Origin of the sequence: Rhizobium sp. CCGE531, assembly GCF_003627795.1 — a bacterium.
Taxonomy (GTDB): Bacteria; Pseudomonadota; Alphaproteobacteria; order Rhizobiales; family Rhizobiaceae; genus Rhizobium.
On record NZ_CP032686.1, the window covers coordinates 629,859 to 745,201 of the forward strand.

Annotated in this window: 90 protein-coding genes and 4 pseudogenes (1 of these 94 only partly in view); 47 read left to right on the forward strand and 47 right to left on the reverse strand. The window is 58.0% G+C overall.

The annotated features are described in order from the left end of the window. The first annotated feature begins 41 nt into the window (after window positions 1-41). Window positions 42-998 carry a zinc-binding alcohol dehydrogenase family protein gene (locus CCGE531_RS29270; protein WP_120670364.1) on the forward strand — a complete coding sequence of 319 codons (957 nt, stop codon included), beginning with the start codon at window positions 42-44 and terminating at the stop codon, window positions 996-998. Between the two features lie 228 nt (window positions 999-1,226). On the opposite strand, the gene CCGE531_RS29280 is transcribed toward CCGE531_RS29270, so the two are convergent. Beyond that, a complete protein-coding gene (locus CCGE531_RS29280; protein WP_120670366.1) occupies window positions 1,227-2,120 on the reverse strand; it encodes a LysR family transcriptional regulator in 894 nt (297 codons plus the stop codon). 152 nt (window positions 2,121-2,272) lie between these two features. Between CCGE531_RS29280 and CCGE531_RS29285 the strand changes: the two genes are divergently transcribed. From CCGE531_RS29285 to CCGE531_RS29310, 6 genes are all read left to right on the forward strand, one after another. Beyond that, window positions 2,273-2,935: a hydrolase gene (locus CCGE531_RS29285; protein WP_120670367.1), complete on the forward strand. Its 663-nt coding sequence runs from the start codon at window positions 2,273-2,275 to the stop codon at window positions 2,933-2,935. 213 nt (window positions 2,936-3,148) lie between these two features. Next, the gene (locus CCGE531_RS29290; protein ID WP_120670369.1) at window positions 3,149-4,180 is read left to right on the forward strand and encodes an Atu2307/SP_0267 family LLM class monooxygenase; all 1,032 of its coding nucleotides are present in this window, start codon (window positions 3,149-3,151) and stop codon (window positions 4,178-4,180) included. A 36-nt stretch (window positions 4,181-4,216) separates the two neighbouring features. Continuing rightward, complete coding sequence (locus CCGE531_RS29295) at window positions 4,217-5,107, forward strand: LysR family transcriptional regulator (protein WP_120670371.1); 891 nt, start codon at window positions 4,217-4,219, stop codon at window positions 5,105-5,107. A 167-nt stretch (window positions 5,108-5,274) separates the two neighbouring features. Further along, entirely contained in the window at window positions 5,275-6,210 is a 936-nt protein-coding gene (locus CCGE531_RS29300) for a pirin family protein (protein WP_120670373.1), read from the forward strand. Window positions 6,211-6,376: 166 nt separating this feature from the next. Further along, window positions 6,377-6,586, forward strand: coding sequence for a GNAT family N-acetyltransferase (locus CCGE531_RS29305; RefSeq protein WP_245459516.1), 210 nt, complete (start codon window positions 6,377-6,379; stop codon window positions 6,584-6,586). Window positions 6,587-6,701: 115 nt separating this feature from the next. Beyond that, window positions 6,702-7,043, forward strand: coding sequence for a hypothetical protein (locus tag CCGE531_RS29310; protein WP_120670376.1), 342 nt, complete (start codon window positions 6,702-6,704; stop codon window positions 7,041-7,043). 386 nt (window positions 7,044-7,429) lie between these two features. Here CCGE531_RS29310 and CCGE531_RS29315 read toward each other — a convergent pair whose 3' ends face one another. Next, the gene (locus CCGE531_RS29315; protein WP_120670378.1) at window positions 7,430-8,356 is read right to left on the reverse strand and encodes a LysR family transcriptional regulator; all 927 of its coding nucleotides are present in this window, start codon (window positions 8,354-8,356) and stop codon (window positions 7,430-7,432) included. A 250-nt stretch (window positions 8,357-8,606) separates the two neighbouring features. On the opposite strand from CCGE531_RS29315, the gene CCGE531_RS29320 reads away from it, so the two are divergent. The 3 genes from CCGE531_RS29320 to CCGE531_RS29330 all read left to right on the forward strand — a co-directional run bounded on the left by CCGE531_RS29320 (window position 8,607) and on the right by CCGE531_RS29330 (window position 12,747). Beyond that, the gene (locus CCGE531_RS29320) at window positions 8,607-10,412 is read left to right on the forward strand and encodes an amidohydrolase (protein WP_120670380.1); all 1,806 of its coding nucleotides are present in this window, start codon (window positions 8,607-8,609) and stop codon (window positions 10,410-10,412) included. A gap of 187 nt (window positions 10,413-10,599) precedes the next feature. Then, on the forward strand, window positions 10,600-11,058 hold the full coding sequence (locus tag CCGE531_RS29325; protein WP_120670382.1) for a VOC family protein: 459 nt from the start codon (window positions 10,600-10,602) through the stop codon (window positions 11,056-11,058). Window positions 11,059-11,268: 210 nt separating this feature from the next. Continuing rightward, window positions 11,269-12,747, forward strand: coding sequence for an alginate export family protein (locus CCGE531_RS29330; protein WP_120670638.1), 1,479 nt, complete (start codon window positions 11,269-11,271; stop codon window positions 12,745-12,747). 359 nt (window positions 12,748-13,106) lie between these two features. On the opposite strand, the gene CCGE531_RS29335 is transcribed toward CCGE531_RS29330, so the two are convergent. Continuing rightward, a complete protein-coding gene (locus tag CCGE531_RS29335) occupies window positions 13,107-13,763 on the reverse strand; it encodes a TetR/AcrR family transcriptional regulator (RefSeq protein WP_120670384.1) in 657 nt (218 codons plus the stop codon). Between the two features lie 87 nt (window positions 13,764-13,850). On the opposite strand from CCGE531_RS29335, the gene CCGE531_RS29340 reads away from it, so the two are divergent. The 4 genes from CCGE531_RS29340 to CCGE531_RS29355 all read left to right on the forward strand — a co-directional run bounded on the left by CCGE531_RS29340 (window position 13,851) and on the right by CCGE531_RS29355 (window position 23,189). Next, window positions 13,851-14,624: an SDR family oxidoreductase gene (locus CCGE531_RS29340; RefSeq protein WP_120670386.1), complete on the forward strand. Its 774-nt coding sequence runs from the start codon at window positions 13,851-13,853 to the stop codon at window positions 14,622-14,624. A gap of 553 nt (window positions 14,625-15,177) precedes the next feature. After that, window positions 15,178-15,918 (forward strand): IS6 family transposase, encoded by a 741-nt coding sequence (locus CCGE531_RS29345; protein WP_120670640.1) that lies wholly within the window; start codon window positions 15,178-15,180, stop codon window positions 15,916-15,918. Between the two features lie 387 nt (window positions 15,919-16,305). Continuing rightward, entirely contained in the window at window positions 16,306-21,435 is a 5,130-nt protein-coding gene (locus CCGE531_RS29350) for an Ig-like domain-containing protein (protein ID WP_120670388.1), read from the forward strand. A gap of 785 nt (window positions 21,436-22,220) precedes the next feature. Next, window positions 22,221-23,189, forward strand: a complete 969-nt coding sequence (locus CCGE531_RS29355; protein ID WP_162944076.1) for a hypothetical protein — start codon at window positions 22,221-22,223, stop codon at window positions 23,187-23,189. Between the two features lie 236 nt (window positions 23,190-23,425). On the opposite strand, the gene CCGE531_RS29360 is transcribed toward CCGE531_RS29355, so the two are convergent. Then, entirely contained in the window at window positions 23,426-24,142 is a 717-nt protein-coding gene (locus CCGE531_RS29360) for a glycoside hydrolase family 16 protein (RefSeq protein WP_162944078.1), read from the reverse strand. A gap of 10 nt (window positions 24,143-24,152) precedes the next feature. Between CCGE531_RS29360 and CCGE531_RS34525 the strand changes: the two genes are divergently transcribed. The 5 genes from CCGE531_RS34525 (at window position 24,153) to CCGE531_RS29380 (ending at window position 28,155) form a co-directional block, all read left to right on the forward strand. Then, window positions 24,153-24,497: a hypothetical protein gene (locus CCGE531_RS34525; RefSeq protein ID WP_162944080.1), complete on the forward strand. Its 345-nt coding sequence runs from the start codon at window positions 24,153-24,155 to the stop codon at window positions 24,495-24,497. A 215-nt stretch (window positions 24,498-24,712) separates the two neighbouring features. Next, window positions 24,713-24,841 carry a hypothetical protein gene (locus CCGE531_RS35260; protein ID WP_281024513.1) on the forward strand — a complete coding sequence of 43 codons (129 nt, stop codon included), beginning with the start codon at window positions 24,713-24,715 and terminating at the stop codon, window positions 24,839-24,841. A gap of 282 nt (window positions 24,842-25,123) precedes the next feature. Beyond that, on the forward strand, window positions 25,124-26,005 hold the full coding sequence (galU, locus tag CCGE531_RS29370; RefSeq protein ID WP_120670396.1) for a UTP--glucose-1-phosphate uridylyltransferase GalU: 882 nt from the start codon (window positions 25,124-25,126) through the stop codon (window positions 26,003-26,005). Window positions 26,006-26,557: 552 nt separating this feature from the next. Continuing rightward, window positions 26,558-27,262, forward strand: a complete 705-nt coding sequence (locus CCGE531_RS29375) for a WecB/TagA/CpsF family glycosyltransferase (RefSeq protein ID WP_245459441.1) — start codon at window positions 26,558-26,560, stop codon at window positions 27,260-27,262. Between the two features lie 164 nt (window positions 27,263-27,426). Further along, the gene (locus tag CCGE531_RS29380; RefSeq protein WP_348633041.1) at window positions 27,427-28,155 is read left to right on the forward strand and encodes a sugar transferase; all 729 of its coding nucleotides are present in this window, start codon (window positions 27,427-27,429) and stop codon (window positions 28,153-28,155) included. A 517-nt stretch (window positions 28,156-28,672) separates the two neighbouring features. Here CCGE531_RS29380 and CCGE531_RS29385 read toward each other — a convergent pair. After that, window positions 28,673-30,652 (reverse strand): acyltransferase family protein, encoded by a 1,980-nt coding sequence (locus tag CCGE531_RS29385; protein ID WP_120670400.1) that lies wholly within the window; start codon window positions 30,650-30,652, stop codon window positions 28,673-28,675. A gap of 325 nt (window positions 30,653-30,977) precedes the next feature. On the opposite strand from CCGE531_RS29385, the gene CCGE531_RS29390 reads away from it, so the two are divergent. The 8 genes from CCGE531_RS29390 to CCGE531_RS29425 all read left to right on the forward strand — a co-directional run bounded on the left by CCGE531_RS29390 (window position 30,978) and on the right by CCGE531_RS29425 (window position 41,448). Beyond that, window positions 30,978-32,147 (forward strand): polysaccharide biosynthesis/export family protein, encoded by a 1,170-nt coding sequence (locus CCGE531_RS29390; protein WP_162944082.1) that lies wholly within the window; start codon window positions 30,978-30,980, stop codon window positions 32,145-32,147. A 235-nt stretch (window positions 32,148-32,382) separates the two neighbouring features. Next, on the forward strand, window positions 32,383-34,638 hold the full coding sequence (locus CCGE531_RS29395; RefSeq protein WP_120670402.1) for an AAA family ATPase: 2,256 nt from the start codon (window positions 32,383-32,385) through the stop codon (window positions 34,636-34,638). 50 nt (window positions 34,639-34,688) lie between these two features. After that, complete coding sequence (locus tag CCGE531_RS29400) at window positions 34,689-35,627, forward strand: glycosyltransferase (protein WP_162944084.1); 939 nt, start codon at window positions 34,689-34,691, stop codon at window positions 35,625-35,627. A 178-nt stretch (window positions 35,628-35,805) separates the two neighbouring features. Beyond that, window positions 35,806-37,131, forward strand: coding sequence for a UDP-glucose/GDP-mannose dehydrogenase family protein (locus CCGE531_RS29405; RefSeq protein WP_120670406.1), 1,326 nt, complete (start codon window positions 35,806-35,808; stop codon window positions 37,129-37,131). A 1-nt stretch (window position 37,132) separates the two neighbouring features. Continuing rightward, window positions 37,133-38,380 (forward strand): hypothetical protein, encoded by a 1,248-nt coding sequence (locus CCGE531_RS29410; RefSeq protein WP_120670408.1) that lies wholly within the window; start codon window positions 37,133-37,135, stop codon window positions 38,378-38,380. 68 nt (window positions 38,381-38,448) lie between these two features. Beyond that, the gene (locus tag CCGE531_RS29415; protein WP_120670410.1) at window positions 38,449-39,396 is read left to right on the forward strand and encodes a glycosyltransferase family 2 protein; all 948 of its coding nucleotides are present in this window, start codon (window positions 38,449-38,451) and stop codon (window positions 39,394-39,396) included. A 92-nt stretch (window positions 39,397-39,488) separates the two neighbouring features. Beyond that, window positions 39,489-40,412, forward strand: coding sequence for a glycosyltransferase family 2 protein (locus CCGE531_RS29420; RefSeq protein WP_120670412.1), 924 nt, complete (start codon window positions 39,489-39,491; stop codon window positions 40,410-40,412). A 76-nt stretch (window positions 40,413-40,488) separates the two neighbouring features. After that, window positions 40,489-41,448, forward strand: a complete 960-nt coding sequence (locus CCGE531_RS29425) for a glycosyltransferase family 2 protein (RefSeq protein ID WP_205586521.1) — start codon at window positions 40,489-40,491, stop codon at window positions 41,446-41,448. A gap of 45 nt (window positions 41,449-41,493) precedes the next feature. On the opposite strand, the gene CCGE531_RS29430 is transcribed toward CCGE531_RS29425, so the two are convergent. Next, window positions 41,494-42,642 (reverse strand): endo-1,4-beta-xylanase, encoded by a 1,149-nt coding sequence (locus CCGE531_RS29430; protein ID WP_162944112.1) that lies wholly within the window; start codon window positions 42,640-42,642, stop codon window positions 41,494-41,496. A 135-nt stretch (window positions 42,643-42,777) separates the two neighbouring features. Here CCGE531_RS29430 and CCGE531_RS29435 point away from each other — a divergent pair, with 135 nt between their 5' ends. Then, on the forward strand, window positions 42,778-44,181 hold the full coding sequence (locus tag CCGE531_RS29435) for an O-antigen ligase family protein (RefSeq protein ID WP_120670416.1): 1,404 nt from the start codon (window positions 42,778-42,780) through the stop codon (window positions 44,179-44,181). Here CCGE531_RS29435 and CCGE531_RS35265 read toward each other — a convergent pair. Next, entirely contained in the window at window positions 44,178-44,723 is a 546-nt protein-coding gene (locus CCGE531_RS35265) for an acyltransferase (protein WP_281024514.1), read from the reverse strand. The two genes, CCGE531_RS29435 and CCGE531_RS35265, sit on opposite strands and share 4 nt — an antisense overlap. A 482-nt stretch (window positions 44,724-45,205) precedes the next feature. On the opposite strand from CCGE531_RS35265, the gene CCGE531_RS29445 reads away from it, so the two are divergent. Both CCGE531_RS29445 and CCGE531_RS29450 read left to right on the forward strand, forming a co-directional pair. Further along, window positions 45,206-45,904, forward strand: a complete 699-nt coding sequence (locus tag CCGE531_RS29445) for an IS6 family transposase (protein ID WP_120670420.1) — start codon at window positions 45,206-45,208, stop codon at window positions 45,902-45,904. A gap of 179 nt (window positions 45,905-46,083) precedes the next feature. Continuing rightward, on the forward strand, window positions 46,084-47,040 hold the full coding sequence (locus CCGE531_RS29450; RefSeq protein ID WP_120670422.1) for a phosphatase PAP2 family protein: 957 nt from the start codon (window positions 46,084-46,086) through the stop codon (window positions 47,038-47,040). A gap of 51 nt (window positions 47,041-47,091) precedes the next feature. Here CCGE531_RS29450 and CCGE531_RS29455 read toward each other — a convergent pair whose 3' ends face one another. Continuing rightward, window positions 47,092-47,520, reverse strand: a complete 429-nt coding sequence (locus CCGE531_RS29455; protein ID WP_162944086.1) for a hypothetical protein — start codon at window positions 47,518-47,520, stop codon at window positions 47,092-47,094. Window positions 47,521-47,615: 95 nt separating this feature from the next. Between CCGE531_RS29455 and CCGE531_RS29460 the strand changes: the two genes are divergently transcribed. The 7 genes and pseudogenes from CCGE531_RS29460 (at window position 47,616) to CCGE531_RS29495 (ending at window position 63,187) form a co-directional block, all read left to right on the forward strand. Beyond that, window positions 47,616-48,212 carry a hypothetical protein gene (locus CCGE531_RS29460; RefSeq protein ID WP_162944088.1) on the forward strand — a complete coding sequence of 199 codons (597 nt, stop codon included), beginning with the start codon at window positions 47,616-47,618 and terminating at the stop codon, window positions 48,210-48,212. Between the two features lie 385 nt (window positions 48,213-48,597). Next, window positions 48,598-54,867 carry an FG-GAP-like repeat-containing protein gene (locus tag CCGE531_RS29465; RefSeq protein ID WP_120670428.1) on the forward strand — a complete coding sequence of 2,090 codons (6,270 nt, stop codon included), beginning with the start codon at window positions 48,598-48,600 and terminating at the stop codon, window positions 54,865-54,867. Between the two features lie 12 nt (window positions 54,868-54,879). After that, window positions 54,880-60,186 carry a type I polyketide synthase gene (locus CCGE531_RS29470; RefSeq protein ID WP_120670430.1) on the forward strand — a complete coding sequence of 1,769 codons (5,307 nt, stop codon included), beginning with the start codon at window positions 54,880-54,882 and terminating at the stop codon, window positions 60,184-60,186. Window positions 60,187-60,305: 119 nt separating this feature from the next. After that, window positions 60,306-61,343 (forward strand): hypothetical protein, encoded by a 1,038-nt coding sequence (locus tag CCGE531_RS29475; protein ID WP_162944090.1) that lies wholly within the window; start codon window positions 60,306-60,308, stop codon window positions 61,341-61,343. Window positions 61,344-61,934: 591 nt separating this feature from the next. Next, window positions 61,935-62,060 (forward strand): annotated as a pseudogene (locus CCGE531_RS29485) (F0F1 ATP synthase subunit A); the annotation flags it as partial. Window positions 62,061-62,336: 276 nt separating this feature from the next. Further along, complete coding sequence (locus tag CCGE531_RS29490) at window positions 62,337-62,645, forward strand: DUF1778 domain-containing protein (protein WP_120670434.1); 309 nt, start codon at window positions 62,337-62,339, stop codon at window positions 62,643-62,645. After that, window positions 62,645-63,187: a GNAT family N-acetyltransferase gene (locus CCGE531_RS29495; RefSeq protein WP_120670436.1), complete on the forward strand. Its 543-nt coding sequence runs from the start codon at window positions 62,645-62,647 to the stop codon at window positions 63,185-63,187. The genes CCGE531_RS29490 and CCGE531_RS29495 overlap by 1 nt, the downstream gene beginning before the upstream one ends. Window positions 63,188-63,542: 355 nt before the next feature. On the opposite strand, the pseudogene istB reads toward CCGE531_RS29495, so the two are convergent. Both istB and istA read right to left on the reverse strand, forming a co-directional pair. Next, window positions 63,543-64,279 (reverse strand): annotated as a pseudogene (istB, locus tag CCGE531_RS29500) (IS21-like element helper ATPase IstB). After that, window positions 64,212-65,778, reverse strand: a pseudogene (gene istA, locus CCGE531_RS29505) (IS21 family transposase). The pseudogenes istB and istA overlap by 68 nt, the downstream one beginning before the upstream one ends. A 205-nt stretch (window positions 65,779-65,983) precedes the next feature. On the opposite strand from istA, the gene CCGE531_RS29510 reads away from it, so the two are divergent. Beyond that, window positions 65,984-66,541, forward strand: a complete 558-nt coding sequence (locus tag CCGE531_RS29510) for an isochorismatase family protein (RefSeq protein WP_120670438.1) — start codon at window positions 65,984-65,986, stop codon at window positions 66,539-66,541. 105 nt (window positions 66,542-66,646) lie between these two features. On the opposite strand, the gene CCGE531_RS29515 is transcribed toward CCGE531_RS29510, so the two are convergent. The 19 genes from CCGE531_RS29515 to CCGE531_RS34530 form a co-directional block, all read right to left on the reverse strand. After that, window positions 66,647-66,934, reverse strand: a complete 288-nt coding sequence (locus CCGE531_RS29515) for a hypothetical protein (protein WP_120670440.1) — start codon at window positions 66,932-66,934, stop codon at window positions 66,647-66,649. Window positions 66,935-67,480: 546 nt separating this feature from the next. Further along, window positions 67,481-68,380, reverse strand: a complete 900-nt coding sequence (locus CCGE531_RS29520; RefSeq protein WP_120670442.1) for a fructose bisphosphate aldolase — start codon at window positions 68,378-68,380, stop codon at window positions 67,481-67,483. 179 nt (window positions 68,381-68,559) lie between these two features. Further along, window positions 68,560-69,549, reverse strand: a complete 990-nt coding sequence (locus tag CCGE531_RS29525; RefSeq protein ID WP_120670444.1) for a sugar kinase — start codon at window positions 69,547-69,549, stop codon at window positions 68,560-68,562. Window positions 69,550-69,560: 11 nt separating this feature from the next. Next, the gene (locus CCGE531_RS29530; RefSeq protein ID WP_120670446.1) at window positions 69,561-71,642 is read right to left on the reverse strand and encodes an FAD-binding protein; all 2,082 of its coding nucleotides are present in this window, start codon (window positions 71,640-71,642) and stop codon (window positions 69,561-69,563) included. 28 nt (window positions 71,643-71,670) lie between these two features. After that, entirely contained in the window at window positions 71,671-72,840 is a 1,170-nt protein-coding gene (locus tag CCGE531_RS29535; protein ID WP_120670448.1) for a Gfo/Idh/MocA family oxidoreductase, read from the reverse strand. A gap of 96 nt (window positions 72,841-72,936) precedes the next feature. Then, complete coding sequence (locus tag CCGE531_RS29540; RefSeq protein ID WP_120670450.1) at window positions 72,937-74,592, reverse strand: GMC family oxidoreductase N-terminal domain-containing protein; 1,656 nt, start codon at window positions 74,590-74,592, stop codon at window positions 72,937-72,939. A gap of 51 nt (window positions 74,593-74,643) precedes the next feature. Next, window positions 74,644-76,149 carry a GMC family oxidoreductase gene (locus tag CCGE531_RS29545; protein WP_120670452.1) on the reverse strand — a complete coding sequence of 502 codons (1,506 nt, stop codon included), beginning with the start codon at window positions 76,147-76,149 and terminating at the stop codon, window positions 74,644-74,646. 13 nt (window positions 76,150-76,162) lie between these two features. After that, window positions 76,163-77,278, reverse strand: coding sequence for an ABC transporter ATP-binding protein (locus CCGE531_RS29550; RefSeq protein WP_120670454.1), 1,116 nt, complete (start codon window positions 77,276-77,278; stop codon window positions 76,163-76,165). Between the two features lie 5 nt (window positions 77,279-77,283). Further along, the gene (locus tag CCGE531_RS29555; RefSeq protein WP_120670456.1) at window positions 77,284-78,228 is read right to left on the reverse strand and encodes a carbohydrate ABC transporter permease; all 945 of its coding nucleotides are present in this window, start codon (window positions 78,226-78,228) and stop codon (window positions 77,284-77,286) included. After that, window positions 78,225-79,172, reverse strand: a complete 948-nt coding sequence (locus tag CCGE531_RS29560; RefSeq protein ID WP_120670458.1) for a sugar ABC transporter permease — start codon at window positions 79,170-79,172, stop codon at window positions 78,225-78,227. Before CCGE531_RS29560 ends, CCGE531_RS29555 begins: the two co-directional genes overlap by 4 nt. Before the next feature lie 73 nt (window positions 79,173-79,245). Then, a complete protein-coding gene (locus CCGE531_RS29565) occupies window positions 79,246-80,508 on the reverse strand; it encodes an ABC transporter substrate-binding protein (protein WP_120670460.1) in 1,263 nt (420 codons plus the stop codon). A gap of 85 nt (window positions 80,509-80,593) precedes the next feature. Then, the gene (locus CCGE531_RS29570; protein ID WP_205586522.1) at window positions 80,594-82,120 is read right to left on the reverse strand and encodes an aldehyde dehydrogenase family protein; all 1,527 of its coding nucleotides are present in this window, start codon (window positions 82,118-82,120) and stop codon (window positions 80,594-80,596) included. Next, the gene (locus CCGE531_RS29575) at window positions 82,114-82,893 is read right to left on the reverse strand and encodes an enoyl-CoA hydratase/isomerase family protein (protein WP_120670464.1); all 780 of its coding nucleotides are present in this window, start codon (window positions 82,891-82,893) and stop codon (window positions 82,114-82,116) included. Before CCGE531_RS29575 ends, CCGE531_RS29570 begins: the two co-directional genes overlap by 7 nt. Continuing rightward, window positions 82,886-84,499: an acyl CoA:acetate/3-ketoacid CoA transferase gene (locus CCGE531_RS29580; protein WP_120670466.1), complete on the reverse strand. Its 1,614-nt coding sequence runs from the start codon at window positions 84,497-84,499 to the stop codon at window positions 82,886-82,888. The genes CCGE531_RS29575 and CCGE531_RS29580 overlap by 8 nt, the downstream gene beginning before the upstream one ends. A 6-nt stretch (window positions 84,500-84,505) precedes the next feature. Beyond that, a complete protein-coding gene (locus CCGE531_RS29585) occupies window positions 84,506-85,507 on the reverse strand; it encodes a Gfo/Idh/MocA family oxidoreductase (protein ID WP_120670468.1) in 1,002 nt (333 codons plus the stop codon). After that, window positions 85,504-86,553, reverse strand: a complete 1,050-nt coding sequence (locus tag CCGE531_RS29590) for a LacI family DNA-binding transcriptional regulator (RefSeq protein ID WP_120670470.1) — start codon at window positions 86,551-86,553, stop codon at window positions 85,504-85,506. Before CCGE531_RS29590 ends, CCGE531_RS29585 begins: the two co-directional genes overlap by 4 nt. A 380-nt stretch (window positions 86,554-86,933) precedes the next feature. Next, a complete protein-coding gene (locus CCGE531_RS29595) occupies window positions 86,934-88,049 on the reverse strand; it encodes a hypothetical protein (protein ID WP_205586523.1) in 1,116 nt (371 codons plus the stop codon). Continuing rightward, window positions 88,046-88,930 carry a hypothetical protein gene (locus CCGE531_RS29600; RefSeq protein ID WP_120670472.1) on the reverse strand — a complete coding sequence of 295 codons (885 nt, stop codon included), beginning with the start codon at window positions 88,928-88,930 and terminating at the stop codon, window positions 88,046-88,048. The genes CCGE531_RS29595 and CCGE531_RS29600 overlap by 4 nt, the downstream gene beginning before the upstream one ends. A gap of 103 nt (window positions 88,931-89,033) precedes the next feature. Beyond that, window positions 89,034-89,261, reverse strand: coding sequence for a hypothetical protein (locus tag CCGE531_RS34530; RefSeq protein WP_162944094.1), 228 nt, complete (start codon window positions 89,259-89,261; stop codon window positions 89,034-89,036). Between the two features lie 87 nt (window positions 89,262-89,348). Here CCGE531_RS34530 and CCGE531_RS29605 point away from each other — a divergent pair, with 87 nt between their 5' ends. From CCGE531_RS29605 to CCGE531_RS29630, 6 genes are read left to right on the forward strand one after another with little or no spacing between them, the layout of a single operon-like run. Beyond that, window positions 89,349-90,188: a transporter substrate-binding domain-containing protein gene (locus CCGE531_RS29605; protein WP_120670474.1), complete on the forward strand. Its 840-nt coding sequence runs from the start codon at window positions 89,349-89,351 to the stop codon at window positions 90,186-90,188. Between the two features lie 53 nt (window positions 90,189-90,241). Continuing rightward, window positions 90,242-90,904: an amino acid ABC transporter permease gene (locus CCGE531_RS29610; protein ID WP_120670476.1), complete on the forward strand. Its 663-nt coding sequence runs from the start codon at window positions 90,242-90,244 to the stop codon at window positions 90,902-90,904. Window positions 90,905-90,908: 4 nt separating this feature from the next. Beyond that, a complete protein-coding gene (locus tag CCGE531_RS29615) occupies window positions 90,909-91,568 on the forward strand; it encodes an amino acid ABC transporter permease (protein ID WP_120670477.1) in 660 nt (219 codons plus the stop codon). 12 nt (window positions 91,569-91,580) lie between these two features. Continuing rightward, window positions 91,581-92,351 (forward strand): amino acid ABC transporter ATP-binding protein, encoded by a 771-nt coding sequence (locus CCGE531_RS29620; RefSeq protein ID WP_120670479.1) that lies wholly within the window; start codon window positions 91,581-91,583, stop codon window positions 92,349-92,351. A gap of 16 nt (window positions 92,352-92,367) precedes the next feature. Further along, window positions 92,368-92,757, forward strand: a complete 390-nt coding sequence (locus CCGE531_RS29625) for a RidA family protein (protein ID WP_120670481.1) — start codon at window positions 92,368-92,370, stop codon at window positions 92,755-92,757. 18 nt (window positions 92,758-92,775) lie between these two features. Continuing rightward, a complete protein-coding gene (locus tag CCGE531_RS29630; protein ID WP_120670482.1) occupies window positions 92,776-93,582 on the forward strand; it encodes an IclR family transcriptional regulator in 807 nt (268 codons plus the stop codon). On the opposite strand, the gene CCGE531_RS29635 is transcribed toward CCGE531_RS29630, so the two are convergent. From CCGE531_RS29635 to CCGE531_RS29645, 3 genes are all read right to left on the reverse strand, one after another. After that, window positions 93,546-93,995, reverse strand: coding sequence for a hypothetical protein (locus CCGE531_RS29635; protein ID WP_162944096.1), 450 nt, complete (start codon window positions 93,993-93,995; stop codon window positions 93,546-93,548). The genes CCGE531_RS29630 and CCGE531_RS29635 overlap by 37 nt on opposite strands. Before the next feature lie 44 nt (window positions 93,996-94,039). After that, window positions 94,040-95,344, reverse strand: a complete 1,305-nt coding sequence (locus tag CCGE531_RS29640) for a flagellar hook protein FlgE (protein WP_120670486.1) — start codon at window positions 95,342-95,344, stop codon at window positions 94,040-94,042. A gap of 266 nt (window positions 95,345-95,610) precedes the next feature. Next, window positions 95,611-95,949 carry a WGR domain-containing protein gene (locus CCGE531_RS29645; protein ID WP_162944098.1) on the reverse strand — a complete coding sequence of 113 codons (339 nt, stop codon included), beginning with the start codon at window positions 95,947-95,949 and terminating at the stop codon, window positions 95,611-95,613. A 363-nt stretch (window positions 95,950-96,312) separates the two neighbouring features. Between CCGE531_RS29645 and CCGE531_RS29655 the strand changes: the two genes are divergently transcribed. Continuing rightward, complete coding sequence (locus tag CCGE531_RS29655; RefSeq protein WP_120670490.1) at window positions 96,313-96,963, forward strand: glutathione S-transferase family protein; 651 nt, start codon at window positions 96,313-96,315, stop codon at window positions 96,961-96,963. 58 nt (window positions 96,964-97,021) lie between these two features. Here CCGE531_RS29655 and CCGE531_RS29660 read toward each other — a convergent pair whose 3' ends face one another. Beyond that, window positions 97,022-97,615, reverse strand: coding sequence for a TetR/AcrR family transcriptional regulator (locus CCGE531_RS29660; RefSeq protein WP_162944100.1), 594 nt, complete (start codon window positions 97,613-97,615; stop codon window positions 97,022-97,024). Between the two features lie 136 nt (window positions 97,616-97,751). Between CCGE531_RS29660 and CCGE531_RS29665 the strand changes: the two genes are divergently transcribed. Further along, entirely contained in the window at window positions 97,752-98,975 is a 1,224-nt protein-coding gene (locus tag CCGE531_RS29665) for an MFS transporter (RefSeq protein WP_120670494.1), read from the forward strand. Between the two features lie 43 nt (window positions 98,976-99,018). Here CCGE531_RS29665 and CCGE531_RS29670 read toward each other — a convergent pair whose 3' ends face one another. Both CCGE531_RS29670 and CCGE531_RS29675 read right to left on the reverse strand, forming a co-directional pair. Next, window positions 99,019-99,804: a class I SAM-dependent methyltransferase gene (locus CCGE531_RS29670; protein WP_120670650.1), complete on the reverse strand. Its 786-nt coding sequence runs from the start codon at window positions 99,802-99,804 to the stop codon at window positions 99,019-99,021. Window positions 99,805-100,010: 206 nt separating this feature from the next. Beyond that, window positions 100,011-101,795, reverse strand: coding sequence for an APC family permease (locus tag CCGE531_RS29675; protein ID WP_120670496.1), 1,785 nt, complete (start codon window positions 101,793-101,795; stop codon window positions 100,011-100,013). Window positions 101,796-102,038: 243 nt separating this feature from the next. On the opposite strand from CCGE531_RS29675, the gene CCGE531_RS29680 reads away from it, so the two are divergent. Next, complete coding sequence (locus CCGE531_RS29680) at window positions 102,039-104,408, forward strand: DUF1989 domain-containing protein (protein ID WP_120670498.1); 2,370 nt, start codon at window positions 102,039-102,041, stop codon at window positions 104,406-104,408. On the opposite strand, the gene CCGE531_RS35270 is transcribed toward CCGE531_RS29680, so the two are convergent. The 12 genes and pseudogenes from CCGE531_RS35270 to CCGE531_RS29735 all read right to left on the reverse strand — a co-directional run. Continuing rightward, window positions 104,405-105,004 (reverse strand): PAS domain-containing protein, encoded by a 600-nt coding sequence (locus tag CCGE531_RS35270; RefSeq protein ID WP_120670500.1) that lies wholly within the window; start codon window positions 105,002-105,004, stop codon window positions 104,405-104,407. The two genes, CCGE531_RS29680 and CCGE531_RS35270, sit on opposite strands and share 4 nt — an antisense overlap. A 116-nt stretch (window positions 105,005-105,120) precedes the next feature. After that, the gene (locus CCGE531_RS29690; RefSeq protein ID WP_120670502.1) at window positions 105,121-106,458 is read right to left on the reverse strand and encodes an NAD(P)/FAD-dependent oxidoreductase; all 1,338 of its coding nucleotides are present in this window, start codon (window positions 106,456-106,458) and stop codon (window positions 105,121-105,123) included. A gap of 67 nt (window positions 106,459-106,525) precedes the next feature. Continuing rightward, a complete protein-coding gene (locus tag CCGE531_RS29695) occupies window positions 106,526-107,566 on the reverse strand; it encodes a DUF3445 domain-containing protein (protein ID WP_120670504.1) in 1,041 nt (346 codons plus the stop codon). A 29-nt stretch (window positions 107,567-107,595) separates the two neighbouring features. Next, entirely contained in the window at window positions 107,596-108,561 is a 966-nt protein-coding gene (locus CCGE531_RS29700; protein WP_120670506.1) for a PDR/VanB family oxidoreductase, read from the reverse strand. Beyond that, the gene (locus CCGE531_RS29705) at window positions 108,558-109,163 is read right to left on the reverse strand and encodes a dimethylamine monooxygenase subunit DmmA family protein (protein ID WP_120670508.1); all 606 of its coding nucleotides are present in this window, start codon (window positions 109,161-109,163) and stop codon (window positions 108,558-108,560) included. The genes CCGE531_RS29700 and CCGE531_RS29705 overlap by 4 nt, the downstream gene beginning before the upstream one ends. 10 nt (window positions 109,164-109,173) lie before the next feature. Further along, window positions 109,174-110,307 (reverse strand): aminomethyltransferase family protein, encoded by a 1,134-nt coding sequence (locus tag CCGE531_RS29710; protein ID WP_120670510.1) that lies wholly within the window; start codon window positions 110,305-110,307, stop codon window positions 109,174-109,176. Window positions 110,308-110,418: 111 nt separating this feature from the next. Then, window positions 110,419-110,505, reverse strand: a pseudogene (locus tag CCGE531_RS34975) (bifunctional methylenetetrahydrofolate dehydrogenase/methenyltetrahydrofolate cyclohydrolase); the annotation flags it as partial. A 35-nt stretch (window positions 110,506-110,540) separates the two neighbouring features. Continuing rightward, window positions 110,541-111,425, reverse strand: a complete 885-nt coding sequence (purU, locus tag CCGE531_RS29715) for a formyltetrahydrofolate deformylase (protein ID WP_120662653.1) — start codon at window positions 111,423-111,425, stop codon at window positions 110,541-110,543. Between the two features lie 99 nt (window positions 111,426-111,524). Continuing rightward, on the reverse strand, window positions 111,525-112,832 hold the full coding sequence (glnT, locus tag CCGE531_RS29720; protein ID WP_120670512.1) for a type III glutamate--ammonia ligase: 1,308 nt from the start codon (window positions 112,830-112,832) through the stop codon (window positions 111,525-111,527). A gap of 87 nt (window positions 112,833-112,919) precedes the next feature. Next, the gene (locus CCGE531_RS29725) at window positions 112,920-114,248 is read right to left on the reverse strand and encodes an FMN-binding glutamate synthase family protein (RefSeq protein WP_120670514.1); all 1,329 of its coding nucleotides are present in this window, start codon (window positions 114,246-114,248) and stop codon (window positions 112,920-112,922) included. Window positions 114,249-114,263: 15 nt separating this feature from the next. Further along, a complete protein-coding gene (locus CCGE531_RS29730; protein ID WP_120670516.1) occupies window positions 114,264-114,950 on the reverse strand; it encodes a GXGXG domain-containing protein in 687 nt (228 codons plus the stop codon). A 31-nt stretch (window positions 114,951-114,981) separates the two neighbouring features. After that, window positions 114,982-115,343 carry the final stretch of a glutamine amidotransferase family protein gene (locus CCGE531_RS29735; protein WP_120670518.1) on the reverse strand. Its footprint extends 547 nt past the window's final position, so only the last 362 of its 909 coding nucleotides appear in the window; its start codon lies beyond the right edge, outside the window; the stop codon is at window positions 114,982-114,984.

Sequence of the window (115,343 nt, forward strand, 5' to 3'; positions counted from 1 at the left end):
CCATTAAAGGCAGAACGTCCCACGCGGGAAAGGAATAGCACATGAAGGCTGCAGTCTATGAGAACCCCGGCCCCCCGACAGTCTTAAGATATGCCGATGTGCCGGATTCCGTCTGTGGACCGGGGGACGTTCTAATCGCGGTCGAGGCGATTTCGATTGAAGGCGGCGACCTGGTCAATCGGCGCTCGACGCCGCAGCGCCCTTCGTGGATCGTCGGTTATGCTGCTGCCGGGACCATCGTCGCGATCGGTCAAAATGTAAGGGATAGGACGGTTGGCCAAAAAGTGACAGCCTTCGACATGCAGGGATCGCATGCCGAACTCTGGGCCGTGCCTGCCTCGCGCACATGGTTGATGCCGAACGACGTCGACATGGCGCAAGCCGCGGCGCTACCAATCTCTTTCGGAACGGCCCGCCACTGCGTCATCACCAAGGGCAGGCTAAATGAAGGCGAAACAGTTCTGATCCAGGCCGCCGCTGGGGGCGTCGGCCTGGCCGCCGTTCAGCTGGCGCGTCAAGCGGGGGCGACGGTCATTGCGGTTGCCGGTGGTCGCGAACGCCAGACGCGCCTGACCGAGCTTGGCGCTACCCATGTCATTGATCGATTTGAGCAGGACGTTGTTGGTGAAGTCCGTCGGTTGACCGATGGCAAGGGGGCTGATCTTGTAATCGACCCAGTGGGATCGACCTTGCAAGGTTCCCTTTCCGCGTTGGCAGCCGAAGGGCGTCTCGTCTTTGTGGGGAACGCCGGCGGTGGCATTCTCGATGTCGATCTCTGGTCCCCAATGCAGAACAATCAGACCCTTTACGGCGTTTTCATGGGATCGCTGTTCGAACGGCTTTCCGTGCATCGGACGGTTGACGAACTTCTCGAGGCCGTGGCGGAAAGACGGCTCGACGTTGTCATCGATAATGTCTTTCCGCTGCGAGAGGCATCAAAAGCACACGAGTATGCAGAAACGGCAAGGCCATTGGGCCGCGTCGTGATGACACCCTGACGCTGAGGTGTCGAGCAATGGTTTGGCGGGAGGAGCGCAGTCGATATGAAACGCATTTCGTTAAGGAACAGAAATATTGACGTTGCAGGGAATGTCCATCTGCCTCCCGGCTTCGATGAGGGTCGATCATATCCCGCACTTATTTTGTCGACCCCCGGGAGCAGCGTGAAGGAGCAGATCGGCGCAATCTACGCGTCGTGACCGTCGCGATCTGCCGCTCTATATCCGTTAGATGGGCTGTTCGTTTCCCTGCCCGCTATCATCGAAACACTCGATCAGCATTTCGGTCAGGACGCGGACCTTTCTAGAGGGGTGCTGTCCCGGCGGACGGACGACATAGATTCCGGCCGGGGGTGGCGGATGATTTTTCATGACCGTCACCAACGTGCCGGAATTGCGATAGTCCCGGGTGAGGCCATCGGGGAGGGCAGCGATACCCAAACCGGCCGCGGCAGCGACGACGAGAGCCGCCCCGTTGTCAGCCTTGAAACGGCCTTGCGGGCGAATGGTCAGGATCTTGTCGCCGTCCATCACCTGCCACGTTTCCATCCCCTGCATAAGCGCCTGATGCGTGACGAGTTCCGCCGGTGTTTCCGGGGAGCCATGGGCTTTGATATAGGCGGGGCTCGCGACGTATTTTCCATAGAGGGGACCAACGCGTCTTGCAATCAGGTTGGAATCTTGAAGCGTACCGACCCGGATCGCGCAATCAAACCCTTCCGCGATCAAGTCCACGAAACGGTCGCTATAGCTGGTCTGGATCTGCAGTTGCGGATGGCGAGATGCCATTTGCGCAATAACAGATGCAAAATGGGTGGGGCCGAAGGAAAGGGGTGCGGCAACTCTCAGGCGGCCACTCAGTTCGCCGGCGGGCAGGATCGTGTCTCTGGCGACATCGATCTCGGCGCTGACCCTGGCGGCATAATCCCGGAAAGTGGCGCCCGCTTCCGTCAAGGACGCCCCGCGTGTCGACCTTGCAAGCAGTTGGACGCCCAGCTCAGCCTCAAGCCTTACGAGCCGTCGGCTGACCATTGATTTGGAGACGCCCAGCCGGAGCGCAGCAGACGTCACTCCGCCCGCATCCGCAACCTCCACAAACGTCCGCAGATCTTCGATGTCCATGCTGCGTTCCTCGTTCCGCGACACTCTTCGGCACAAACGATGACTACCGCATCGAAATCGGGAATGACAAGGTCCTTTCGCAGACGGCGCTTCGGAGGGCATTCGCCCCTCCCGCAGTGTGTCTCAATCAACCGCCAACATAGGATGTAAGTATGACCTTTCGTAACGGCCTTGACTCGCTTCTTCGTCCCGAAGACTCCGTCCTCGTCATGATCGACCATCAGCCTTATCAGCTCGCGAACGTGAACAGCCACGATCCGCAGGCGGTCGTGAACAACACTACGGCGCTTGCGAAAGCGGCAAAGGTTTTCAACGTTCCTACGATCCTGACGAGTGTGATCGCCGGCCGTGGTGGCCTGCTCTTCAAACACCTCACCGATGTTTTCCCGGGACAAGAGGTGATCGACCGTACATTCATCAACACCTGGCAGGACCCGAAAGTGGTGGACGTGGTCAAGGCCACTGGCCGCAAGCAGCTCATCATTGCTGGTCTGTGGACCGAAGTCTGCGTTGCGATGCCGGCTATCCAGGCTGCCGGCGAGGGCTGGGACGTTACGGTGATCACCGACGCGTCGGGTGGCACCTCGGTCGAAGCGCATCAGGTCGCCATCCAGCGGATGATCGGGGCCGGCATCAACATGATGACCTGGCTCGCGATCGCTGCCGAATGGCAGCGCGATTGGGCCCGTGAGGAGACTGCGGCTGCGCTGACGGACGTCATCATCGAGCATGCCGGTGGCAGCGGCATCGCCTATCTGTGGGAACAGCAACTTCTCAATACGCCCGTACAGGCGGCCAGCCAGGCCGGTCTTTAAAAGCTGACTGGGATGGCGAAATCTCGAGCTGATGGCGCCGTAAAGGCTCCCCAGTCGGCCTCGCCATCCCGTCTCAAGAATGTTCAGGCTTGGCAGCCGTGCACCGACGCGAAAGATGCGCCTGCGACCACCGTGACGGCGACTATCTGAGGGTGGAAATGAAACTGACCTGTAGCGACGACAACGAACCGCGCAATCAACTAAGGATCAAGCATGGAAATCGGTATCGACAGTTTTGCAGCCATCCTTCCTGATCCGAAAACGGGTAAGCTCCCGTCACCGTCGGATCGCATGGCCGAGCTTATCGATGAGGTCGTTGTCGCTGATCGCGTCGGGCTCGATGTCTTCGGTATCGGCGAGCATCATCGGGGTGAGTTTCTCGACTCCGCCCCGGCCGTCATTCTGGCCGCGGCCGCGGCCCGCACTGCCCGTATCCGGTTGGCGAGTGCGGTCACGGTTCTCAGTGCCGCCGATCCGGTGCGTGTCTTCCAGGAATTCGCCACGCTCGACCTGATTTCCAGGGGGCGTACCGAACTCGTGGTCGGCCGGGGATCCTTTGTCGAGGCCTATCCGCTGTTCGGCCTCGATACGCGTCATTATGACGAGCTCTTTGCCGAAAAGCTCGACCTGTTTCTCAAGCTCGGCGAGGCGAGAGATATCACCTGGGAAGGCCGCTTTCGTCCGCAGCTCAAAGGGCAAGGCGTCTTTCCGCGTCCACATCAATCACGGCTTCCAGTCTGGATCGGCGCCGGCGGTTCGCCGGAATCCTTCGCTCGCGCCGGTGCACTCGGCCTTCCCTTGATGGTGGCGATCATTGGCGGCAGCTTCGAGCGCTTCCGGCCGCTCGTCGATCTCTATCGCGAAACCGGTCAACGCGTCGGGCATGATCCGGGGAAACTCAAGGTGGGAGTCCATGCAATGGGTTTCGTCGGCGAGACCGACATGGCTGCAAAGGATGCCTTCTTTCCCGGATGGGCGCATTTGACGACGAAGATCGGTCGGGAGCGCGGCTGGTCGCCACCGACGCGACAGCAGTTCGAGATCATGGCGGGTCCTGACGGTGCATTCCTGGTCGGCGATCCGAAAACCGTTGCCGCCAAGATGTGGCGGGCCAACGAAACGCTTGGTGGCCTTTCGCGCATCACCTTCCAGATGAGTACGGCTTCGCTTGAAACGACCGCGATGAAGCAGTCGATCGAGCTTCTGGGCACCGAGATCGCTCCGATCATCAGGGCCGCGCGATAGGACGGTATCCACGGTGTCGGAACGGAGGAATGCCAAATGGACATCGAAGATCTGCGGGTATTCGTCGAGGTGGCCGATTCGGGAGGTATCACTTCGGCTGCGCGTCGACTGGGTGTCTCCAAGTCCATGGTCAGCCGCGCTCTCACCAGGATCGAGGGTGCGCTCGGCGCCCAGCTTCTTGCACGAACGACACGGGGAGCCGGTCTGACGGAAGCCGGGGCGTTGTTTCGCGACCACGCAGCACGGGTCTGCGCCGAGATCGACACCGCGCGCGAGGCGATCCTGCCGCAAGGTGACCTTCGCGGACGCCTCCGGATCGCAGTTCCGCTGACATCGGGTCCGGTGCATTTTGCACCGGTTCTAGCCAAAATGGCGCGCCAGCACCCGCAGCTTCAGATCCATGCCGACTACAGCGACCGGTTCGTTGACCTGATCGTCGACGGGTTTGATTGCGCGATCCGTGTTGGCGTCTTGCGTGACTCGAACCTGATGGCAAAACGGGTCGGCGAGATCTACGGCAAGCTGGTAGCGAGCCCGGACTATATAAGATTGCACGGCTCGCCGGAGACGCCCGAAGAAATCGCGTCCCACCGGGCTCTGGTCGGTGCGGAGAGCTGGCGATTTATGGATGGCGACAAGATCATCACCGTGCAGCCGCAGGGCCGCTTCAGGACCGACAACGGCATGGCGCTTGCGAGCGCAGCCGCTGAAGGGCTCGGCGTCGCCTGGCTCCCCGATTGCGTCACCCTCGATTATCTTGCTTCAGGGGCTCTCGTTCCAATCATGACACGTTTTCCGCTACCGGTCGGCGGGGTCTATGTCGTACGATCTCCGAGCCCGCATCCGTCCCGAAAAGTGCGGGTCCTCTCGGAGCTCCTGATCGAATCTTTTGAAACTGACGCGCATCTTTGGGGCGCTGGGCGTTGATGCGGTGAGCAGGGTGTTCCGCTTGCCGCAACACAGCGTGGCGCTCCCCGCAGCTAGTCGCGGGCGCTGTCGCTTTCTAGTTTCGGTGCGGCTTTGGCCGACCGGGTAGCCGAACGGGAGGGCAGTCGAGCCACGCTTACACTTTGTAGTGAAGAGGAGAAAATACATTGAGTTGGAATCCCGCCATTGCACCAGCCTGTCCTGAAGAGATCGGCCTGGATGCGATCGACACGCTCATCATTCCACGCTCGCGCGACCTCGGTGGCTTCGAAGTTCGGCGCGCCTTGCCTGCTCCGAAGCGCCAGATGGTGGGTCCGTTCATCTTCTTCGACCAGGTCGGCCCTGCGGAACTCCTGACTGGTCAGGGCATCGATGTGCGACCGCACCCGCATATCGGACTGGGAACAGTCACCTATCTCTATCGCGGCGAATTCCATCATCGCGACAGCACTGGTGCCGACCAGATCATTCGCCCCGGAGCACTGAACTGGATGGTCGCGGGCCGAGGTGTCTCGCATTCCGAGCGCACCACGCCAGAGGGTCGCCGCGGGCCGCAAAGTCTGCTGGGGATCCAGACCTGGGTGGCGCTTCCCGACAGCCATGAAGACATGGCGCCGATGTTCGAACATCATGGAACACAATCACTGCCCATGATCGAGGATCGCGGCGCAACGGTTCGGCTTATCCTGGGAAATGCCTATGGGAAGGTCGCTCCTGCGAGGATGTTTTCTGAGACCTTCTATGCCGATGTCATGCTGGAAGCAGGTGCCCGACTGCCCATGCCGGACGATCACGAGGATCGTGCGATCTATATCGTCGAAGGCTCTATCTCGATCGCCGGCCAGGACTTCGAAGCGCCACAGATGATGGTGTTCCGTCCCGGGGACAGGATCACGGTGACCGCAGGCGGTCAAGGTGCGAGGCTGATGGCCCTTGGCGGCGCGACGCTTTCGGGACCACGCTACATCTGGTGGAACTTCGTCGCATCCTCGAAGGAGCGCATAGAAGAGGCCAAGGCCGAATGGCGTGCCGAGAATTGGGGGAAGGGGCGTTTCGATCTCCCGGTTGACGACAGGGATGAGCACATTCCCTTGCCCGAGTAATCTCTACAGATCGGTTTCAACTAGAAAGACCATCTAATAATGGGCGGGTCGGCACGTAAACACAGGGTTGATGACGGAGGAAAATGCATTGAGCAAAGAGGTTAAACGGGAAGATGGCGTGTCAAAGGGGCGGTACCGGATCGTCGTTGATGGGCACGAGGCCGAGATGACATACAGTCGAGCGGGTCAAAAGCTGATCATCATCGACCACACGGATGTTCCTGCCGCCTTGCGCGGTCGAAAAATCGGCGAGCAATTGGTCCGGCAGGCGGTAGAGGACGCCCGGCGCGAAGGCATCACGATCATACCGCTTTGCCCATTCGCGAAAGCGCAGATAGAGCGCCATGCGGGATGGCAGGATGTTTTGAGAAAGTGAAAAATTCTGCCGAACAAAGAACCAGAGCCGGCGATAAGGAATGTTATGCGGAAGAACACCTATCTGTTTCAAGGGGCGAAGCAGGCCCTTCAAGCTACTGCCGGAGAGATGAACAATGGCCGAAAACACTCCTGAACTAACTTTGGCAGAGCGCCAGATCGCCGAGGTCATCAGTCGCACCGACAGGATGCTGGCTGCCGCAGTCTCGCGCGCCTTGGAGGATGCGACCGAACGAGCTGCCGAGGATATGCGAGCGATCGGGCAGGAAGATGTGGCGCCGGCAATGCAATATTTCGCGGCCGTTGTTCACCAGCGAATGTATTGTCTCATGTGTGGCGCAGACCCGGATACATTTGAAGGGGGAAACCCTGAAACTGCTTACCACGTCATCCGCAACTCCCAGAATATCGCCAGGCACTATTGGTCAGCAGACATTGAGCCTTACCCAGCGAAATAGCGGTGGATCATCCATCGACATCCAGCACCGCGCAGTTATTGCGTCGGCGGCACCTTAAGTTGCTGATGAACTCAGCTATAAGAGAAAGCCTATTTCGCGACGTTGGGGAGGAGCTGGCCTCATTCGCGATCGCTGATCCTGGTCCAGTTTCTGTATAATCCGGAATCGCCGCAAATGTTATCCGCCGGGCAATCCTGCCAAAGCATCCTATCCGTAACATATACCCCGCCGGACGAGACCTTCCTGCAACCGCCTGCCCAATACGCACCGACCCGCCCGCCTGACCGCAAGGGTTCGATCGAGAACTTGATTTGACTTCAGGGCCAGCGATATCTTTTGCCAAGCCACAGAGTTGGAGAGAGCCGGTCGACCTTGCAAATTTGACGTTACAGACAAGCTGATCGTTCGTCTTGCTTGCCAAGCCCCCCCGCCCCGTCCTTGACGGCCGCGGTCCCGAAACGTTCGATAAGCATTTCAGTGAGTATCCTCACCTTTCGCGAGGGATGCTGGCCTGGCGGCCTCACGACAAAGATACCGGCTGGCGGAATTGGATGACGCGTCATGATTGGCACCAGCGCGCCCGAGGAAATATGATCCGCGACAAGCGGTTCTGGCAGGTACCCGATCCCGATACCGCCCATAGCGGCAGACACAAGCGATATTCCGCTATCAGCTATGAAGCGTCCCTGGGGACGCACCGTAACAATTTTATCGCCGTCCATGAATTGCCACCTCTCGTCGTCTCGCATGACGACTTGATGATCTACGATGTCGTCCGGTGTTACGGGAGCGCCGTGAGTTTCTATGTACTCGGGACTCGCAACCAGAATGCCGAAGATCGATCCGACACGTTTTGCGACTAGCACTGAATCTTGAAGGTGGCCAAGCCGAATGGCGCAGTCAAAACCCTCTCCGACGAGATCGACGAAACGATCGGTATAGGAAGAAAGGATTTGTAGTTGGGGATGTCTGCGGGCCATTTGAGAGAGGATGGGAGCAAAATGTGTCGGGCCAAAGGAAAGCGGCGCAGCGACACGTAACCGGCCGCGAAGATCTCCGGAGGGAAGAGCGGCCTCCCTCGCAACATCAAACTCGCTGCAGATCTTTGCTGCATGCTCGCGAAACGTCGCGCCGGCTTCGGTCAAGGAAGCGCCGCGCGTCGTTCGCGCGAGCAGTTGAACGCCCAGAAATTGCTCAAGCCGAGCAAGCCGTCGGCTGACGAGCGATTTGGAAACGCCAAGCCGGCGCGCTGCCTGTGTGAGACCGGAGGCGTCAGCAACCTCCACAAAGGTGCGCAATTCCTCAATATCCATTGATGTTTCCTTTTCGGCGACATGGTGTGTCATTTTGATGGCCTACCGTAGCCAAAATTGCAATGGCACTGTCCACCTCGACACTGCCACAAGGCCTTTGTCTACCGACAAGTCGCCGTTCAACGACGGCACACGAGGAAAGTGATGACCTTTCGCGACGGCTTCGACCCACTCTTCACCCCTCGCAGACATCCGCAGGGCACTGGCTTTCGCATGACCGCAATTCGCCAAAATCAGGAAACGAGGCAAAATGATAAGAAAAATAATCTTCGCGTTTGTGACCACTTTTTCTTTCTCTACAGTTCACGCACAAACGACGCGGGAGCAACCCGGTGCTGATCTTATCGTATTCAACGCAAAGATCTTCACCGGCAGCCGTACTCAGCCCGAAGCTTCGGCTTTGGCGGTCAGGAAAGGCCGCATTTATTCCGTCGGCTCTGATGTGGACACTCTCGGTCTAAAGAACTCCAACACCCAGATTATTGATGCTCGCAGCCGCACCCTCATTCCCGGCATCATTGATGCCCATATCCATGTTCTCAACGATCTGGCCTATAACTACAATGTTCGATGGGATGGCGTACCGACGCTGCGTCAGGCGTTGACGATGCTGAGCGAGCAGGCCGCACGCACGCCGAAGGGCCAATGGGTCAAAGTGATCGGAGGCTGGTCACCCTACCAATTCAAGGAGAACCGTTTTCCGACGTTGGACGAATTGCGCAGCGCCGTGCCCGATCGCCCCATGATCGTGCAATATGCTTATAACCAAGCCTTCTTGAACAAGCAGGCGATGGAGGCGCTTGGCGTGGGTACCGATCGGTTCCCAAAGGTGCCGGACACCGAATTCGAAAAGGACAGCCACGGCAATCCCACTGGCGTGGTGCACGGTTATACCTGGTTGTTTCTCGCCCTCGAGAGCATGGTGCCGCAGCCCACTTTCGAAGAACAAGTGAGTTCGTTGATCTATAGCATTCACGGTCTGAACCGGTTCGGCGTGACCTCGATCATCGATAACGGCGGTAGGTGGCCCTACCCGGAGGCCCAGGCGAGGGTAGACGTGCTTGCACGAGACAACCGCCTCAATGTGCGCATGCCCTTTGTCGACTTGCAACTTGGCGACGGCGGGCCAGTAAACATGGTGGATCTGGAAATCGAGGCGATCACGAAAACGGCCCCGATAAGTCCAGGACAAAACCTGCACCCCACCCTGGCACATGGCCATGAATATCGAGGTGCCGGGGAGGTTCTGAGCGGGGAAGTGCACGATCACGAGAACTTCGACCGTCCCGCAGTCATCATCGAGCCTGAGAAGATGCGACGCTTCGTCGAGCAGGATGTGATGAAACTGGTACAGCGGCGCATCCCGTTCCGAATGCACGTCAGCTACAACGAGAACATCTCCCCTTTTCTCGACGCGCTGGAGAAGGTGAACGAAACGATCCCGCTCGGTGGCCTGAAATGGAGTATCGAGCACGCTGAGACCATCAGTCCGGAGAACATCGCTCGGGTGAAAAAGCTGGGTGGCGGAATTGCCCTGGACGCCAAAATGGCGCTCCACGGCGATGGCTTCATCAGGACATATGGTCGCGAGAAGGCGTTGCAGACGCCGCGTCTGCGCATGCTCGTCGACAGCGGTATGCCGCTCGCCATGACCGCAGACGCCTTCCGGGCAGCCACGTTCAACCCCTGGGTGGCTGTAAGTTGGATGGTATCCGGCAAGTCTGTGTCCGGATCCGAGATTCTCGCCGAGAACAATCGCCTATCCCGCACCGAGGCGCTGAAACTATTTACCAGCGGGCCAGCCTGGTTCATGAACGCAGAAGCCGAGCTAGGCGTAATCGCCCCCGGAAATCTGGCAGACTTCGCCGTCCTCGACAGGGACTACTTCGCCGTGCCGGAAGATCAAATCAGCTCCATCTCTTCTGTACTGACGATCATGGACGGAAAGGTAGTCTACGGCGCACAGGACTACAGTGCTCTATCGCCAAAACTACCCGATATTCTTCCAGCTTGGTCACCGGTAAAATACTTCGGCAGCTATCATGGGGAAAAATGAGCCCAGCGGAATGGTTCCCCTGCTCACCGACAGTTCCATTGCAGGAACTCATTGGACCGCGGTTTCGCCGCCCGGCCGTACCCTACCGCGGCGAAGGAACCATCGCCTACATTGACAGCGATCGTTCAATACTCCGTCGAAAACAACGCGCGTCAAGGGGTCTGTCGCTACATCGAGGAGAATAAAATTGGCTGACTTCACCTTACCTGCGAAGAGCCCATCATCACTTTTCGCAGATGTGCGGGGACATCACGTTGCGATCCGTGTGCCCGACCGGGACACCGCCATACAATGGTATCAGGATAAGCTCGACTGGCGCGTCATTCACACATGGCCTCATGACGACCAACAACTCGCCTATCTCGCGCCGCCAAATGACGATCGTTTCATGGTCGAACTGCTCGCCGGCGGTGACCCAGGCCCGTACCCGGTACGGGTTTACGAGAATCTGGGCGACAGCTTGAGGCATGCCGGCTACCATCATTTCTGCCTGACCGTCGCCGATATCGAAGCCACTGTGGCAGAGCTGCGCCGCCGCGACGTGAGTATCCTTACCGAACCGTTTCAGGTCGACGAGATCAGCCGCAAGATCGCTTTCTTCGCCGATCCTTTCGGGAACGTGATTGAATTGGCCGAAGTCATCTAGCAGCACGGCCACGCATAGCCTCGCGGACTGATCCAAAACGATTTCACCATAAACGTGCCGGGTGACGGAATCCCATCTTCAGCCAGTCGATACGCAACTGGGGTGGCCGTGAGCGCCCACGCTTCGCCGTGCCATTGGCGGACGGCGTCGATCACCCATGAAAAGCTGACGCAAGATGTGGCCATGTGCCAAAGGCTGAAAGGCAAGCAGATGATTGACCAACCGAGATGTGTCACCTCGCTTTTTTCAATGGCGCTCAGCCTTTGGTCAGCACCCAAAGCACGGTCACTCTTGCTTTCGCTTGCCGCCATTGCATGTGCTCAATGGGACTACCCGTCAGCCCTGGCGGCGGATGATTTTCTCCAGGAGCAGGAGAGGCCCTCGATAAAAGCCGACCGGTCGCGAGAGGACTGGTCGCCTCTCGCAGATCCGAAACTGCGGACTCAGCCGCTGGACAGTCTGAAATACATTCCGTTGTTTTCCTCCAATCCCGACAGCTACATCTCGCTCGGGCTCAATCTACGCGAAATCTTCGAAGTCAGTGATGCGCCGGCTTTCGGAACCCTGCGTGCGAACCCCAGAGACTCCTATTGGTTACAGCGCGCGCAGTTCCATATCGACGTTCACCTGAATGAAAACTGGCAACTGTTCACGCAGTTCGAGGATGTGCGTGCGTTCGACAAGACGGTGGTCGGCCCCAACGACGCAAACCGATTTGACCTTCGGCTCGCATTCATCGGCTATATGCAGGAGACTCACCTAGGAACCTTCAGGGCAAGGGTCGGCCGCCAAGACTTCGCGTTTGACCTGGAACGGTTCGTATCGGTGCGCGATGGGCCGAATGTCCGCCAGTCTTTCGACGCGGTCTGGGTAGGGTGGGAGACGAATGCATGGCGCTTCTATGGTCTTGTCAGCCAGCCTGTTCAGTATCGGGATGATGATCCTTTTGATGATCGCTCAAGCAGTGATGTGCTGTTCAGTGGCGGGCGCGTTGAGTGGCAGCTTTCGCCGGATATCGAGGCCTCCGCCTATTACGCGCTCTACCAGCACAAGGACGCCACTTTTCTCACTGCGTCGGGTGAGGAGGACAGGCATGTGCTCGATATCCGGACGGCCGGCAAACATGCCGGTTTCGACTGGGATGCGGAAGCGATGGGACAGGTTGGTAAGGTCGGCTCAACTGACATTCTGGCCTGGGCCGTGGGTGCGAGGACCGGATACACCTTCGAGGATGTTGCCTGGTCACCCAGGATCGGTCTGCAGTTCGACGTAGCGTCGGGTGACGGGGATGCGGGCGACGGCACGGTTGGCACGTTCAATCCGCTGTTTCCAAACGGGTTCTATTTCTCGCTCGGCGGTCATACCGGATACGCCAACCTCATTCACCTCAAGCCGTCGATCACCGTTCAGCCGACAGAAGACCTGACCCTGATGGCCGGGATCGGACTGCTCTGGCGACAAACGACACAGGACGCCATCTACACCCTGCCAAGCGTTCCCGTCGCCGGCACGGCGGGTAACGGACCGGCGTGGACCGGAGCTTATGCGCAGGTCAAGGCGGACTACCGCTTCAATCCCAATCTCACGGGGTCGCTGGAGGCTGTCCACTACCAGGTCGGCGCGGCGCTCGAAGCTGTGGGCGGCCGCGACAGCAATTATCTCAGGGCAGAACTGAAGCTGGCCTGGTAACAATGCCGACGCTACAGTGTTCGCCGACGACGGAAATCACCGATCGAAGCGGCGGCCAGGCTCCCGAGTTTCTCGCTCAAGAACCGTCATGTTCTCAGCCACAGCCCTCGGCAGTGCCAAGAAATTTGAGGTTACTTTCGACACGACTGCAGTCGTTCCAACGGGATTGGGTCATAATAGCAGCTTACGCCGCAGCCAACGTTACGCTTGTATAAGGTGATTGCAATTTTCAACGCGCTAGCGAATGTCACGTGCCTCGGTGGTTCTAATCCTATCAAGGCCACTGACGGGAGACTTTGTCCCGTTACATCTCTCGGAATACCTCTGGCCGCCGACTGAGGAAGTTCTCCGATCTTCGGTCAGTTTGAGGGGCTGACGTGTTCACTCGGAACTTCAGTCGAAGTCCGACGCTCCCCCGGCCAGGCCGTTAGCGCGATGTCGATCAGCCGCTTCAGCAGAGCATTGCAGGCACCGTCGCAGGCCTGGGCGGACATACCCTGAATAACTGCACCGTAGAAGCGCGCGAGCGTATCGGTGTCGGTTGCTGTTGGTAATTCGCCGTCCTCAACGGCACGGTCGAAGCGGGCTTTGAGGGTTTGGGTCGACGCCTCGCGCAAGGCTGCCGTCATGCGCGCGACTGAGGCGTTCTCTTCCGCATGCTGCAGGATGGCCGTCGAGACCATGCAACCTGGCGGCTTATCCGGTTGGGTATCGCCGTCAGCGATATCATAAAGGTAGAGACCAAGCGCTTCATAAAGCGGAAGATTGGATTGCAGGATTTCTAACCGGCGGCTGTTTTCCCGGGCAATGCTGAAGTCGAGCGCCTGGCCGTATAATTCCTCCTTCGAGCCGAACATCGAATAGAGAGTCGGCGGATTGATTCCCATGGCCTTCGTGAGGTCGGCGGTGGAGGTCCCCTCGTAACCACGTTCCCAGAACTGGCGTGCCGCGATGTCGAGCCCGACGTCGCGATCGAGCACACGCGGTCTGCCTCGTTTGCGGGTCGGCTCTTTCATTAAAATAGTGATCCCTATTTAATTGTTGACAGCGTCGGTTTCACTCTTAATATAGAGATCACTATTTAATTAGCAACGGAGTTGTCCATGTCCCACAGACTCGCAGATAAGATAGCCCTGATCACTGGAAGTTCGCGCGGTATCGGTCGAGCTGCCGCCCGAGCATTCGCGAAAGAGGGCGCCGCCCTGATTGGCGTGCACTATACCGCCAACGCGGATGCGGCTCATGCCACGATACGCGATATCGAAGCGCTCGGCGTGAAAGCCGTCGCAGTGAGGGCAGATCTCAGACAAGGCAAGGACGCGGCCGACAGTCTCTGGGCACAGTTCAGCGAAGCCGCGCGTATCGAAACGGGTACCTCCGCTCTCGACATTCTGGTGAACAATGCCGGCATTGCGCCCGCACTGCCATTGAGAGAGACCAGCGAAGTCGCCTTCGATGAGGTAATGACGATCAACTACAAGGCGCCGTTCTTTCTGATCCAGGCAGTCGCAGACCAAATTCGCGACAATGGCCGCATCATCAATATTTCGACCGGGTTTACGCGGATCGCGGCGCCGACGCACCCGGCCTACGCAGCCTCCAAGGGGGCGCTGGAGACATTGACACTGGCGCTGGCACCTGAATTTGCAGCTCGGGGGATTACGGTCAATGCCGTACTGCCGGGCGTGACGGAGACGGATATGAATGCAGAGTGGCTAGCTTCGCCGGACGCGCGCGCCGGCGCCGAAGCACTCTCGGTCTTCTCTCGTGTCGGCCGGTCGGAGGACGTCGCCGACGTCATCGCTTTCCTTGCATCGAACGATGCGCGCTGGACGACCGGCCAGATGATCGATGCGACGGGCGGTGCCCGGATTTGATCGATCCTGGCACTTCGCTCTCTTTCCAGCCATTCAAACCGCTGCAGAGGATGCATGCTTGACGAGGTGCCTGTTGAGATCCAGTTCCTCGTGAATCCAAAAGATTGGCTCGCGCTCGCCGCGCGCGATCCAGTCTCCATTTGATCGGAGCGGCGCCGGCCACAAGCTGACGACTTATTCCTCTTATCTCGAACAGCTCGCCGAGCCGACATTAACTGATCGACCAGATGCTGCCTGGTCTCGTCTTCTAATGCTGGGTCGCTCTTCCCGAACGGCCGCCCGCAGGGAACTGTTTCCTTTGGACATTGAATGACATGCCTTCGGTTCAGATCCTTTAAAAGCCTATGCGCTCCCGTTCTGGCGTTTAAACTAACACGAGGCCCCGGTTGCGCGCCGGCGAGCTACTACATCAATCACCCGAAGATTTTGCAGCATGGCTGTCAATCACGATCCCGTTCAATTCCTTTCGAAGAACCGCGACGCTGGCAGATCCGTTCAAGTCGGCAAACTCTTGCTGGGGTAGCGTCGCCTTAACCGGTTGGTGCTGATCGGAATGGTATTGGTGTTCCATGACAAGCTTGCCACCGACATTGCCGCGCACCGCTACAAGCGCCATCGCTTTCCTGCCGAGATCATCGCTCAGGCAGTGTGGCTCTATCATCGGTTCCCGCTGAGCCTGCGGGAGGTCGAGGATCTGCTCGCCGAGCGCGGGATCGATGTCTCGTTTCAAACCGTGTCGGAGTGGGCGGTGAAGTTCGGTCGTAAATTTGCCCATGATCTTCGACGGCGATCAAGAGGCAACTTTGCCGACAAATGGCGTCCTGACGAGATGGTCGTGTCCATCAAAAGAAAGAAATACTGGCTGTGGCGCGCCGTCGATGCCAATGGCTATGTACTCGACGCCCTCCTGCAAAGCCGGCGGAACAAGAAAGCCGCTGTTCGACTGATGCGAAAGCTGCTGAAAGGCCAAGGCCTCACGCCGCGTGTCATGATGACCGACAAGCTGTGCTCATACTCCGCCGCAAAGGCCGAGTTGATCCCAGGCATCGAACATCGTTCACACAAGGGCCTCAACAATCGAGCGGAGAATTCTCATCTGGTTGTGCGACGACGAGAGCGGCGCATGATGCGGTTCAAATCGGCGCGACAATGCCAGTCTTTCGTTTCGGCCCACGGCCAGATCGCCAACCTCTTCCTTCTCCATCGAAAGCATCTGACTGCCGCCGATCACCGCGAACTGCGTGGCGATGCCATCACGACATGGCGCGAAATCTCCTTGTCGATCAGTGCATGAAAGCAGAACCGGCCCATCTTCTCAAACCGCAGTCAATTAAGGCGACACCACCGTTGGGACTACACACCTATAGCGAAAGACACCAGTGTCATCTTAGCAACAATCTGGTGATGTGGATGTGCCTTCAATCGCCACAGAATTTGCGAGCAGCCACATAATGTGATGCTTGTCCGTGATGAGAATATACGATCTGCTCGACCTGGCTTGTTGGTGAGTAATTCCTGTTTCAGCCTTACTTAACAAAGCATTGCCGCAGATGCGTCAACTATCAAAAATAATTTTGCGGTGCAGCATAACCGGTTATATCGATGGGGTTAACAAAGTATTGCAATCGTCCCGCTCCCGTAATTGATTGCGGCAGATTTCGAAACACCGGGAGCCAGACCTATGGACGACTTGCGCAATTCGACGGTAGACCACGAAGCTTTCTCGCGTAATTTCGCATCAAGCGGCCGGGACTCGGGCAATGCAGCCGATATCAGTGCCAATCAACCGCTGCCGTTGTCGCGAAATGCAGATGTTGTAGCCTTCGAGATGGCGCAGGCTGAGGAGCAACAGGCGAATGGCAAGGCGGGGCGACTTGCCGCGAACGAGCCGCAAAATGCTCCCGCCGCGGCGCCGACCCATATCGTGCCGGATCAGGGCAATATCGTCCATCTACCGCCGAACACCTCTATCGACGACATCCACGTCGAAGGGCGCAACCTTGTTCTGATCCAGGCCGACGGTACGCGCATTGTCATTATCAATGGAGCGCTGCACGTTCCAACCTTCCTGATTGGTGAAGTCACGCTGCCGCAACAGGCCATCGTCGCCGCGCTGCAGCAGCAGGGCATCAGCGTCGCTGAAGGTCCCGATGGCTCGGTTCACGCCGGCAATAGCACGGATTCCGGCCACCAGTTCACGGACAGCCAGGCCGGGAATGCCCGCACACCGTTGAATCTGCTAGGTCTCCTCGGTCCCGGCGATGTAATCGGCAGCGGTAGCGGCGGTCCAGGAACTCAAGATAACAATCGCGGCAGTGCCCAGGTCACTCAAACCGTGCAACCGGTCGCTCCCTTGACTGCTGCGGCGGACACGGGCTCGCTGCAGTCCGGTGCGACGACCTCGTCGGATGCGGCGCATGGGGTACTTGCGAATGATGTCACAACCGTCGGCGGCCTCCAGGTAGTCGGTGTGACAGCGGGCAACGCGACCGCGGCGCAGTCGGCAAATGTCGACAGCGCGATCGCGACGACGCTTGGAACATTGACACTGCATGCGGACGGCTCTTACAGCTATCATGCCAATCCGAACGAGAGCGGCACGGACACCTTCACCTACACGGTCAGGGACGCTAACGGTACGCTCTCGACGACGACGCTGACCTTCACGGTGACGGACGGCCGCACGAACCAGCCGGAGACGGCGGATCCGGCAAAGTTGTCGGAAGCCAATCTTCCGGGTGGCACCGCGCCGTCGGAAACGGCCGCGACGGCGCACGGCAGCATTACGCTTGCCGATCCTGACGCCCCGCATATCACCAGCGTTCTCGATGCCAAGGGGAGCTCGGTTACAGTCGATGCCAATGGCACGACGACCGTCCAGGGCTCCTACGGCACGCTGTCGATCGACGCGGACGGCAAGTACAGCTACACGCTGACGACAGCCGGCGTCCATGCCGGTGGCGAGCAAGAGACGTTCACCTATACGGTGACGGATCAATACGGCAACACGACCACCTCGACCCTCAGTTTCACCATTGCCGATGATACGCCGATCGTCATGGCAGATACCGGCGCGTTGCAGTCCGGCGCGACGGCCACTGCCGATGCAGCGTCGGGCGTGCTTGCCAATGATGTGGCGGGCGCCGACGGCGGCCTCCAGGTGGTCGGTGTGACAGCGGGCAACGCGACAGCGGCGCAATCGGCGAATGTCGACAGCGCGATCGCCACGACGCTTGGAACGCTGACGCTGCATGCGGACGGCTCCTACAGCTACCATGCCAATCCGAATGAGAGCGGCACGGACACCTTCACCTATACGATCAAGGATGCCGACGGCAGCCTGTCGACGACGACACTGACCTTCACGGTGACGGACGGCCGCACGAGCCAGCCTGAGACGGCCGATGGCACGGCACTCTCAGAGGCAAATCTTCCCGGCGGAACCGCGCCGTCGGAATCGGCTGTTACGGCGCATGGCAGCATCACGCTCGCCGATCCGGATACTCCGCATATCACCAGCGTTCTGGATGCCAAGGAGAGCTCGGTTACGGTCGGTGCCAGCGGCACGACAATGATCCAGGGTTCCTACGGCACGCTGACGATCGATGCGGACGGCAAGTACAGCTATACGCTGACGACGGCGGGCGTTCATGCCGGCGGCGAGCAGGAGACGTTCAGCTATACGGTAACGGATGCGCACGGCAACACCACGACGTCGACGCTGAGCTTCACCATTGCAGATGACGCACCGATTGCCGTGGCGGACACCGGTTCGCTGCAGTCCGGCGTGACGGCCTCGGCCGATGCGGCGCATGGCGTGCTTGTCAATGACCTGACGGGTGCCGACGGCAATCTTCAGGTGGTCGGCGTTGCCGCCGGCAGCACGACTGCGGCACAGTCGGACCATGTCGGCACCGCGATCGTCACGACGCTTGGAACGCTGACACTGAATGCCGATGGCTCCTACAGCTATCATGCCAATCCGAACGAGAGCGGCACGGACACCTTCACCTATACGGTCAAGGATGCCGACGGCAGCCTGTCGACGACGACGCTGACCTTCACGGTCACGGACGGCCGCACGAGCCAGCCTGAGACGGCGGATCCGACGCAGCTGTCGGAAGCCAACCTCCCGACCGGCACGGCGCCGTCGGAATCGGCTGTTACGGCACAGGGTAGCATTACGCTTGCCGATCCGGACAGTCCGCATATCACCGGCGTCACCAACAGCCATGGCGATGCGGCCACGGCCGATCCGAAGAGCGGCGACTGGCAGATCCAGGGTTCCTACGGCACGCTGACGATCGACGCGGACGGCAAATACAGCTACACGCTGACGACAGCCGGCGTCCATGCCGGTGGCGAGCAGGAGACGTTCACTTATACGGTCACGGATCAATACGGCAACACGACCACCTCGACCCTCAGCTTCACCATTGCCGATGATGCGCCGGCGGTCGGAGGCGTGGATGTCGTCTCCATCAGCGAGCATGACTTGGTGGTCGCCGACAGCACGACGGTATCCGGTTCGCTCGGGATCATCGCCTTCGGTGCCGATGGTCCTGCAACCAGCAACAGCGTTGCTTTCAACGGCGCGGCACCCGTGGATGCCGACGGTAATCCGCTCGTTCTGAGCTCTCATGGCGAGGCCGTTCACTTCGTCGTGGTTGGTGCGACCCTCTACGGCTACACGGGCGATGCCCCAGCCTCGGGCGCGGCACCGGCCTTAAGCCAGCTGGTCTTCGAGGTGGGCCTGGCGGGTCCCAACGGCACGCACACGACGGGCTCCTACGAATTCACGCTTTATAGGCCGCTGGACGATGGCGACAGCACGAACAACCTCTCCGACCTCAAGCTAACCTTTAGCTACACGGCGACGGATGCCGATGGCTCGCACAATACGGGAAACTTCACGGTCGATGTGATTGACGATGTGCCGGTCACCGGAGCGCCGGTCCCCGATCAGACGCTCACCGAGGACAATCTGGTGTCGGCTTCGGGATCACTTGTCAGCGGCGGCATCAGTACTGGCGACGTCGAGCTGAATTTCTCCTTCGGCGCGGATGGCTCGGCAAAAACCGCGGTTACATTCGTCAGCCAGACGGCGATGTCAAATATCATTCTGACCGATGGCGCCAGTCATGTGCTTGATTTGTCGCATCTCACGTCAGGCGGAAATGCATTGCAATATTCCCTGAGCAGCGACGGCACACTGCTCACAGCCTATTATTCCTCGCAGGGGAATGAAGTAACGGTCTTTACCGTTGCACTGTCTGAAAATGGAGCTCACGCCAGCGGCGCCTATAATTTCACACTCTACAGGCCGATCAGCGACCTTGATGCGACCGATTTCAAACTAAGTTTTGCGGTAGTCGGTCATGATGGTGACGGCGATACAACGGCAATATTCCAATCGTTTTCGGTTGATATCCATAACAACCTGCCCACTGCAAACAACTGGTCCCTTACCACGAATGCGGCGCCGGGTGAGACGATTATCATTCCAACGGCGGCGCTCTTGTGGGAGGCGTCCGGAGCCCATCACGCGGACCTTTCTATTGCCGCAATCATGGGATCGGTCGCCACCCTGAACGGGGATAGCGTCACGATCCCGGTCTCCGGCCATCCCGAGTCGTTCGACTATGCCGTTACGGATGGAATTCATCAGACGGTTGCCACTGTGAGCATCGATAGCCATTGGACGACAACGGGTACCGTCGCGAACGAGATTTTCGTGGCTGCGCACAGTGGCGATGGCTATACGATCATTGGCGGTCTTGGAAATGATGTCCTGATCGGCTCGGCAAACACTGCCGAGAATATTCTCTATGGTGACGGGACTTCGGAAACGGCCCAGGACGGCAATGACCTTTTGATCGGTGGCATCAACTCGACCAATATCATGTATGGTGGGGGTGGAGATGACACGCTCATCGGTGCCGAACATGCGCTCAATAGAATGTATGGCGGTAGCGGCAACAACACGCTTATCGGCGCGGCGAATGCAACGAACGAGATGCACGGCGGCAGTGGCAACGACTTCCTGTCCGGTGGAGACTACGCGACGAACACGATGGATGGTGGAGATGGTGACAATACCTTCGTCGCCGGTCTGTTCTCCGTGAATACAATGATCGGCGGCAGCGGAAACGATACCTTCAAGCTTATCGAAAACTCGTTCAACACGGTCGCCGGTGGCGGAGGCAACAACACGCTCGACTTTTCTCGTTTCAGCCATGGGATAGAGATCACTTTAGCGCACAGTAGCACCGTCACCCACTTCGATATCTCAGGTGGCGGCCTGGATTACTCGGACATCAGCGGAATTATCGGAACACCCTATGACGACGTCATCATTGGGAGCGATCACTCCGACTATCTCTTCGGCGGCGCCGGAAACGATGTCCTGATCGGAGGCACGGGCAATGATACGTTGGATGGTGGCTCGGGTTTCAATGTGATGACGGGTGGAGCGGGCGCCGACACATTCATGATTGATGCCGCGGCCCTGAGCAAACTCGACCCGGCTGACATCATAACGGATTTTCATCCCGCCACCGAAGGGGATGTGCTCGATGTGACGGGTTTGATTGATGCCCTCATCAAACAGGATGGCTTGTCTCAAGGAAACGCACTTAATCACTTGACTGCCGTCGTCGATGACAAAACCAACACCACAACGATCTCCGTGCAAACTACGACGGAAACCCACGCGGTTGTCACATTGCAGAATTTCACTCCCGATGCCGCTGGCGTGAAGATCCTGTACAATCACGACGAGCACGCGCTTGCCACCGCTCACACGGGGTAAGTCTTGCCCCAAGTTGAGGCGCGGCCAATTCGCGCGTGGCGTCCCGGGTAGGGAAGGAGCCGCGAATGTGAGTCCATGCCGACTATGGCAACCGCCTGATCGCCTGCGTTAAGGACCGGCGCTATATCCCGATTGGCAGCAGGGGGTGAGGTCTATGGCGGCCGGCTGGTCGCCGGACGAAGCCGCCATTGGGCGACGGACACCACAGTGGCGAAATCTACCCGTGTCATGACCGGATCGGCCGTGCGCTGATCTGGCCAGCTCACAGCGGATCGAGCCTTTGGCGGCAAGCGAGCCCACGATGCCATCGCGAAGCGAAAACCTCCTGGATATTTGGGATCAGGTCCCGGCTATCCAGTAGACAGCAAAAACCAGGAGCACCCACAAGAGTGTGGAAACCAGGATGGCTAGCAGGAGATATTTCAGGCGATTCGTCATGGCGCAACGATAGTGACCGTTTGTGCAGTCTTCACACTAGATGCCTCGATATGATTAATGATTGATAAAGGCCTGGCGGTCGCGGTCGCACCCGGCGCTCTGAATGTGCTGCAGACTGGTTCATCTGACCTTGTCGATTTCATGCTGGGAGGGCCGTGCGCCGTTTTAGAGAGAGTCCAAGGCCGGTAGGGGACGCCACACTCGCGACAAGCCGAAGGCTTCGATGCGCTTGGCCCAACATGAAGAGGGCCATATTTTGACGATCAAAGATCGTCGGTGCATCTTCCTTGTCGCCTCGAATCCTGAAACAGTAATCAACGGGGGCTGTGTTTGATAAGGATTGTACGGTGCGCAACACCATCCCCAGGAAAATCTATCGCCGAGTCCGCAATTTGCCATCCGAGTTGGCGTTGTGGGTGATCAACCGACCCACGATCGAGGCCAGGCTTCGCACCTCGTATGATCGAGCGCGCATTGACCATTTGTCGAGCCTGCCGAAGCTATACGACCAAGATGCCGCGATTGTGGAGAGACTGAACAGCGATGGCGTGTGCGTTACCGAGCTGTCGTCGCTCGGCCTGCCGCTCAACAATGAGATGTTCGCTTCCGCGCGGCTGATCGCCAAAACCTATGAGCAGCGTGTGCGACAAAATGTTTACGATGGCTGGGAGACGATCACGGCGACGCCGGACGAGATTATGAGCAATCCTGCCATTTTCCTCTGGGGGCTGAATCAACGCCTGTTGAACATTGTCGAGGCCTATCTCGGTCTTCCAGTCGCCTACGACGGAATGAACATGTTTTACACCATTGCGGATGGCCGCCAGATTGGCACGCGGAAGTGGCATCGAGACCGCGAGGATCGGAGAATGGTCAAGATCGCGGTCTATTGCAATGATGTCGATGAGGGCAGCGGCCCCTTGCAGGTCGTCCGCCCGAACGTCGTTACAGGCGATCTGGCGGATAAATTTACCTATCCCGCACTCAGTCAGCAATTGCTTGAGGCAAGGCTCGGTGGTCCTGTCATCGATCGCGACGTCGTCACCTGCACCGGCCCGGCGGGAACGGTCATCTTCAGTGACACGGCCAGCCAGTACCACCGCGGCAAACCTGCCACGTCGCGCGACCGTTGTGCGATCTTTTATAATTACTTCTCACGCAGCCCGCGGCATCCGTTCTTCTGCGAACGATCCGGTCTATCCCGCAGCCAGATCGCTGAATTTTCTCATGCACTGACGCCGGAACAGAAGAGTTGCATCAATTGGCGCGATAATTTGCCCAAAGCTGTCCGTCTCATCCCTCGGAATATAGCCTGAACGGCTATGGTCATGTGAGCCTCCACCGACGGACTTGATGTGCGAATGTGGGTCTTGTCCCACGCTACATTGGATAGCGTGATAAGCAGAATTGGAACGGTTGGACCGGCCACGTTGCATTCATTTTCTGATTGACGCAGGCGAAATATCAAGCCGGCACCAGCTGCCTATCGACGAGCACTCAGCCGTCCGAGCTCTACGGTCGCGAAGCGTAAGGCGGCGCCGGACGCCGCAGCCTAGGGCCGGTAGGCCATGACCGTTACCCAGTCGACGATCATCGACTGTGGCAAGACGTTGTCAACCGGTTGACCCGGCCAATCGCCCCCAATTGCGACGTTCAAGATCATGTAGAAGGGCTGATCGTCGAAGACCCATTTCTGCCCGCGTTGGAGTTTACTGGCTTCGGCAGTCTTGAAGAGCTTGCCGTCGAAAAACCATTGGATTCGCCCCGGCGTCCATTCGATCGCGTAATTGTGAAAATCATCGGCGAGAGCCCCATCAGCCACGTATTCGCCAGGGCTGGAATAGCCCGGTGCATGAAGGTTGGCGAACACGGTCCCGGGGTTTACGCCAATATTTTCGACGACATCGATCTCGCCGTTCGCGGGCCATTGCCCGGCATTGCCCATCAACCAGAAGGCCGGCAACAATCCCGGACCACGCACTATCCTGGCCCGGATTTCAAAACGACCATATTTCGCGCTGAACCGACCCTTCGTCTTGATCCTGCCGGACGTATAACGTCCATCGGGCTCCTTGCGTGCGGTGATCACGAGGTGTCCCAGGCCATCCAGCCGCACATTGTCCGCACTGTTTGTATAGGTCTGCTTCTCGTTGTTCCCCCAGAGAGCATTTCCGTAACCCAGATCATATTCCCACTTGGCGGGATCGGGTCGTCCCGCTGGTCCATTGAAGTCGTCCCGCCACACTGTCTCATAGGAACCGGCCGCCACGGATGACGCCATGGCCGTTGAAACGGCGAGGACGACTAAAAAGCGGCTAATCAAAGTCGGCATTCCGAACAGCCCTGCCCAAAGCAGTGCGGGCGTCTTCGAACGGCCTTCGCTCAGCTTGCCTGATCGAGACATCGTGATAGATGTTGAAGGAGAGGAGTTTCGGTACATGCTGTATATTGTCTTTGTCATCTGGCTGCTTGGCTTGATCGCCATCACTCTTGGCTTCCTGCTCTTGTCAAGCTCTGACGAGAAAAAGCGCGTATCACCCTGGAAGATGTTTCTTGCCTATGTGTTCTGGCCCGTCACCCTCATTGCCGCGATCCTGCAGTCCTTGCGTTCCCGGTCAATGTAGGTGCCTCATGATTTCCCGGGTCGATCAGGATGCTGGCCAGGGATGAGCAAGGTGGCCGAGCTCGTGTGTCGAGGTACCTCGTTCGCATATTCACGCCCGATTAACCCATTATCGATGTCAGGGCTGCGGTAGGCATATTGGTAAGATGTTGAAGCTAGCATCCATCGCCGTATAGTGATGCCCCTTGATTGAGGAAAACGGTATTGAGCTCGAGATTGAAAAACCTGCTGATGGCGGTTGGTGTTGCCGTTACGATGTGGGGTGGGATCATTGGCACCGGCAAGTGGATGTTCGATCAGATTCAGCCGGGAATTGATCAACAGCAAACTGCAAGCACACGATAGTCTTGCCCGGACAGCCGAGGAAATTGAAAATGCCGGCGATACACAGCAATAGCCAAACCTATTTTATTTATATATATAGAATATAACATATTCTTGTAATAATAGTGTGTGCTAAAACTAGCTTAGTACAGGCAAGCGAAGTTATACAATATTTTATTAATGGACCTGCCAAGTCTCTCTTGAATATCCGCGCGACTTGATCTTAGAAGAATTTATTCGGCATCTGGGCAGATGCATTGATCAAGCGCGTAATCCTCTCGGCAATTGCAAGGATCATTCAGGATGGCTCCCAAGAAGGTTCGTAAGGCAGTATTCCCGGTTGCCGGACTAGGGACGCGGTTCCTGCCGGCGACCAAGGCGGTGCCGAAGGAAATGCTGACTGTCGTGGACAAGCCGGTGATCCAATACGTCGTCGACGAGGCGATGGAAGCGGGCATCGAGCATTTCGTGTTCGTGACGGGCCGCAGCAAGCACGTCATCGAAGATTATTTCGATATCCAGTTCGAGCTCGAGCATACGCTGCGCCAGCGCAACAAGAATGCCGAACTGTCGCTATTGAACGGCCTGCTGCCGAAGGCGGGTACGGCGAGCTTCACGCGCCAGCAGGAACCGCTCGGCCTCGGCCACGCCGTCTGGTGTGCCCGCGAGATCGTCGGCGACGAGCCCTTCGCGCTTCTGCTGCCCGACATGGTCATGCGCGCCGAAAAGGGCTGCATGAGGGGCATGATCGAGCTTTACGAGCATAGCGGCGGCAATGTCATCGCCGTCGAGGAATGTGCGCCTGACCAGACCCATAAATACGGGATCGTCGGCGTCGGTGAGACGATCGGCAATGGCTTCCGCATCACCGAGATGGTCGAAAAGCCGGCCAAGGGTACGGCTCCGTCCAACTTCTTCATCAACGGCCGTTACATCCTGCAGCCGGAAATCTTCCGTATCCTTGAAAGCCAGGAGCGCGGCGCTGGCAACGAGATCCAGCTGACCGACGGCATGCTGAAGCTCGCGCAGACGCAGGATTTCGCCGGCTATCACTTTGAGGGCCAGACCTTCGACTGTGGCGCAAAGGATGGCTTCATCCTCGCCAACGTCGCTTTCTCACTGGCGCGCGCGGACATCCGCCCGACCATCGAAAACGAGCTGAAGGCGCTGATCGAGGGCGGCTGAGGCTGGGATTGAACTGATAGTCTTAGAAAAGCGCTTCTCTGATCGTATTGGGGCGCTTTGCAATCATTTTCTCGATAAAGCTGCGCCTGCAGTTCGGCGGCTTTATCTTGGTTTTCGCATACCTTTGGATGCGTAGCCCCGTCGCATAAGAACGATGATCTTCCGAATATAAGTAAATTCTGTAACTCTTTGCCTCATAGAGCCGGCGGTTCTCAGACCATTACTGCCACTGTTGTATTAGTTTTATACGATAATCGTAAGGCAAGTTTTATTGAGGTTCCCTAACCAGTAGAGGCAACAAATAAATTGTGACCAAAATTGGTATTTGCGCGGTGCATTTAAAAATGGACGGTCCTTAGCACTTGCAAAAAAATCTGTTCTTGAGTTATTAATCCCCTTAACAATTTGATAACCATGGTGGGCAGGTGTTCTCGGCCTGAGTTTGCATTATTTCCATATTTCCGGGGTATTTGTATGATAGCTAACATTCAGCGAGTCATTATCGGGGGTGTTCCAACCGATTGCGTCTCGCGTGCTGACTTGGTTGGATTGATGCTTGCGAGTAAGCCACATGGCAGCAACACCGCGAAGTTATTATTCGACATCAATGGCCAGGGGTTGGCGCTATGTCTTTTCGACAAGACTTACCGCGCTCATCTCAATTCTGCAGATATCGTACATGCTGATGGACAGCCTCTTGTCACTGCATCGAGATTGCTGACAAATACTCCGGTTCCAGAGCGTAGCGCGACGACGGATCTCTTCCATGACGTCGCATCAGCTGCGCAGAAGAGTGGGAAAGCATTCTTTCTTCTCGGAGGCACCGAGGAGGTCGTACATGCTTGTGCGGATGCGATGCGTAAGCTTTATCCCGGATTGCGGATCGCCGGAATGCGCAATGGCTACTTCTCCGAAGCGGACGAAGCGGACGTTTGTGCCGAAATCAATGCCTCAGGTGCTGACATAGTGTGGGTCGGTCTCGGCAAGCCGAAAGAGCAGGCTTTCTGTGTGCGAAACCAGGATCGACTTCAGGCGGACTGGCTGGTTACCTGCGGTGGTTGCTTCAACTATGTGACTGGTGCCTACGGTCGTGCTCCCATGTGGATGCAGCAAACGGGAACGGAATGGCTGCATAGGATGCTGACCCAACCAAGGAAATTGTTCTGGCGTTATCTCTCGACAACGCCAATCGCACTTGTGCTTTTGTTGCTGCGTACCACCGAACAGAATACCGTCCAGCTTCGATCGACTAGTTGACAAACAGGATCTGTCAGCGGCTCGGCTAGTTCAGTCTAATACCTAAGCCGATGTCACAGAAGTACCGCTCGCATTAACCACTTATTAATATTCGAAGTGACTTCAATCGTGGGATTGTATAATAAATTCAAATGTATAATGCACATTTCATGATGGAGTTTCCAGTGTTCACTGTAGTGCAAAATCAGGACGCGCCTGATCAATTTGCGCCGGGTTTGGCGACCTCTGGTAAAAGCCATTCGTCCGATATTGTGTCTTCTAGAATTCAAGCCGACCTTACTAGGCGCCGCTGGCATTTCGCCTGCAAGCGTGCCATGGATATCTCTATTTCTGCGGCTGCACTTCTTATACTTGCTCCACTGCTGGTGGTTATCGCTCTTGCCATTCGCCTGGAGAGCAAGGGTTCGCCACTCTTTGCGCAGATGCGCTGGGGAAAAAATGGAAAAAAGATTAGAGTTCTGAAATTCCGATCCATGCGCACGGAACTTGGGGATCCAACGGGCGTGGCACAGACGGTACGCGGGGATCCGAGAATTACGAAAGTCGGAGCGTTCCTGAGACGCACGAATCTCGACGAACTCCCCCAGATCTGGAATGTCTTGCGCGGCGACATGTCTTTGGTTGGACCACGCTGCCATGCCATTGGAATGTTGGCTGGAGGCATGCTTTATGAAGAGCTGGTTGTCGAATACCACAAGCGGCACGCCGTACGACCGGGGTTGACCGGTTTGGCACAGATGCGCGGCTTGCGTGGTCCGACAGATCGCCCGGCGAAAGCGCGGGCGCGTATCGCATCAGATCTCTTTTACATCGAAAACTTTTCGATTGGTCTCGACATCAAGATCTTGTTTGGCACTTTGTTGTCTGAGCTGAGGGGCGGACAGGGCTTTTAGGGGCTGCCCGCCTTGTCTGTGTTGAGGCATGTCACCACGTCAATCATGTGCAGATAGGGCACTTAAGCCAAAACTGCCATGACGCGAAGCATTGAATTCTGGAATAACTCCCCTGATTTAGTCCCGTCCGGATAGAATTCCCATATAAATGCGAAATAGTTAGTGCTTTGCCTGAGGCCGTGGTTGCCTTCGGTTGTTGCGTTCAGCGCCGGCCGACCCATAGATCAGTCAATTTGTGATGTTGCACGAAAGAGCGCTTGCTCGTAAGCGCCGGGTTTCGACCGGTTGCCGACAAGACAATTGCACGCTCGCCTGGTGGGGCAGGGGTGTCTACATATCCGCTCTTCTTCTGATTGTGAAAATGGTCTGCCGTGGCGCCTCCACCTACTTCGGTCGGAGTTGCCGTCGTCGTTCATCGGCAACGCTCTCGTGAGATATCGCCGAATGACCCCCAACCAGATTGCGAAAGTCTGTTTTGACCCTGTGATGACGCTCGCGGTCATCGCTTCGATAAAGGTTACTTGTTAACTGTCAGCAGACCCGTTTGGATCGCTCGCGTGGCAACGAGGGTCGATCCTTCAGCGGTCAAATGTCCATAGTCCCATTGTACCGGGACCCCTTCGGTCAATGTCGTACAGGCGTCGCCGTTTTCCGGACAAAGCAGCGAATAAGTCGAAACATAGGATGCGCCCGCAGCTGTAACTGCATGGGCGAGTTCTTCGTCTGTGCCTCTCTGTTCATTGTTGCGCGCCGTCACAAGGATGGAGGTATCGTTTCTCCAGTCAGACTGGCCAAGAAGCCGCGGAAGGGGATGGTAGTATTCGACGATCGGGCCAAAAACGACGATCTTGCCGACCTTGCCACGCAACATTTCCAGTGTGCGGCTGACATCGGGCGTATCCTGCCTTATCCACCTTGCGGAAAGAACCAGGATGTCGATCGGCTGACGCTGTAGGTATTCATCAAAGACCATGTTCATGAGCTGGACACAGCCGCGTTCCCCCCGTGCGCCAAGGACAGGTTTGCATCCGGTGGCCGTCGCCTGCATCACGTTCATGTCCCTCATCGCGCCATTGAGGCCCGACCAAAGATGGGCGGCATGGCTATCGCCGACAATGAGGACGTTCGGTTTCGTCGTCGACGCGTTGAGACATGCTTGGTTCTGAAAATCAGCAATGGAATCAATGTGGCCGAACATGAAGCACGTTCCGAGGCGATAGACGGGATTTTCGTCGTAGTCGAGATAGGCTGCCAGGCGTTCACCTTCGTTGAAGGGCTGGTGAACGGACAGTAACAAGGTTGCGGTTGCCGCAGCGCAGAGCATGATCGTCCCAACGAGCGCTCCAGTCCATATCGGCAAACGGTTTCTGACAATTCGACGAGTTCTGAAAGGCTGTTCGACATAGCGCCATGATAGTGCCCCGATCAGCGTGATCGCGACGCATAATACTGCGGCCTCTTTCACGTTCAGCAGTTGCCCGGTCGAGAGCTGATAGTAGATAAGAACGGGCCAGTGCCAGAGGTAGACGGAATATGAGATCTTGCCGAACCAGACAAAGGCGGAGCTGGCCAGAAGATTATTGACGACTGTCTTGTTGCGGCTGCCGAAGAATATGATGATCGCCACGGCCAGGCAGGGCGCGACTGCGTAAAAGCCCGGAAACGCGAGACCAGAATGAAACTTCACCGCACAGGCAAGCAGAAGCGCAAAAGCGATCGCCGTCGCGAGTTCGGCAATCCTCCGACTGAACATAACCGTTGGAACGAAGGCAAACAGCGCCCCGATCAGAAGCTCCCAGGCCCGGGTCATCGGAAAATAATAGGCATAGTCCCGATTGATATAGGCAAGAGCGACGCCCGCGCCGAGGCTCGTCAGAAGGATAGCACCGATCGTCCACTGCGCCGTTCGAACCGGACGACGGGTCAGCAGGACCATCAGCAGCGGGAAAATCAGGTAGAATTGTTCCTCGACGCCGAGTGACCAGGTATGCAGGAGCGGTTGTGAAAGCGTGTCGGCGCCGAAGTAGCCGTCTGATCCAAGCAGATAGAGATTGGATGCCGATAACAGCGCGGAAATCGCCGTTTCCGCCAGGGTCCGCAATTCAACCGGGAACAGGATGAAGGGAGCGATAGCCAGCGTCGCAGCGCTGACGCAAAAGAGTGCCGGTAAAATCCGCAGAATGCGTCGTTCATAAAAGGAACTGATGCGAAATGAACCGGCATCGAGATCAGTTCTAAGAAGTTGTGTGATCAGATAGCCGGAAATGACGAAAAAAACGTCTACTCCGATAAAGCCGCCTCGCAATGGCGTCACGCCGGTGTGGTAGAGAAGAACTAAACCAACGGCAACGGCCCTCAAACCGTCGATGTCGGGACGGTAGGCCCCCTTCATCGAGCTCCCAACGTCCTTGGTAATGTGAATAATTCTACCAGCTCCTTTATCCGTCTTTGGAGCAATTGTAGAATCGGGATCTGCTGTCAGCTGCTCATCATACATGATGTACGCCTTCTCTTCTCGGGCGACTGAGGTCTGTTACTGTCGCTAAAGGTCAAAAATTCTGATGAGCATATTGATGATTGTATTGTTGGCTTAGTATCAAAAATGAGCGTTGGCAGAAGTTCTGTTTTTGATTAGAGGAAACCACAACAATCGCAAGTGCTTTAGCGGTATTATAGATTATTCTAACGTTTATCTGTTGTTTCATTGCCACATCACGAGGTCGCCATTTACCAATTTTGTCAAACATGCTGCGGTGCACTAGCCTTTGTAGCACTCATTTGGTAAAGGCGTAAAAAAGGAACTTAATGGGTTTTGTAACGCAATGAATAATCTTGCGATGCAAGGGGTATCCCTTGCGTTTTTACTTGCTTTATGCAGCTGTACATCGCTTCCTCAATCGGGTCCCGATGGACGCTCTGTTGCGTCAACTGCTAGCCTTACTGTAGCGGCTGGAGATAATAAGGTTGGTATTCCGTATGCTTTGGTTGATCTGAATCGCAATACCATCGGGTATTTTCAGTCTGGTGGCCCTGTTTCGTTGCGCGGCAACTTCGGCGGTGGCTCGCGCGGCCCGGCAGATGTGCCTCTCGGCTACGGCGACATCGTGCAGGTTTCGATCTTTGAGGCGCAGTCAGGCGGGCTGTTCATTCCGAGCGACGCCGGAAGTCGGCCTGGCAACTATGTGACCCTTCCTAACCAGACCATCGATCGCAAGGGGACGATTAGTATACCCTTTGCTGGGCCGATCGCTGCGGCCGGTCGCAGGAAAGAAGATGTCGAGGCGGCAATCGCCAAGAAGCTTAACAACCGGGCCATCGAGCCACAGGTTGTGCTGACCATGGTGGCAAACCGCTCCAGTCAATTTTCCGTTGTCGGAGATGTGAAGGGCCCGGCGAAGTTCGAACTCACATCTGCGGGTGAGCGCGTGTTGGATGCCATATCGCAGGCCGGCGGCTTGTCGGAAGCCGGCATGGAGACGGATGTTTCCGTGCAGCGCCATGGCCGGATTGCGACCATCGCCTACCGCACGCTTCTCGACAATCCTGCCGAAAACATTTATCTGGCGGCCGGCGATACAGTTATCGTCGATCATAAGCGCCGGACCTACACGATCTTCGGCGCTTCGGGCGAGAATGGCCGGTTTGATTTTGCCGATGGCAATCTGACCCTAAGCGACGCTCTCGGTAAGGCAGGCGGACTGCTCGATAGTCGCGCCAATCCGTCGCAAGTCTATGTTTATCGCCCTGTGGCCCGCTATCAGTTGCAAAAGATGGGTGTCGATGCATCCCGCTTTGCCGGTGATATGGTCCCGGTCATATTCCGTGCGAACCTTCGTGATCCGGCTGGTCTGTTCACGGCGCAGAAGTTTGCCATGCAGGACAAGGATGTTGTCTATGTATCCAACTCGGACTCCGTGGATACGATGAAACTCCTCAATATTCTGAACGTAACGGCGTCGACTGCAAGTCAGGCCAAGGCTGTCGGTAACTAACGGAAATGCTCCGTCGACCAACGCGTCGGCGACAGGCGGCGGGGCACAAAACAGATCACGGTTATCGCTCTCGTAGCGAGAGCGCGGCGCCAATATTGTTCGGTCGATTTTTCGACCAACGTGCGCCGACATGAAAGGCTGCGGCTTCGATCCAGCCTCAATGCCATAGGAATCGGTAGGGGAGTATTGGTTCTCCTTTGCCCGGTCACGTCAACACGCAGATAAAGAGCGACAAATGCTGTCTCCCGATAAAGTGGCCTCCACAAGTGATGATGCTTGGGAATCCGGTCCTGCCATACAGCCCGTCGATTTCGACCGCCTGATTGCGATGGCCAGGCGGCAGTGGCGTATCGTGGCGATCTGCGCCGCAGTCTTCATGGTATTGGGTGTCACCTATTCGCTGACAGCAGAACCCAAGTATACAGCAGAAAGCCGTATGCTGATCGACAAGGGCAACAGCGGCATCCTCAGCCAATTGTCCGATTCATCGATCACGCTCGATGATGACGGAACTGTTCTCAGCCAGCTGGAAATCTTGAGATCCGACCTGATTGCCCGCGAAGTGGTCAAAAAGCTCGACCTGACCAACAATGAACAATTTATGTCCTCGGGTAACAACATACTCGGGACCTTGCGTTACTACATCAAGAATCTCTTCGCAGGCAGCGGATCGGGTGAAGAGGATCCGAAGATGCTGGCGATCGAGACGCTACTCGATAATCTGGACGTCGATCGCGTCGGCCGAACCTATGTCCTCAGCATCGACTATACATCCGCCGATCCGGTGCTCGCCTCCCAGATATCCAATACGTTTTCCGACATCTATCTGGTCGACAAGCTGAATTCGAAATACGAGGCGACGCGTCGAGCGAGCGAATGGCTGGAGCAGCGAATCAATGAATTGAAGCAGAAAGCGTCCAATGCGGACCTTGCTGTTCAGAAGTTTCGCGCCGATCATAATCTTATAGCCACCAAGGATGGAACGCTCGTCAGCGATCAGCAATTGGTCGAGCAAAGCAGTGCGCTCATAGCAGCCGAGCAGGAAACCGCGCGCGCACAGGCGAAGTTCGATCGTATCGAAGCGATCATAAGAAGCGGTAGCACGGATGCCGTCGTGTCCGATGTGCTCGATAGTTCCGTTGCAAATGACCTTAGGCAAAAGTATCTCGCTGCTTCCAAGACCGCGGCTGATCTGTCAAGCAGACTGGGTCCGGATCATGGCCAGGTGATGCGCCTGAAGAGTGAAATGGCGGAATACGAGCGGCTCATGTTCGACGAAATGAGCCGCATCGCCGAGAGCGACCAAAGCGAACTTCAGGTCGCCAAGACAAAGGAAAACACCCTTCGCGCCAGCTTAGACAAGGCGACGGGCGTGTCCGCTGCGGCAAATGAGACGCAAGTTCAGCTCCGCGAGCTTGAACGTACAAGCGACAGCTACCGTTCGTTGCTGGAGACGTCGATGCAGCGGTTCCAGGAGGCATCCCAGCAGGAGTCGTTTCCGATCGTCGAAGCGCGCGTGATCACCGAAGCCAAGCCGCCGATCAAGCCGAGTAAGCCGAAAAAGCCGCTTGTCGTCGCCATTGCGACGCTTTTGGGGCTTGCGCTGGGCGGCGGTATTGGAGTCTACCGGGAATTCCGCGACCGGTTTTTCCGCACCGGCGAGCAGATCCGGCAGAATCTCGATCTCGAGTATCTCGGCTCGACGCAATTGATCAAGGATGCAGCGGCTCTCAAGCCAGGCAAACTCAACGACAATCCGCAGGAGATGCGACCGCTTTCCGGCGTCTATCACTACGTCGTCGAGCATCCACATTCGGCCTTCGCTGAGACCATGCGCAGCGCCAAGATTGCAGTGGATCTCCAGGACAGCCGGAAATCCGGAAGAATCGTCGGAATTGTGTCGACCCTTCCGGGAGAGGGAAAATCAACAGTTGCCATCAATTTTGCCAAGCTCCTCGCGATGCAGGGGGCAAAAGTCCTCTTGATCGATGCAGATCTGCGCAATCGCGGTGCCTCGCGCTCGATTGGACTGCACGCCGACGCCGGCCTGCTCGAAGTGCTTCTCAACGAGCGGCCCCTGACCGAAACCCTGCTGACCGATTCACGAACCGGGTTGACGTTCTTGCCCTGTGCCTTGAAGCGGCGAATTCCGCACTCGTCAGATCTGCTCACATCATTGGCTATGGAGCGGCTCCTTGGCGATGCGCAGTCCCATTATGATTATATAATCCTCGATCTGCCGCCGCTTCGGCCGGCGGTGGATGCGCGTGCGGTTTTGCCATTGCTTGGGTCGCTAATCTATGTGGTGGAGTGGGGTGCAACTTCACGGAGCATTGTCCGCAGCTCCATTCGCAACGAGCCGCGCCTCTTTCACAAGTGCGCCGGTGTGATCCTGAGCAAAGTTGATCCCGACAAAGCTAAATTCTACCAGGAATTTGGCTCCGACGAATATTACTCGTCCCGCTACGCTGCCTACTATCATGAAGACTAGATCGATGACGTTTGTGTTGGTCGATGGAACCCTGGAAGCCAAGAGGCGCCATGTCTAAGCCCGCTGATACGGTCATTTGCATAGCGACGTTTCGTCGGCCACGCGGCTTGTCACGCTGCCTGGAGGCGTTGGCGCAGGTAAAGACCGATCGCGTTTCACGCATCATCGTTGCCGACAACGACGCTGCCGGGCGGACCGGTCTTGCGGCGTGCGAGACGTTTCAGGAGGCCGGGTCGCCATTTGTGCTTACCGTGCTCGTCGTCGCGGAGCGTGGCATTTCGCAGGCCCGCAACGCGCTTGTGGCGGAAGCGCTAAAGGATCCGCATACAAAATTCATCGCAATGATTGATGACGATGAGTGGCCGCAAGCAGGCTGGATTGAGTCACTCCTCACGGCACAAGACCGCACCGATGCCGATGTTGTCGGAGGTCCCGTTGAACGCGTCTTTGCAGCGCCGGTTCCGGCCTACCTGAAGAGCGCGAACCTGGCGGACTTTTCACGCATGAGAACTGGGCCTGTCGATTTTGTCGACGGCACAAGCAATGTGCTGATCCGCGCTGATCTCTTCCGCCGGCGTTCGGCGCCATGGTTTGATCTTGCCTTCGGTCTTCTCGGTGGAGAGGACACGGACTTCTTTCTCGGCATGAAGCTGCAAGGCGCACGGTTTGCCTGGTCGACGGCGGCGGTCGTCAACGAGGAAATGCCGGAGTCCCGTTCCTCGACACTCTGGATGCTGAAGCGGGCATATCGGATCGGCAATACCTATGGTCTTGTCAATCGCAAACATCGTCCGCCAGGCTTTGGCATGTTTCGCGAAGTGGTCAAGATTGCCGGAACAATGGCCGTCGTAACAATGAGCCTCGTCTTCCTTTTCTGGCATCCCGTCCGGCGTTTCGAGGCGGCCAGGCTCGCCGCCCGCGTTCTTGGAAAATTGGCTGGCCTCATCGGCTACAGGCATGTCGAATATCAAGACGTGCATGGTGGCTGAATATATACGGTATTTGAAAATATAAATATGGCAGTTCTATGTTAAAGTCTGACGAAAAGACGATAAAATGCTGAATATGCAAAGTACAATATTGAGTTACTAATGTATTTTTAGTCTTTGCAGCGCAGTGTGTCTGTAGATATTCTTATTTTTACTATCAGGAAAGCAAGAGAGAGATATGCGTATTGTGATGATTGGTTCTGGTTATGTTGGGCTCGTCTCTGGTGCTTGCTTGGCGGATTTCGGGCATCATGTGACTTGCGTGGACAAGTCTGAAGCCAAGATCGACGCGTTAGAGCGTGGTGAGGTCCCAATTTTCGAGCCTGGTCTCGATGCGATCATCCAGCATAACCGTTCCGCCGGCAGACTGGATTTTTCGAAGAACCTCGCGGCCTCCGTTGCCGTTGCCGACGTCGTCTTCATTGCGGTTGGGACACCCTCTCGTCGCGGCGATGGCCATGCCGACCTCAGCTATGTCTACGCCGCCGCGCGCGAGATCGCTGCCGCTATATCGGGCTTTACCGTCGTCGTCACCAAGTCTACCGTCCCGGTCGGAACCGGTGACGAGATAGAGCGCATCTTCCGTGACGAGTTTCCGGACAAAGACATTGCCATCGTCTCAAACCCGGAATTCCTGCGCGAGGGTGCTGCAATCATCGACTTCAAGCGGCCGGACCGCATCGTCGTCGGTACCGAGGATTCTCGCGCGACCGAAGTCATGCGCGAGGTCTACCGCCCGCTCTATCTTAACGAGGCGCCCCTTTACTTCTGCGAGCGTCGCACGTCCGAACTGATCAAATATGCGGCCAATGCCTTCCTTGCGATGAAGATCACCTTCATCAACGAGATCGCAGATCTCTGCGAGCAAATCGGAGCAGATGTTCAGAAGGTCGCCAAGGGCATCGGCATGGACAAGCGTATCGGCGACAAGTTTCTTCATGCCGGCCCCGGCTATGGCGGATCGTGCTTTCCGAAAGATACGCTCGCGCTCGTTAAGACAGCCCAGGACTTCAACAGTCCGATGCGATTGATCGAAACAACAATCGCCATCAATGACAACCGCAAGCGGGCGATGGCTCGCAAGGTCATCGCCGCCTGCGACGGCAGCGTTCGGGGCAAGAAGATCGCCGTGCTTGGATTGACCTTCAAACCGAACACTGACGACATGCGCGATGCACCTTCGATCAGTATCATTCAGGCACTCCTCGACAACGGCGCATCGGTGCATGCCTACGATCCGGAAGGGATGGACGCCGCTAAGGATCTGCTCGGTCCGATCACTTACGGCCAATACCCCTACGAGATCGCCAAGGGTGCAGATGCGATTGTGATCGTTACCGAATGGGACGAATTCCGTGCCCTCGATTTCAAGCGCCTGAAGGCGGCGATGAAAACACCGCTCGTCGTCGATCTGCGTAACATCTATCCAGTTGCGGAAGTCAGCAAGCACGGTTTCGAATATCATGCCGTGGGCAGGAAAAACACGATGGACGGAGCGAACTAACGTGCGAGAGAAAATCAGCGTCAGAAGCTTCTTCCAGTATGCACTTGCTGTCGTCGCGCCGTCGTCGGCGTCGGCAGCTCATTTCCTGGTCCAGCTTGTTATGCTCTCAAGGGTTAGTCCCGGCGAGTTTGGCGCTTTCGTCTTTCTGATGGTTCTCGTTCAGCTCGGCTATGGCCTGTCGAACGCGCTGGTTTCGACGCCCTATGACGTCAATGCGAGCCAGCAGCATCCGGTTCAGGAAACGCGCATCGTCCTGACGGCAGTGAATGCGGTCTATGCCTTATTGTTCACCGCCGGCTGCATTGGCGCAGGCCTTCTGATCGGCGCGGGTGAATGGGTATATCTGTTCGCCCTCTTCGGTGGACTTTCAATGCTTCGCTGGTTCGGCCGTGTCTTCAGCTACGCGAACCGCAGGCCCTTCGCCACGGCGGTATCCGATCTGACCTATGCCACTGTCCTGTGCCTTGCGGTCGTCTTCTTGCTCATCACCAATAGCTTCTCAATGAAAGCGATATCCGTGGCTTTCATAGTGGCGACGATCTTCGGCACGATTTGCATTGGGAGGGACTTCCTCCGCGAGCAGTTTATCGTACCTTTTTCCGCGCGGCCATTGTCTTATATCCACATATGGCGAGATCAGGCTCGCTGGACATTGATCGGGGTGGTATCGACCGAGACAACGGCCAATGCCCATTCCTATCTGGTAACAATTTTTGCCGGACCGGCTCAATTTGCGCCTATGGGGGCTGCAGCGCTGTTTCTCAGGCCGATTATGCTGTCGATGACGGCGCTGAGCCAGTTTGAGCGCCCCTTTATGGGCCGCGCAATATCTGCGGGTGACCTTGGCGGCGCTCGACGTGTTAAGAGAAGATTCCACCTCGCGCTCGCCCTGTTGTGGATTGGCACGATCGTCTTGGCCGCTGGCGTGTTCGCTCTGAAGCCGAGTCTGATTATCAAGCCGGAATACAGTGCCCAGGACATCCATATTGCATTTGCACTGTTTGCCCTCATAACATTGCTACAGATCTGGCAGGCACCCAATAACGTCTTTCTTCAGGCGGTTCGCGCCTTCCGTCCGCTTTCAACTGTCAGCGTAGTATCGTGCATCTTCTCGATCATCGGAGTGCTCCTTTCTCTTTGCTTTCTGCCACCGGTTTATTCTCTGATTGGTATCGCGATCGGGCAGTTGGTTATGAGTATTAAGCTTTCCGAACTTGCTAATAAATGGACAATCAAGGTGCCTGCCTAGATGGTGTCGGATAGACTTTGTAACTTTAGGGGCCTGCGCAGCGGTGTCCATGACGACGGAGATGAGATTTGATTACCATCGCCATTTTGATACCAACATTTCTACGTCCCAACGGCGTTCTTCGAACCCTTGACGGAATCGCGAAGCTGTCAATGAGTGATTTCCCGGGTGGTTTCTCGGATGTATCTCTGCATGTCGTTGTCGCCGACAATGACGCGGAAAATCAGGCCGGCTTGCGTGCAGTCGAATCCCTCGAGCCTACATTTCCCTTTGGACTCCATAAGCTCGTTGTGGCGGAGCGCGGCATTCCACATTCGAGAAACGCTCTTTTGAAATATGCAACGGGGGTACTGGGAGCGCAGTACAGCATCTTCATCGACGATGATGAAACGCCGGATCGGTTCTGGCTCAGGGAATTACTGTCTGTCCAGGCGAAGACAGGCGCAGATGTTGTCGGGGGAAGTGTTTCGGCGACCTATGAGGCGGAACCGCCGGCCTGGGCGCGCAAGCTTGGCCTCTATGAGACGCCGGTTGCAGCCGATGGCATTTGTGATCTCGTTGACAGCACGGCGAATGTCCTGGTCAGGAACGACATCCTGCCACGCGTCATCGAACCCTGGTTCCATCCCGGGTTTGCATTGACGGGCGGAAGCGACAAGGAATTCTTCCTCAGGCTCAAGAAGCATGGGGCGGTGTTTGCCTGGTCGCAGAGAGCCAACGTGAATGAGCTTGTCCCCGCAAGCCGGGCCACCGAGGAATGGGTGCTTCAGCGCGCCTACCGTGTCGGAAACCTCGACATGCGGCTCGTCCTGCTCAGCGGGTCGAAATTCGCTCTTGCCAAGGAAGTGGTCGTAAGCGTCGTCGCCTTGGGTGCCGCACTCGGTGCATATGTCATCTTTTGGCCCTTCACAGCCAAGCGGATCATGGCGCTTAGACGCCTTCGTAGGCAGGCTGGAAAACTGGCTGCATTCCGCGGATCCATGTACGAAGAGTACGCGACGATCCATGGCCACTAGCGGACGTAGAAAATAATCCCTCTGAGCGCCGTACGACCTTGAGCGTACCTTCAAACGTTTCATGGCATTGCCAAAAACCTGCGAGATATTTGATGCTTACATTTTCTATTGTTATTCCGGTCTATAATCGTGCTCATTTGATCGCATATGCGCTTGACTCGCTTAAGCGCCAAAGCTTTAGGGATTTCGAGTGCCTAATTATCGACGATGGTTCCACAGACGGCGAGCAATTGCGAACTCTGGTGGAGAACCGCTATGACGAGCGCTTTCGGTATTTCCGGTTCAATAACGCCGGCGCATCTATTGCCCGAAACCGGGGGATCGAGCTTGCGGTAGGTCGGTATATCGCCTTTCTTGATAGTGATGACCAGTTCTTCCCGTCAAAACTCGAGCTCGTAGCGGAACGCCTGGAGAGCCAGCCGGCTGACATCTACTTTGCCAAGGCGCAGGCCGTAAGAGGCGATGGCGCGGCCGCGATACGGCCTAGCCGAGCGCCGGCGGCGGGCGAAAGGTTGGATGAGTATCTCTTCTGCGCTCTTGAGCCGATTCAGACGAGTACGATCGTCCTGAGAGCTGACATCGCTAGGCAGCATCCATTTGTGCCGGGGCTGAAGAAATATGAAGAGGCGATTTTTCTGCTCCGCCTGATTAATCAGGGTTGTAGCATCGACTTCATTCCAGAAACGTTGACAATATGGAACGATGATGTCCCGGCAGGCCGCCTCGGTCATCGCCGCGAACTCGACAACATGAAGGAATGGTACAGCAATGAACGAAACCTTCTTTCCAACCGGGCGCAGCAGGGGTTCAGAGCAAATGTGCTTTCCTACGAATATGGATGGAGCAATCCCTTCCGTACGGTCGGTTACATTCTTGAAGCCTGCGTGCGTGGGGGAACCTCACCAAAGAGGGGCGTTCACTCGCTTGTGCGAGCCCTTCTTCCACAGCGCTTTTATCGTCCTCTCGTCAACACGATCCTGCGACTGTTTTTTCGGCGCGTACAATCCTCTACCTGAAACAACCTTATCGAAGTCGACGCTTGCGCGATGGCTAAGCCATTGTGCTACTGCGCGATAGACTGGAAGACACCAAGTGAATTTCGCCGGAACTTTTAATGGCTCTAAAGATTGCGATAAGAATACGGTTCTGTTTTCAGTGGTGGTACCCACCTATAATCGGGCAAGCGCGCTCGCCGCGACTCTGAATTCAGTTCTGTTGCAAACCTGTCAAGATTTCGAGGTCATCGTCGTGGACGATGGCTCGACCGACGATATCCATGCGGTTGTTCACACCTTGAATGACGCGAGGGTCTGCGTGTTGAGGCAGGAAAATAAGGGGGCGAGCGCCGCCCGAAATTACGGCATCGACCATGCGCGCGGGAAATACATTGCCTTCCTGGACAGCGATGACTTCTTTTTGGAGGATCACCTGGAGCGCATGACCCGCATCCTGGAGAGCAGCGACGAAATCATCGCTTATTCCCAGGTCATTTGCGATCGGGGAAATGGTCGCCGCTTCGTACGACCACCGCGGGGGATACGTCCGGAAGAGAATATGGCGACCTATCTGATTTGCGATCGCGGATTTGTTCAAACGAGCGGTTTGGCAATGCGCCGTGAGATAGCGCGAGCGATCCGATATAACGAAGTCGCCCGTTTCGGGGACGATACCGATTTTGCAATTCGACTCCAGCTTGCCGGCTATCGCTTCATTATGGATGAACGACCAAGTGTTATCTGGATCGATCATGATAATTCCGAACGGCTCTCGCTGGAGCATCGCGCGATTGGAACTCTGACATGGCTCGAAGCCCTTCGCCCATACATTGCTGTCAGGGCCTATCACGGATATAGAGGCTGGCATCTTGCGAAGAGCGTATGGCGACAAAGTCGCGTTCGAGCTCTTGGACTATATATGAGAGGCATATTTGCAGGTGCTTACAGTCCCCGCCTTGCCATATTGATCCTTTCTCAAATCATTATCCCCGATCAATTGTATCGAAAAATGACTGATGTTTGGCTGGCTGCGGGAGCGCATCGCGGCTCACGCTGAATGAATGACCGGTGATACCCAGCCACTGAAATCGTTCAATTGGCTCTAGAGGTCACGCCTATCAGGCGCGTTGGAATATGCGGCCACCATCGCATCAAACATCGGCTTTGGCTTGAAGTTCTCGTCAAACGGAAGTCCACGAGAGCGAAGGCCGTCTTCGCGATTAAAGCGAGGAGTTACGCTCAGCCAGGAATACTTGTCGCTGATTCCCCAAGTCAGGCACCCTTTGGCACCTTCGACCGAGAAGACAGCATCGAGAAACAATTTTGTCAAAGAGGCCACGCCGGTATCCCGCACCAGCGGGTCACGCGGACCGGACCGGTCGGATATGTCGAGTTCTGTAACCAGGACTTCCAATCCCCGGGTCGTCAACTCCCGGACAAAGTCGGCGATGACCTTTTGGGAATAATCGACGCCGAAACCTGCAAGATGCGCCTCCATCCCAAAGCCATTGATCGGTACGTTTCTAGCCAGCAATCTGTCGATGAGCTTCAGAATACTCGTGCGCCGGGCTTGGCTCCACCAGATGTTTGCTTCCGTCGTCGTCTCGTTCAGATAAAGCTTGACCCCCGGGTCAGCCTGTCTGGCCGCGTGAAAGGCTATGTCTATGTAGCGCTCGCCAAAGGCTTGGTACCATATGGATTTCGTTCGAAGCCCGTCGGGGTGTCCCTGATCGGGATCGACAGGCTCGTTGACAACGTCCCACGAATGAAAGCGCCCCTTATAGCGCGTACACACAGCGGCGATGTAATCCGTCAAGAGCCGCTCGTCGGGATTATTCTTCATCGTCGTCTCCAGCCAGTCCGGATTTGCCCGATGCCACACGAGCGTATGGCCGCGCATCCTCTGCTGATGCGTGTCTGCAAACTGAAGCAGCGCATCAGCATTCGCGAAACTGAAGTGACGATTGTCGGGCTGAAGTGACGCCCTCTTCGTATGGCCCTCAGCCACCAACATGCCGGCCTGGCTTGCCACCAGGTCGGCGTAGCCTTGGTCGCTCTGAAGAAGCTGGATGGCCGTTGCGGCACCGTAGATCAGTCCCTTGCGTTCCGCGACGCTTCGCAGTGCCTGCTGGGCCGAAACCGTTGGTGAAGAAAAGGCCAGAGCACCGGCTCCAGCCGCGGCGGTCTTCAGGAGAGCCCGACGCGTCATGCCGCCGCATCCCTGGATGCACGCTTTAGAAAGAAATTGCATCTGGTGCCTTTCCTTATTTTCTGTATAAGAAGACATAACGATTGCTGCACTGCAAGATGTAAGTCCGAAAAAGGTCTTCCGCGTCAGAGCTGTCTGTATTTGGTGCGATGGTAGAAACTCTCGCAGTCATGGAGAATGGAAGGTAATCTGAAGATGCGCTACGGATCTTCATTGAGATATCCAGGCCTAACTGCACAACGGCGGCGTCTGATCGATTTTACCGCTACCGAATGGATGTTTTTTGCTTTCGCAATCTTCCTACTCGTGGGTGGAACGCCGTTTCTTGTGAAGGATTCATCGGCGCTTGATACCGCGAGTGGTGAGGGTGACCCGATCCGTCAGGTCTTTTATATCTCGATTATGCTTTTGTCGTTCATTCCGGTGGTCAAGATCGGCGTCTTTAACGCGTTGAGAGGTGTTCCGCTCGCGCTGCTGGCACTATGCCTATGGTGCCTTGTGACGGTGCCGTTTGCCGTGGATCCTTCGGCTTCGTTCCGTCGTTGGGTTCTGGCCATTGTTCTTATTGTCACAATCGTCAACCTGTTGACGTCCGTTGGGATTGAAAGAACGCTTGTGGTGGTGCGTGCTGCGATCACGACACTGATTATCGTAAGCCTGATAACGGTGCCGATTGTGCCTGGAGCGGTTCACGGCGAGTTCGAAGGCGACCATGCGCTCATCGGCGCCTGGAAGGGCGCCTTCGTCCATAAGAATCATGCGTCGGCAGTGACGGCGCTCGGCCTTATCATGTATGTGCACGAGTTTGTGCGCAGCCGCAAGAAATGGGCTGCCGCCATGCTTGTGCTCGGATTTATATTCTTGCTTGGGACGAAGGGGAAATCCGCTCTCGGTCTCGCATTGCCGAGCATTCTTGCGGGTCTTGCCTATAGCTACTGCTACAAGCGGCAGGGCGGCAGGGCATTGTTCCTGATATCGGGAGCCTGCATTGTCGGCGCGTCGCTTGTCGCATTTGCACTCCTGCAAGATACGATCTTTCGTATTTTTAATGATCCTACCTCGTTTACCGGCCGCGTGAGGATCTGGAGCGTCGTGTTCGATTATGCCATCGCACATCCGCTTTTTGGTGCTGGCTATGCGTCGTTCTGGCAGGTTGGTGACATCTCGCCCATCTTCAAGGTGGGTTCCGCCGAAGACTGGCTATTGGCTACGTCTCACTCTCATAACGGGTACATGGAGATATTGGCAACGACAGGCGTCATAGGTCTATCGCTTGCGGTCCTGGCAGTCGTCGTTGTCCCATTGATGCGCATGGTATCGGCGGGTAGCCGCCATGCAAATCTCACCGGGCTGCTTTTTTCATTGTGGTTGTTTGGTATTTTCTACAATAGCATGGAAACGCAGATATTGGCTCGTGACAAACAGGTCTGGTTTAATCTCCTCATCGTTTTGTGCAGCGTGAAGGTCCTGCATGAGGATGCTGTGCGCGCCGGGCGCAGCCGTCTCAATGTGCGGCGTGGCCCCTTAGTGAACGCTGAGAAAGCTGGTGTCTCCGACTTCGGTCATCGCGCACTGAACTAGTGTCGCACGAAGCTGTCTGATGCCGACAGGCGCTTGATGACACGCGCCGGATTTCCCGCAGCCACGGAATGGCTGGGAATTGACCTTGTGACAATTGATCCCGCGCCAATCACACTATGGTCGCCGATCTGGACGCCGGGAAAGATAAGGGCGTTTCGTCCAATCCAGACATTGTTGCCGATCCGGATCGGCGCAATACTGATTTCGTCGCCTTCGTCGACCGCATGATAGTGGGAATCATGGATAGCGGCATTGTCGCCGATCATGCAGTTCCGGCCGATGTCGATGGCTTGGGACGCTACGACCGAGACCCCTTCGTTCAGAAATGTACCGTCGCCTATCGTGAGTACCGCTCCCTTTTTTGCCTTGACCAGGACCGGCAATTTGCGTTGCGCTCTAAAGCTGATCTTCCGCCCGAAAACCATCGTGCCATAATTTTCGACGATAGGGCTGTAGCCTTCGACCCGCAGTCGCCCACTTGTCTTTACGCTGAAGATGCGCAACCTTGTTTCCAGAGCTAAACCCTTGGCATAGACGACCAATTTGCGAAGCAAGTCATTTTCCCTTCAATCAATAACGATATCGCCGGCATTGCCGGGAAAAATCAAAATGGAACAAGATTATTAGTTTGACATGGCAATACCGGCTGGCTTCCACCAAGTAGCCGCTATGATCAAGGTATAGCTTGCCTGGGTGGCCGAGCAAGATGGATTTTCGTCCATGCCGTGTTTATAGCCTTCCCATTGAGCAAGTTTGAACCGCGAAACTATTGCAAGATTGGAGGTGCTCCCCGACGAGATGGCGATTGTCTCAAAAGACTGATGTCTTGCGCGTGTCGCCGGGGCATTGCTGGTCAAATCGCATCAGAGAGCAGGCTGTCAGCCCAAGATCTGGAAATCCGGGGCAATCTTCGGAATGTGTGTGCCCATAATGCCGGCCCAAGGATCTATCGTTGGTTCTGTCGCAAAACGGAATGGCAATCTATCCCCTGCATTAAGCTCTCTGGTTTTCAGGGGAGTTTGTAATGTTCAACGGCCGCCATTTCGATCGATCGGTGATCCTGCTATGCGTACGTTGGTATCTGGCCTACAATTTGAGTCTGCGGGACCTGGAAGAGATGATGGCCGAACGTGGCCTGAGTGTCGATCACTCCACCATCCATCGATGGGTCGTCCACTTCTCCCCCAAGTTGCTGGAGCGCTTTGACCGTCGTAAGCGGTGCGTTACTGGCAAGTGGCAAGTGGACGAGACATACATCAAGGTCCGCGGCGAATGGATGTATCTCTACCGCGCCATTGACAGCCTCGGCGACACGGTCGAGTTTCTCTTCAGCGAAAGCCGTGACCCGCCGACGGCCAAGCGCTTCCTTCTCAGGGCGTTGGATCGTCATGGTCGGCCGGATTGCATCGTCATCGACGGCAGCCAGACCAATCACCAGGCGGTCATTTCCAGCGGTGCCGAAGACCGCCTGCGTGACCGATCGCGGCGTTCACTGAACCCGATCCGCATCCGTAGGAGCAAATATCTCAACAACCGGATCGAGCAGGACCATCGGCGCATCAAGCGCCGCATTCGGTCCATGCTCGGCTTCAAATCGACGGCAAGCGCTGAAGTCATTCTCTCCGGTATCGAGATGGTCCACATGATGCGCAAACGGCAGGCGAGGTTCGCCGACAGTCCACGCCCGTCAATCGCCGAGCAATTCGAACTTATTGCTGCCTGAGCCCCGGTGCTTGCCTCAACATCCGTGACCCCGAGACCGATTTGCGACAGAACCCTTTCACCTCCAGATGGCGCATATAACTAAACGTCCTGATTTTGCACGCGATAAATAAGTTCCCTTAAAACACGAATTTTTAACGCTGTACGTTTATCGACTTACCATCCTCGAGAGGAAGTTGCATGAGCGAGATAATCAGAGCACGACGCCTTCTGATTGGGTTGGTCGCAGCTTGCTACGTGTCAGTGTTAATTCTGGTGCCTGTCGTCGGCCTCTCGGTCGATGTCGGTAGTTTCGCGCCCTTGGCGGGATATTCGCTTGGTATATTCGTGATTGTGGGCGTGCTATGCCGTTGGCGCAAAATCCATTTCCTGCAAGCAGCTGTTGAGAACGTGAGTTTGGGGGCTGCGTTGACCGGCCCCCTTGTCATCCTCGCATATGTCGCAGCGCTTTCCGATTTTCCCCTCCAAGACCATCGTCTCATTGCAATGGACCGGGCGCTGGGAATCGATTGGGCCACGCTCATTCGGGCGGTCGACATGAGAGCTCTCTTGGCGGCCACGTTGACGCTGGTCTATCGATTATTTGGCGTTCAACTTGTGCTGCTTCCCGTCCTGCTGAGCCTCTCGGGACGATCTGCCCGTGCATACCAAATGATGGCGGGATATGGACTGATTTGCATCCTCTCGAGCATCATCTCGATCTGGTATCCTGCGGTCGGAACCTATACCGCCTTTACAGTCGACCTACACCACCTTCGAAACCTGAGCGGAAGCCTTGGTACCGAGTTTGTGCCGCAACTGCTCGCGGTGAGGAATGATCCGAACTTTGTGCTGCGTCTCGGCCAGGCAAGCGGCATTATTTCATTTCCATCGGTCCATGCCGCCGTCGCGGTGCTTTGCGCCTGGGCGATGTGGACCAACAGATTGATGCGTTGGCCGTTTCTCATGCTGAACCTCTTGATGATCTGCTCAGCAATTACAGAAGGCGGGCACTATGTTGTCGATCTTATAGCCGGAGCCGGCTTGTCTGGGTTTGTGATCGCATCGGTTCTCTATGTAACCAGATCATATCCGTCGCTCGATGTCTGGACGCGCAACCACAAGAAGGCAGTTGATCAAGCAGAGGCGAGATGCTGACCTCGACGAATGTCATTTTGCAAGGCAGGAACAGATTCCATCCTGCCCTTTTCAAAGGCTGACGACATTCCATGACAGCACATGGAATGAAGCCGACCACGTTTGGCTGATATTCGGCGGGAACACGACGGCTGGCCCAATCTTGCTGAGACTAGTCAGTGCTGCCGTTGCGGAAACCGAATAGGCGGGGATGAAGAATTCGCCGTCTCGGGACAAGGACCAGATCAGGTTGGTGCCATCGTAAGTCAGACGCTGCCAGATAGGTTGGGACGGTTGCGGGAAGCCGACGTCCTGGCTCATGACATCGGTAACGCGGCCGTCGAGGCCCACGCCACCCGATGTGATAAAGTAATCGAAGCGATAGTCGACTGTTCCATAGGCAGTGATGCCAAACTCGATTGCCTTGTTGTTGACGGCGTCCCTGACCGCGATCGACCGCATGGAATAGCTCGAGAGTCCACCTGTGTAGACCCCCAGCATGGTTGCCTGCCAATGGCCGAAAAATCTTGGGAAAAGGGACGAGGTCGCGAGCCTGTTAGACCCGATGGCTCAGTGAGGTGAAGGAGAGAGATTTCATGGGTAATCAACAGCCGGACCTCATGTGGCGGAATCTTGGTTCAACCTTCAATCGTTATTTTCAGGGAGTTCCACCACTTGGTTGGAAGATGCGGAGTTCCTTCTCATCCAGGTGGGCTCGGTTTTATGCGCACCCATCAGGGGAGCGTCCAATCACAGTGCCGAGCGAAAGAGAAGAAATGCTTCGGCGTTTCAAGGCGATCGAGTCTGCGCTGTTTGTAAGGAAAGATACTTCGGTCTCGATATTCGCGCCAGTCATCAGGTACCATGGGGAAAGTGGAGGTTATCGCCCTGACGCGATGTCCTCGGTTCGATTGAAGTTGATAGACACCGACATCACAGACGAAGAGGAAGAGAAGGGCATCACGTTCGATCTTTACGGCGGCGTCAAAGAGATCAATAGCTCAGAGATCGAGCTCCTCGTAACGGCCATCATGCAAGACGAGATCATGCAAACCGTGATGATAGCTCACAACGGAAATGTAATTGCCCCCTACGAAGGTGGCTTTGACGTATTTTCTGATCGAGTTGAAGAAATTGATAGACTGCGCGGTCAATTCCCAACCTGGTTGTCTGACCGGTTTGATGGGCTCTGATGAGCTAAACATCAAGAATTGCCGATCATAATAGCGGGGGTCCGATGTAGATTTGCAGTGCTTGGTCAATGAGAAAAATAGCAAATTTGCTTGAGCATTCAATTAACGCATATTTTCTAATTATATCAGCTAGTTAGGCCATACTAAGGCGTCATGTAAGCCGAATTACTCCCTAGGGTCGCAGGTTCGACTCCCTTCAAGAGCATACGTGAGCTTTTCAAGCGAGCCTGCTTTGCCAATGGGTACTGATCTATAAGGCGTTGTTTGCTGACGGCTCATAAAATTACAACAAAAAATAGAATATATATTGACAATGATCCAGCTGTTTTATATTAGAATCGCAGCATCTAAGGGAGAATGAAGCGCAACTTTTTTGGGGGGCGTGATGTTCAAATCCGCGATCGAAAGTGATCTGTGTGGTGCCTCAATGTTCTCCCGGCGGAGCCGGAATCTCTCCAGTAATTCTTTGATAAAGCTTCTGCCTTTTGTCATTTTCTCTTGGGCATTCGGGCTTGGTGCCCATCTGCCTGTCGCTGCGCAATCTTCAGTGCCAGGCACAATGCAGGAGAAGACAAGTGTCGATCAGAATGGCGCTTTCAACTTTACTGTTCCAATTGAACTGCCGCCTGGGATCAACAGATTACAGCCAAAAATTGCAATTACCTATAACAGCCAGCAACAGAGCGGCATAGTTGGCGTTGGCTGGACGCTCACTGGATTGCCGACCATTGAACGCACCAAACGGATTGCCGCGATCGACGGGGTGAACGGTACGATCGCCTATGACGGCAATGACCGTTTCGCCGTTCAAGGGCAGCGTCTCATCGTGACCAACGGGGATTATGGTGCGGACAGCAGCGTCTACCGGACCGAGATCGAGAGCTGGCAGATTGCAACGGCGAAAGGCACCGCAGGAAATGGACCGCAGTCCTTTTCCGTGCAGGACTCGGACGGTAGCGTGATGGAGTTTGGCGGTACTAGCGACAGTCGCATCCTTGCTCAGGGCCGGGATGACGTGCGGTCCTGGGCCATCAACAGCAAAACCGATGCCAATGGCAACACCATCAATTTCAGCTACACGACCGATCCGCTGCAGAGCGGAAACTCTGACTATCGGGCTTATCCGTTGCAGATTGCCTATACGGCAAATGGTTCCCATCAGGCCGATCGTTTCGTCCGGTTCTCCTATGAGGCAAACCCGGAAGCACAGCGCATATATGTCGGCGGTTCTGTCGTGCTGATGAGCGCCCGCGTTAGCCATATCCAGACCTTCGTGGGAGAGACCCTCGTCAGCGACTACCGGCTGACCTATGAGACAAGCGCGGCGACCAATCGGTCGCGGCTGATATCAATCGCTCGTTACTCATCGACGTCAGCGACGGCTTCGCCCATGTCGCCGGCGACGTTCACCTACAGCAACGGAGCGCTTGCCTATACCGGCGGCAAGCAAAACTGGCTTGCCAATGCATTCAGCAAGGCACAGGGTTGGAATGGTACGACGGTGCCTTTTACAGTCGCTGACGTCAATGGGGACGGCTTTCTCGATATCGTCGGCTTCAGCTTTTCCAGCGGAGTGCAGGTCGCCCTGGGCAGCGCATCGTCATTTAGCGCTCCAACACAATGGATTAACGATTTTTCGGCCAATCAGGGTTGGTCGAGCAGCCAGCGGATGGTCGCCGACATCAATGGCGATGGTCTCGCCGATATCGTGGCGATCTCAAGCACAGGCGTGGTTTCGGCCCTCTCCGACGGCACGAAATTCAACAAGACCGGCTCTACCTTACCCTATTTCAGTGCCTCGCAGGGTTGGACAGCAAATGATCCGGTGATGCTCGGTGACGTCAACGGCGACCACATCATGGATATCGTCGGTGTCAAGAACGGGACAGCCTGGGTGGCGCTGGGGACAGGTGACGGTACTTTTGCTACGCAGCAGCAATGGATCACCGGCTTCGGTGTGTCCGGTGGCAATTACAAGCTGACGGATATGAATGGGGATGGCATTGCCGATCTCCTTGTCGTCGGAAACGACCAGGCCATTCAGGTCGCGCTGTCCACAGGCACCGGGTTTGATACGAGCACGTGGGCAAATCAGGGCTATAAGGCGCTGTGCGAAAGCCAGCCCGTCACTGCGACCACACCGATCATGATCTCCGACGTCAACGGAGATGGCCTGTCCGATGTCATCGCCTTTTGCGACAAGGTCTATGTGACACTATCGACCGGAGCGGGTTTCGACAGTACCGAGGTATGGAACAGCACCTTTGCCGGGGGTAACTGGAGTGCCTCCAACCAGCGCATGCTTGCCGATATCAATGGTGACGGACTGGCCGATCTTGTCGGGGTTACGGCGAACGGTGTCATCGCCTCCGTGTCAAACGGCCATGGTTTTATCGACAACGTCTGGAACAACAGTTCATTGCCTTGGCCGAATACGGGCGGGGGAGCGGCCACGACGACAACTCGCCTTCTGGGCGACGCCAATGCCGACGGTTTGACCGATATGGTCGGAATTGGCGATTCAAACGTCTATGTGGGTGTTGCTGGCGGTCCGATGCCAGATTTGATAACAGGAGCAGTCCGCGCCTCTGGGGGCACCTACAATATCGATTATGCGCCGCTTTCCGATGCCTCGGTCTATCAGGAGACGAAACCGACTGCCCTCAGCCAGTTCCAAAATTATGCTCCGATCCAGCAAGGAGGTACCGTTCCCACCTTCCGGTCGGCGGCACAGCTTGGCGGCTTCTATCACGTCGTCAAAACGATGGAAGTGGTGGACAACGCGGCGGTGCCGCGCGATATCGCATTCGACTACAAACACCAGTTCTCCTACAGGGGTGGGCTTTTCGATACCAACGGTCGCGGCTGGATGGGATTTGCCAGTACCGTGGTCGATAGCGGTTCAGGCGATCGGCGCAAGGTTCACTCCTATCTTCAACTGTTTCCCTTCACGGGCAAAAGTGCCGGCACAACGGTTTTTGATCGCAGCGGCACCACTTGCGGCACGGACGGGACGCCTTTCGGTGGCGGGGCAAGCACCTATCAGCAAGTCCAGACGGCTGCCAGCAGTTCCCCTCAGGCGACACCGGTTTGGCTGATCAACAAGACCGAAGAGCAGAAGATCGCTTATAACCAATGCTCGATAGAGCACCGGATAGGTACGGCTTATACCTATGACGACTATGGCAATGTAACGATCAAGGCCGAGCAAAACCTAGTCGACGCCGACAGCAACCCTGTCAACTCTTCGAAGGTCGTCTACACACTTGGGGCCTATACCAACGATACCAGCAAGTGGCATCTGGGAGTTCCGACATACCTCAAGGTCTCTTCGGCCAACGATCTCACAACGATCAACGAGTTCAAGGATAAGGTTGATTTTTCCCTATCCAACAGAACATACGACACGAATTTTAATCTTCTATCGCTGGCAAAGTGGGACGATCAAAATAACGTCTTTCTCACCAACAACTATACTTACGACGGTTTCGGAAATAAGTTGACGGCAACGACACCCGCCGGAGCCGTAATGACAACCACCTATGATACGACCTATCAGACCTATCCGGTTACCAAAGCGACCACGACGAGTTCCGCTCACTCCCTGACCTGGCAGTACGGCTACGATCCCCGCTTCGGTAAGGTTTCGGTCGCGACTGATCCCAATAATGTCACCAAAGTCACCTGTTTCGACGAGTTTGGACGATTGTCTGCCGAACAGGGCCCTTATCCGGACAACCGGACGACCGGCAATTTCGATACCGCATGCGCTTCGTCGCTGGTGGTTGGCCAAGCGCCCCCGAATAACGTGTTGACGCTGAGAGCCTATGTCTATGCCTGGTCCAACGGGCTTCCTGATGTGACCGTTACTCAGCTCAGCGACTGGCCGACGGCCAGTGAGCGTAACACCCTATCGGGTGGCTGGTCATTTGACGGATTGGGGCGCAGAAGTGTTGGCGTCACGACCAATCCGGGCGAGTCCGAGACGATCATTGGTGCGTTGGCCTATTCCGAGCGGAACAAGATCCGCAAGGCTGCGGTTCCCTATTTCCAGGGCGATACGGCACGGTTTATCGATAACGAATATGATGTGCTGGGGCGGCCGTCAAAAACGACGCAGCCTTTCGGTGAAGATGGCGCCGATCAGGTCGTGACGACAAAGGATTATACGACCACCGGCACCGGTTCCGAAGTTGTGACCACGTCAGCAGCAGGGACTTCGGACGCCAATGCCGTAACTGTCGATTATGGTTATGCCAAGAATAAGCTGCTTCCGGTGGCTACCGCGTTCCAAGGGATCATAAGCCAGGCGACGTTCCAGTATAATCTGATCGGGCAACAAACCGGCAACACATCGCCTGTGACACAGGATGGCACCACACTCAGCTACAGCGTCGGTTATGATTCGCTCGGTCGCGTGATCACGCAGACGGACCCCACGCGGGGAACCACGACTAGTTCGTTTCTAACATCTGGCTTTCTCGGTGGGCAGACGCAGCCAAGCGGAAGCTTCACCTATTCCTATGATCTGATTGGTCGCATGCAGACGACGGTCGATTCCGACGGCCATCAACGATCCTATACCTATGACGATCCGACGGTCGCCTTCGGCCAGAACCGTCTCACCAGCGCGTCGTTGCAGGATAGCGCGAAGGTGACCGAAAGCCAGTACGATTATTCCTACACCGCGTATGGTAAGCAGGCCCAGATCAAGCTGCAGATGGCAGGCGTTTCGAGCGCCTATGATACTGAACAGGCCTACGATCCGCTGGGACGGCTGACCCAGATTACCAATCCGGATAGCAGCGTGGTGAACCGCAGTTTTTCGGGGACAAGACTTTCGGGAGTCAGCCTCGTGAACGGGGCCGGAGCGACTTTCTCCGATTACTCGGCGACGGGGGCCGCCGGCAGCGTGGCATATGGCAACGGTGTCACGACCAGCTATACCCGCAATATCGATAACTCGATCCGTTCGTTGACCGTCACTGATGCGAGCAAGACCATCTTGCTGGGGCGCAGTTTCGACTGGAACAAGCTGGGTCAGTTGCGGACGCTCGATGATACAACCGGCAGCCAGCCGAAAACCCTGCTCTCCTATCACTATGACGGGCTTCGCTTGACTGGCGTCACTGATGCCGCGACCAGCAACAAGGCGAACTTGTCCTATGACGATGCCGGCAACATGACCGGATATGAAGGGAATTCGTACACCTATTCAGGCAGCAAGGCGCTTTCCGCGGCGGGCACGAACGGCTTTGCCGCGGCCTATGACACGATGGGGAATATGACCACACTGACCCCTTCGAGGCAGTCGGCTATGAGCATGGCGTTCGATATGCGTGGCCAGATGACGAGCGCTTTAAAAGCTGGCGATAAGGCGGGAGCCACCTATAGCTATGACTATGCCGGACGGCACATCGCATCGACCCTTCCAGACGGTCCGCAGAAGATCTACGTATCGCCATGGTATACCGATGTCATCGCAAGTGGGACGTCATCACCGGTCAAAACCCTCTCTGTTAAGAATACGGCTTTTGCCCAATGGGGGAGCAGCTCGGACCAAGACGGACAGGTATATCTGCATACAGACGATCAGCGCAGTACGCTTTTGACGTCCGATGCGTCGGGCAAGCCGGTATCCAGCTTCGTCTACTCGCCGCTGGGAGAGGTTACCGCTTCCGGCGGGACGAATTCGCCCAACTACCTCTATACTGGCAAGGAACTGGATTCCTACACGGGCTTCTACTGGATGGGAAGTCGCAGCTTCCATCCGGTTTACGGGCGCTTCAACCGAGCCGACGACAGATTGGCCGGGTCGCCCTTACGGCAGGATGCGCTGAACGATAATGCCTACGTGTTCAACAGCCCCGCGAGCTACTTCGACCCCAGTGGGCACGTCCCGATTGGTGTGGCTGGAGGCGCGTGCTGGGTGGTGACGGGCGTGACCGCCGTTGCGACCGGAATAACCGCCGTGACCGGTTCTGGCACAGCAACCAGCGTTCTCGGAATTGGCGGGGGCGCTATCGGGACTGCCTGCGGAGCTATCAACATATGGGAAGCCTATGCGAATGCGAGGGCGGTTCCACCCCCCGGTGGTGGTGGCCCGGGTGCGCCTGGTCCTGGTGGACCTGGTCCGGGTGGGCCTGGCCCCGGCGATGGAAACGGTGGTCCCGGTGGTGGAAACGGCGGTCCAGGTTCGGATTCAGACTCAGATTCTGATGTTGAAAGTAACGTTGCGGACCGGGGTTCCGACGCCGGCTCTCGCTCTGAGGTCGATGCCGATATCAGCAGCAGGAGTTCCAATGTTAGTTCAGGTTCGGATCTGGAGAGCTTGGAGTCCGTCAATGCGGTTGATAACTCCATCGGAGGCTCCAACGCCAGCAGCGTTGCTCCGATAGATGCAGTGGAGGCCCAGGCGACGACGACCGAAAGCCTGGTGGCGGAGAATGGCATCCTTACCGCTGAGACGACGACATCAGGCGGGATCGCAACCGAGACGTCAACGGCTCTAACTGCGGGGGCAGTTGGTGCCGAGGCGGCTACGGGTACCACGGCCGCAGCCGTAACCGCCGATGTAACGGCAACCACCTCGGTAACCGCCGGTGCCGATCTGGCGGCTGAGTTGTTGCCAGTGCTGGTAGTACTCGCCCTTTAGACAGGTCCAATTATGACGCAGATCGCCATTCTCGCGATGGCCGGGCGCTTTCCGGGCCAGGCTCATGACCCGGCGGCACTCTGGTTGGCGCTGGAGCAGGGGCGCGATCTCATTCAACCTGTCCCCGCCAGTCGCTGGCGAGCCGAGCGCTACCACCATGCCGGCGCGGCAGGTGGGCTGACGCATGTATCATCCTGGGGAGGTTTCCTGGAGGAAATTGATCTGTTCGATCCGGTTGCCTTCGGGATTTCTCCCCGTGAAGCCCAGACGATGGATCCCGGCCAGCGGCTTTTGCTTGAGGCGGCTCAGCGCTGCTGGGAAGGAGCAGGGTTTCGGCCTTCGCATTGGGCGGGACGTCCTGTCGGCGTCTTTGTCGGAGCCTTCACCCCGGACTACCTGTTGCTGCAGATAGGGGATCGGGAAGGCACTGTTTCAACCGTCCACAGTGCGACCGGTGTTACCCAGACGCTTCTATCCAATCGGCTTTCCTATTGCTGGCGGCTCACCGGCCCAAGCATGACCGTTGATACTGCCTGTTCATCGTCGCTGGTTGCCGTCCACCTGGCGGTCAACAGTCTTGCGCTTGGCGAGAGCGAGTTGGCCTTTGCCGGCGGCGTGCAGCTTCAGCTTTCGCCCTATTACACTGCATGGGAAAGCCGGGGTGGGTTTCTGTCCCCGGACGGTCGCTGCCGGGCTTTTGATCATAGGGCCAACGGCTACGTTCGCTCCGAAGCGGTTGGTCTAACTCTGCTGGCACCCCTGGAAAGAGCCCTTGCGGAAGGATGGCCAGTGCTTGCTGTCATCGGGGCTGCAGCGGTAAACCAGAATGGCGGGTCGGTTGGCGTCACGTTCCCCAGTGCCGATGCGCAGGCTGCCCTGATTACCGCCAACCTGGATCGATCGGGTCTTTCTCCCGATGCCATAGGCTTTGCCGAAGCTCACGGGACAGGAACCAAGGCGGGAGATCGAGCCGAGCTTCTTGCCCTCGGTAAGACCTTGGGACATCCACGTCGCAACGGACCGCTACTGGTCGGCTCGGTCAAAACCAACATGGGTCATGCCGAGGCGGCCGCAGGGATCTCCGGGCTGATAAAGTCGGTTCTCAGTATGCGGCGGGGAGTGGTGCCGCGTCATCTACACTGGGAGCGCGGCCCTGAAGATCTCTCCCTCGACGATCTTGGTCTGCGATTGCCGCTTGAGGCTACCGATTGGCCGGATGGTCAGCCCTACGCCAGTGTCAGCGCGTTCGGGTTTGGCGGCACAAATGCGCATGTCGTTATTGGCCCGGCGCCGCAGCGAAGGGATGTCACGCCTGCTCGCTCCCGGCCGGTCCGAGGCGAGATGTTGCCGCTCGTTGCGCTTCTATCAGGGCCGACAGCGGATCATCTTCCACTGCAGGCTGGCGCCTTCGCTGATTTTCTCGAAACGCAGCCGGCATCATTCGACGTCGCTTCCGCATGCGCGGCCATGGTCTATCAACGTGACTGGGGAAGTCACGGTCTCGCCATTGTCGCTGAAACTCGTGATGCGCTGATTGTGCGGCTACGCGATTATTGCCGCCGTCCTGAGGCCCGGGCGTGGATTCAAGGGGCGAAGGATGTCTCAAAAACAGGCGGGATGGCCTGGGTCTTTTCCGGAATGGGGCCGCAATGGCGTGACATGGGGGATAAGCTCGCTGCTGCTTTTCCGGTGTTTGCGGAGACCTTGAGGGAGTGCGACGGTCTTTATAAGCGGATGGCCGGGCGATCGCTTCTTGGCGAGATCGCAGCGCTCCCAAAGGAGCCCGAAGTGTTGCCGGCTCGTCTGGCGCAGCCCATCAATCTGTTCTTTCAGATCGCTCTTGCCCGCTTGCTGATGTCTTTTGGGCTACATCCCGACCGGGGAGTTTGTGGGCACAGCGTTGGCGAAATCGCCGCTTTCCACATAGCCGGAGCGATTGATCTGGAGACCGCCATCACGCTGATCTTCCATCGCGCCCGTTTGCTTGGAAAACTCTCCGGTTACGGCGGCATGGCGGCTGTCAGTGCCGGGGAGGAGGTGGTTGCTCCACTCGCACAAGCTTGGGGCGTGTGTCTCGCTGCGATCAACAGTGCTTCCGCGGTTACGGTATCGGGCGATGGTCGGGAGATTGCCGCGCTGCTTGAGGACCTCCGGCAAAAAGGCATCCATGCGCGGATGCTTGATGTCGATGTGCCTTATCACAGCGCTTTGACGGAACAGCTGGAGGCGGAGTTTCGCGCTGCCATCAAAGATCTTCGTTTCAGCGCCGCGCGCCTGCCTCTCCATTCTACGGTAACCGGGGGATTGCTCGACGAGGTGGAGGCGCTTGAGTTCGGTGAATACTGGTGGCGCAACATGCGCGAAAAGGTGGCCTTTCTCCCGGCTTTCCGCGAATTGGTGTCAGAGGGTACATGTGCCGTGCTGGAAATCAGCGCCCATCCGGTTCTCTCCGCCTATATGCAGGAGACCCTGGAATCATCAAACGTCAGCTTGATCCGCACGTTGCGCCGCCACTATTCCGAGGTATTGGCATTTGCGGAATGCTTGGGTCGGGTTCAGGTCAGTGGTACCGCGCAGCCGGACTGGTCGGCCTTGTTTGGTAGCCCAGCCGCGCCGGGCTCCATGCCGGTACCTCTTCCAGGATTCCAATGGAATAAAGCCCGCTATTGGGCGGAAAGCAACGAAAAGCAGCGGCTACGGCTTGCGACACCAACTTCCACCTTCCTCGGATATGCGCGGTCGGAAACTCCCGATGTCTGGGATGTCGATGACGTCGATCTCGCGCCTTTTGCGCTTACAGATCACATTGTTCTAGGGCAACCACGGATGCCGATGGCTGCGTTCATCGAGATGATGCATGCAGCGTTGCGACAATCCATGCCTGAGGGAACTGTCAATCTGTCACGGTTGCGTCTGTATCAGGGCGTCGTTCTCTCGGACGAGGCCGGTGTCAGGCTGACGACCCGGCTGGATAAAAAGAGCGGAATGGTGAGTATCTGGCGCGGAGAGGGCACTCTGGTGGCCGAGGCGCATTGCATCATGGCGCGTCCGCGCATCGTCTTTAACGCTGATCAAGGTGAGGAGCGGTCGCCTCAACTTGACGGGAGCCGAGACTGGGCGAGGCAGAGCGCAAATGAATTTTACGGGAACCTGGCGGCTCTCGGGTTTGACTATGGTCCGGCCTTCCGTGGCTTGCGTTGGGTCAGAACCGGACCGGCAGAAGCTGTCGGATTGATCGATGGAGAAGCCGTTGCCGGGTGTTTCATTTCTCCTGCGGTTCTGGATGCCGGATTGCAGGTCATGCTGGCTCTGGAGTTTGCTCACCGACACACCGACGGACTGCAGGAAGGGCGCGAACGCCTTCCGGTTTCGATCGCCGATATTACCCTCAATCGGGCGGTCAGTAACGCCGATTTTCCCTTGACCGCCAGAGCCATCCTTGTCCGACGTAACGATCGTGAATCTGTTGCCGATCTCGAGCTTCGTGCAGCCGATGGTGCGCTTATTGCCCGATTGCGCGCCGTTACCGCTCAGGTCGTACCAATGCCGTCCGCTCTTCGTGGCGGACGGCAACCGAAGGATCTCGTGGTCTCTCTCGAATGGAAGCCGGTGGACGAGCGATCCCTGCCTTTGCCGGTCAGAAAACCAAGGCGGTGGTTGATTTGGAGAGATCGCGGCGGCTTGGCTGCGGCGTTCGGCGCGTATTTGACCCGATGCGGAGAGAATGTTCTTTTGGCGGATGCAGCGGTGCTTAGTGTCGATGCGCTGCGGCGGTTTCCGGTTACCGACAATGCTGAGCCATTGACAATTCTAGATTTCCAGCCGCTCGACTGGCAAACCCTCGGGCCGATCGAACAAATTCAAGAGCTGGCGCTGTTCGGGCGGCATTGTGCTGAGCAGACAGATATCGCTGACGGTGCATCCGAGTTTTGGCTGATCACGCGCGACGCCTGGCGCCTGGCGGCTCCCGATCCTATCCAATCCGCATTATGGGGGCTCGGTCGGACCCTGATCGATTCCGAGGGCGACGGCAACTGGCGGGGACTTGTCGATCTTGAGGACACTGATATTGGCGGCTGGCCTCAAGCGCTTTTCAATCTTGTGAACAGTCAGCCGGCACAGAGCCAGTTCCTGCGCCGAGACGGGCTTTGGTGGGTGCCTGATCTCGTTCGTGCATCCGCGGCAGAAGCCGGCGGTCCGGTCTGGCTACGGCCCGATGCGAGTTATATCGTAACAGGCGCGTTCGGTGCATTGGGTCGAGTGAGTGCCGAATATCTGGTTGATTGTGGCGCTCGGTTTCTCGCGCTGTTCGGGCAGTCAGAATTGCCGCCGCGCTCCGCGTGGGAGAACGAGACCGATCCGGCTCTACGTGACCGGATCGATTGGCTGAAGAAGCTCGAAGGTCGAGGCGTCAAAGTGCTGCCGTTGGCATTTGACCTTGCGGATTTCGGAGCCTGTGGGGCCGCTTTGAAAACCCTGAAGGAGTCTGGGTTTCCCGCCGCTCGCGGTATCGTTCACTCCGCCGGTGCGATTTCCGATCGTCCGCTTCGAGAAACCCGTCGACGCGATTTCGATCATGTCTTTGGTGTGAAGGTTCTTGGCCTGTTGAATTTGATCGATGCTCTTGATGCCGTTTATTCCGACGATGCCCAGCTTGATCTGTGTTTGGTACATTCCTCGGTCTCAGGACTGTTTCCCGCCTATGGTCAGTCAGCCTATGCGGCTGCCAACTGCTATCTGGACGCATTTGTCCGCCAGCTTGAGATGCGGGGCGTTCCCGCTCTCAGCATTGGTTGGGGGCCGTGGTCGATCGGCATGGCGGCAAGCGATCGTCTTGCGCAGTTCTTCGGCCTTCATGGTTTGTTGCCTATTACACCCGAGGAGGGAAGACAGCTTTTGGCTGACCTCGCCAGCCGGCCACGGAACATGCTGTATTGCGCCGGCGTCGACTGGGCAAAATTCGCGCAAAGCCACCGGAGGCAAGTCTGGATGTTCCAGACATTGCTTCCTGAGGACAGGCGACAGCCATGGTTGGCTAAAGTGGTTTCTTCGGGAAAACGAGCGGTCCTCAGCAAGGAACAGCGATATCGGCTCGCCCTTGAGGATATTGCCGACTGTGCAGCGCAGATTTCCGGCCTGCCTGCTTCCGCTTTCACCGACCAAGACGTGTTGGCCCGCAAGGGCATCGATTCGCTTATGGCCGTCGAACTGCAAATTCTGCTTGCGGAGCGTTGGGGACGGGAATTTCCCTTAAGTGACATTCTGGGGCGCTCCAACCTAGGCAGGCTTGCCGACCAGATGGCGGCCAATACCGCCTGATCCCTTCTCGGAAGGCCGGGCGAAACGGAAGTTCCGCATACCGACGGAAAGGCGCCACTCCGATCGGGGAAAGCCGGGTTCAGTCCTGCGGCGATTGATTCACAAACGAGGAGTCCATCATGTCTGAGAATATGCAATGCACTATGAATGTTAACAATACTTCTGGCGGAGTTTTGACCCTGAATTCCGACGGTCTTGACTGGGGAAAGTGGACCACCAATCCTCCCACTCAGATTACGAACAATCAGATTGCCACCTTTTCTGCGGAAGGGGCGAAAGGTTCGGCCACGGGAACCCAAGGTTCGGTTGTCTACTATTTCAGTGACAATGTCACATATCTGACGATCAGTTTCGATATTCCCTATACCGGCGCGAATTCCGGCGGACTGAATATGGCCGGCACTGGGATGAGCAACTATAGTGCGCAAGAAACGGATGACACTTACAAAAATGTCGTTTCCTTTCCGAGTTCCGGCGATTCCGTCACGACCTATTTCGCAATCGGGTTGGCTTCCAGCAATGTGGTGGCTGCGAAGTTTGATTTTTCGGCTTCTGTGAAGCGTCGCCTCACCATGCCGAAAGCCCGCGGAGTGCCATCGGTTGATATCGCCACGGCGGCGCGGAATATCAGTTGCGGCGCAATTCCCGGCCCGGAACTCGTCAAGATTTTCAATGGGAAGACCGAGGCTACAGCCCTTGACGTATTGAGCCTGGCGCCCGCGAACCTCGACAGGGCAGATGTCATCCGCTTCGCGGCTCTCTCGAAGATCGTGCCGACCCAAACAGCGTTTACAGCGGCGCTTGATTTTGCGAGCCATGTGGTGACCATCCTAAAGCCCGCTCCTGAGGCCTACGGCGTTGCGTTGGATCTCATTGAGGAACTGAAGAAGTATCCGGGCGACGGTTCGGATGCTTTGACCGAGCACGTCGATCAGCTTGAGAATATCAAGGTGCTTATGCTGAGCAGCCGCACGGTCTCGACAAAAGCGACGCAGGTCGCGGCGATCGAGGCACTTCTCGCCTGCGTCTACATGGATACGGGTGCCGCGCTGGCACAAGCGGCGTCCTGTGCGCAGCTGGCTGTTGCAGGGACGGCGAAGGAAAAAACAATCGTGCAGTGGCAGTTCGACTATCTCCTCAAAGCTCTGAAAGCCTGATCTTTGAAGCTAGAAAATGACATGAACGTAATCAGCCGGCATACTAGCGACATGCCGGCTGACGCGGCCAGCTGCTGCTTAGCCGTCGGTGCCGCGTGGGTCGTCCTAGCCAACTCCTCGACCCAGCCGGCGACATGGATCGGCGTGTATTGGGATGGCGGATCTGCGCGGCGAAGAATTCCAGAAACCGCAGCCTGGCGCGATCGCCGCCGTGAACAATAGCGGCCGGCAGACTATCACGGCCCAAGACCCTCAGTAGGTTCTGGTCACGATACCCGAAGTGAACCGAGTGGCTATCCCAAAGGTTGTCCGATGGACGCCGTTGCCTTTCGCCGAAGCTTGATATATATCGTAGTACGATCTATAAAATAGAAGCTACTACATAGCAGCGCGCTCCGTGACAAATTTAATCGCATTCCGTAATGCGATATCATCCCGCTCCTCATGCGCCGGATGAAACGTAAGAAGATTTGCAGCAAAGTAGCCGAACGCGAGGTCTAGGCGCCATTGTGCCGGCGTCAATCGATTACCGTCGCAACGGCGGACAAATGAGAGAGAGCAAGCGGTGATGAACGGGCAACTCATCAGTTCCTGATTTACAAGATCGTGCCGATCAATATAGAGGGAATCGACCTTTCGTTCACCAACGCGTCCCTTTTTATGGTGGCTGCGGCGCTCATATCCGCAGGTTTCCTCTATTTCGCCACCTCAAGCCAGTGCTGAACCCGCTTCCGGCTCTTGAACCAGTCGAAGGACTCAATGGGATGTCCGACGACACTGCGAGGGCATGCAATCTCGTCGGACGCTGCAACGGCCGGCTCGCGGGTGGCATCCGGGCCGGTCTACATACACGGTGCGCAGGAACGATAGACGTTGCGCGACGTTCACTGCACGTACACACACATGACGTACAAAGATCCGTATACCAACTTGACGGGTACGTCATTTTGACGTACACATTGCCACACTGTTATACCCGAATAGGAGGCGGCTATGATTGCTTTCAAAGACATGACTGCCGAAATCGATGAACCAAATGACGCACGTATGGGCTTCCGTACGAAGGCGCGCATCAAGACGGCAATCCAACGCGCTGCTGCGCTGTCCGGTGTAGACGACTCCGCTTTTACGATTAACGCTGCTTATCAATCCGCCATGATGACGATTGCCGCTCATGAGCGGACCCTTTTGCAGCCAGTCGATCATGCTGCGTTTTTTGCTGCACTGGACAACCCGCCAGAGCCGACAGATAAGCTTAAGGCTGCTTTCAAGCGTCATAGCGAGACTGTCGTTTCAAAATAATGCCGCAAAACGAAGCGCCAAAGCCAATCATCGAGCCGCTCGATCCCTCAAAACACGATCGGGCGGCTTTTTCGTGCGGCATTGAGCAGGTCGATAACTTCTTTCAGAAGACCGCAAACAAGCTTCAGAAGAGCGACAATCTTCGCGTTTTCGTGATGACGCAAAACGGAGGCCCGGTGATGGGCTTCTACGCCATCAACAGTCACGCTGCTGATTATACGGAGCTTCCGAAAAAATTCGCCCGCGACCGGCCCGGACATGGGTCAATTCCCGCGGCCTACATCTCAATGATCGGTCGCGACTTGAAATTCGCTGGCGGCGGATATGGCGGCGACCTGCTGATCGACTGCTTGACGCGAATAGCGCGCATCTCGGATGACATAGGTACGGCAATCGTCATGCTCGACGTCCTGGATTGCGGTGATGCAGAGCGGACCGAGAAACGAGTAAAGCTTTACAAGGAATACGGCTTCCAGCCTCTGCCGACAAACGCTATGCGGATGTTCATCCCAATCGCGACGATCAAAAAGATGTTTGACTAAAGCCTTGCCGCTCATGGAGCTTTGGACGGATCTGTCGTAAGGATTTTTATCATGAGTTTAGAAGGTGAGGGGCTTGTCGACTTCAATGTGCACATCTCTTGCACAAAGCCAAGCCATGCGGATTGAATAACTCGGTATATGAACCATGGGCTGACAGCGCAGCCTTATTCATCCCGGGCTTGATTTCTAGCTGCGCAAACCCACTCGCGCCAGATTGTCAATCAGCACTGAACATTGACCCCTTTTGCTTATCCAATTTTGACCCCCCATATGCTGTAGATCAGCGCTTGGCCTGCCCTGCGCTGGCCGGGGTTGCAGAGGGTAGGCCAAGTGCGGGTGATGAGGTCTTTCGGCTTTAGCTTTGAGAGCGGTTCTTGAATCGCCAGGATTCGTTTCCGGTTTCGACGATTTCGCAATGGTGGGTCAGGCGGTCGAGGAGCGCTGTGGTCATCTTGGCATCGCCGAATACTGTCGGCCATTCACCGAAGGCCAGGTTCGTCGTGACGATGATCGAGGTGCGCTCGTAGAGCCTGCTGATCAGATGGAACAGGAGCTGACCACCCGCTTGGGCAAATGGTAGGTAGCCCAGTTCGTCGAGAATGATGAAGTCGAGGCGATTGAGGTAGTCGGCTGTCCGGCCCTGCTTTCCGCTACGCGTCTCCGTCTCCAGCCTGTTGACCAGATCAACGACGTTGAAGAAGCGCCCACGCGTTCCGTTGCGAATGAGAGCACGGGCAATCGCGATCGCCAGATGGCTCTTGCCGGTTCCCGTGCCGCCGACGAGAACGACATTGCGTTGATCTGCGACGAAGGTGCCGGCAGCCAGCTCCCGCACCAGGGATTCATTGACGGGGGTGTATCGGCGAAGTCGAAATCGTCGATATCCTTGGCGAGCGGCAGCTTGGCGATGCTGAGCTGGTAGCGAATGGACCGGGCCTGCTTCTCGGCGATCTCCGACTGCAGGAGGTCACCGACGATGCGCGGCGGTTCGTGCTGCCGCTTGATGCCGTTGCCCATGACCTCGTCATAAGCGCTGCGCATTCCGTAGAGCTTCAGCGTGCTCATCAGTTCGAGAACCTCTGTTCGTTCCATCAGCCTGTCCTCCTGAGCCTGTCATAGCGGGCGCAGTCGGCGACCGGCTCATGGGTCAGCCGCAGCGCATCCGGGGTTTGAAGAGTTGCCGCTGGAGCCGGATCACGACCGCGGGCCAGAATGTTGATGATCACGGAAGCCGAGCAGACACCGTGATCCAGCGCCTCCTGGCAGGCCGCATCGACGGCCACCAAACCGTCGGTCGGAACGCATGCAAGGATGGTGACCATTTGCCGATCACCGTCATGGATGCCCTTCAGGCGCTTGCGGACCTTCTCCATCCCCGCTGGCAACGTCCAATCCTTGAACGGTGCACCGTTACGAAGAGCACCGGGTTTGCGAGCGAGAACAGGCACATAATGCCAAGGATTGTAAGCGGTCTCGCCCCGGCCAAAGCAACGAGGATGCTCTCCGACATTCACCCCGTCCTGCCGGATGACGATCCGGTCAGCGTAGGCGTGAACCTCGACAGGGCGGCCGACCGCAGTCGAGAGGACGGAGTATTTGTTGTTGTCGAAGCGGACGGTGCAGGTCTTCGACACCGAGGCCGGGACGCAGTGGAAGCCATCGAACGGCCCGACGTAATGCACGAGGCTGCCGCGCTCCTCCTCGAACACCTGCCAGATCATTCGCTAGGTCTGCTCGGGATGGCGATGCGCTTTGGCGTAAGCAATGCATTTATCGAGCAGCCACACGTTCAACTCATCCAGGCTTTTGACCCGTAGGCGTGGTGTGAAGAAGCGCTCTCGAACCAGGCCGACCTGGTTCTCGACCTGTCCCTTCTCCCATCCGGATGCGGGCGTGCAGGCGACCGGCTGGACGAGATAGTGGCTACACATCTGCAGAAATCGACGGTTATACTGCCGCTCCTTGCCGACGAACACGGCCTCGACCGCCGTCTTCATGTTATCGTAGATGCTGCGCGTGCAGGTGCCTTTGAAGAAGTCGAAGGCCTTGTCGTGCGCATCGAACACCATCTCCTGGCTCTCGCGCATATAGGCCCGTGCGAACATCATCCGGCTATGGCAGAGCCGGACATGCGCCACCTTCACGGTCGTCGTAACCCCGTTGATCAGAATGATCTCGTGGCTCCAGTCGAACTGGTAAGCTTCGCCGGGTGCGTAATAGAGCGGAACATAGGCCTCGGCCGTGACCGTTCCTCGCTTCTTGGCCCAGGCCTTGGCATAGCGACGAACGGTATCGTAACTGCCGTCATAACCGAGGGCACGGACCTCCTCGTAAATCCGGATCAGCGTCAGTCGTTCGCGCGACGCCTTGCCTTCGTTGGCGATGAGGAATTGTTCGACGTCACCCTTCCAGGCTCCCATCCTGGGCAACGGCTGATGTTCTCGTTTGTAGGCAAACTCAGTCGCATCGGAGCGCAAAATCTTGCGAACCGTATTGCGTGATACATTCAGCTCTCTGGTGATCTTCTTCACCGACCAGCCCTGAACATGGAAGGCTCGTCGGACACGGGCAATCGTATCCACTCTCTTCAACTCCCACTCCACCCGCTGTCAAAAGCCGGATGGTCGGATGAAATCCAAGGGGGGTCAAAATTGGCTAAGTTTTACCCCGCCAGAGGGGTCAACATTCCATGCCTAAACACAGGCACTTGGCGCAACGGCGCTTCATATTGGTACAAAGACGGCAATTGCTAGGCCGGCCGCGGCAGCACTGCCGGAAAATACGGAACCTTCCACGATGATACCCGATCTCCAAGACATTCAAGTGATTTTCGTTGATCTGCAGCCAGCCCTGATCGAAGGGAGCAAGACCAATCCCCCGGAAATCATTGCTGCTGCTGCCGGCGCTCTCCTGCAGGCCAGTCGGATTTTGCAATGGCCCGTTACATTTTCCATAGTGCCAGTGGGAGGCAAGCTGGGCGAGCCAATCCCTGAATTGCGCAACGATGCCGCTAATACGAATACGTTCTCGAGAACGACGACGAATCCTTTCCTGGTTCCGGCTTTGGCTGAAACGCCCGCCACAAAAAACCGAAGTGCGCTGATCATTTCAGGCTTTTCGGCGGAGACTGCTGTACTACAGACTGCGTTTGGCGCCTTGCAGGCAGGCTATTTCGTCTACGTGCCTGTTGATGCCATCGGAAGCCGTTCCGAGCGCACCGAACGGGCTGCAATTACCGAAATGGAGCGGCGCGGCGCAACATTGACTTCCGTTCGGAGCTTGCTACTGCGTCTCACTCCGGATTTGTCCAGTGCTCCCGGTAGCGAGATATTGAAGGCCCTCGGCTCGCTGTGACTTTGATCGGGCATTACACGGAGATGCCGCCCTGCCTTTAGATTGACTGGTGCTCCGACTCGTCGTTGGAGCCGGGTCTTTTGGAACCTCTGGCGCTGATCGTTTTCATGGGCCGGCCATGTTGTCGGACTGGATGCGGACCCATGCGTTGAGCGGCACCTCGCCGGCGGATGCATTGGTGAAGGCGGCTCCGACCAGTTTCGCTGCTCTTACCGGAGATGAAAGACCCAGCATGAAGCCACCTGCCATCAATGCAGTAGCTTGAATCAGACGGCGCCGGTCGATTTGGATAACGTCGGTAGAAGAGGTGGCGCGCATAAGATTGAGTTCCGTCGGATTTTGGCAGAAACCGTGGACATCGGGCGCCTTGCCGCATCGCCTGTCGAATCCCACAATCCTCTGCCCTTCGGCGGCTTTTATAATTGGGAACCCTCGTGATCAGTGGTGATAAGTTTTCCCCATCACGTAGATCTGCGGTCTACTTCCGGGGCGCCGGTGGCACGACTTCAATAGGATTGACCGCATTTTTTGGAGAATTTCCTCCAAGTGCATCATGCCAGTGTTAAAGGGCGAGGCAGCGTTCGAAGCGCATCTGAAAACTGATTGTGAATCGGCGCGGTGATCAGGGGCAAATCGGCGTCACAAGCTGTTTATATTTCAAAGAGGGGCGGGGTCATTCGGCGACGCCGATTCACACATTGGCATATTTCACTTGATAAGCGTATGCAGATAGTTAGCCGGCTAAAAATCAGATAAGCTGAATTATGGAACTTGCACCGCTGCTCCCGACATCATTCTTCAATCCAGCAGGTTCGTGAGGTGACCTGCTTATCGGCAGGTCGCGTCCAGCGAAACAATCTACGGGGCAACCGATTGATTGGATTCTTCCAAACGACGCAAGGGCGGAGTAAGTGCTTCGGCACGGGGCGTGTCATGCCTTCAGACCTTCAACACGCTCGCGTTGTAAATCTCTTCAATCGTTTTTCCAAGGCTGGCATCGAACTCCGCATCGCTCATCGTTGACCGCAAATCTTCAGTCAAAGCCCTCGAGAAGCTGGCGATCATGCCATGATTGTGGGTGAGCTTTTCGCAGGCGTCGACGCGGCTATAGCCGCCTGAGAGCGCGACCACACGAGCGACCGACTTGTGGTCGATGAGCGGCTTGTAAAAATCCGCAACCGTCGGAATGGTCAGTTTGATCATGACCTGCTGGCCCGGGGACAGAGCATCGAGTTCTCGGGCGATCTCGTCGCGCAGGATCGCTTCCGCTTCCGCTTTGGTCGGGCTCTTGATCGAGACCTCCGGCTCGATGATCGGAACGAGTCCGTGGCCCAGGATTTGCCGCCCTACAACAAACTGCTGCTTTACCACGGCAGCGATTCCGGTCTGGTCGGCATGCGCGATCACCGATCGCATCTTGGTACCGAAGATGCCCTTCTTCACTGCGCGCTGCAGCAGAGCGTCAAGATCTGGCATCGGCTTCATTAGCTGGACGCCATCTTCTTCGCCCACCAATCCTTTGTCGACTTTCAGAAACGGCACGACGCCGCGCTCTTCCCAGAGGTACGAAGGGACCGGTTTTCCATTCGCGTCTCCATCCATGGTCTTCTCGAAAAGGATGGCGCCGATTACCTTGTCACCGGAGAATGCGGGTGTCGTCATGATGCGCACTCGCATCTCATGCATGATCCGGAACATCTCCTCCTCGCCGCTGTAGTCGGAATCGGAAATGCCGTAGAGACGCAAGGCAGCCGGCGTAGAACCACCACTCTGATCGAGGGCGGCGATGAAACCGTCCCGGCTGGTCATCTGCGTCATCATCCGTGCATCCGCTGTCATTTTAATTCCCTTTGCGCTGTGTGTCCCTTAGATGATGGCGTCGAAGTCCACATCCAGGGCTCCAAGGTTGAACAAATTCGCTTCTATTTACAAGCTCCGGGGCCTTCCAAGCCACCACGCTGTGAACATATTGGCATCGTCGCGGGGACCCAATGCATCTACGGCAGTTCTCTCCGGCACTATTCCGGCGTCGCGCTCCTCGGGCATGCGAAGATGCGGCCTAACTTCTCGTCGCGATGCAGCGTGAACCGTCCGAGAGCTTCCTTTGGTGCGCGAGCCCCAGGATGCCGCAAAACTTCGGCTGAAAGCTGCTGGCCGAAAATCACTGCTTCACGCAGCGCCATCCCGCCAATACGGGCCGCCAGATAACCTGCGTTGAAGGCATCACCGGCCCCTGTCGTGTCCCGGATCATTGCGACTTTCGGAGTCACCATCTCGCCGCTCTCGTTGCTGGAGGCGAAGGTAACTGCGTCTGCTCCGTTCTTGACGATAATTTCCTTCCGTCCCTCAGCTTCGATCCTGGCGATGGTGTCGGCTGGGGACTTGTCGCCCCACAGAGCAGCCTCGTCGTCGAAGCTCGGGAGCACGATATCGCTGAGCGTAAGCATGTCCTCAATGCTTCGCCGCGTGTGCTCGGGCGACGTCCAAAGCCGCGGACGGACATTTGGATCGAAGGAGACGATCGCGCCTGCGTCGCGCGTTCTTGCAACGGATTCAAGTAGCGTATGGCGACCGCTCTCGGACAAAATAGCCAGCGTTATTCCCGAAACATGGATCAAGCCTGCGTCGTCGATTGCCGTCGACAACTGTGCCGCGTCGTCGGCGAGATGCGTGGCTGCCGAATCCTTGCGCCAATAGTGAAAGCTGCGCTCGACGCCGTCCAACTCAATGACGTAGAGGCCCATTGTGCGCATCGGATCGCGCGAGATGACCGTGGTGTCGAATCCATCTGCCTGGAGCTCCTCGACGAACCGGTCGGAGAGACCGTCGACCCCTACCCTCGACACGAAGCCCACACTCGCCGCATCACCCAGCAAGTGCGCCATGTGCCATGCGGTATTGAACGTGTCACCGGCGTAACCGAAGCGGAACATGTTCGCTCCGTCGGGCGCCATTTCGATCATCGCCTCGCCGATGGCGACAATCTTTCTCGATGCAAACTCGATCATCCGGGGCAACCTCAGCGAGTTTCGAGATCGTAGATGCGCCCCGTGAGCCAGGCGGGCCAGTCCCGTTCGAAGAAGGACTTGGCGCTCTCGTCGAATGTCCGATTCTGACGAGTATGGATATCGAAGCCTCCGGCGCCCATTCGCACGACAATCTGCTCCTCACGGTGCTCGTCGCGCTCCTTGCGGAAGCGAAACTCCTCAAGCGGACCCGACTTGGAGAGAGGCAAGGATTCACCGTTACGATCGCAGATCGCCCGCGCACCGCGACTGCCACCGCCATTTGCGATGAAGAAGTCTAAGGCGGCGAGGACGGCTTCGGATGCGATCGCCATCTGACACCATTGAACGGCGCGGGCTGCCTCTGCGGCCCGGTCGTAGGCTATCCCATGCTCACTAATACGCTTATTGAGCAGTCGTGCCTCCTGCAGTGCGTCAGTGACGCTGCTCGGATCGCAGATCAAGCCGGCTTTGTCGCTCATGCGCGTCTGCACTTCTGTGCGGATTGCCTTCACAGTCAGTTCGCTGTCGGAGCGAAGGAGCGTGCTGATTTCGGCCATACCCCGTTTGGCAGCAATCCTGATGTCCTCTCCCGGAGCCGTCCGAGCTTTCCGGTCGGCAGATATGTGCTCCGCAACGCGCGTGCCGAACACCTGCCCGGCGTTGAGTGCGGCACCTCCGGGACGGGTAACACCATGGGTTCCGGCGGCCTCGCCGATCGCGTAGCAACCGGGAAGGTTGCTACGCCCCCAAGTGTCGACCATGATCCCCCCGTTCATATGCTGATTGTTCACCGCGAATTCTAAGGGCTGCTCGACAACGTCGATCTTGTAGCGGCGGTAGAGCTCGATCGAAAGTGGGTTCATGTGCCGAAGACGATCGATCGGCATCTCCTGGCTTGCCCCTGCATTCCCAAGATACTGGCTGACGTCGTGGTCGAGCCGTGCCAGCGAGAACGGCAGGTCGCCGGGGACAGGCAGCGGGTTCCTGTTGAAGTCCATGAAAACCTGACGGCCGGTAGTGCTCTCTCGATAGATGGCGAGATCCACGAGGCTCGATCCGAAATCGAGCATGCGGGTGGAATGGAATGGCCATTGGTAGCCCTTCCGGAACACGTTCGATGCCAGCTCCTGGGTGGTCCGGTAGTACTCCGCGAGGAAATGGTGCTCGTTTCCTGCGGCGTCTACCGAAAAGATATGGGGAATGGCCTGCACGTAGGTGCCGGAAAGATTCCATGGGAATCCTTCCCGGCGAGTGCCGATCCCGAACTGGCTCTCCGTCAGGTTCACCAGCTCGATGCCCGCCTCAAGGGCCAGGCCCAAGGAGCCGAAGCAGCCGTTCGGATAGACACTGTCTCGATAGAGTTCTCCCGGTCCGCCTGCGGCCAGTACCAGAACGTTGCACGCGAAGAGAGCCAAGCCGAGAGGATTCTTCTCGCTTCGGTCGCCCGCCTTCATGACGAGCACGCCGCAGGTTCGGCTTTCGGCCCCCTGCTGGTCCTTCAGTATCTTTACGGTCGTTGCGTGGTTGTAGAACGGGATCCCCAGACGTATCGCCTCTTCGGCCAGCACCTTGACCATCAGCCTCGACGTTCTTGGTCCGCAGCTCGTTGCGCGACCGACCTCGTCGTGGTCCGTCTGATATCGCAACGTCCCGCCAAGCGGCTCCTGCGGAAGTGGAAGACCCAGGAACTGCAGCGACGCCATCATGCGTGATGACCCGACGGCCTCGACGTAAGCCGTGTCCTCGTCCATCGCGCCGCCCGTTCGGATTGCGCGGGCCATCGCCTTATAGTTATCGCCTTGGTCAGCGGTATTTGCGGTGTGCAGCGTCTGCTTGTCGGAGCCGGAACAAGCGGACGTGCCGCCCCAGGCGCTTTGGCTGACGATCGCCACATCGTCGCCGCGCCGCTTCAGTTCGACCGCCGCGCGCAGCCCCGCCGCGCCAGATCCGACGATGACGCAGCCGGCTCGATAGACGGACACGTCGATGCCCGCCAGGCGGATTGTCTCCGAGGACACGGCTTCGGGGGACAGTCGCGGCATGTCGACATCCGTCAGCGCGTCGAGGATGTGTTGCGGAACATCGATGGTCATTGGCGCAGGTCCTTGCGAAGGTCTTGGATCAGGAGAGCGGGATGTCGACCCAGCGCTTCAGGCGCGAGGATTCCATGCAGGCGTCGACGATCTGGCAGATATGATGACCGCTTTCGAACGTCGGCCACATCGGTGTGTTCGTGGTGATCGACCTCACCACTTCGGCGGCTTCGATAATCTTGCTCTCGTTGTAGCCGAGGGCGAAGTTCGGAAGCGGTAGGAACGCCCTGAATGTCGGGTTTTCAGGTCCGACGTCGATCTCGCGGAAGCCGCTTCGACCAGCCCGGTCGTCGTTCGTGTAGAAGCGCAGCCGGTTCACCTCGTCATAGGTGTAGGCGATGCTGCCCTTTGTTCCATAGATTTCGTAGGTCTGCATGAACTTGCGGCCGGTGGCTACACGGCTGAAGTCGACAATTCCCGAAGCGCCATTCTCGAAGCGGCATAGTAGGTTCGTGGCGTCGGGGTTGGTAATCTCCGCCCACTTCTCATCGCCCTTGAGCTTGACCTGCTCGCCGTATGCAAGCCCTTCCACCACAGGCCGCTTGGTCGTGACGATCAGGTTGTCGGCAATCAGAGAGCTGACGCGACCGACCAGAAACTCCATGAAGCTGAAGATGTGCGAACCGGTGTCGCCGACGATACCCGTCGGGGCCAGCTTGCCGTCGGCGCGCCACATGAATGGTGCCAGCGGGTCGCCGTACATGTCGACGTGCTGGCAACCCTTGAACATCTTGATCTCGCCGATTTCCCCTCCCTCGATGATCTCCTTGGCGAGGTCGTGCACCGGATTGCGAGGGAACGCGTGGCCGACTCTCGTGATGACGCCCGTCTCCCGGGCGATATCGGCAAGCTCGCGAGCCTCTTCGGCGGTATTCGCCAGCGGCTTCTCGCAGTATACGTGCTTCCCGGCGATCAGCGCAGCCTTGGCGACCTCGTAGTGCAAGCTATCGGGCAGGCAGATGTCGATCAAATCGACTTCGGGGTCGTTTACCGCCTGTTGCCAGGCCTGCAGGATCGTCGCGCCGGGGACCCGTCGGGCAAGATCTTCGGCCGCGGCCGGGTTTGCCTCGACGATCGCGACGACGCGCGCGGTCCCTCCGGAGACTCCGAGGAAATGAGGAAAGGTCTGATAGGCCATCGTGTGAATCTTGCCCATCCAGCCCGAGCCGCCCAGCACAGCTACCTTGACTTCGCCCATTGCGAAAACTCCTCCGAAAGCCGGCCCGTTCACGACCGGTCGCTGATATTCATCCGTTCCCCGCTGTCGCGGAGGCGTGACGTGTTCCCTGCCGGCCTACCGGACGCCGGCCCGTGCCCTGGGGCGGGTATCGTTGCGCTCGTGTGAAAAGATTGCCGACGGAAGTGGCGGCAGGCCGCGAATGAGGTCCGCTCCCTTCTCGCCGACCATGATCGTCGGAGCGTTGGTATTGCAGGAAGGAACCCGCGGCATGATCGAGGAATCACAGACGCGCAGCCCCTCGAGCCCATGGACCTTGAGATCGAGGCCGACGACGGCGTCGTTCCCCGTTCCCATCTTGCACGTCCCGACCGGATGATGGTCCGTCTTGGCGTTCGCGCAGCCATATTCGAAGAGCTGCTCGTCGGTCGTAATCTTCGGGCCGGGCAGACGTTCGGCCAGCACGAACGGCTTGAGGGCGTCCTGCTGCATGATTTCGCGCGCAATCTTCAGGCCTTCGACAGACATCGTCCTGTCGTGCGGGTCCGACCAGTAGTTCGGATCGATGAGGGGCGGCGCCGCTGGATCGGACGAAGACAGGCGGACCGTGCCACGTGATCTCGGGTGAAGGTAAGCGGAGTTCAGCGTGACGCCCGCGTTCTTCAAGCGCTCGACGCCAGCCTCGATGCCGGATCCGAGACCCAGATGAAACTGGATGTCCGGCGAACGGGCATCGGGGTCGGCGTACCAGAAGCCGCCTGTCTCGAAGAGCGACGATGCAACAGGGCCGGTACGGAAGAGCACATACTCCATGCCCGCCCACAGGGTGCGATGCAGCTTCGCCACGCCGTCATAAGTGTGGTCGCCAGTGCATTCGGCGATGACGAACAGATCAAGATGATCCTGCAGGTTGCCGCCGACGCCTGGGAGATCGTGAAGTGCCTTCACACCTACGGAACGCAGATGATCGCCGGGGCCGATGCCAGATTGAAGAAGAAGTTTCGGCGAGCCGATCGCTCCCGAGGAAACCAGAACTTCCCGCTCGGCACGAACGATCTCCGGGCCGCTTCCGCCTGCAATCTCAACGCCCACGGCGCGGTTACCTTCCAACACGATGCGCGAGACGCGCGCGCCGGTGCGGACTTTCAGGTTTTTGCGGCTCTTGATCGGCGAAATATACGCCATCGAAGCCGAAGAACGGCGATGGTCGCGCTGCGTGACCTGGTAGAAGCCAACGCCCGCCTGCTGTCGGCCGTTGAAGTCCGGGTTGTACGGAATACCCAACTCCTGTCCCGCGCGGATATAGGCGTCGCAAATGGGTAGCGGCGCGGCCGGCATGGATACGCCGAGCGGACCGCCGTAGGAATGGTAGTCGTCGGAAAAGCGCTGATTGTCTTCGGCGCGTTTGAAGTAAGGAAGGATCGAGCGATAGTCCCATCCCTCGCAGCCGTCTTCGCTCGCCCAAAGATCGTAGTCGGCGGAATTTCCGCGGGTGTAGAGCTGCGCGTTGATCGACGAGCCGCCACCGATGACCTTTGCCTGCGTATACCGGAGGACCCTGCCGTTCATGTGCTTCTGAGGCACCGTGTGCCAGCCCCAGCTTGCGACGCCCTTGGTCATCTTTGCGAAGCCGGCGGGCATATGAAACAGTGGGTTCCAATCGCCGCCGCCCGCTTCCAGCAGGAGCACGTTGACGTTTGGGTCTTCGCTAAGCCGATTTGCAAGCACGCACCCGGCCGGACCAGCTCCCGTGATGATGTAGTCGAAACGCATTTTGCTAATCCTGTTGGATGCTAGAGAACGAGAGACCCACGCCGAGATTGGTCATGACCGGAGATCCCGCGACGCTATGTGGTCCGCCACGCGAAGCGCCTGGCTCGCCACCGTAAGGGCGGGGTTCACCGCAGCCGAAGTCGGTAGGAAACTGGCGTCCACGACGAAGAGATTGTTGTGGTCGTAAGAGCGGCAGTACGTGTCCAGCGGTGTGGATGCAGGATCATTTCCGATCCTGATGGTTCCGCACTGGTGCGACGGAGTACGCTTGTCGAACGCTCTGGCCAGCACGATCGGGAACCCGATCGACTTCAGGATTTGCTTCAGCTTCGCGACGAGTGCGAGGTGAGCTTCCCAGTTTGTCCGCTGCCATTGTAGGATGACGCGATCGCCATCGACCATGACCCGGCTTTCCGGATTGGGTATGTCCTCGCTCATCGCATAGAAGTCGATTGCGTGGCCCGTTACGAGATTGAGCAACCATTCCGGCGCGCTTGGGAGGGATCCCTTGAGAATCTTGGCGGACACGCGTCCGAGGAGTTGCACGTTGCCGAGGGGAAATCCGCCGTCTCCATCTGAAAGATAGAAGTCATTGAACGCGAACGTCTTCTGATAGACGGACGTGTTCCGGAAGGTCGGCGAAACGCCGATCACGGCCGAAGCGTTGTGATTCATGAAGTTGCGCCCGACCTGATCGGAAGAATTCGCAAGGCCCTTCCTGTAGCGGTCGTTCGCCGAGCGCAGCAGCAGGACCGACGACTGAACGGCGCCCGCAGACAAGATGACGATTTTCGGGGCCACGGAAAGCGTCTGTCCGTTCCTGACGTAGACGACTTTCTCAATCTTGCCGCCTTCGCCGGTTTCCAGCCGAACCACGCGCGAGTTCGTTTGGAGGGTGACGTTCGGATGCTTCATCGCGATGGAGAGCGCCGCCGTTTCGGCGTCCATCTTGCCGTCCTTGGAATTCGGATGGGCGTCCCACGGTGTCTTCGCCTTGGCCAGCCAGGTGTCGATGTCGATACCAAGCGGCAGCGAAGATGGGTGCAGACCCTTCTTCTTAAGACGCGCTCTCACGTCGGCGATGGGAGCTTCGTCCGGAACCGGCGGGTATTCGTATCCGAGAGAATGGTGCGGCTCCGTCGGGTCTTCGCCGAGAGTGCCGCGAACGTTGTACATGCGCTCCGCACGACTGTACCAGGGCTCCAAGACCTCGTATGGAAACGGCCACGCCGGGGAAACGCCTTCCCGATGCTTGAGAACCCCGAAGTCCTCCTTGCGGTAGCGGGACAGCACCGCGCCGTAGAATTTCGAGTTCCCGCCCACGTTATAGTAGTTGCCGGGATTGAAGCCTTTTCCATCGGCTTCGTACCACGTCTCCTTCGGCCGGAAGTGTCCGCGTTGGAAGATGGCTCGTTGGTCGCGATTCACCGGCAGGTCGGCTATGTGATCGCCCGCTTCCAGGAGGAGGATCTGGGCGCCGCTCGCGGCCAGGCCGGCCGCCACGGTCGATCCGCCCACTCCTGAGCCGATGATGACGATATCGGGTGTGACGTTCATTTCTATTCCTGCCCTACGCGATCCGGACCTGGGTCTGCGGATCGAAGAAGACGGCCTTGTCGAGGTTGAACGCGAGGCGCGCGGTCTCGCCCGCCTTGATCCGGGCATCGGCCCGCAGTCGCGCCACGACTTCCTTGCCGCCCAGCTTGGTGACAGCGAAAGTGTCCGATCCGGCCGGCTCGACGACCTCGATGAGACAATCGTTCTCCGCCACGCTCTGGGCATTTCGGTCGGCGCCTTCCGGGTCGGTTAGGGCTTCGGGACGGATGCCGAAGACAACATTGCGGTCCGCGTAGGTCGCCAATGACGCCATACCCGGAGCAATCGGGAGCTTCATCGCCTCCCCCGCTGTTCGCTCCAGCGAAACTGCGAGGCCGTTCGAATCCTTCAGGATCTTGCCTGAAAGGAGGTTCATGGCCGGCGACCCCATGAAATCGGCGACGAACATGTTTGCCGGGTTATTGTAGATTTCCGCAGGCGTGCCGAACTGTTGGACAATGCCTTCCTTCATGACGGCGATCTTCGTCGCAAGCGTCATGGCCTCAATCTGATCATGCGTGACGTAGACGATCGTCTTGCCGGTCGTCTGGTGAAGGCGCTTGATTTCGGTACGCATGTCGACGCGAAGCTTGGCATCGAGGTTCGATAGTGGCTCGTCGAAGAGAAAGAGCTTCGGGTCACGGACCAGGGCACGGCCCATTGCCACGCGTTGTCTTTGGCCGCCCGAGAGCTGGCTTGGCCTGCGGTCGAGCAGGTGGCCGATCTGCAGCACCTTGGCGACCTTGTCGATTGCCTGCTTGCGCTCTTCGGCGGGCACACCGCGCATTTCCATGCCGAAGGAGATGTTTCCCGCCACCGTCATGTTCGGATAGAGCGCGTAGCTCTGGAACACCATCGCGATGTCGCGCTTTGACGGATGCAGGTCGGCGATGCTGCGGTCGTCGACGCGAATATCACCTTCAGTGATCGTCTCGAGACCGGCGATCGTGTTGAGCAGCGTTGACTTGCCGCAACCGGACGGACCGACGAGCACGAGGAAGCCGCCCTTTTCCAATTCGAGGTCGATGCCCTTAAGGATTTCGAGGGCGCCGTAGCGCTTTCTGAGACCGGAGATGTTGAGGAAGGCCATTGTGATTATCCTTTGACAGCGCCCGCCATCAGGCCGCGAACGAAGTAGCGGCCGGCGACGATATAGACGACGAGGGTTGGCATAGCGGCGATCATCGCGGCGGCCATGTTGACGTTGTACTCGACCACACCGGTCGAGGTGTTGACGACGTTGTTCAGAGCAACGGTCATCGGCATCGAGTCACCTGAGCCAGCGTAAGCCGACGCAAACAGGAAGTCGTTCCAGATATTGGTGAACTGGTAGATGACCGTGACGACAATGATCGGCAGCGAGTTCGGCAGCATGATTCGACGGAAGATCTGGAAGAAGCTTGCTCCGTCTACCTGGGCTGCGCGCACGAGCTCGTTGGGAAAGGCCTCGTAGTAGTTGCGGAAGAAGAGCGTCGTGAAACCGAGACCATAGATGACGTGGACGATGACGAGATTGACGGTCGAGTTGCCGAAGCCCAGCGACATGCCGATCTCGTTACGCAACGTCGCTCCGAACCGGCCGAGGTTGCCAAGGATGGTCGCCATCGGGAGGAGCACCGACTGGAACGGAATGAAGCAGGCAAACAGCATCAAACCGAAGATCAGCGTGTGGCCTGGAAAACGCCACTTCGTCAGAATGTAGCCGTTCAACGCGCCCAGGATGGTGGAGATCGCGACGGCTGGCACGACCATCTTGATCGAGTTCCAGAAGTAGCCCTTGATGCCTGTGCAAGTCAGGCCGACACATGCCTCGCCCCAGGCCTTGAACCAGGGATCGATAGTCGGTGACTGCGGTAAGGCCAGCATGTTGCCATTCTGGATCTCGTCCATCGTCTTGAACGAGGTAACCAGCATGACGAACAGCGGCATCAGGTAGATGATCGCGAATATGACCAGCAGACCATAGATAATCGTGCGGTTGATCCAACGCCGGCTGGCAATGCTCTGCGATGGTGAAGACGGGGTGGAAATCGTGGTCATCGCGCCTTCTCCTTCAGTTCGGAATAGAGGTACGGAACGATGATCGCGGAGATCGTCATAAACATGATGATCGCGCTCGCGGAGCCTACTGCCATCTCGTTGCGCTTGAAGGTGTATTCGTACATGAAGTTGGACGGCAGCCACGCCGAACCGCCCGGCCCGCCGGAGGTCAGCGCCACGACAAGGTCGTAGGACTTGATCGCCATGTGGGCGAGCACAATGAAAGCCGACAGGAAGACAGGGCGCAGCAACGGAATGATGATCCGGCGATAGAGTTGACCAGTCGTCGCGCCGTCGATCTGGGCGGCCTTCATGATCTCACTATCGATGCCGCGCAGGCCGGCAAGGAACATCGCCATGACGAATCCGGAGGCCTGCCATACGCCTGCGATGACGACGGTGTAGATGACGAAGTCCTTGTTCTTGATCCAGTCGAAATGGAAGCTCGTCCAGCCGAAATGATGCAGCGTCTGCTCGAGGCCGAGGCCCGGATCGAGGAACCATTTCCACGCAACGCCGGTGACGATGAAGGACAGCGCCATCGGGTAAAGGAAGATCGGTCGCAGAACGCCCTCGCCACGAATCTTCTGATCCAGCAAGATCGCCAGAAACAAGCCGAGCCCCAGGCAGATGCCGACATAAAGCACGCCGAAGATGCCCATGTTGGTGATGGAGGTATACCAACTGGACGGCGGATCGCTTTCAAACGTCCAGCGCCACAGCCGTTGATAGGCGCGCGCGCCGGTCAGGGCGTAGGACGGAAAGGTCTTCGAATTGGTGAAGGACAGATAGGCCGTCCATGCGATAAAGCCATACACGAAGATGATGGTAATCGCGAAGCTTGGAGCAAGCACGATCTGGGGCAGTGCGTTCTGGATCCGCGCACGCATCGCCGAGCGCTTCCCGCGGGCAAGAATTGGTTCGGTGGTAGCGACAGTACTCATGGTAGTCATCCCTTCGGGGGCCTCGACCGGGCATCTTCCCCGCGATTTCCGCGGGGAAGACTTTCAGCTGTACTTAGCGCGCGTCGTCGATCGCCTGGACGAGTTGTTTGACAGCTTCGTCTGAGGTCTTGATCTGGCCATGGACGAATTTAGAGACGACGTCCTTGTAGGCGTTGGCGATGGCCGGAGGTGCGCCGTAACCTTGTGCCAGCGAGCCGAACAGCGTGCCTTTCTCGTTGGCAGCCTTCAGGTCGGCGATGCCCTTCTTGCCGCAGGCGTCGAAGTCGGTATCCGGAACGTCGGTACGGGCCGGAACCGAACCCTTGACGACGTTGAAGGCCGACTGGAAGCTCTTCGACAATGTCGCCGTCGCAAGCGCAACCTGCGCCGCCTTGCGATCGTTAGGCACGTTGAACATGCCGAACATGTCGGAGTTGTAGATCACACTGCCTTCGGTGCCGGGGAAGCGAAAGCACAGGAAGTCCTTGTTCGGGGTCTTCTTGGCGGCAACGAATTCGCCTTTGGCCCAATCGCCCATGACCTGCACGAGCGCATCGCCCTTGATGACCATCGCGGTCGCCAGGTTCCAGTCACGGCCGGAGAAATTCGGGTCGACGTACTTGACGATCTTGGCGAGATTGTCGAACGATTTCTTCATCGTGTCCGACTTCAGCGCCTCCTCGTCGAGGTCGTTCATCGCCTTCTTGTAGAACTCGGGACCGCCGGTCGATTCCACGATCGAGTCGAACATCGTCGCTTCCTGCCAGTTTTGGCCGCCGAGAGCGAGCGGAACGACGCCTGCGGCCTTCGCCTTGTCAAGCAGTGCGATCAGATCGTCGAATGTCTTCGGTTCCGTGCCACCGATCTTGTCCATAACGGCCTTGTTGATCCATAGCCAGTTCACCGAGTGAACGTTGACCGGGGCTGCGACCCATTTGCCATCGTATACGGAAAACTTCTGCAGTGCCGCCGGAACGGACTTGTCCCAGCCTTCCTTCTTGGCGGTTTCGGTCAGGTCACCCATGACCCCGGCCTGGGCGTAGTCGAGAACGGTATAGCCGAGCATCTGCGAGGCGGTCGGATAATTGCCCGCGGCAACCATCGCCTTCAGCGCGGTCATTGCAGCGTCGCCGCCACCGCCTGCTACAGGAACGTCCTTCCAGGCGTACCCTTCCTTGGAAAGGTCCTGCTTCAGAACATTGAGCGCCGCAGCTTCGCCGCCGGACGTCCACCAGTGCAACATCTGCACTTCTTTCACGTCGTCGGCGCGTGCCACGGCCGTCGCACCAGCAAATGCAAGTGCGATCACAGCGGTAGATGTCAGAAACTTGCGCATTGAAAACCTCCCAGTGCATGTTTGAGGTGCGGGACCATTCCCGCACCGATCACCCGCCCTCCTCGGGCGTAGTCTCACTACCGGCCTAGGCCAGCGTTTCCTTTTTCGGCATCCACCAATTCGTGCGGGCGCCGATGTGCATGTTGAGCGTCTTGGTCTCGGTGTAGTCCTCGACTGCATGCCGGCCGAGTTCTCTGCCGAGGCCAGACTGTTTGTAGCCGCCGAACGGAAGCTCCGAAGCCCCATCCATGAAAGTGTTCATCCAGACGGTGCCTGCCCTCACCTTACGGCCAACTGTCAGGCAGGTATCGAAGTTACGGCTCCAGACGCCTGCGGACAGGCCGTAATCGATGGAGTTAGCGATCTCGATTGCCTCGGCCGTGGTTTCGAAGGTCAGGACGGAAAGAACCGGACCAAAGACTTCCTCACGCGCCACCGTCATATCAGGCGTGACCGCCTCGAGGATGGTCGGAGCCATAAACTGGCCCATGCCGAAATCGAGAGCTTCGCCGCCGTGAGCAATCTTCGCGCCATTGCTCGTCGCGCCGGAGACGTAGGCGTTGATCTTCTCCAGGTGCTGCGGAGTGATGATCGCGCCGACCTGGGTGCTTGGATCGAGTGGATCGCCGACCTTGACGTCCTTCGCCAGCTCGGCGACGCGCTTCACCACGTCGGAGGCGATGCTCTTATGCAGGATCAGTCGCGAGCCCGCGTTGCAGCACTCTCCGGCGTTGAAGTAGGCGCCGAAGACTGCGGCGTCGATGAAGCCGTCGAGATCCGCGTCCGCAAAGACGATCTGCGGGTTCTTGCCGCCAAGCTCGAGCGAGACCTTCTTCAATGTCTGAGCGGCGTTGGTCATTGTCAGCTTGCCGACCCCCGTCGAACCCGTGAAGGACACCATGTCGACATGCGGATGCGTCGTCATGATCGCGCCCACTTCCGGTCCGGTGCCGGTGACGATGTTGACCGCGCCGTCCGGAAGGCCAGCCTCTTGTAGAATCTCGCCCAGCAGGAGCGTCGATCCCGAGGTGAGTTCGGAAGGCTTGACGACCGTCGTGCAACCGGCGGCAAGTGCAAAAGGCAGCTTCTGACCGACGATCAGGAACGGGAAATTCCACGGTGTGATGATCGACACCACGCCGATGGCTTCACGAAGAACGACGCCCAGCGTACCGTCGCCTAGGGTGTTATAGCTCTCGCCATGCAGGTCACGGGCAAGTGCGGCGGCATATCGCCAAATGTCAACAGAACCAGCAATCTCCCCGCGAACCTGCGAGATCGGCTTTCCAGCTTCGATGGCGTCGAGATAGGCGAGCTCCTCGGAGCGCGCAGCGATGAGATCGGCGGCCTTCAGAAGAACGGCAGACCGTTCGGACGCCGTCATCCGGGGCCAGGATCCATGATCGAAGGCCTTGCGTGCAGCGGCGATCGCGCGTTCGGCATCAGCCTTCGAGCCCTTCGGATAGCGGCTGACGACGACGCCATGGCTCGGTGCTACGCGTTCCATCGGCTGGGTGCCGCCGGCTTCCCACTTGCCGTCGATCAGCATCTTGAAATCGCGCGCCTTGTGATCGGCGAGAGCCTTGGGAGTAACCAGAACCGTCATTACCATTCTCCTTTGAACTGTGCGGGGCGCTTCTCCGTGAAGGAAGCAACGCCCTCCTTTAGATCCCCCGTCTTCGCAACAAGGATCGAGCCCAGCGCCTCGACGGCGGTCCCGTTGTCCTCGCCATTTGCGGAGGCGATCATGAGTTTGACGACTTCGAGCGCGGCCGGACCGCGTGCTGCGATGCGCGCCGCATACTCCCTGGCAGCCGCGACGGCGTTGCCTGTCGTTGTGACTGCGTCGACGATGCCGAAAGCACGTGCCTCCTCGGCAGTGAATATCTCTCCACCAAGAGCCATCCGGCGCACAAGCTGGGCGCCGAAGCGCTTCACCAGACGCTGGGTGCCGGACCAGCCGGGAACCATACCAAGACCCGTCTCGGGAAGGCCGATCTTGATCTGCTCCTCCGCGATGCGAATGTCGGCGACACCCGCAAGCTCAAGCCCGCCGCCAAGCGCATGACCATTGAGAGCTGCGACGAGCGGGACGCGAAGCGTTGCGAGCCGCTCGAAGATGCGATGACCGTGACGAACCCATGCGTGACCGAACTCTTCGGCTCGCATTCCACCCCAAGCCTTGATGTCGCCGCCGGCCGAGAATCCCTTGCCTTCGCCGGTCAGGATCGCGACTCGAACCTTTGAGTTGGCCTCCACTTCGTCAGCGGCATCGGACAACGCCTTGAGCATGTCGAGGTCGAGTGCGTTCAGCTTTTCAGGCCGCGAAACCGTCATCGTCGCGACGTGGCCTTCCACGTCGACCTTCACCGTACCGCTAGCCATTGAAGGTGCCCTCCAGAACGCGGGCGCCCTTCTTCGGAAGCGAGAGATCGATGTTGGCTTCGGCAAAGAGGTTCGAGTCCATGACCTTGAGATCTTCGGAAACGATCAGCGAAAATTCGGACTGGCCCAGGATGTGTTCCTGGAGATCGATACCCGGAGCGATCTCCGTCACCACGATGCCCTGCGGCGTCAGTTTCATGACGCAGCGCTCGGTGACATAGATGATGTCCTGCCCCTGTTCGATCGCCCGCTTACCCGAGAAGGTGACATGCTCGACGTGGTTGACCAGCTTCTTGAGTTTGCCTTCCTTCTCGATCACAAGCCTGCCTTCTGCGATCGCCAGCTTTGCGCCCGCGTTGAACATTCCGGAGAATACGATCTTCTTCGCCCGCGCCGTGATGTCGACGAAGCCGCCTGCGCCCGCGGTGACATGCGGACGGAACGACAATTTGGACACGTTGACCGAGCCGTCGCTGCCGATTTCCAGAAAGGAAAGCAGCGAGGCGTCGAAACCGGCCCCCTGGAAATAGGTAAACTGGTACGGCGAAGGCATGTAGGCGTCGGCGTTCGAGGCGCAGCCGAAGGCGAAGTCAAGAAGCGGAACGCCACCGACAGCACCCTGCTCGATGACCCATGTCACAGCACCATGAAGGCCCTCTTCCATCAGAATGCGGGGCACATTCGCCGAGATGCCGAAGCCAAGGTTGACGCAGCTTCCGGCCTGCAGTTCCTGCGCAACACGACGGGCGATGACCTTCTGGATGTTGAACTCCGGGACCCGGAAAGTGTCGAGCGGCCGGAAGATCTCTCCGGAGATCGCCGGATCGTAGGGCGTCTGCGTCGTCTGTTTCTGATCCGGATCGACGATGACATAGTCGACGAGCATGCCAGGCACGCGCACGTCGTGCGGCTTCAGCGAGCCTTCCTTGGTTATGCGCTTGACCTGGGCTATGACGATGCCGCCGCTGTTGCGGGCAGCGAGCGCCTGATCGAGGCCACCGAGATACGCGCCTTCTTGTTCGTAGGTGAGATTGCCGCGCTCGTCGGCGGTCGTTGCACGGATGATGGCGACTTGCGGCACGATCGACGGGAAGAACAGATAGTCGTCGCCTTCGAAGGAGACCCGTTTGACTACCGGCTCCCCGGCCCCGAGATCGTTCATGGCGCAACCCTGCCGGTTCGGATCGACGAACGTGTCGATGCCGACCTTCGTCAGAACGCCGGGGCGCTTGGCGGCGGCTTCCCGGTGAATATCGAACATGATGCCCGAAGGAATATTGTAGGCCGGAATCTCGTTGTTCGTGATCATCTGCCAGATCAGCGGCGGCTCCGCGCTGGATGGACCCGATGGATAGGAACCGCCGATGATCTTCTTGAGAAGACCCTTCTTGGCGATGTAATCGACGCCCTTGATGCCGCTCATGTCACCGGCGGCGATCGGATGCAGTGTCGTGATATCCCTTGGGTGACCGGTGCTGTCGAAGCGCTCGCCAATCGCCTTCAACATGAGGTCGGGGCAGCCGAGGCCGCTCGACGACGAAACGGAGACGACGGCGCCGTCCGGAATGAGGGCTGCGGCTTCCGCCGGGGTGATGTGCTTGCTCATGTTCGTTTAGAGTCCTGTTTCAACTTTCACGGCCACGCCCGTTGCAACCGCTTTCTTGACGGCAAGCGCGGTGGCCAGCGACCAGATTCCGTCCGCGGCCGTAGCCGACGGCGAGCCATTCTTCATTGCGGAGTGGAACGCTCCGAGGACGCCCTCGTAGAGGTTGCCGCCATCGACAGTCAGTTGCCGCTCCCCATCCGCGTTGCGGAGCACGACGGTGCCGACGTGGCGCTGCGTCATGACGTTGCGGCCGACGAGCGAGCCCTCGGTGCCGTGCACTTCGAGGCCGGTCTCGGCGAATCTGGTGGTGAACCCGTCGTGGAACTGGGCGATAATGCCGTCTTCGAAGCGGATGACGCCCATTACCGCATCTTCCAGCCCCGCGCTCGTCATCCCACCGGACTGCGCGAAGGCAACGACCTCGATAGGATCCCGCCCAAGCACAAATCGCAGAGCATCGACGTCGTGCACGGTGAGATCGAGGATCGCCCCTCCCCCCGCTGACGGCTTGTCGAGACGCCAGCCCTGAAGATGCCTCGGCAGATAGCCCGCGTGGAAGACACGCGCCGAAAGCGGACGCCCGATCTTTCCGGACGCAACGGCCTCGCGGATCGCTGCATGCGTTGCCGAATTGCGAAGATGGTGGTTCGTCGCCAAGATAACGCCGGCCCTCGAGGCCGCGGCCGCCATTGCCATCGCGTCTTCAACCGACAGTGCGAGCGGCTTTTCACAAAGGATATGCTTGCCGGCACCTGCCGCAGCGATCGCTTGGTCACGATGAAGTTCGTTGGTCGTGGAAATGTAGACGGCCTCAATTTGAGGATTGGAGAGCAGCTCGGCGATCTCGGACGTGAAGTTCGCGATACCGTTTTCGGCAGCATAGCTTCGCGCCCGTTCGACGCTCGAACTCATGACCGACACGACCTGCCCGCCGGTTGCCCGAATTGCACCGATGACCCACTCCCGCGCGATCGTGCTTGCGCCTATCAGTCCCCAGCCGACGGTCATGCCTGCTTCCTTCCGCGCGAGGGGCCGTTTGCAGCACCACAGGTTTCGCGAACCACGAGGCGGACCGACGAGACTATGGCTTCGGCTTCCGCCTTTCCGGCGCTGATCTGTTTCAGGAGAAGCTGCGCAGCACGACGGCCTATTCCTTGAGGATCGACCGAGATGGTCGTCAAAGCTGGAACGGCGGTTTTTGCCTCGATCACGTCGTCGAACCCGACGACCGCGAAATCCCTGCCAGGCTCGAGCCTCCTGGCACGAAGGCCGTCGCAAACCCCGAATGCGACCGCGTCGTTGAAGCATACGGCGGCTGTCGGCTTATCTCCGATCGACAGCGCGCGCTCGATCGCTTCGGCTCCACCCGCCCGCGACGGCGGGGAATCGACAATGAGGTCCTCGTCGCAATCCAGTCCGCAAGCGGCAGCAGCGGCACGATAGCCGGCCAGACGTTCACCGAAGACTGCCGTGTCACGAAAGCCGCCAAGGAACGCGATGCGGCGATGACCAAGTGACACCAGGTGCTGCACGCCCACGACGATGCCTTCGCGATTATCCGAGACAACCGACGAAGCCTTTGCTCCGGGCACATTTCTAACGGCGACGACAACGGGAATGCCAGCAGCGACGAGCGGCTTCAAGTCGGCGGCTTCCGTCGCGCGCGCCGGTGAGAGGATCAGCCCAGAGATGCCGTGTTCACGCATCGACGCGATGACTTCCCGTTGACGGTCGAGGTTCTCGCTTGTGTTGGACAGGAACTGTACGAATCCCGCGGACTGCACGACCATGTCTACGCCCACTGCGAGTTCGGCGAAGAAGCCGTTCGTCAGATCGTTGACGACAACTCCGATGATCTTCGACTTCGACCCTGACTGCCTGAGATTGGCGGCGCCGCGATTATAGACGTAGCCGAGTTCACGCATCACGGCGTTGACCTTTGCCCTCGTACCATCGTTGACCAGCGGAGATCCTTGCAGGACTAGCGAGACGGTCGATTTCGACACGCCCGCAGCCTTCGCGATATCGATGACAGTGACCCGTCCCTTTGCCATGACAAACCTCCAGCGGCCTCCACCATATCGATTTATTAATTGGAACGTTCCAATTCAGTCAAGAGAAAAAAATCGAACACCTACCGCAGGGCGCAACGATATCACATAACTCTATGTATTTGTTATAATAATAATTTTTCGGCGTTTTGGCCGAGCAGTCATTGATGGTAAATATTTTTGGAACGATCTAAATGTTATATAGATGATCGCTTGCTCGCGAACGGAAAATGAAAAGCCAGAATCCATCTCTGATCTGTCCAGTTCTCTCGTGGGCCGCGCGAGCTTCTTGCAAAAAATTGGTAGGGCCTGCCGCCAGGAGTGAAGCCGTCGTGCTCAGAGCGGCGGGCCTGCCAGATCATATCCGTAGGAAGACGGTGCGCTCAAAGCCGACAAGGTCCATCCATGATACCCGGCTTGGAGTCGGCCGGCGGCCGGGACTCGATATGCAGGTCGGAGGCCCGCAAGTCCTTCGCTGTCAGGATAGCAGGGAGTTGCAGCCGCGCCGGCATATCTTCACGCTGTATATGAGTGCATGTGCGAAATGTTGCCCCTCCGCTGGTCACCGTCACAACCTCCGATGCCTCGACCGTCGAACCGTCATTCAGGGACACCACGAATTTGGCGCTTCGGTTCTTGCCGGCACGTTTGACGGAAACCAGCTGATCGGCAGTAAGGCTCTTCACCCGCTCGGCAAAAGCGACCATGAGCTTGGCGATCGCCGCCTGCTGCGACTGGCTGAACGCCGCCGGATCATAGTCTTCCGAGAGAGAAAGGATCGCCGTCCGCGACGCCGTATCGGCGGATTCCAGAACCCAGGTCGATGTGACCGGGACGCTGACGCCGCCATAATCCTCGTTGCGCGAGGCCGCCAAGCTCTGCCCGATGCTCATGGTCTCGTTCTGATAGGCTTGTCCCATGGCAAGCAATTGCGCTTCCGGCACCAGGACGGTGACAATTTGAATGGGGTTTTCCTGTATGCGGTTGATGATGTCATAGACGCCGCTTTCCGGCGCAGCGACAGTTCCACCTGGCCCGTTTGCCGCCATTTTCCGCATGTTCCCCAGTATCTGATCCACGCCGAACGGACTGCGCGGATAGCCGTTCAGATCCGTTTCGAGCTCGAGCGCGCCAACACCGTAAGCAGTGAGAGAATTGCGATAAAGCGTGTTCATCTGATAGGTTTCGGCAGCGCCGGCAGCGTCATCCGGCAGGTCGGCGCCGAGGGACCAGCGAACCCGCATGCCCTTGTCGTCTCGCGATAGAACTGTCATGCGCTGGCGAAAGTCGCCGCGTATCGTTACGGGAAAGGAGCCTGACTTGTCGAACCAGAAAGACATATCGCTTTCGTTCGCCTTTTGGACGCGATAGCTGTGCTCGGCCCCGGTTGCCGGCGCATAACCAGGAACGGTGGCACTCTCGTCAGACCATGCAGGGCTCGACAGCGCGGCGCTGACGCAAAGGCAGGCAACAGCCGTTCTCAAGCACAATGTCTTCATTCGGATCTCCATGGCGCTGCTGCAGTTACGACACCGAAGGGATTGAATTTATATTCATCCTCCTCATATCGACTGTCGTCGGATAAAGTGGCGTGACGATCCGTTACGGCCGCTCCAACGCCTTTTTGGGTCATTTCATCGGCGATTTCATCAATCAGCGCGGCGATCTTGAGCTGCTCGACATTGGTTGACGGCGGTTGATCGCTCTTTCGATCGAGTGTGACCAACACATCAGGCAAGCCAATCAGATGAAATCCGACGCTCGCCATCCCTTCAAAGTCATCGCCGATAGGGCGGCGCGCGAAGGCGAGACGGCAACTCCTCGCAAGTGCCAGCAAATCTTGGGCGCCCGTTGCGCTGAGCGCCTGCTCGCAAAGCTCCTTCCATCGCCGCACGCCGTGGGCGACACCCGCACTCTCGCCCTTTGCCGCGATCGCACCGTGATCAAGCATGTATTTTACGAACGCCAAGGCTTTTGCCGATGTCGTTACGGTTGTTTCCGCCGTCATTGGCGGGCCAAGGACATATAGGACCGAGCCGTGCCCGGCGACGGCGTCTTCGTCAGCCTCTTCATAAGCATCGGGATCGACGCGATCCCAGCAAATATTGAACGATCGTACCATCCGATCGTCAGGCTTATCCTGCGAGAACTCATCATCAATGGTAAAGCCGCCGCCGAGCATCTCGATGGCTATACGAGCGCCCTGATCGAGAGCCGCAAGGCCATTTTCTCTACCGAGAAAACAAAGGACGTGGCGCGGTTTGTAATTGGAACGGGATACGGCAAATGGCGGAGATTTGCTTGATGCCATGCCGAGGGACGGCTTGCTCAGGATAAGGCCGCCCAGGAATGCAAGAACGCCACGACGCACTGAGTTCATTCCAGCATCCTATGGTTTTCAATCAATAGCATCGCGAATTTTCGCAACACGCTATCCAAGCCCCACCATACCGCGCTCACCCTATTTCCGCCGCTTCTTGATTTCAACAGACAACTGCCGGTTGGTTGAGCTGGGCGGCTGATTTGGCCTGATATTTCATATTTTTGTTCTGGCGGCGTGCTCCCCGCCTCTTCTCCATGGTCAGTGCGACCGTTTTAGCTCGAGCTTCGATTTCCGACCGCAAGGGCAATATCACCCAATTGGCATCAATCATTGGGCAGGCTGGCGCCGGACCATATTCAGCAACGCCTATTGACAACTTGTCCTTCATGGGACTTGATGTGGGAATCCGTTAAAACGGACAGATGTCCAATATATAGGACATTGGGAACCATGCTTTACAAAAAGGGGAACCGCAATGACGATTTCACTTCGAACCGGCCTGATCTCACTGGCCGCGACAGCAATTCTATGCAGCCCGGTGCTGGCCGCCGGCAGCAAGCTTGATGAGGTGCTCGCCCGCGGCCACCTCGTCATGGGAACCGGCAGCACCAACGCGCCCTGGCACTTCAAGAGCGCGGACGACAAGCTCCAGGGCTTTGACGTCGACATGGGCCATATCATCGCCAAGGCCCTCTTCAGCGATCCGGACAAGATCGAATATGTCAACCAGTCCTCGGACGCGCGCATTCCGAACATCACCACCGATAAGGTCGACATCACCTGCCAGTTCATGACGGTGACGGGCGAGCGTGCTCAGCAGATCGCTTTCACGATTCCCTATTATCGCGAGGGCGTCGGCCTCATGCTCAAGGCAGACGGCAAATATGCCGATTATGCCGCACTCAAGGCAGCCGGCTCCTCGGTGACGATCTCGGTGCTTCAGAATGTCTATGCGGAAGCCATGGTTCATGCGGCCCTTCCGGAGGCAACCGTCGACCAGTACGATTCCGTCGACCTGATCTACCAGGCGCTGGAATCCGGCCGGGCTGATGCGGCTGCCACCGATCAGTCGTCACTTGCCTGGTACATGACTCAAAACCCCGGCAAGTATAAGGATGCCGGTTATGGATGGAACCCGCAGACCTATGCCTGCGGCGTCAAGCGCGGCGATCAGGACTGGCTGAACTTCGTCAATACCGCCCTTCACGAGGCGATGACCGGCGTCGAGTTCGACACTTATGCAAAGTCCTATAAAACTTGGTTCGGCAAAGACCTGGCACCTCCGCAGATCGGCTTTCCGGTCGAATTCAAGTAGTTGGCAAAAGGAACGGGAGTATCTCCCGTTCCTTCTTCTGGAGGTGGCCTGTCATGGGTTACACGCTGAATTTTGCCGCCGTTTGGCGCAACTTTGATTTTCTTTTGAGCGGATTGATGCTGAGCCTTGGGCTGGCTGTGATCTCGCTGGTGATTGGTGCCGCGCTTGGTCTTCTGGTGGCCTTTGCGCTGATCTCGAAGCAACGGGTTGCTTCAGTGCCGGCACGCTGTTACGTCACGCTTATCCGCAATCTGCCAATCCTGGTGCTTGTGCTTTTTGCTTTCTTTGCATTGCCGCAAATAGGTTTCAGGCTCGACAAGATAAAAAGCTTCGTTCTCGTCCTGTCCTTGTACTCGGGCGCCTATCTCGCCGAAGTATTTCGTGCTGGCCTGCTGTCCATCCCGAGGGGCCTGACGGAGGCCGGGCTTGCGATCGGCCTCACCGGGATGCAGATTCGTACATCGATCGTCGCCCCGCTGATGCTGCGCAATGTGCTGCCTTCCTTGTCGTCAACCGTCATATCGCTGTTCAAGGATACCTCGCTCGCTGCAACCATTGCCGTTCCGGAACTGACTTTTGCCGCGCGCAAGATCAACGTCGAAAGCTTCCGCGTGGTCGAGACATGGCTGGTTACCTCAGCGCTCTATGTCGCAACCTGTCTCCTGATCGCCGCCGCCATGCGCTTTGTTGAACGCCGGCTGGCACTGCCGAGGTAAGTCGATGTCACAGACCTTTTTGGATCAGCTCTGGATCGCCCGCTATGTCATTATGAACGGTCTGGCAATGACCGTGTCCATATCGTTGCTGGCGATTCTGGGTGGCTCATGTCTCGGCGTCCTTGTCGGACTGGCCCTGGCCTATGGCAATACCGTCCTTCGTATCATCATACGCGTCTATACGGATGTGATCCGTGGTACGCCGGTCCTCGTCCTGGTGCTTGCAAGCTACTATGTGTCGAGTGCCGTCGGGTTCGCCCTCGGGCCCTTTGCCGCCGGTGTCCTGGCGTTGGCCGTCTTCTGCTCGTCTCACGTCGGCGAAATCGTGCGCGGCGCGCTGCAGGCGATCCCGAAAGGGCAAACCGAAGCGGCCAAGGCGATCGGGCTGACCTTTTCGCAGACATTCACCTCGGTGCTCTGGCCGCAGGCACTGCGCCAATGCTTGCCAGCCTGGGTCAATACGGCCGCAGAGATGGTCAAGGCGTCGACCTTGCTGTCCGTCATTGGGGTCGCCGAGCTGCTTCTCCGCTCACAGGAGATTATTTCCCGCAACTTCATGAGCCTGCAATTCTACTTTCTTGCAGGGGCTCTGTACTTCGTCGTCAACTTCGGGATCGAACGCTTCGGTCAGTTCATCGAGCGCAAGACCGCTCTTCCATCGTGAGGAAGCCAAGCCATGGCCAAGACAATTCTTGAAATCAAGGGCCTGCGGAAGACCTACGGTCATCACGAGGTCCTCAAAGGCGTTGACTGCTCGGTCGCCGAGGGTGAAGTCATCTCGATCATCGGGTCGTCCGGATCGGGCAAGACGACCATGCTGCGCTGCGTCAACATGCTGGAAGAGTTTCAGGACGGCACGATCAGCCTCGACGGCGAAGAGATCGGTTATCACATCGAGGGCAGTTCGCGCCGGCGCAAGAGTGAAAAGGAGATTGCCCGTCAGCGCGCGCTGACGGGGATGGCCTTCCAGCAATTCAATCTCTTTCCGCACATGAGCGCGGCCGAAAACGTGATGCTTGGCCTGATCAAGGTCAAGAAGATGCAGAAGGCCGAGGCACGCGTAATCGCCGAGCGCTGGCTCGACCGTGTCGGCCTTTCGGCTCGTACCAATCACTATCCCGGTCAGCTTTCCGGCGGCCAGCAACAGCGTGTGGCGATCGCCCGCGCGATCGCGATGTCGCCGCGCCTGATGCTCTTCGACGAAGTGACCTCCGCACTCGACCCGGAACTGGTGGGCGAAGTGCTGCAGGTGATCAAGGGTCTTGCCGCGGATGGAATGACCATGCTGCTGGTCACGCACGAAATGCGTTTTGCCTATGAAGTCTCGTCCCGGGTCATCTTCATGAACCAGGGCGTGATCTGTGAGCAAGGCGATCCGAAGGAAATGTTCATCAAGCCCACAACCGAGCGGCTTGCCGAATTCCTGAAAACCTCAAGCTTCAACTAAAGAGGAAAAGAAGAATATGACGATCAAGCGTTATGGTGCGGGCGAGACCGGCGCAGGCGGCCAACCGCTGCCATTTGCACGGGCTACCGAAGCCGCTGGATGGCTTTATGTGTCCGGCCAGGTGCCGATGGAAAAGGGTGAGATCGTGCCCGGCGGCATCGTCGGCCAGAGCCGCAAGGCAATCGAAAACATGATTGCGATCCTCGATGAAGCCGGCTACAGCTTGGAAGATGTCGTGCGCGTCGGCGTGTGGCTTGACGATCCACGTGATTTCTGGAGCTTCAACGGTGTCTATGCCGAGTACTTCGGCAAGAACCCGCCGGCCCGCGCTTGCGTTCAATCGCGCATGATGGTCGATTGCAAGGTCGAGGTCGATTGCGTGGCTTACCGCGCCGATCGCGCCTGACAAGGATAGGAGAAGAGCATGACCGAGGCCGCAAGCGATGCGGTATCGCGACGCACCCGGGGGCTGGATCGCGCCTTCGAGATTCTTGAATTTCTGCGCGTGAAACGACAGCCTATGCGGCCGAACGAGATAGCGTCCGAAATCGGGGCTCCCCGGTCATCAGTCTATGAATTGGTCAATCTTCTATTGCGCCATGGCATGCTCGATTACCAAGGGAATGACGGCCGTGTTTATCTCGGCCGCCGCCTCTATTTTCTCGGAACAGCCTATGCCGAACAATTCGATTTGATGCGCGAATGTGACCGCATGCTGGTGCGGCTGGCCGAGGAAACGCGCGAAACGGCGCAGATGTGCCTGCTTGAAGGCAGGAAATATACCGTTGCCATGATGCGCGAAGGTGTCCGGCCTTTCCGCATTTCCTCAAATGTCGGCGAACTGGTTGCGATCCCCTGGACGGCTTCAGGACGCCTGCTGGTGTCGCATCTTACCGACCAGGAAATCATTGATCTGATCCCGCCGGAGGATTTTTCCCTCCCAAATGGAAGGCAGATGGAGCCGTCCGAGTTCATCGCCCAGGTGCGCCAGGCCGGTCGTGACGGGTTCTTCACTTTCAACAGTGAAGTCGAAAATTTCACCCATTGCTTCGCCGTTCCGATCTATCAGGCCGGTGGAGCCTGCATCGCCACGCTCTGCCTCGTCGCGCCGCGCGAGGATGGCCTGCGCAACCGCAATACCTATCTACAAAGCCTGATGGCGGCAGCCAACGAAATCTCGGAGAAGCTGGGTTTTCACGTTGAACGCGATAAGTCCATGGCGCTCCGTTGAGCTGCCGTTCGAGATATCCAGGCTTGATGATTGGAAAGAGGGCTGAGATCGCGGTCATCATGCTTTTCATGGAGTTCATGAGAGCGAACTCGGCTCCTGGCGGATAAGTAAAACAGCATATCGATGGCTATATTCCCCTTCTCCTCCAGGAAACGGACGGAAACCATCTGGCCCAGACTGCGCGCCTCCTCCAACGGCGTCTTGCAATCATTGACATGTGTTGGGATTGACAGGGTCGCGCCATGTTCAGTCAGCAGTAGCGGCACCTCGATATCTTCGCGAACTGCGGCCATGTGCGCCGGCGTCCAGTCATTGATCCCGTGAGCGTTGACCGGCGCGCCGTTGTCGAGGAGGAGAGCGAGAATAGAATTCCTATCCGGTCGCTCATTGCTTCGGGTGACGCTCGAAAACAAAAAAAGGGCCCCGAAGGGCCCTTCTAACAGCATAGCCGAAAAATTCAGCGCTGGAGATTGACTAGGACGTCAAGCAGCTCGGAACCCGTCTGGAAGACCTTGGAGTTGGCCGTGTAGCTCTTCTGCGACTGGATCATGTCGGTGAGCTGGCCTGCGAGGTCGACGTTCGAGGCTTCCAGCGAGTTCGACTGGATGTAGCCGAGGCCGTTGCTGTTGGCGAAGCTCGTGACGGTGACGCCGGATTCGGCATTGGCCTGATAGACGTTGCCGCTCATGAGCGTCAGCTTGTCGGGGCTTGCAACGGTTGCCAACGGTATCTGGTAGATCGCCTTCGGGTCGCCTTTCGCGTAGTTCGCGTAGACGACGCCGCTCTTGTCGATGGTGACACCTGTGACCGCAGCGGCCGCCTGTCCATTGGTCGAGCCGGTGGAGGCGAAGGCCGAGGCTTTCTGAGTCATCTTGCTCAGATCCATCGCGATCGACCCGGCGGTCTTTGGATCGGTGATGGTGAAAGTGCCGCCGGAGGTCATATTTCCGCTTGTATCGAACTTCAGCGTGCTAGTGGCGACAGGGCCAGATGAGTAGGGGAAGGATGAACCAGTACCCGTCGCCGCGTCGGCATTGCGGTAGACGGCGACTTCCCACTGGTCTGCCGTCGCCGTAGTCGGCGGGGTAGCAGTAGGATCGGCAACCGTAGCAGCATGTGTCTTGGTGTAATAGATGTCATACATCACGGTATTGCCGAGCTTGTCGTAGCCGACAACCGAACTCTTTTGGGTATCGGCTGTAACCGGCGCGGTGTTCCCGCTCGGGAGTCCCGAGGTCGCAACTGTAGCACCCGAATTGAGGTTGCCGGTAAAGCTGCCCGACGTCGAGGGTGAGTTGGCAAGGCCGCTCTGATTGACATTGATCGGCACCAGGCCGTCAAAGCCGTTGACGACGACAGCGGGGGCTCCCGATGCATAGGAATAACCCATCAACGTATAGCCGGCGGAATTGACGAGATTGCCGTTGGCATCAGGCTTGAAGTCGCCTGCGCGCGTCAGAACAGTCGAGCCGTCGGCCCCCTGCACGACAAAGAAGCCAGCGCCGCGGATCGACAGATCGGTGCCCGACGAGGTCGAGATGGCGTCGCCCTGCTGCGAGACCGAATAGCTGACATTCGTCTCGACGCTACCGGAATTGTAGTTGCCGCCGCCCGAGGGCAGGATCAACGACGAAAAGCTGGCCGTGGCCGACTTATAGGCCGTTGTATTGACGTTCGCGATGTTGTCCGACACGGTGCTAAGCTTATTTGCTTGCGCGTTCATGCCTGAAACTGCCGTTTTCATGCTACCAAAGATGCTCATTGGTTCCTCGCACGTTGCTGATGCCGCCACGATAGCGATAATGACTTGTGTGAAGCTGATTATTTCCGTGAGAGGCGAGAACCTGAAGCAAATTCAATGACCGCATGATGATCGGTCCGTATCGCCCCCTTCGCAATCCGACAGCTAAATGAAGACGACCGCCTTCATCCGAATTCGCCAAGGTGATCGATGAGATCGCCGTGTCGATCCTAGCATGAAAGCGGCACCGACGTCCTCTCCGCCGCCTTCAATCAGTCAAGACGATGCTACCTGTCGGCCATGCTTTTCGCAGGTTGCGGGCGGTAGCCTCTCGCCCACTTCTGCCGGGTCAATGTGCGAAACATCCCGACGGCGTCCCTTTCATCGGCGAAATGATGCGCCATGGTCTGCCCGCCGAATCCTATGCGCCCCCATCTTCTTGTCAGGCATGTGTCGCCGAACAATGTTGTCGATATCTCCAGGACATAATAGCGGGCCATGTTCCGCGCGGCATCCGCGCGTTCGATGTAGAGACGATAAGGTTGACTGAGCATGCCGGCAGGATGATCGATCAAACCAGCGGGGTCCAACGAGTGTTTTGAATCGATCGGCCCGCTTCGATTCATTTCCGTTGTGTATTCGAGCCCTGTCGCCCCTCCCTTTCTGTTAAGCCGGCTTGGTTCTGCGAGGGGGCGGAGCTCCTGTCTCCTCGAACCTCCACTGCCCGCAGGGATCCGGCAGCAAATATGGCGGCATTCGCGGCTTCGAACTGCCGTTCTAAACGCCGGAAATACTCGTCGTCGCCATATGGCATCCGCGCGTCGACGCCGAGCGGCCCATCCATGAAGCGATCCAGCAAAAGCAGCCTTGTCGATCCGTCGTGGCTTTCGGACGGATCGTTCTCGTTCGGGGGAACTATCTTGCAAACGACGTGTCGGAATTTCGCTCAGCCAGCCGTCTTTTAGATAGACAAATCACGGAGAGCAGCGATGACGATAACGATTACTGCCTTTGAAAAGTCGCCGGATCGCGGCAGGGGGCTGGCTCGCGACATGCGCGTTCGCTGGACGCTCGAAGAGGTTGGCGAGCCTTATGACGTGCGTCTTCTTTCGTTCAAGGCGATGAAGGAGCCCGCGCATCTCGCGCTTCATCCGTTCGGGCAGATCCCGACCTATGAAGAGGGTGATCTCGCCTTGTTCGAGTCGGGGTCGATCGTGTTCCATATCGCCGAGCGTCATACTGGCCTGCTGCCTGACAATGCCAACGCGCGGTCGCGGGCGATCACATGGATGTTTGCCGCTCTCTCCACAATGGAGCCGCCGATCATCGACCGTGCAGTCGTCAGATTCCAGGAGCGCGATCAGGCCTGGTATGAGCAGCGCCTGTCCATGGTCGACGAACGTATCCGCCAGCGGCTGAAAGAACTTTCCGATCGGCTCGGCAGCGCCGACTGGCTTGAGGACACGTTCAGCGCCGGCGATCTTCTCATGATATCGGTCCTGCTCAGACTGAAGGACTCGGGCATCTTGCAGGAATATCAGAACCTCTCCGCCTACGTTGCCCGAGGGGAGGCGCGACCGGCATACAAGCGGGCTTTCGAGGCTCAGCTGGCGGTTTTCACCGCCGCGTCGGCGGGCTGACAAGGCTCCATCCGGCGCCTGTCGCGAGGAAATGGTCGCGATCGGGCCTCGAGGCCGATCAGTCCTTCTCGATCCGCAAGCCTTCGAGGAAAGTCCGAAAAGCCTCGACTGCCCGTTTCGAGGTTGTTGCTGGATCGTCCGAACTGGCGATCCACTGCGCGGCGCAGCTGCTTGCCGCATTGATGAGGCGAGCGCCGGCTTCCGGGTCGATATCGACGATGATACCATCTTCGCGAAGGCAACGAAGGCTCTCCCTGATCGTGGCCATGCAGCCGTTGGCGCTCGGCCATCCGGAGGGATCACCCAGAACGGCCGGGCCGTCGCGAAACATGATGCGCTGGATTTCCGGTTCGAGTGCCATCTCGACGTATCCGACGTTCTCATCGACGAATGCCTGCCAGCGCGATGGCGCCCTGGACGAGATCGCACAGAGCCTTGCGGTCATCTCCGCATCGATCGCGCTGACAACAGCCTGCAGCAACCCCTTCTTGTCGCCGAAATGGTGATATAGTGCCCCCCGCGTCAGTCCGGCGGCCGCTGTAAAGTCATCCATCGATGCGTCGGCATAGCCGACGCTACCGAATGCCTTACGGCCAGCGGCCAGCAGCTTGGCTCGCGTCTCGGCGATCATTTCACTGCGGGGTTTGCGCATCACGTCTCCGTCAACGGCATCGTATAAATTCACATACGTTACGTATATTAGTTGACATACGCGGCGTATGCAATTATTCCATTCGCATACGCCGCGTATGTATATGGCGACTTCTTCTAATCCAGGGAGCGTTTTAATGTCCAATCCATATCGTGAGATTTTCCGGGCGCCGGGTGCGAAAGGTTTTTCGGCCGCAGCCTTTTTCGCGCGCATTCCTATTGCGATGGCCCCTATCGGCATCGTCGCCATGCTCTCCCAGACGCGCGGCGAATATTGGCTCGCAGGCGCGGTTTCCGCCACCTTCGCTTTGGCCAATGCATTCGTCTCGCCGCAGATATCGCGGCTGGTCGACCGGCTTGGCCAGCGTGCGGTGGTCGCGCCGGCTACTATTCTCTCGGTCATCGCCTTTATCGTTCTCGTCATCGCCTCAAATCAGGATTGGCCGGCATGGATGCTGTTTGCCTCGGCGTTCCTTGCGGCTGCCATGCCGAGCATTCCGGCCATGGTGCGTGCTCGCTGGACGGAAATCTTCCGTGCCCGGCCCGAGCTGAACACCGCCTTCGCTTTCGAATCCGCTGCCGATGAGCTCGTCTATATCGCCGGCGCCTCTCTTTCGGTCGGCCTCTCCGTCTCGCTGTTCCCGGAGGCTGGGATGCTTGTAAGCACGATCTTCCTTGCGCTGGGGACGACGGCCTTTCTGCTGCAGCGGTCGACGGAGCCCAAGGTGCGCGCGCTTGGTTCCGATCATCCGCAATACTCGGCAATCCGGCTGCGTCCGGTCCAGATCATCACACTTGCCCTGATTTTCGTCGGTGCGACCTTCGCTACGGCGGAAGTGAGTGCCGTCGCCATCACCAAGCAGCTGGGCCAGCCAGGTGCTGCAAGCCTTGTCATCGGTGTCTATGCCATCGGCTCATTTGTCGTCGGCCTGGTTATCGGCGCGCTGAACCCCAAGGCGCCGCTCCAAAAGCAGTTGCTGGTTGCAGTCGGCGTCCTTGCCCTCACCTCCCTGCCGCTTCTCGTTGCCGGTACGTCGGTTGCCTTGCTTGCCTTTGCGGTATTCCTGAGCGGCGTTGCCATCTCCCCGACCTTCATCACCGCCTTCGGGCTGATCGAGCGCCAGGTGCCGGAGGCAATGCTGACGGAAGGCGTGACCTGGATCATGACAGGCATTGGCATCGGCATGGCGCTCGGCGCCTTCGTTTCCGGCTGGATGGTCGATAATTTCGGACCGGAAAACGGCTTCTGGGTTTCGGTTGTATCGAGCGCGGTCACCGTCTTGATCGTGGCACTCGGTCAAACGAGCCTGTCAGGCGCACGAGCGGGCGATGTCGCATCCGTCAAGCAAGCAGCCGAATAAGGGGAGCCGAAGGCGTCATCTTTGGAAAATAACGTTGCGCATATCAGGCCTTGCGCGCCCTGATATGCAGGAAGATCGGTGCTATGCGGGTATCGGCGACGACCGGTTCGGCAAACGCCACCTCGCGGCTTGCCATCGGCTCACCGAATGCCTCGATTATAAGCCCGGCACCAACTATCATCGATACCCAGCTCGTAAGTGTTCGGTGGAATCTAGGAATCGAGAACGGCGTCAGCGCAGCACGCTCCTCTGCAGGGATGGACGAGAAGATCCAGCGTTCGATTCGCCCATCAGCCTCGTCGAAATAGTCGGCAATTTGAACCGCAATCGGTTCGCCTCTTTCATCACGGATGTTCTTGCGTGTTGGCGGCACGAAGCAGGGATGCAGGATGGAAAACTGCAAGAAGCCATTGGGTCGGAGAATGCGCACTACCCCATTGAGCACGCCCTGCTGGTCAGCCATATCCATCATCGACATGAAGGCGGTGACAAAATCGAAGCTTGCCTCGGGAAAGTCAATGGACCGGCCGTCTCCAAGTACATATTCGATGCCGAGCGGGTCGCTTGCCTCGGTTTCGCGGGCATAGTGTAGAAAGGTCGGCGCGATATCAAGACCCGTCATGCGGGCGCCAAGTCGCGCAACCGCCCTGGTATTCGAGCCTTCGCCACAGCCAAGATCAAGCCCCTTCAGGCCAGCAACCGCGGGCAGCATGCTTAAAAAAGCGGGCGTATTCAACGCATCACGATACCTGTCATAGCCCGCACGGCTATAGATGGTCCAAGTCTCGGCGTTGTTTTCCCAGTGAGCGGCGACCTCATTGGCGTTCACGGTCATCCTCCTGCCCAATATTATCGGAGCGGGAGGTATAAAGGAGATACACAGGAAGGGGAAGACGTGCATTGCAACCGTAGGCCACAGGCGTGGTGGTCAATGATCGCAAAGAGATCGCGCGAATTTTTCCCTGGCGGCAAGGTCCGGCCAGCCAAACGAGCCGGACCTCAATGATGTGAGCCGGAAATTTCGCCAGGGCGTCGCTATGCCGGTAGCTGGAAGGCCCAGTTGGCGATCAACACGATGGCGAGGCCGCCGGCGAGCGCTAGATAGGGCAGGATGCCCGCTTTCCTGACGCCCAGATCCTGGCCAATCAACCCAAGATCGTCCATCGCGCCTGCCGGGAATTTGCCGCCGTCGCGGACATAATGCCTGTAGGCGAAGACCGGCAAGATCAGGGCCGCGAAGGCAAAGCCGATCCAGAGTGCATTCGCATAGCCCCAAACCTTGGCGCCAGCGCCGAGGAAGAGGGCGTTGACGAAGGCAAGCACGGTGTTGATGCCGATGAGCCAGGACGGCGCTTTCCACGGACGCTCGATATGTCCGGAGTCCATGCGATGGATCCAGCCGGAATTGAGGTTGAGGAAATTGAAAATGATGTATCCGACATTGGAGACGGCCAGTACGAAGAAATAGCCGCTGGTGTCGGACGCGATGGCCAGAAGAGAGAGGTTGAAGGCGAAGTCCGTCCACATCGCTCTCGTGGGCGCGCCGTTCTCGTTCACATGATCGAGATATTTCGGCAGCCAGCCGTCCTTCGAGCCCTGATAGAGCGTGCGCGATGATCCGGCCATCGCGGTCATGATGGCGAGGAACAGCGCCAGGATCATCAGAACGACAAGCAGCTGCGTGACGACCCGCCCGGCGCCGATCAGGCCGCCGAGCGCTTCAGCGACGCCGGTACCGTCGACGATGCCCGGCGCCAGCATGCCAGCATGGCCGAGCACGCCCTGGAAGGCGAAGGGAACGAGGAAGAAGAAGATGCAGCAGGCAAGCCCCGAATAGAAGATCGCCTTGAACGTATCCGTCTTCGGGTTTTTGAGTTCGCGCGTATAGCAGACAGCCGTTTCGAAGCCGTAGGTCGACCAGGCGGCGATATAAAGGCCGCCAAGGAAGAGCGTCCAGCCGCCGTTGCTCCATGTCCCGTCGGTGGCGGCGTAGGCAGCTGTCGGGGGCAACAGGCCCGTGACGTTGGCGGAAACGATCTGGCCGCTGACGATCGGATAAATGCCGATGATCAGCAACGGCACGAGAACGATGATTGCCAGCCATTTCTGCACGCTCGCCGTCTCGGAGATGCCGCGATGCTGGATCGCGAAGATGATCAGCATCAGGATGCCGCCGATGAAGAAGGTGGCATTGATGTTGGCGGTGGCGAGGAAGGGAATGTTGAAGCTGAAGAAAGACCAGCTGCGGACGGCGGGCGTCAGCGCGGCAACGCCGTCGGCGCTGAGCAGCGCTGTTACGGCATCCTGCGGCGACGTGCCGGCGTGAGCCGCGATATATTCGGCAACCCGTGGGCTATCGGCCGCAATGGAGGTTGCGTGTGCGCTGATCCAGCTAAGCACAGCCTGCGAATCCGCTGCGGGAATCGGGAAGAAGGCATTGAGAATATAGCCTGCAGCAATGGCGCACCCGAGCGACAGCACCGGCGACCAGGCAAACCAGTTGCACCAGACGGAAAGCGGCGCGATGAATTTCGAATAACGCAGCCAGGCCGTCGCGCCGTAGACCGAGGCGCCGCCGGACTTGTTGCCGAACATGCCGGCAATTTCGGCATAGGTGAAGGACTGCAGGAACCCCATGACCATCGAAATGATCCAGACGACGAAGGCAAGCTTGCCCGTCGTGCCGGCGATGCCGCCGATGGAGAAAAGAACAAGCGGCGGCACGCCCGCGGCCACCCAGAACGCGCCCTTCCAGTCAAGCGCGCGTATAAGCTTACCTTCGGTGCCAGCAGAAGCGCCGGCGTCCACGATATCCGTCATCGGTGATATTCCCCATTTTGTTCCGGACGTATCTCTCGTACGTCTCCCTGAACGTGCCTCCCATGGCATTGCGGGGCGTGCTGGAGGTTTTCATGAGCCGAGTCTGTGCGCGGGTTTCCAGATGCATGCCCTTTATACATAGTGAAGATATTTTCTTTTTAGTCAACATGCCTTTACTTTCCGCCGTCATTTTGTCAGCATGATTCCGGTGCCTCGATGCACCCCATTTCCCGAGAGGGCTCTATGCGAGATCTCCACCCGTCAACCGCCGGAATAAGGCCCATCTCGGCGAGCATCATTCGCTATCCGGGCATTCCGGCGCTGCCGCGCGACACCGAGCGCTATCGCTGCAAGGGTGGTGGGTCGCTGGCCATACGTGTCGAGCCCGGCGATCTTATCATGCTGACGGATAGCGAAGGCGGCCAGGTCTGCGAGCTGACCTTTCTGGATGAGGAGGGCCGCTTTCGATCCGCTGGCCTGGGAACAGCATTCAGCGGTGAGGCGGCGGGCCTGAAGGCCATCCTTGCATCCGGGAATGAAAGCGCTTCCCGCGTGAAGGTAGCGCTGGAACGGCGTGGAGCCGATCTGGCGTCCGCGGCGGCACTGCGCCTCTTCGGCGCATCGTCACCGGCAGGCAGCACGGCGGAATTCACCGTCGCTCTCAAAGGCCTGCTTGTCGCTTGCGCGCCGGGAACGGCTATGTCGCCGGAGGCACAGGATACGGCGACGCCCGTGGAAATCAGAATCCGCCGGGCGACGATCATCCGGGACTACACCTCCGCGCTGCCGGAACCCCTCGCCGATCCGATCGAAGATATTCGCATCAGGGCGGCGACGGCATCGGCCTATTTCGTTCGCGCCGGCGAATATATCCAGATCATCGATGTCTATGGCCGACAATGCACCGATTTTCAGGCCTTTTCCGCCCGCAAGGTCGACAAGGGGCTTGATCTCGCGCTCGATTCCACTGTCACCCGCACCCTGCTCGGCCGCAGCTATCCGACACCCGGCCTTCCCTCCAAGGCTTTCGATCGCGATTTCGAGCCTCTTATAGAGATCGTGCAGGACACGGTCGGCCGGCATGATGCCTTCGCCACGGCCTGCAATTCCCGCTACTATGACGACATGGGCTACCCCGGCCATGTGAACTGCACCGACAATTTCAATGCGGCGCTCGCACCCTATGGCATTGCCGGCCGCAAGGGCTGGGAAGCGCTGAACTACTTCTACAACACCAATATCGATCACAATAACCAGCTCTATCTCGACGAGCCCTGGTCGCGGCCGGGCGATTACGTCCTGATGCGGGCACTGACGGATCTCGTCTGCGTTTCCTCCTCCTGCCCCGACGATATCGACGCGGCCAACGGCTGGGACCCGACGGACATTCATGTCCGCACCTTTTCCGGCAAAGAGAAATTCACACGAGCGGTGGCCTATCGCATGACCCCAGACGCCGACCCTGAACTGACGCGGGAAACCGCGTTCCACCCGCGCCTCTCCGCCTTGACGCGCGACTACACCGAGTATCGCGGCTATTGGCTGCCGAACCGTTTCTCCTCGGAGGGGCCGGTCGAGGAATACTGGGCCTGTCGTGAACGCGCCGTGGTGATGGACCTCTCGCCGCTTCGCAAGTTCGAGGTCACAGGGCCGGATGCGGAAGAACTGCTGCAATATTGCCTGAACCGCGACGTGCGCAAGCTATCGACGGGCCAGGTGGTCTATTCCGCCATGTGCTACGAGCATGGCGGCATGATCGACGACGGCACGCTGTTCCGCCTCGGCGACAAGAACTTCCGCTGGATCGGCGGCGATGACTATAGCGGTGTCTGGCTGCGCGAGCAGGCCGAGAAAAAAGGCTTCAAGGCCTGGGTTCGCTCATCCACCGACCAGATGCACAATATCGCCCTGCAGGGCCCGAAGAGCCGAGATATCCTCAAGGAGATCATCTGGACGGCGCCGCGCCAGCCGACCATCGGCGAACTGGAATGGTTTCGCTTTGCCGTCGGCCGCATCGGCACATTCGAGGGCGCTCCTGTCGTCGTCTCGCGCACCGGCTATACCGGGGAACTCGGCTATGAAATCTTTTGCCATCCGAAGGATGCGGCCACCGTCTTCGATGCCGTGTGGAAAGCCGGCGAGCCATATGGGCTGAAGCCGATGGGCCTCGAGGCATTGGACATGGTGCGCATCGAAGCAGGGCTCATCTTTGCCCATCATGAATTCGACGATCAGACCGATCCCTTCGAGGCCGGCATCGGCTTCACCGTCCCATTGAAATCCAAGCCGGACGATTTCATCGGCCGCGAGGCATTGCTTCGGCGAAAGGAAAATCCGCGTCACCTGATGGTCGGGCTCGATATCGAAGCCAATGAAGCCGTCGGACATGGCGATTGCATCCATATCGGCCGCGCGCAGATCGGCGTGATTACCAGCGCCACCCGCTCACCCATCCTCGGCAAGACGATCGCGCTCGCCCGTGTCGACGTCACGCATGCTGGCGTCGGCACCAGGGTCGAGATCGGCAAACTCGATGGTCAGCAGAAACGGCTTCCCGCCGTCATCGTGCCGCTCTCGCATTACGACCCGCAAAAGACGCGGCCGCGTTCCTAATCTGCTTTACGCTGCGCGGCCGAGATCGCGCGTGCTGCCTCTTCCGAGGAGTTGGCAAGCGTGCGCATCTCCGCCGCCAGGACGGCAAAACCCGATCCGGCCGTGCCAGCTCTTGCCGCCTCGATGCCGGCATTGACGGCAAGCAGCTTCAGGTAGCGCAGCGACTGCAGGATCTCATTGGTCTTCGATGCCGTGATCCGCATGCCCGAGGTTTGCTCGTCGAGGCGCTGATAGAGTGACTCGATGTTGATGATACTGCCTTCGAGATAGAGCAATTCCCCTGCCTCGTCCCATACGCCGCCACCGGTCTCCGTCACCCAGATGAGATGTCCGTCGTGGTGGCGGATGCGATATTCCATCGTCCAGTCGGCGCGGCTTTCCAAAGCCTTGCCGACAAGCTCATCCATCAGCGGAACATCCTCCTCGTGCATGATGGAGGTAAAGGTCCGCGCGCGGTTGCCGATGATCTCGTCGGCGGGATAGCCGAAAATGCGCTCGACGCCATCCGTCATGTCAAGCATCGTATAGTTTTCGTCTGCACGGCAACGGTAGAGAAAGCCGGCCATCCGGCCAAGAATGCTGGTTTGAAAATCCATTGAGGCCGTACCCGAAGAAAACGTTGCTGATCACATTGCTTCGTCTCAACTCAAATAGGCCGGCAAGGGCTGGCTCGAGCCTCCCCTGCCGGTTTACGCGAGAACATGTGGGTGCATCAGTTGCGCAGATATTCCTCCATCGAGTCATCAAGCGCATCGACCCAGGGCGTATGATGTTTCGGCGACATGTTGCCGGTCATCAGCGAGCGATAGGCGTGGTCGCGGAAGCCCATGATGTTCTCGCCCTTGTGGTGCTCCCATTCCATGAAGGTCTTGTTCGTGCCTTCGATGTCGAAGCTCGGATAATCGGTTTCCGCAAGCAGCTCCTTCACATAGTCGCCCTGGTACCAGATCATCTGCTCGGCATCCTCGAGCGTTTCCTCGCGGGCGCGCCATTTGTCGAAGTTTGCCTGCAGCTCTTCTTCCGGCGGCAGCTTGATGCGGCCCATCATGACATCGCGCGCCCACCAGGCCTGCACGTCGAACATGTTGAAGGTATAGAACTGATCCTGCATGCCGATGTAGAAGAGCTGTGGGTTCTTGTCGAAGATCACGCCCTTGTAGAGATGGTCGGCCCAGAGGCGATTGGCCGTCTTCAGGCGGAGATCGTCAGGCAGGAAGGGGAAATGATGCTGATAGCCGGTGCAGAGGATCAGTGCGTCGACATCCTTCGATGACCCGTCGAGGAAATAGGCCGTCTTGTTCTCCAGCCGCGTCAGCAACGGGCGTTCCTCGAAATTATCAGGCCATTTGAAGCCCATCGGCTTGGAGCGGTAGCTCGTCGTGACCGATTTCGCGCCGTATTTCCAGCATTGCGAGCCAATATCCTCGGCTGAATAGCTGCGGCCGACGAGCAGCACGTCCTTGCCTTTGAACTCCACCGCATCGCGGAAATCATGGGCGTGTAGGACGCGGCCGTTGAAGGTTTTGACACCCTCGAAATAGGGCACATGCGGCGTCGAGAAGTGGCCCGAGGCAACGACGACATAGTCGAATTCCTCGTCATACATCCGGTCCTGGGTGCGGTCGTGCGCGGTTACCGTGAACTTCCTGGTGACGCCGTCGAAATGCACCATGCGCACGGGCGTGCTGAAACGCACCCATTTGCGCACATCGGCCTTTTCGACGCGCCCCTTGATATAGTCCCAGAGCACGGCGCGCGGCGGATAGGAGGCGATCGGCTTGCCGAAATGCTCTTCGAAGGAATAGTCGGCGAATTCCAGGCATTCCTTCGGGCCGTTCGACCAAAGATAGCGATACATGCTGCCATGGACCGGCTCGCCATATTCATCGAGGCCTGTACGCCAGGTATAGTTCCAAAGGCCGCCCCAATCCGCCTGCTTTTCAAAGCAGACGACTTCCGGGATATCAGCACCCTTCTTTGCGGCCGATTGAAAGGCCCTCAACTGGGCAAGGCCCGAAGGGCCGGCACCGATAACGGCAACTCGTGTCATGTCGCATTCCCCTTCTCGATTGTATCGAAGTTCTTATGGCAGGCACTGTTTGGCATGGCGTCCGGCATCAATCCGGGAAAATGCCGGGGCTGGTCGGCGCCCCGTCGTCATATTGCGAAAGCCAGTCGATCGTAGTCTGGCGGAAGCGCGTCAGGCCCTTGTAGTCGATGAGCTCCGGCGGCAGGGTGCGCAGCACACGTGGGAAGCGGCGCGCCCATTTCGGCACGGTGACAAGCTCGTTCATGTTCATCAAATAGCAGCGGATGACGAAGAGGATAGCGTTCGAGCGCGGCAGGCGCCATAGGCTCTGCAGCTCGACGCGCAGATGCACCTTTTCGCCGACATTCTCCGGCGTCACCGTCGTGCGATCAGGACCCCATTTCGGATAATTCTCGGGGCTGGTGTCGAGGCGGGGATTGATCGTCATCGTCCAGTTGAACCGGCGCGTCGGCTTGCCCTGCTGCAGGTTCAAGAGGAACTTCAGCGCGCGGTCGAAGACGCCGATCTGGTGGGCGAGCGGCACCGGCCCGTGCCACTCCATAAAGTTCATACCGATATCGAAATCGAGCGACCAGTCGGCCTGGGTCGTCACCATGCCGGCATCCATCCAGAGATTGCCATCGCGCTGGTCGACAATGCAGAAATCGCCCTGCGCCTGGCGCGCGATGTATTCGAAAGGCTCGTAGGGCAAGGTCGACGCATCGCCGAAGGTAAACATGTCGTCGATGCCTAGGGGACGGTTGATCCAGCGCCACTGGTCGCCGTTCTTGGTGAGCGTGAAATGCTCCGGGTAGCCGGCGGCCTGCTCTTCCATCAAGAGCTCCAGCGTATCCCATTGCGCCGTCATCATGTGCGGCAGCGCCTGATAGCGCAGCGGATCCTCCTTCAGCACCAGCGCCCGGTCGCGCATTTCGGCGACGTAGTGCTCATCGACGTCGATGAGGCTTTCGTAGACCGTGTTCTTCTGCCCCTTCACATGCGGTTCCATGTTGACGGAATACATGTATTCGTCGCGGTCGAACGGGAACGGAAAGCGCCGGATGTTTTCCGGACTGTTGCGATAGCTAAAATCGTCCCTGAACGTTTCCTGCTTGAAGGCGATTGCCATGTCCGTTCTCCTGGGTATCGGCTGGATGCTTAAAGGTCGAGATGCAGCGCGCTTCCCTCGAAACGGGAAACGCAGATCATCACCTTTCGGCCGGAAGCCTTTTCTTCGTCGGTCAGATAGACGTCATTGTGTAGGAGCCTACCGTTGCAGGCGGCAACACCCGTCTCGCATTGTCCGCAGGCGCCGCCGCGACAGAGGAAAGGCGCATCGACGCCGGCTGCCTCGATCGCCTCCAGCATGCTCTCGTGATGGCCGACATGAACAGTCTTGCTGGAGCGTGTCAGCTCGATCGAGAACGGTTTTCCGGGCTGCGACGACAGGAATCGTTCCGAATGCAGGTTCTGTTCCGGCCAGCCGGCTTCGATACCCGTCCTCAATACGCCGTCGATCATGCCTGAGGGACCACAGACGTAGAGATGCGTGCCGAGCGGCTGGCTTTCGAGGAGACGGGCGACGGGAATAAAGTTGCGATCGGCATCGCAATAGATCTTCACCCGCTGGGAGCCATATTGTTCGACAAGCTCGCGGCAATAGGCGCCGCGATCGAGCGAGCGCACGGCATAATGCAGCTCGAAATTGGCACCCTCGCGGGAAAACTGCTGCATCATGGCGATGAAGGGTGTGATGCCGATGCCGCCGGCGATCAGCAGATGCTTGCGGCCGCGCCAGTCCGGCTGGAAGAGATTGACGGGATAGCTCACCTTGAGCTCGTCGCCTTCGCTGACCTTCTCATGCATGAAGGCAGAGCCACCGCGCGAATCCTCGACGCGCAACACGCTGATCTCATAGGCCGAACAATCATGCGGCGGTGACATCAGCGAATAGGCATTGCGCCGCATGTGCCCTTCGTCGTTCATCGAGACGATCACATGCGCGCCGCCGGAGAAATAAGGCATCGGCTTGCCGTCCAGGCGCTCGAAGCGAAAACGCTTGATGCGCTCGGCAATGGGAGTGACCTTCGCAACGCGAACTGGAATTTGTGTACCACCGCTCACAGGAACAACTCCTCTGGATCGGGCGCGCTGCCGGGCTCTTCCGCATCGATATTGACGCCCTGAAAGGCGCCGAGGCGACGCGAATAGTGATCGCGCACCAGAAGTGGAAGCCCGCAATGGCTGCAGGTGAACGGACTATGGGTAACGTCTTCCGTGATACCCTTGCAGTGTACGCACTGCACGCGGCGCGCTAGGGAGCCGCGATGCTCCGAGATGATCGAGGCATGATCCATGCCATGGTCGAGCGCCACCATCATCGCCTGACCGATGAAGCCTTCCGTGCCGGCAATGTAAAGCCGCGTGCCCATATGAGCAGTCGAGAGCGAACCTCTGAGACGAAACAGCAGCGTTGCGATGGTCGGCGCCGTGAAAAACATGTCGGCACCGAGGTTGCGCAAAGTCTCGTCATGACCCCTGCCTTGCGAGCCGCGCGCGACATAGAGGATTTCGCTGCGCGTCAGGATCGTGTCATCAAGCACGGATTGATGATCGAGGAGGGCATGGGCACCCTCTCCTTCGAGAACGAAGAGGTGCCGACGGGCATGCGGCTGGATTGCAAGACCACGGTAAACCGGTCGGCTCTTGATGCCTTCGACAAGCATGAGCGCCTCCTTAGCCGATGGCCGTCCTCTTCTTCTTCTCCGGATCGTCGAACGGCAGCGTATGGGCGATCGCGCTTGCCTTCAAGCTCTTGCCACGCACCTCGAGCTTCGTGCCCTGAACCGCCTTGTCGACATCAAGACGAGCGATCGCCATCGATTTCTTGGTGAGCGCAGAATAACAGGGGCAGGTGATGACCCCGACCTTTTTGCCCTCTGCAAAGACCTCGTCGCCCAGCTCTGCCGGACCATCGGCATCGATCAGCATGCCGAATATCTTGAAACGCTCCTTGCCCTTGAGGCGGGCATGTTCCTCGGCGCCTCTGAACCCGGTCTTGCCGGGGCTGACGGTGAAGTCGAGGCCGAGTTCCCACAGGCTGTCGCCCGGAGGCTGATCCGCGAAAGGATACATCTGCGAGTTATCATAGGGGTAGAAGAGCAGATAGCTTTCGACACGCAGCATGTCGAGCACGCTGAAGCAGCAGGGAATGATCCCCATCTCCTTGCCTTCCGCCACGATGCGATCCCAGACCATCGGGGCATCCTGGCCGCGCACGAAGATTTCATAGCCGCGCTCGCCGGTATAGCCGGTGCGCGAGATCATCACGGGCGCGCCGAACAGCGTCGTCTGCATGTGATGGAAATATTTGAGGTCGCGGATGCCGGGCACGTATTTGGCGAGATAATCAACCGCGACGGGTCCTTGCAGCGACAGGTCGTGCAGATCGTCGTCAAAGAGGACGGCACAGTTGCGGCCGGCGGCCTGCTTCACGAGTTCCTCATGGCCGGAGCCCGAACCATGCACCAGCATCCAGGAATTCGGGCCGGTGCGGTAGACGATGCAGTCGTCGGTGAAGGTGCCACGGTCGTTCAGCATCGCGGCATAGACTGAGCGGCCGGGATAGATCTTCGACATGTCGCGGGTGGTGATATAGTCGAGCACGGCGATGGCATGCGGCCCGACGAGATGCACCTTCTTGAGGCCGGAAACGTCCATGATGCCGGCCTTGGTGCGGATCGCGACATGTTCCTGCGACATGTCTTTTTCATAGGTCCAGGCGGTTCCCATGCCGCTCCAGTCCTCGAGTTTCGATCCGAGAGCACGGTGCCGGTCCGCCAAGGCGGAGAAACGCCATGATAATGCCATTTCGTTCCCTCTTTTTCTTCTATGGAATATTTATTTCCTGACTATAGTCGTCTTTCATGCCTTGGCAAGCCGATCCGAAGTGTTTTTCTCACCCTCCAGACGGCATTTCGTTCAAAACTTCGGCGGCTTTCTGCCCGCCGCACGATGAGCCGCGATGACGGTATTGGCCGTCGGCATGGCGATCGTCATTGGTCCGACATCTATCGCCGGAGCCGCCGCCTTCTTCCCATCGCTCACCCCATGCGTTCGGATGCGTAGGACCCTGGGCTTGCCGGGAAGACGACGGTGCGGTTGCCGTTGAGGAAGGTGCGGAAATGGATATGCGCATGGATGGCGCGGGCCAGCACCTGGCTCTCCACATCGCGGCCGATCGAGACGTAATCGTCGGCCGACTGCGCATGGGTGATGCGGGCCGTGTCCTGCTCGATGATCGGACCCTCGTCGAGATCGGCGGTGACGTAATGCGCCGTCGCCCCGATCAGCTTGACGCCGCGCTCATAGGCCTGCTTGTAGGGGTTCGCCCCCTTGAAGGACGGCAGGAAGGAATGGTGGATGTTGATGATGCGGCCCGACATCTTGCTGCACATCTGGTCCGACAGGATCTGCATGTAGCGGGCGAGCACGATGAGCTCGGTGCCGGTCTGCTCGACCACATCCATGATCCGGGCTTCGGCCTGCGGCTTGTTGGCCTTGGTCACCGGAATATGGTGGAAGGGAATGTCGTGATTGACGACGACCTTCTGGTAGTCGAAATGGTTGGAGACGACGCCGACGATGTCGATCGGCAGGGCGCCGATCTTCCAGCGATAGAGCAGGTCGTTGAGGCAATGGCCGAAGCGCGACACCATCAACAGCACCTTCATGCGCTTCTTGCTGTCATGGATCTCTGAAACCATGGCAAACTTGTCGGCGATCGGCTTGAAGCCTTCGACCAGGGCGGCCTCGCCGACGCCTTCCTCGGAGATGAAGGAGACGCGCATGAAGAACATGCCGGTGTCGAGATCGTCGAACTGGCTGGAATCGACGATGTTGCAGCCTTGCTCAGCGAGATAGTTCGATATCGCCGCAACGATCCCGCGCGTCGACTTGCACGCAACTGTCAGTACATAGCTCGTCATGGTGATCTTCCTCCGCCGTCTCCGGCCAAAAACCTGCCGTTGCGCCGAAGCATCCCGCTCCGGCGCATGCGTCAATTCAGGCATTTGTTCGCTCTGCATTCAGATATCGAGCGTGCTGTCGCGCTCCCACTGGGTGAAGTGCGAGCAGTAAGCGTTCCATTCCTGATGCTTGAGCTTCAGATACGCGGCGGAGAATTCCGAGCCGATTGCCTCCTTCAGGCCTTCGTCCTCGTCATAGGCCCGGAGCGCATCGAGCAGGTTGAGCGGCAGGCGCGGCGCATTCTTCACCAGGTGGCCTTGCGCATACATATCGATATCGTGATGCGGGCCGGGATCGGCCTTGTTGCGCAGCCCGTCGAGGCCGGCGGCGATGATAATGGCCTGCAGCAGATACGGATTGACCGCGCCATCGGGCAAGCGGAGCTCGAAGCGGCCGGGACCCGGTACGCGCACCATGTGGGTGCGGTTGTTGCCGGTCCAGGTGACCGTATTCGGCGACCAAGTGGCGCCGGACGTCGTGCGCGGTGCATTGATGCGCTTATAGGAATTGACTGTCGGATTGGTGATCGCCGCCAGCGACGAGGCGTGCTTCATGATGCCGCCGAGGAAGTGCCTGCCTTCGGCCGAAAGACCGAATTCCGCTTCCCTGTCGGCAAAGACGTTGGTCCGTCCGTCGTTGCTCCACACCGAGATGTGGCAATGGCAGCCGTTGCCGGTCAGACCCTTGAAGGGTTTTGGCATGAAGGTGGCGCGAAGCCCGTGCTTTTCGGCAATAGACTTGACCATGAACTTGAAGAACGAGTGCTTGTCCGCCGTCTGCAGCGCGTCGTCGAACTCCCAGTTCATCTCGAACTGGCCATTGGCGTCTTCGTGGTCGTTCTGATAGGCGCCCCAGCCGAGTTCCAGCATGTAGTCGCAGATCTCGGCGATGACGTCGTAGCGGCGCATCACTGCCTGCTGGTCGTAGCAGGGCTTTTCCGCCGTGTCGTATTCGTCGGAAATCTTCGCGCCGTCGGCGGTTATCAGGAAGAATTCGGCTTCGACGCCGGTCTTGACCCGCTTGCCTTCGGCTTCAGCCTGCTTGACCAGCTTCTTCAGCACGTTGCGCGGCGCCTGGGCGACGATCTCGCCATCCATCATCAAATCGGCGGCGACCCAGGCAACCTCTTTCTTCCATGGGAGCTGGATGACAGAGGATGGGTCCGGCACGGCAAAGAGGTCCGGATGGGCGGGCGTCATGTCGAGCCAGGTGGCGAAGCCGGCAAAGCCGGCGCCATCTTCCTGCATCCCGGCAATCGCCTGGGCCGGCACCAATTTGGCACGCTGGCCGGAAAAAAGATCGGTGTAGCTGATCATGAAATATTTGATGCCTTTGTCTTTGGCAAAAGCAGCAAGATCCAGTGTCATTCTCGTTCCCCTTTGGATTTCTTCGAGACACTTCGATATATGCAAGTAGCCGCCGGGCTCTTCGGCCCGATCGGATAGGTCAGATAATTAGTAGCCTCCCTTGCCCGGATACCAATTGGTGCCGGCGAGCGGGATCTGCGCCATGGCGGCAGCTTCCATCGTCAGCGCACACAGATCCTCCGGTTCCAGGTTGTGCAGGTGATTCTTGCCACAAGCGCGGGCGATCGTCTGCGCTTCCAGCGTCATGACCTTGAGATAATTGGCAAGGCGTCGGCCAGCGGCAATGGGATCGAGCCGGCTTGCGAGCTCCGGGTCCTGCGTCGTGATCCCGGCCGGGTCCTTGCCCTCATGCCAATCGTCATAGGCGCCGGCCGTCGTGCCGAGTTTCTGATACTCTTCCTCCCACTTGGGATCGTTGTCACCGATCGCAACCAGCGCCGCCGTGCCGATGGCAACCGCATCCGCGCCGAGTGCCAGAGCCTTGGCCACATCCGCGCCGGAGCGAATGCCGCCGGAGATGACCAACTGCACCTTGCGGTGCATGCCAAGATCCTGCAGCGCCTGGACGGCGGGACGAATGCATGCAAGCGTCGGCATGCCGACATTTTCGATGAAAACGTCCTGGGTTGCAGCCGTGCCGCCCTGCATGCCGTCGAGGACGACAACGTCGGCACCGGCCTTGACCGCGAGCGCCGTGTCGTAATAGGGGCGAGCGCCGCCGACCTTCACATAGATCGGCTTTTCCCAATCGGTGATTTCGCGCAATTCCATGATCTTGATTTCGAGATCGTCCGGACCGGTCCAGTCCGGATGACGGCAGGCCGAGCGCTGGTCGATGCCTTTCGGCAGATTGCGCATATGGGCGACGCGATCGGAGATCTTCTGGCCGAGCAGCATGCCGCCGCCGCCGGGCTTTGCGCCCTGCCCGACGACCACCTCGATCGCATCGGCGCGGCGCAGATCCCTAGGGTTCATGCCATAGCGCGAGGGAAGATACTGATAGACCAGCGTCTGCGAATGGCCGCGTTCCTCGTCGGTCATGCCACCGTCGCCGGTCGTCGTCGACGTTCCTGCCAGCGTCGCGCCACGCCCGAGCGCTTCCTTGGCATTGCCCGACAAGGCGCCGAAGCTCATGCCGGCAATGGTGATCGGGGTTTTGAGCGTGATCGGCTTCTTGGCAAAGCGGCTGCCGAGGACGACCGTCGTATCGCACTTCTCGCGATAGCCTTCGAGCGGATAGCGGGAGATCGACGCGCCGAGGAACAGCAGGTCGTCGAAATGCGGCACCTTGCGCTTCGTGCCCGCGCCGCGAATGTCATAAATGCCGGTCGCCGCCGCACGGCGGATTTCGGCCAGCGTATGATCGTCGAAGGTGGCGGACTTGCGCGGCGGCGTATGCGGATTGTGGTAGCTCATGAGGTCCCCTTCGCCTTAGTACGCATCGGCATTGTCGATGTTGAAATTATAAAGCTTGCGCGCCGATCCATAGCGCTTGAATTCTTCCGGCCTGACGCCGCGCACGCCTGCCTTGTCGAGAAGCTCGGAGAGCTTCTCGATATGCTCCGGTCGCATCTCTTTTTCGATGCAATCGGAGCCCAGGCTTTTGACCGAACCGCGAACGAAGAGTTTGGCCTCATAAAGACTGTCGCCCAGCGCATCGCCAGCATCGCCAAGCACGACCAGATGGCCGGACTGCCCCATGAAGGCGGACATATGGCCGATATTGCCGTAGACGACGATGTCGATGCCCTTCATCGAAATGCCGCAGCGTGAGGCGGCATTGCCCTTGATGACGAGCATGCCGCCCTGGCCGGTCGCTCCGGCATACTGGCTGGCATCGCCTTCGATGACGACGGTGCCGGACATCATGTTTTCCGCAACGCCCGGGCCGGCGGAGCCATGCACGGTGACATTGCCGCCGTCGTTCATGCCGGCGCAGTAATAGCCGACGGAGCCTTTGATATCGACGGTGACCCGCGCGTCGATGCCGGCTGCCACCGCATGATGACCACGCGGGTTGACGACTTCGAAGGCCGTGTCGTTGGCGCCTGCCGCAAGGCCATGGAGTGCGCTGTTGAGTTCACGTAGCGGTGTAACGGATAGGTCGAAAACTGGCATGAAAGAACTCTCTCGATTGCGACAAACCTGATCAGGCGGCCTTTTCGTGGTCCCAGAAATAGACGGTTGCCGGCTCGGGCTCCCAGATGCGGGCGTTCTCGATGCCCGGGAGATTGACCAGCGCGCGATATTCCGAGCCGAAGGCGACATATTGATCGGTTTCCGCCATGACCGCCGGCTTGCAGGCGATGGGATCGCGAACGACGCCGAAACCGGACTTGGTGCCGACGACGAAAGTGAAGAAGCCGTCGAGATCGTCGACCGCGCTTTCGAGTGCCGCCCCGAGATCCTTGCCTTTTGCCATCTCGGCCGTGAGATAGGCGGCCGCCACTTCGGTATCGTTTTCCGTCTCGAAGGCCATGCCCTGGCGCTTCAATTCGCGCCGCAGGTTGT

Bases quoted from the DNA above. Each gene is read 5' to 3' on its own strand.
- CCGE531_RS29450 (WP_120670422.1), top strand. From the start codon at position 46,084: ATGAGCGAGATAATCAGAGCACGACGCCTTCTGATTGGGTTGGTCGCA.
- CCGE531_RS29340 (WP_120670386.1), top strand. From the start codon at position 13,851: ATGTCCCACAGACTCGCAGATAAGATAGCCCTGATCACTGGAAGTTCG.
- CCGE531_RS29600 (WP_120670472.1), bottom strand. From the start codon at position 88,930: ATGAACTCAGTGCGTCGTGGCGTTCTTGCATTCCTGGGCGGCCTTATC.
- CCGE531_RS29315 (WP_120670378.1), bottom strand. From the start codon at position 8,356: ATGGATATTGAGGAATTGCGCACCTTTGTGGAGGTTGCTGACGCCTCC.
- glnT (WP_120670512.1), bottom strand. From the start codon at position 112,832: ATGACACTGGATCTTGCTGCTTTTGCCAAAGACAAAGGCATCAAATAT.
- CCGE531_RS29655 (WP_120670490.1), top strand. From the start codon at position 96,313: ATGACGATAACGATTACTGCCTTTGAAAAGTCGCCGGATCGCGGCAGG.
- CCGE531_RS29430 (WP_162944112.1), bottom strand. From the start codon at position 42,642: ATGCAATTTCTTTCTAAAGCGTGCATCCAGGGATGCGGCGGCATGACG.
- CCGE531_RS29305 (WP_245459516.1), top strand. From the start codon at position 6,377: ATGACATACAGTCGAGCGGGTCAAAAGCTGATCATCATCGACCACACG.
- CCGE531_RS29395 (WP_120670402.1), top strand. From the start codon at position 32,383: ATGCTGTCTCCCGATAAAGTGGCCTCCACAAGTGATGATGCTTGGGAA.
- CCGE531_RS29630 (WP_120670482.1), top strand. From the start codon at position 92,776: ATGACCGAGGCCGCAAGCGATGCGGTATCGCGACGCACCCGGGGGCTG.
- CCGE531_RS29495 (WP_120670436.1), top strand. From the start codon at position 62,645: ATGCCGCAAAACGAAGCGCCAAAGCCAATCATCGAGCCGCTCGATCCC.
- CCGE531_RS29295 (WP_120670371.1), top strand. From the start codon at position 4,217: ATGGACATCGAAGATCTGCGGGTATTCGTCGAGGTGGCCGATTCGGGA.
- CCGE531_RS29725 (WP_120670514.1), bottom strand. From the start codon at position 114,248: ATGAGCTACCACAATCCGCATACGCCGCCGCGCAAGTCCGCCACCTTC.
- CCGE531_RS29280 (WP_120670366.1), bottom strand. From the start codon at position 2,120: ATGGACATCGAAGATCTGCGGACGTTTGTGGAGGTTGCGGATGCGGGC.
- CCGE531_RS29520 (WP_120670442.1), bottom strand. From the start codon at position 68,380: ATGACAGCGGATGCACGGATGATGACGCAGATGACCAGCCGGGACGGT.
- CCGE531_RS29705 (WP_120670508.1), bottom strand. From the start codon at position 109,163: ATGCTTGTCGAAGGCATCAAGAGCCGACCGGTTTACCGTGGTCTTGCA.
- CCGE531_RS29405 (WP_120670406.1), top strand. From the start codon at position 35,806: ATGCGTATTGTGATGATTGGTTCTGGTTATGTTGGGCTCGTCTCTGGT.
- CCGE531_RS29530 (WP_120670446.1), bottom strand. From the start codon at position 71,642: ATGACCATCGATGTTCCGCAACACATCCTCGACGCGCTGACGGATGTC.
- CCGE531_RS29470 (WP_120670430.1), top strand. From the start codon at position 54,880: ATGACGCAGATCGCCATTCTCGCGATGGCCGGGCGCTTTCCGGGCCAG.
- CCGE531_RS29285 (WP_120670367.1), top strand. From the start codon at position 2,273: ATGACCTTTCGTAACGGCCTTGACTCGCTTCTTCGTCCCGAAGACTCC.
- CCGE531_RS29610 (WP_120670476.1), top strand. From the start codon at position 90,242: ATGGGTTACACGCTGAATTTTGCCGCCGTTTGGCGCAACTTTGATTTT.
- CCGE531_RS29345 (WP_120670640.1), top strand. From the start codon at position 15,178: ATGGTATTGGTGTTCCATGACAAGCTTGCCACCGACATTGCCGCGCAC.
- galU (WP_120670396.1), top strand. From the start codon at position 25,124: ATGGCTCCCAAGAAGGTTCGTAAGGCAGTATTCCCGGTTGCCGGACTA.
- CCGE531_RS35270 (WP_120670500.1), bottom strand. From the start codon at position 105,004: ATGGATTTTCAAACCAGCATTCTTGGCCGGATGGCCGGCTTTCTCTAC.
- CCGE531_RS29460 (WP_162944088.1), top strand. From the start codon at position 47,616: ATGGGTAATCAACAGCCGGACCTCATGTGGCGGAATCTTGGTTCAACC.
- CCGE531_RS29645 (WP_162944098.1), bottom strand. From the start codon at position 95,949: ATGAATCGAAGCGGGCCGATCGATTCAAAACACTCGTTGGACCCCGCT.
- CCGE531_RS29585 (WP_120670468.1), bottom strand. From the start codon at position 85,507: ATGACCGTCGGCTGGGGACTGATAGGCGCAAGCACGATCGCGCGGGAG.
- CCGE531_RS29330 (WP_120670638.1), top strand. From the start codon at position 11,269: ATGATTGACCAACCGAGATGTGTCACCTCGCTTTTTTCAATGGCGCTC.
- CCGE531_RS34530 (WP_162944094.1), bottom strand. From the start codon at position 89,261: ATGAAGGACAAGTTGTCAATAGGCGTTGCTGAATATGGTCCGGCGCCA.
- CCGE531_RS29575 (WP_120670464.1), bottom strand. From the start codon at position 82,893: ATGGCTAGCGGTACGGTGAAGGTCGACGTGGAAGGCCACGTCGCGACG.
- CCGE531_RS29595 (WP_205586523.1), bottom strand. From the start codon at position 88,049: ATGAAGACATTGTGCTTGAGAACGGCTGTTGCCTGCCTTTGCGTCAGC.
- CCGE531_RS29615 (WP_120670477.1), top strand. From the start codon at position 90,909: ATGTCACAGACCTTTTTGGATCAGCTCTGGATCGCCCGCTATGTCATT.
- CCGE531_RS29455 (WP_162944086.1), bottom strand. From the start codon at position 47,520: ATGCTGGGGGTCTACACAGGTGGACTCTCGAGCTATTCCATGCGGTCG.
- CCGE531_RS29540 (WP_120670450.1), bottom strand. From the start codon at position 74,592: ATGCGTTTCGACTACATCATCACGGGAGCTGGTCCGGCCGGGTGCGTG.
- CCGE531_RS29675 (WP_120670496.1), bottom strand. From the start codon at position 101,795: ATGACGGATATCGTGGACGCCGGCGCTTCTGCTGGCACCGAAGGTAAG.
- CCGE531_RS29490 (WP_120670434.1), top strand. From the start codon at position 62,337: ATGATTGCTTTCAAAGACATGACTGCCGAAATCGATGAACCAAATGAC.
- CCGE531_RS29605 (WP_120670474.1), top strand. From the start codon at position 89,349: ATGACGATTTCACTTCGAACCGGCCTGATCTCACTGGCCGCGACAGCA.
- CCGE531_RS29270 (WP_120670364.1), top strand. From the start codon at position 42: ATGAAGGCTGCAGTCTATGAGAACCCCGGCCCCCCGACAGTCTTAAGA.
- CCGE531_RS29550 (WP_120670454.1), bottom strand. From the start codon at position 77,278: ATGGCCTTCCTCAACATCTCCGGTCTCAGAAAGCGCTACGGCGCCCTC.
- CCGE531_RS29525 (WP_120670444.1), bottom strand. From the start codon at position 69,549: ATGATCGAGTTTGCATCGAGAAAGATTGTCGCCATCGGCGAGGCGATG.
- CCGE531_RS29310 (WP_120670376.1), top strand. From the start codon at position 6,702: ATGGCCGAAAACACTCCTGAACTAACTTTGGCAGAGCGCCAGATCGCC.
- CCGE531_RS29290 (WP_120670369.1), top strand. From the start codon at position 3,149: ATGGAAATCGGTATCGACAGTTTTGCAGCCATCCTTCCTGATCCGAAA.
- CCGE531_RS29375 (WP_245459441.1), top strand. From the start codon at position 26,558: ATGCTTGCGAGTAAGCCACATGGCAGCAACACCGCGAAGTTATTATTC.
- CCGE531_RS29545 (WP_120670452.1), bottom strand. From the start codon at position 76,149: ATGAACGTCACACCCGATATCGTCATCATCGGCTCAGGAGTGGGCGGA.
- CCGE531_RS29695 (WP_120670504.1), bottom strand. From the start codon at position 107,566: ATGGCAATCGCCTTCAAGCAGGAAACGTTCAGGGACGATTTTAGCTAT.
- purU (WP_120662653.1), bottom strand. From the start codon at position 111,425: ATGACGAGCTATGTACTGACAGTTGCGTGCAAGTCGACGCGCGGGATC.
- CCGE531_RS29435 (WP_120670416.1), top strand. From the start codon at position 42,778: ATGGAAGGTAATCTGAAGATGCGCTACGGATCTTCATTGAGATATCCA.
- CCGE531_RS29565 (WP_120670460.1), bottom strand. From the start codon at position 80,508: ATGCGCAAGTTTCTGACATCTACCGCTGTGATCGCACTTGCATTTGCT.
- CCGE531_RS29590 (WP_120670470.1), bottom strand. From the start codon at position 86,553: ATGGCAAAGGGACGGGTCACTGTCATCGATATCGCGAAGGCTGCGGGC.
- CCGE531_RS29390 (WP_162944082.1), top strand. From the start codon at position 30,978: ATGAATAATCTTGCGATGCAAGGGGTATCCCTTGCGTTTTTACTTGCT.
- CCGE531_RS29385 (WP_120670400.1), bottom strand. From the start codon at position 30,652: ATGTATGATGAGCAGCTGACAGCAGATCCCGATTCTACAATTGCTCCA.
- CCGE531_RS29555 (WP_120670456.1), bottom strand. From the start codon at position 78,228: ATGACCACGATTTCCACCCCGTCTTCACCATCGCAGAGCATTGCCAGC.
- CCGE531_RS29420 (WP_120670412.1), top strand. From the start codon at position 39,489: ATGCTTACATTTTCTATTGTTATTCCGGTCTATAATCGTGCTCATTTG.
- CCGE531_RS29580 (WP_120670466.1), bottom strand. From the start codon at position 84,499: ATGAGCAAGCACATCACCCCGGCGGAAGCCGCAGCCCTCATTCCGGAC.
- CCGE531_RS29445 (WP_120670420.1), top strand. From the start codon at position 45,206: ATGTTCAACGGCCGCCATTTCGATCGATCGGTGATCCTGCTATGCGTA.
- CCGE531_RS29350 (WP_120670388.1), top strand. From the start codon at position 16,306: ATGGACGACTTGCGCAATTCGACGGTAGACCACGAAGCTTTCTCGCGT.
- CCGE531_RS29465 (WP_120670428.1), top strand. From the start codon at position 48,598: ATGTTCAAATCCGCGATCGAAAGTGATCTGTGTGGTGCCTCAATGTTC.
- CCGE531_RS29475 (WP_162944090.1), top strand. From the start codon at position 60,306: ATGTCTGAGAATATGCAATGCACTATGAATGTTAACAATACTTCTGGC.
- CCGE531_RS29400 (WP_162944084.1), top strand. From the start codon at position 34,689: ATGTCTAAGCCCGCTGATACGGTCATTTGCATAGCGACGTTTCGTCGG.
- CCGE531_RS29710 (WP_120670510.1), bottom strand. From the start codon at position 110,307: ATGGCATTATCATGGCGTTTCTCCGCCTTGGCGGACCGGCACCGTGCT.
- CCGE531_RS29320 (WP_120670380.1), top strand. From the start codon at position 8,607: ATGATAAGAAAAATAATCTTCGCGTTTGTGACCACTTTTTCTTTCTCT.
- CCGE531_RS29335 (WP_120670384.1), bottom strand. From the start codon at position 13,763: ATGAAAGAGCCGACCCGCAAACGAGGCAGACCGCGTGTGCTCGATCGC.
- CCGE531_RS29680 (WP_120670498.1), top strand. From the start codon at position 102,039: ATGCGAGATCTCCACCCGTCAACCGCCGGAATAAGGCCCATCTCGGCG.
- CCGE531_RS29730 (WP_120670516.1), bottom strand. From the start codon at position 114,950: ATGCCAGTTTTCGACCTATCCGTTACACCGCTACGTGAACTCAACAGC.
- CCGE531_RS29620 (WP_120670479.1), top strand. From the start codon at position 91,581: ATGGCCAAGACAATTCTTGAAATCAAGGGCCTGCGGAAGACCTACGGT.
- CCGE531_RS29560 (WP_120670458.1), bottom strand. From the start codon at position 79,172: ATGAGTACTGTCGCTACCACCGAACCAATTCTTGCCCGCGGGAAGCGC.
- CCGE531_RS29570 (WP_205586522.1), bottom strand. From the start codon at position 82,120: ATGGTAATGACGGTTCTGGTTACTCCCAAGGCTCTCGCCGATCACAAG.
- CCGE531_RS29625 (WP_120670481.1), top strand. From the start codon at position 92,368: ATGACGATCAAGCGTTATGGTGCGGGCGAGACCGGCGCAGGCGGCCAA.
- CCGE531_RS29640 (WP_120670486.1), bottom strand. From the start codon at position 95,344: ATGAGCATCTTTGGTAGCATGAAAACGGCAGTTTCAGGCATGAACGCG.
- CCGE531_RS29510 (WP_120670438.1), top strand. From the start codon at position 65,984: ATGATACCCGATCTCCAAGACATTCAAGTGATTTTCGTTGATCTGCAG.
- CCGE531_RS29690 (WP_120670502.1), bottom strand. From the start codon at position 106,458: ATGACACGAGTTGCCGTTATCGGTGCCGGCCCTTCGGGCCTTGCCCAG.
- CCGE531_RS29665 (WP_120670494.1), top strand. From the start codon at position 97,752: ATGTCCAATCCATATCGTGAGATTTTCCGGGCGCCGGGTGCGAAAGGT.
- CCGE531_RS29535 (WP_120670448.1), bottom strand. From the start codon at position 72,840: ATGGGCGAAGTCAAGGTAGCTGTGCTGGGCGGCTCGGGCTGGATGGGC.
- CCGE531_RS34525 (WP_162944080.1), top strand. From the start codon at position 24,153: ATGGCCGTTGAAACGGCGAGGACGACTAAAAAGCGGCTAATCAAAGTC.
- CCGE531_RS29660 (WP_162944100.1), bottom strand. From the start codon at position 97,615: ATGCGCAAACCCCGCAGTGAAATGATCGCCGAGACGCGAGCCAAGCTG.